Annotated in this window: 60 protein-coding genes and 2 pseudogenes (1 of these 62 running past the window's edge); 34 read left to right on the top strand and 28 right to left on the bottom strand. The window is 70.1% G+C overall.

Annotated elements, in window-relative coordinates; all coding sequences use genetic code 11:
* Both ACFP3H_RS24415 and ACFP3H_RS24420 read left to right on the top strand, forming a co-directional pair.
* Nucleotides 1–440, top strand: partial view of a M23 family metallopeptidase gene (locus ACFP3H_RS24415; RefSeq protein ID WP_378609446.1) — the end only. 568 nt of this gene lie to the left of the window's left edge; the window shows 440 of its 1,008 coding nt (coding positions 569–1,008); its start codon lies off the left edge, out of view; its stop codon occupies nt 438–440.
* Nucleotides 441–501: 61 nt separating this feature from the next.
* Complete coding sequence (locus ACFP3H_RS24420; RefSeq protein ID WP_378609448.1) at nt 502–1,881, top strand: DUF1731 domain-containing protein; 1,380 nt, start codon at nt 502–504, stop codon at nt 1,879–1,881.
* Nucleotides 1,882–1,890: 9 nt separating this feature from the next.
* Here the strand turns inward: ACFP3H_RS24420 and ACFP3H_RS24425 are convergent, their stop codons facing one another.
* Nucleotides 1,891–4,470 carry a UvrD-helicase domain-containing protein gene (locus tag ACFP3H_RS24425; protein ID WP_378609449.1) on the bottom strand — a complete coding sequence of 860 codons (2,580 nt, stop codon included), beginning with the start codon at nt 4,468–4,470 and terminating at the stop codon, nt 1,891–1,893.
* Nucleotides 4,471–4,850: 380 nt separating this feature from the next.
* Between ACFP3H_RS24425 and ACFP3H_RS24430 the strand changes: the two genes are divergently transcribed.
* On the top strand, nt 4,851–5,144 hold the full coding sequence (locus ACFP3H_RS24430) for a chorismate mutase (RefSeq protein ID WP_056816138.1): 294 nt from the start codon (nt 4,851–4,853) through the stop codon (nt 5,142–5,144).
* 103 nt (nt 5,145–5,247) lie between these two features.
* On the opposite strand, the gene ACFP3H_RS24435 is transcribed toward ACFP3H_RS24430, so the two are convergent.
* Nucleotides 5,248–6,705: an NAD-dependent succinate-semialdehyde dehydrogenase gene (locus ACFP3H_RS24435; protein ID WP_378609450.1), complete on the bottom strand. Its 1,458-nt coding sequence runs from the start codon at nt 6,703–6,705 to the stop codon at nt 5,248–5,250.
* 520 nt (nt 6,706–7,225) lie between these two features.
* On the opposite strand from ACFP3H_RS24435, the gene pgi reads away from it, so the two are divergent.
* On the top strand, nt 7,226–8,866 hold the full coding sequence (gene pgi, locus ACFP3H_RS24440; RefSeq protein WP_378609451.1) for a glucose-6-phosphate isomerase: 1,641 nt from the start codon (nt 7,226–7,228) through the stop codon (nt 8,864–8,866).
* On the opposite strand, the gene ACFP3H_RS24445 is transcribed toward pgi, so the two are convergent.
* The 4 genes from ACFP3H_RS24445 to ACFP3H_RS24460 all read right to left on the bottom strand — a co-directional run bounded on the left by ACFP3H_RS24445 (nt 8,835) and on the right by ACFP3H_RS24460 (nt 12,991).
* Nucleotides 8,835–9,401: a potassium channel family protein gene (locus ACFP3H_RS24445; protein WP_378609452.1), complete on the bottom strand. Its 567-nt coding sequence runs from the start codon at nt 9,399–9,401 to the stop codon at nt 8,835–8,837. The genes pgi and ACFP3H_RS24445 overlap by 32 nt on opposite strands.
* Nucleotides 9,402–9,646: 245 nt before the next feature.
* A complete protein-coding gene (locus tag ACFP3H_RS24450; protein ID WP_378609453.1) occupies nt 9,647–10,303 on the bottom strand; it encodes a nucleoside/nucleotide kinase family protein in 657 nt (218 codons plus the stop codon).
* Between the two features lie 436 nt (nt 10,304–10,739).
* A complete protein-coding gene (locus ACFP3H_RS24455; RefSeq protein ID WP_378609454.1) occupies nt 10,740–12,368 on the bottom strand; it encodes an acyl-CoA dehydrogenase family protein in 1,629 nt (542 codons plus the stop codon).
* Between the two features lie 17 nt (nt 12,369–12,385).
* Nucleotides 12,386–12,991 (bottom strand): TetR/AcrR family transcriptional regulator, encoded by a 606-nt coding sequence (locus ACFP3H_RS24460; protein ID WP_378609455.1) that lies wholly within the window; start codon nt 12,989–12,991, stop codon nt 12,386–12,388.
* Between the two features lie 44 nt (nt 12,992–13,035).
* On the opposite strand from ACFP3H_RS24460, the gene ACFP3H_RS24465 reads away from it, so the two are divergent.
* Nucleotides 13,036–14,355, top strand: a complete 1,320-nt coding sequence (locus ACFP3H_RS24465; protein WP_378609456.1) for a hypothetical protein — start codon at nt 13,036–13,038, stop codon at nt 14,353–14,355.
* Between the two features lie 7 nt (nt 14,356–14,362).
* On the opposite strand, the gene ACFP3H_RS24470 is transcribed toward ACFP3H_RS24465, so the two are convergent.
* Nucleotides 14,363–15,046, bottom strand: a complete 684-nt coding sequence (locus tag ACFP3H_RS24470) for a TetR/AcrR family transcriptional regulator (RefSeq protein WP_378609457.1) — start codon at nt 15,044–15,046, stop codon at nt 14,363–14,365.
* A gap of 54 nt (nt 15,047–15,100) precedes the next feature.
* Complete coding sequence (locus tag ACFP3H_RS24475; RefSeq protein ID WP_378609458.1) at nt 15,101–16,399, bottom strand: alpha/beta hydrolase; 1,299 nt, start codon at nt 16,397–16,399, stop codon at nt 15,101–15,103.
* Between the two features lie 133 nt (nt 16,400–16,532).
* Between ACFP3H_RS24475 and ACFP3H_RS24480 the strand changes: the two genes are divergently transcribed.
* The gene (locus ACFP3H_RS24480) at nt 16,533–18,635 is read left to right on the top strand and encodes a bifunctional lysylphosphatidylglycerol flippase/synthetase MprF (RefSeq protein WP_378609459.1); all 2,103 of its coding nucleotides are present in this window, start codon (nt 16,533–16,535) and stop codon (nt 18,633–18,635) included.
* Between the two features lie 108 nt (nt 18,636–18,743).
* On the opposite strand, the gene ACFP3H_RS24485 is transcribed toward ACFP3H_RS24480, so the two are convergent.
* A complete protein-coding gene (locus ACFP3H_RS24485; protein ID WP_378609460.1) occupies nt 18,744–19,436 on the bottom strand; it encodes a pyridoxamine 5'-phosphate oxidase family protein in 693 nt (230 codons plus the stop codon).
* 80 nt (nt 19,437–19,516) lie between these two features.
* Between ACFP3H_RS24485 and ACFP3H_RS24490 the strand changes: the two are divergent.
* The 4 genes and pseudogenes from ACFP3H_RS24490 to ACFP3H_RS24505 all read left to right on the top strand — a co-directional run.
* Nucleotides 19,517–19,693, top strand: a pseudogene (locus tag ACFP3H_RS24490) (GntR family transcriptional regulator); the annotation flags it as partial.
* Between the two features lie 263 nt (nt 19,694–19,956).
* Nucleotides 19,957–20,880, top strand: coding sequence for an aminotransferase-like domain-containing protein (locus tag ACFP3H_RS24495; protein ID WP_378609592.1), 924 nt, complete (start codon nt 19,957–19,959; stop codon nt 20,878–20,880).
* Between the two features lie 124 nt (nt 20,881–21,004).
* A complete protein-coding gene (locus ACFP3H_RS24500) occupies nt 21,005–21,250 on the top strand; it encodes a DUF2630 family protein (RefSeq protein ID WP_378609461.1) in 246 nt (81 codons plus the stop codon).
* Nucleotides 21,247–22,692, top strand: coding sequence for a dihydrolipoyl dehydrogenase family protein (locus tag ACFP3H_RS24505; RefSeq protein ID WP_378609462.1), 1,446 nt, complete (start codon nt 21,247–21,249; stop codon nt 22,690–22,692). Before ACFP3H_RS24500 ends, ACFP3H_RS24505 begins: the two co-directional genes overlap by 4 nt.
* Here the strand turns inward: ACFP3H_RS24505 and ACFP3H_RS24510 are convergent.
* Together ACFP3H_RS24510 and cobF are read right to left on the bottom strand one after the other, a co-directional pair.
* Complete coding sequence (locus ACFP3H_RS24510; RefSeq protein WP_378609463.1) at nt 22,685–23,554, bottom strand: Fpg/Nei family DNA glycosylase; 870 nt, start codon at nt 23,552–23,554, stop codon at nt 22,685–22,687. The two genes, ACFP3H_RS24505 and ACFP3H_RS24510, sit on opposite strands and share 8 nt — an antisense overlap.
* Nucleotides 23,555–23,572: 18 nt before the next feature.
* On the bottom strand, nt 23,573–24,307 hold the full coding sequence (cobF, locus tag ACFP3H_RS24515) for a precorrin-6A synthase (deacetylating) (RefSeq protein ID WP_378609464.1): 735 nt from the start codon (nt 24,305–24,307) through the stop codon (nt 23,573–23,575).
* A gap of 58 nt (nt 24,308–24,365) precedes the next feature.
* Between cobF and ACFP3H_RS24520 the strand changes: the two genes are divergently transcribed.
* From ACFP3H_RS24520 to ACFP3H_RS24545, 6 genes are all read left to right on the top strand, one after another.
* The gene (locus ACFP3H_RS24520; RefSeq protein ID WP_378609465.1) at nt 24,366–25,169 is read left to right on the top strand and encodes a thymidylate synthase; all 804 of its coding nucleotides are present in this window, start codon (nt 24,366–24,368) and stop codon (nt 25,167–25,169) included.
* 5 nt (nt 25,170–25,174) lie between these two features.
* Nucleotides 25,175–25,669 carry a dihydrofolate reductase gene (locus ACFP3H_RS24525; RefSeq protein WP_378609593.1) on the top strand — a complete coding sequence of 165 codons (495 nt, stop codon included), beginning with the start codon at nt 25,175–25,177 and terminating at the stop codon, nt 25,667–25,669.
* 91 nt (nt 25,670–25,760) lie between these two features.
* Nucleotides 25,761–26,087 carry a cupin domain-containing protein gene (locus tag ACFP3H_RS24530; RefSeq protein ID WP_378609466.1) on the top strand — a complete coding sequence of 109 codons (327 nt, stop codon included), beginning with the start codon at nt 25,761–25,763 and terminating at the stop codon, nt 26,085–26,087.
* Nucleotides 26,088–26,172: 85 nt separating this feature from the next.
* Nucleotides 26,173–27,231, top strand: a complete 1,059-nt coding sequence (locus tag ACFP3H_RS24535) for a Dyp-type peroxidase (RefSeq protein WP_378609467.1) — start codon at nt 26,173–26,175, stop codon at nt 27,229–27,231.
* Nucleotides 27,228–28,025, top strand: a complete 798-nt coding sequence (locus tag ACFP3H_RS24540) for a family 1 encapsulin nanocompartment shell protein (protein ID WP_378609468.1) — start codon at nt 27,228–27,230, stop codon at nt 28,023–28,025. The genes ACFP3H_RS24535 and ACFP3H_RS24540 overlap by 4 nt, the downstream gene beginning before the upstream one ends.
* Before the next feature lie 47 nt (nt 28,026–28,072).
* Nucleotides 28,073–28,597, top strand: coding sequence for a hypothetical protein (locus tag ACFP3H_RS24545; RefSeq protein WP_378609469.1), 525 nt, complete (start codon nt 28,073–28,075; stop codon nt 28,595–28,597).
* Between the two features lie 91 nt (nt 28,598–28,688).
* Here the strand turns inward: ACFP3H_RS24545 and ACFP3H_RS24550 are convergent, their stop codons facing one another.
* Nucleotides 28,689–29,369, bottom strand: a complete 681-nt coding sequence (locus ACFP3H_RS24550) for a TetR/AcrR family transcriptional regulator (RefSeq protein WP_378609470.1) — start codon at nt 29,367–29,369, stop codon at nt 28,689–28,691.
* Between the two features lie 217 nt (nt 29,370–29,586).
* Here ACFP3H_RS24550 and ACFP3H_RS24555 point away from each other — a divergent pair, with 217 nt between their 5' ends.
* From ACFP3H_RS24555 to ACFP3H_RS24570, 4 genes are all read left to right on the top strand, one after another.
* The gene (locus ACFP3H_RS24555) at nt 29,587–31,098 is read left to right on the top strand and encodes an amino acid permease (protein ID WP_378609471.1); all 1,512 of its coding nucleotides are present in this window, start codon (nt 29,587–29,589) and stop codon (nt 31,096–31,098) included.
* Between the two features lie 168 nt (nt 31,099–31,266).
* Nucleotides 31,267–32,013, top strand: a complete 747-nt coding sequence (locus ACFP3H_RS24560) for a DUF1989 domain-containing protein (RefSeq protein WP_378609472.1) — start codon at nt 31,267–31,269, stop codon at nt 32,011–32,013.
* Entirely contained in the window at nt 32,010–32,624 is a 615-nt protein-coding gene (locus ACFP3H_RS24565) for an urea amidolyase associated protein UAAP2 (RefSeq protein WP_378609473.1), read from the top strand. Before ACFP3H_RS24560 ends, ACFP3H_RS24565 begins: the two co-directional genes overlap by 4 nt.
* A gap of 245 nt (nt 32,625–32,869) precedes the next feature.
* Nucleotides 32,870–34,843: a 5-oxoprolinase/urea amidolyase family protein gene (locus ACFP3H_RS24570; RefSeq protein ID WP_378609595.1), complete on the top strand. Its 1,974-nt coding sequence runs from the start codon at nt 32,870–32,872 to the stop codon at nt 34,841–34,843.
* Here ACFP3H_RS24570 and ACFP3H_RS24575 read toward each other — a convergent pair.
* Nucleotides 34,833–35,234, bottom strand: coding sequence for a RidA family protein (locus ACFP3H_RS24575; protein ID WP_378609475.1), 402 nt, complete (start codon nt 35,232–35,234; stop codon nt 34,833–34,835). The genes ACFP3H_RS24570 and ACFP3H_RS24575 overlap by 11 nt on opposite strands.
* A gap of 30 nt (nt 35,235–35,264) precedes the next feature.
* On the opposite strand from ACFP3H_RS24575, the gene ACFP3H_RS24580 reads away from it, so the two are divergent.
* Entirely contained in the window at nt 35,265–35,834 is a 570-nt protein-coding gene (locus ACFP3H_RS24580) for a CGNR zinc finger domain-containing protein (protein WP_378609476.1), read from the top strand.
* On the opposite strand, the gene ACFP3H_RS24585 is transcribed toward ACFP3H_RS24580, so the two are convergent.
* The gene (locus tag ACFP3H_RS24585) at nt 35,819–36,820 is read right to left on the bottom strand and encodes an NAD(P)-dependent alcohol dehydrogenase (RefSeq protein WP_378609477.1); all 1,002 of its coding nucleotides are present in this window, start codon (nt 36,818–36,820) and stop codon (nt 35,819–35,821) included. The genes ACFP3H_RS24580 and ACFP3H_RS24585 overlap by 16 nt on opposite strands.
* An 86-nt stretch (nt 36,821–36,906) precedes the next feature.
* Between ACFP3H_RS24585 and ACFP3H_RS24590 the strand changes: the two genes are divergently transcribed.
* A complete protein-coding gene (locus tag ACFP3H_RS24590; RefSeq protein ID WP_378609479.1) occupies nt 36,907–37,542 on the top strand; it encodes a TetR/AcrR family transcriptional regulator C-terminal domain-containing protein in 636 nt (211 codons plus the stop codon).
* A gap of 218 nt (nt 37,543–37,760) precedes the next feature.
* Entirely contained in the window at nt 37,761–38,213 is a 453-nt protein-coding gene (locus ACFP3H_RS24595) for an SRPBCC family protein (protein WP_378609480.1), read from the top strand.
* Here the strand turns inward: ACFP3H_RS24595 and ACFP3H_RS24600 are convergent, their stop codons facing one another.
* The 5 genes from ACFP3H_RS24600 to cobM form a co-directional block, all read right to left on the bottom strand.
* Nucleotides 38,214–39,248, bottom strand: a complete 1,035-nt coding sequence (locus tag ACFP3H_RS24600; RefSeq protein ID WP_378609482.1) for an ATP-grasp domain-containing protein — start codon at nt 39,246–39,248, stop codon at nt 38,214–38,216. It lies immediately after the preceding gene.
* Between the two features lie 154 nt (nt 39,249–39,402).
* On the bottom strand, nt 39,403–39,801 hold the full coding sequence (locus ACFP3H_RS24605) for a hypothetical protein (RefSeq protein ID WP_378609483.1): 399 nt from the start codon (nt 39,799–39,801) through the stop codon (nt 39,403–39,405).
* A 305-nt stretch (nt 39,802–40,106) separates the two neighbouring features.
* A complete protein-coding gene (locus tag ACFP3H_RS24610; protein WP_378609485.1) occupies nt 40,107–40,274 on the bottom strand; it encodes a hypothetical protein in 168 nt (55 codons plus the stop codon).
* Nucleotides 40,275–40,373: 99 nt separating this feature from the next.
* A complete protein-coding gene (locus ACFP3H_RS24615; protein WP_378609486.1) occupies nt 40,374–85,025 on the bottom strand; it encodes a non-ribosomal peptide synthase/polyketide synthase in 44,652 nt (14,883 codons plus the stop codon).
* A 419-nt stretch (nt 85,026–85,444) separates the two neighbouring features.
* Nucleotides 85,445–86,188, bottom strand: coding sequence for a precorrin-4 C(11)-methyltransferase (gene cobM / locus ACFP3H_RS24620; RefSeq protein ID WP_378609488.1), 744 nt, complete (start codon nt 86,186–86,188; stop codon nt 85,445–85,447).
* Between the two features lie 160 nt (nt 86,189–86,348).
* Here cobM and ACFP3H_RS24625 point away from each other — a divergent pair, with 160 nt between their 5' ends.
* Together ACFP3H_RS24625 and ACFP3H_RS24630 are read left to right on the top strand one after the other, a co-directional pair.
* Nucleotides 86,349–87,026 carry a DUF3105 domain-containing protein gene (locus ACFP3H_RS24625; protein WP_378609489.1) on the top strand — a complete coding sequence of 226 codons (678 nt, stop codon included), beginning with the start codon at nt 86,349–86,351 and terminating at the stop codon, nt 87,024–87,026.
* On the top strand, nt 87,026–88,222 hold the full coding sequence (locus ACFP3H_RS24630; RefSeq protein WP_378609490.1) for a TerD family protein: 1,197 nt from the start codon (nt 87,026–87,028) through the stop codon (nt 88,220–88,222). The genes ACFP3H_RS24625 and ACFP3H_RS24630 overlap by 1 nt, the downstream gene beginning before the upstream one ends.
* A gap of 4 nt (nt 88,223–88,226) precedes the next feature.
* Here ACFP3H_RS24630 and ACFP3H_RS24635 read toward each other — a convergent pair whose 3' ends face one another.
* Both ACFP3H_RS24635 and ACFP3H_RS24640 read right to left on the bottom strand, forming a co-directional pair.
* On the bottom strand, nt 88,227–88,652 hold the full coding sequence (locus ACFP3H_RS24635) for a PPOX class F420-dependent oxidoreductase (protein WP_378609491.1): 426 nt from the start codon (nt 88,650–88,652) through the stop codon (nt 88,227–88,229).
* A 320-nt stretch (nt 88,653–88,972) separates the two neighbouring features.
* Nucleotides 88,973–89,242 carry a PIN domain-containing protein gene (locus ACFP3H_RS24640; RefSeq protein WP_378609492.1) on the bottom strand — a complete coding sequence of 90 codons (270 nt, stop codon included), beginning with the start codon at nt 89,240–89,242 and terminating at the stop codon, nt 88,973–88,975.
* 106 nt (nt 89,243–89,348) lie between these two features.
* Here ACFP3H_RS24640 and ACFP3H_RS24645 point away from each other — a divergent pair, with 106 nt between their 5' ends.
* Complete coding sequence (locus ACFP3H_RS24645) at nt 89,349–91,247, top strand: serine/threonine-protein kinase (protein ID WP_378609493.1); 1,899 nt, start codon at nt 89,349–89,351, stop codon at nt 91,245–91,247.
* 61 nt (nt 91,248–91,308) lie between these two features.
* Nucleotides 91,309–91,701, top strand: a complete 393-nt coding sequence (locus ACFP3H_RS24650) for an NYN domain-containing protein (protein ID WP_378609495.1) — start codon at nt 91,309–91,311, stop codon at nt 91,699–91,701.
* 153 nt (nt 91,702–91,854) lie between these two features.
* On the opposite strand, the gene ACFP3H_RS24655 is transcribed toward ACFP3H_RS24650, so the two are convergent.
* From ACFP3H_RS24655 to ACFP3H_RS24665, 3 genes are read right to left on the bottom strand one after another with little or no spacing between them, the layout of a single operon-like run.
* Nucleotides 91,855–92,133: a helix-turn-helix domain-containing protein gene (locus ACFP3H_RS24655; protein ID WP_378609497.1), complete on the bottom strand. Its 279-nt coding sequence runs from the start codon at nt 92,131–92,133 to the stop codon at nt 91,855–91,857.
* Nucleotides 92,133–92,261, bottom strand: coding sequence for a type II toxin-antitoxin system RelE/ParE family toxin (locus ACFP3H_RS24660; protein WP_378609498.1), 129 nt, complete (start codon nt 92,259–92,261; stop codon nt 92,133–92,135). The genes ACFP3H_RS24655 and ACFP3H_RS24660 overlap by 1 nt, the downstream gene beginning before the upstream one ends.
* Nucleotides 92,258–92,869, bottom strand: coding sequence for an SACE_7040 family transcriptional regulator (locus ACFP3H_RS24665; protein ID WP_378609500.1), 612 nt, complete (start codon nt 92,867–92,869; stop codon nt 92,258–92,260). Before ACFP3H_RS24665 ends, ACFP3H_RS24660 begins: the two co-directional genes overlap by 4 nt.
* Nucleotides 92,870–92,954: 85 nt before the next feature.
* On the opposite strand from ACFP3H_RS24665, the gene ACFP3H_RS24670 reads away from it, so the two are divergent.
* From ACFP3H_RS24670 to ACFP3H_RS24700, 7 genes are all read left to right on the top strand, one after another.
* Nucleotides 92,955–94,547: a carboxyl transferase domain-containing protein gene (locus ACFP3H_RS24670; protein WP_378609501.1), complete on the top strand. Its 1,593-nt coding sequence runs from the start codon at nt 92,955–92,957 to the stop codon at nt 94,545–94,547.
* A 5-nt stretch (nt 94,548–94,552) separates the two neighbouring features.
* On the top strand, nt 94,553–96,580 hold the full coding sequence (locus tag ACFP3H_RS24675) for an ATP-binding protein (RefSeq protein WP_378609503.1): 2,028 nt from the start codon (nt 94,553–94,555) through the stop codon (nt 96,578–96,580).
* A complete protein-coding gene (locus ACFP3H_RS24680; protein ID WP_378609504.1) occupies nt 96,577–97,074 on the top strand; it encodes a MaoC family dehydratase in 498 nt (165 codons plus the stop codon). The genes ACFP3H_RS24675 and ACFP3H_RS24680 overlap by 4 nt, the downstream gene beginning before the upstream one ends.
* Entirely contained in the window at nt 97,071–97,886 is an 816-nt protein-coding gene (locus ACFP3H_RS24685) for an HpcH/HpaI aldolase/citrate lyase family protein (RefSeq protein WP_378609506.1), read from the top strand. Before ACFP3H_RS24680 ends, ACFP3H_RS24685 begins: the two co-directional genes overlap by 4 nt.
* A 51-nt stretch (nt 97,887–97,937) precedes the next feature.
* Nucleotides 97,938–99,878 (top strand): acetoacetate--CoA ligase, encoded by a 1,941-nt coding sequence (locus ACFP3H_RS24690; RefSeq protein WP_378609507.1) that lies wholly within the window; start codon nt 97,938–97,940, stop codon nt 99,876–99,878.
* A 12-nt stretch (nt 99,879–99,890) separates the two neighbouring features.
* Complete coding sequence (locus tag ACFP3H_RS24695) at nt 99,891–101,114, top strand: TetR/AcrR family transcriptional regulator (RefSeq protein WP_378609509.1); 1,224 nt, start codon at nt 99,891–99,893, stop codon at nt 101,112–101,114.
* A 78-nt stretch (nt 101,115–101,192) separates the two neighbouring features.
* Nucleotides 101,193–102,602, top strand: coding sequence for a DUF1254 domain-containing protein (locus tag ACFP3H_RS24700; protein WP_378609510.1), 1,410 nt, complete (start codon nt 101,193–101,195; stop codon nt 102,600–102,602).
* A 93-nt stretch (nt 102,603–102,695) separates the two neighbouring features.
* Here the strand turns inward: ACFP3H_RS24700 and ACFP3H_RS24705 are convergent, their stop codons facing one another.
* From ACFP3H_RS24705 to ACFP3H_RS24720, 4 genes and pseudogenes are all read right to left on the bottom strand, one after another.
* Complete coding sequence (locus ACFP3H_RS24705; RefSeq protein WP_378609512.1) at nt 102,696–102,911, bottom strand: MbtH family protein; 216 nt, start codon at nt 102,909–102,911, stop codon at nt 102,696–102,698.
* Nucleotides 102,908–105,025, bottom strand: a complete 2,118-nt coding sequence (locus ACFP3H_RS24710) for an AMP-binding protein (RefSeq protein ID WP_378609513.1) — start codon at nt 105,023–105,025, stop codon at nt 102,908–102,910. The genes ACFP3H_RS24705 and ACFP3H_RS24710 overlap by 4 nt, the downstream gene beginning before the upstream one ends.
* Nucleotides 105,025–110,049: an amino acid adenylation domain-containing protein gene (locus ACFP3H_RS24715; RefSeq protein ID WP_378609515.1), complete on the bottom strand. Its 5,025-nt coding sequence runs from the start codon at nt 110,047–110,049 to the stop codon at nt 105,025–105,027. Before ACFP3H_RS24715 ends, ACFP3H_RS24710 begins: the two co-directional genes overlap by 1 nt.
* Before the next feature lie 9 nt (nt 110,050–110,058).
* Nucleotides 110,059–110,106, bottom strand: a pseudogene (locus ACFP3H_RS24720) (hypothetical protein); the annotation flags it as partial.
* Nucleotides 110,107–110,141: the final 35 nt, after the last annotated feature.

Genomic DNA, 110,141 nt, shown 5'->3' on the forward strand with positions numbered 1-110,141 from the left:
CCGAGGACCTCGCCGCCCAGGAATCCGCCAAGCTGCGGCCCCTGTTCGCCAAGTTCGCCGCGGGCAACTACACCTCCGGCTTCGGCGCCCGCTGGGGCGTGCAGCACCTCGGCATCGATGTCGCGGGCCCGATCGGCACCCCGATCTACGCGGTCGCCGACGGCACCGTCATCGAGGCGGGTCCCGCCTCCGGTTTCGGCATGTGGGTCCGCATCCTCCACGACGACGGCACCGTCACCATCTACGGCCACATCGACACCGCCACCGTCGGCCAGGGCGAGCGCGTGCTCGCCGGCGACCAGATCGCCACCATGGGCAACCGCGGCTTCTCCACCGGCCCGCACGTCCACTTCGAGGTCTGGCTCAACGGCACCGACAAGATCGACCCGGTCCCGTGGCTCGCCACCCGCGGCATCAGCCTGGGCTCCCAACGGGATTGATGCTCGTCGCGTGACCAGCGGCACGCTTCCGCTCCCTCCGGTACGGGGTTAGCGTGGCGGGATGGCTGGTACGACGAAGTACACGCAATTTATCGGGCTCGCACCGGAATCGGTGTGGGGGGTGCTCGGAGATCTCGAGCGGTGGCCGCAGTGGAATCCCCTGGTCGAGTCGGTGCGGATGCACTCGGCGACCGCTGTGGGTGCCACGGGGGAATACCTGCCCAACGGGAAGGTCTCGGCGCTGCTGCACGGGCGGTTCGGAAAGCCGTTCACCGTCACCACTTTCGAGCCGAATCGCGAGCTCGCCATCGAACAGCCCGAACCCGCGGGCACCATGCACCTGCGCTGGCGGCTGACGCCCCGCGACGGTGGCACCGAGATCACCCAGGAGCTGCGGTTCACCGGCCCCTCCGCCGCCGCGTCGCGCGCGGCCGTTCGTCCCTTCATCGAAACCGATGCGCGCGTGAACTTCTCGCGCCTGGCCCGGCTGGCGGGGATCGCCCCCGCCGATGACGCGCTGAATGTCGTCATCGCGGGCGGCTCCGGCGCCCTCGGCCTGCAGATCGCCGCCGACCTCACCTGCCGAGGCCGGCGCGTTACCCTGCTCACGCGCCGCCGGAACCCGAATCTGCCCTTCCGCCAGACCGAATGGGACGGCCGCTCGGTCGGGGCGTGGTCGGCCGAACTGCGCGAACCCGGCCGCATCGCGGTCGTCAATCTCGCGGGCAAGCTGGTCGACTGTCGACCGACCGAACGCAATATCGCCGAATTGCGCAGCAGCCGAGTCGATTCCACCACCGCCCTGGTCGCCGCCGCCCGGCTGCGCGACACCCCGGTCGACTACTGGGTCCAGGCAAGCACCACCGCCATCTGGTCCGACGCGGGCGAAACCCGCTGCACCGAAACAACTCCCCTGCCCGAGGGTCTGCCCCAGATGACCGGCGTCGCCAAGCCGTGGGAGGAAGCCTTCGACCCCGCCGTCGCCGCGCACTGGACCGTCCTGCGCACCTCCATCGTCCTCGACCCCGACGCCCCCGCCCTCAAACGCCTCGCCCAGCTCACCAAGGCGGGCCTCGGTGGCCGCGTCTGCCCCGGCGATCAGTGGTTCAGTTGGATCCACATCGAGGACTGGCTGGCCATCGTCCGCGCCACCCTCGGCCTCGACCCCACCGTCACCCTCCCCGACGGCATCCTCGTGGCCGCCACCGAATTCCCGGTCCGCAATACCGAACTCATGTCCACCCTCCGCCGCACCCTGCACCGGCCTCCGGCCCCGCCCACCCCGAAGGCCGTCCTCGCCGTCGGCGCCGTGGTCCTGCGCACCGACCCCGCCCTCGGCCTCACCGGCCGCCACGCCACCTCCGAAGTCCTCCACACAGCAGGCTTCCCCTTCCGCTACCCCACCCTCGACGAAGCCCTCACCGACCTACTACCCGGCTGAGCAGCCCCCTCACAACTTCACGATGGTCCGGCTGAACTGTGGGATCAGCCGGATCTTCCCCGCTGACCCGAAGTCGATGGTCACCGTGGCCAACGGTCCGACCCCATCAGCGGCGACGACGCGCCCCAAGCCGTACTTGTCGTCGGTGACCCGATCCCCCACCGCCAGAACGAGTTCGGTGTTGTTGCGCTTGACCGGTCCACCCGGCGCGGGCCGACGCTCACCGGAGCCCCCGCGTACCCCGGGGCGCTGATCCCAGCCGCTCCCGCTGGTCCAGTCCCGCTCGAAGCCGCTGTCCTCGCGTCGACGCCCCCGCTGTACCGGCGACACGACCGGCTCCAACCGACGCCAGTCGAGCAGGTGCTGCGGAATCTCCTGGAGGAAGCGCGATTCCGGGTTCGACACCGGCTGTCCCCACCCGGACCGCACCACCGCGCGCGAGAGGTAGAGCCGCTGACGGGCGCGCGTGATGCCCACGTAGGCCAGGCGGCGTTCCTCGGCCAGTTCGTTCGGGTCGCCCAGCGCCCGCATGTGCGGGAACTGTCCGTCCTCCCAGCCGGTCACGAACACCACCGGGAACTCGAGCCCCTTGGCGGTGTGCAGGGTCATCATGGTGACCACGCCCGTGCCCTCGTCGGGGATCTGGTCGGTGTCGGCGACCAGCGACACCCGCTCGAGGAACGCGGCCAACGAGCCCGGTTCCGGTTCTCCGTCGCTCGCCTCGGGCACCAGGCCCTCCTCGCGGGCGGCCTCGGCGTTGTTGTACGCCTCGGAACTGAATTCGCGCGCCACGCTGACCAGTTCGTTGAGGTTGTCGAGCCGGGCGCCGTCCTGGGGGTCGTCGGAGGCTTCCAGGTCGGCGCGGTAGCCGGTGCGGTCGAGCACCGCCTCGACCACGGTGCCCACATCGGGGTAGTCGCTGTCGGGGCGCTGTCCGGCGGCCCGGATCTCGTCGAGCAGCTCGAGGAATCCAGCGATGGCGCGTTGGGCGCGCGTGTTCAGCAGCGCGACCTTGCCGTCGGCGGCGTCGCGCAGGGCCGCGGCGAACCCGATGCCGCGCTGCTCGGCGTGCACCGCCACGCACGCCTCGGCCCGGTCGCCGATGCCGCGCCGGGGCGTATTGAGAATGCGACGCACACTCACCGCGTCCTCGGGATTCTCGAGCACCCGCAGATACGCCACCACGTCGCGCACTTCCTTGCGCTCGTAGAACCGCACCCCGCCGACGACCTTGTACGGCAGGCCCATCCTGATGAAGATCTCTTCGAGCGCGCGCGAATTGTTGTTGGTGCGGTAGAACACCGCCACGTCGCCGTAGTTGGCCTCGCCCGCGTCGACGAGTCGGTCGATTTCCTTGGCGACGAAGGACGCCTCGTCGTGTTCGTTGTCGGCCACATAGCCGGTGATCAGTTCGCCCTCGCCGGAATCGGTCCACAGCTTCTTCTCGCGCCTGCCCTCGTTGCGCGCGATCACCGCGTTCGCGGCCGACAGAATGTGCTGGGTGGAGCGGTAGTTCTGTTCCAGCAGAATGGTTTCCGCGTCGGGGAAGTCGCGTTCGAATTCCTCGATATTGCGAATGGTGGCGCCACGGAACGCGTAGATCGACTGGTCGGCGTCGCCCACCACGCACAGCTCGCTCGGCTCGACCGTGTGCTCGTCGCCCTCGCTGTGATGCCCGACCAGTTCGCGGACCAGCACGTACTGGGCGTGGTTGGTGTCCTGGTACTCGTCGACGAGCACGTGCCGGAACCGGCGCCGGTAGTACTCGGCCACCTGCGGATGGTTCTGTAGCAGCGCGACCGTCTCGCCGATCAGATCGTCGAAGTCCATCGCGTTGGCCGAACGCAACCGCCGCTGATATTCGGCGTAGACCCGGGCCACCAGGGTGGGCAGTTCGGTGTCGTCGGCTTCGGCGTCGGCCGCGGCTTTTTCCGGCGAGATCAGTTCGTTCTTCAAATTGGAAATGGCGGTCGCGAGCAGCCGCGCGGTGTATTTCTTCGTGTCGATCTCGAAATCGCGGCTGATCATCGTGAGCAGTCGGCGCGAATCGTCGGCGTCGTAGATGGAGAAATTGGAATTCAGGCCGGGCAGCAGCGAGGCCTGCATCCGCAGAATGCGCACACAGCTGGAATGGAACGTGGAGACCCACATGCTGGCCGCGCGCGGGCCGACCAGCCCGGCAACGCGCTCACGCATCTCGGCGGCGGCCTTGTTGGTGAAGGTGATGGCCAAGATCTCACCGGTGCGCACGCCGCGCGCCGCCAGCAGGTAGGCGATGCGGCGGGTGAGCACGGCGGTCTTGCCCGAACCGGCGCCCGCCACGATCAGCAGCGGCGCGCCCGCGTGCATCACCGCGGCGCGCTGCTGCGGGTTGAGGCCGTCGAGTAGTCGTTCGATCTCCTCGGCGCGCTCGTGCTCGCGTTCCTGGCGCCGCTGTGCCTGGTCGGCACTGTTGCGCGCGGCCGCGGCGGCCAGGGCGGACACGCCGGATCCACCACCGTCCCGTGGCGGTTGCGCGGCGCCGGTGGGCGCGGGCGCGGAGTCGCTGGGATCGGAGGCGCGGGCTTGGGGAGCGACCGTGATATCCATCGTCTGTCCACGCTACCGGCGGCCACCGACAAGCTCCCAACGACCGCCGCCACGGTGACCGGCCGTCGACGCGCGGGCGAACCCCCGGTGAACAGCCCCAGCTCGCCTCGGCGCCCGCCTGGTGAACGTTCTCAGCGAATTCATAAACAGAACTGTTTTGCCTAACTACGGGCCCGTGGCAGACTGGGCGAGGTGGTGAGCACTTCTCCGCTTGCTCGGATCGGCCGCCGATCCGTTATCGTGGCGGAGCGCGCGACCATTGTGCGTACTCCCGGGGGGATCCAGTACCGCCCATCGGGAAAGTTTCAGGGTGACGGAACAGATCGGGTAACAGGCCGTTCGGTCCGACCGATCCAAGTTCTGACACGAGGAGATGAATGATGAGCACCCCAGCTACGACCACCGGGTCCGATTCGGCGCTGCCGCAATCCGAGGCCGAGATCGACAAGCTCCGCCTCGAGATCGATCAGCTCGATGCCACGATCCTCGCCGCGATCAAACGCCGCAGCGAGATCTCCCGGATCATCGGCCGCACCCGGATGGCCTCCGGTGGTACGCGCCTGGTCCACAGCCGGGAGATGAAGGTGCTCGAGCGTTTCAGTGAGCTCGGCCAGGAGGGTCACACCCTCGCCATGCTCCTGCTCCGGCTCGGCCGCGGCCGCCTCGGCCGCTGAGAACTTCCCCCACACCACGCGGCGGACCAGCCAGTTCGCCGCCTCCATAAAGCCGCCCCGGGTGCTACACCATCCCCGGGGCGGTTATTTTTTTTCCTCCGACTCAGGTCAGTGCGATGTATTTGGTGTTGAGGTATTCCTCGATGCCCTCGGTACCGCCCTCGCGCCCGAAGCCCGATTCCTTGACTCCGCCGAAGGGCGCGGCCGGGTCGGAGATGACGCCCCGATTCACCCCGACCATCCCGGTCTCCATCGCCTCACTGACGCGAAGGGCCCGATCGAGATCGCGGGTGAACACGTAGCTGACCAGCCCGTATTCGGTGTCGTTGGCCGCCATGACGCCTTCTTCCTCGGTGTCGAAGGCGACGATCGGCGCCACCGGCCCGAACACCTCCTCGTGCAGGATGCGGGCCTTGGGCGGCACGTCGGCCAGGATCGTGGCCGGGTAGAACCAGCCGGGCCCGTCGGGCACCTCGCCGCCGATGAGCACGCGCGCCCCGGCCGCGACCGCGTCGTCGACCAGATCGCGCACGATATCGCGCTGATCCTCGCTGACCAGTGGTCCGAGGGTGGTGGAGGGTTCGGTGCCGGGTCCGAGCACGACCGTGTCGGCCACGGCCGCGCGGAACTTCTCGGTGAACTCGGCGAGCACGCCGCGCTGGACGTAGAACCGGTTGGCCGCCGTGCACGCCTCGCCGCCGTTGCGCAGTTTGGCCTGCATCGCCCCGGTTACCGCGGCGTCGATGTCGGCGTCGTCGAACACCACGAACGGCGCGTTGCCGCCCAGTTCCATCGAGGTGCGCAGCAGCCGATTCGCCGACGCGGCGACGAGCTTCTTACCCACTTCGGTCGATCCGGTGAAGGTGAGCTTGCGCAGGCGCGGATCGTCGAGCAGCGGGCCCGTGACGGCCCCGGAACGTGCCGTGGTGACCACCGACAGCACCCCGTCGGGCAGTCCGGCCTCGCTGCACAGTTTCGCCAACGCCAGCATGGTCAGCGGGGTGGCCGAGGCCGGCTTGACGATCATCGTGCAGCCCGCCGCCAGCGCGGGCCCGATCTTGCGGGTGCCCATGGCGAGGGGGAAGTTCCACGGCGTGATCGCCAGACACGGCCCCACCGGCTGCTTGGCGACCATGATCCGCCCGGTCCCCGACGGCGCGTTCAGGTACCGCCCGTGCACCCGCACCGCTTCTTCACTGTTCCACCGGAAGAATTCGGCGCCGTAGCGCACCTCGTTGCGGCTCTCCGAGAGCGCCTTGCCCATCTCCAGGGTCATCAGCAGCGCGAATTCCTCCGCCCGCGCGGTCAACGCCTCGAACACCGCCCGCAGGATCTCGCCGCGCTCCCGCGCCGGCGTCGCCGCCCACTGCGCCCCCGCCGCCACCGCCGCGTCCAACGCCAGCATCGCGTCCTCGGGCGTAGCGTCGGCGACCTCGGCGAGCACGGATCCGTCCGCCGGATTCCGCACCGCGAAAGTCCCCCCTCCCGACGCCGCGATGGGCCCGGGACCGATCCACAATCCCTTGGGTACGAACTCGATTACCTCGCGCTGAGACACCATCCCGCCACCCTACGACCGCCACCCCCACCACACCCCGAATCCACCACCGAAGCCGACGTTTCGCGCCCACCCCACCACCACAATTGCCATATTCGTGCAACCGACCACCCAAAACCCCAAAAACCGGCCATATCAGCACGTCTCTGCACGTTTATGCCACCCCAGAAGCCCCGCCACACCCACACCTCCCAACCTCTACGCACACCCCCAACCCACGACAGCACCACCCAGCCCCACACCTCCCAACCACTACGCACACCCCCAACCCACCACGACAGCACCACCCAGCCCCGCACATCCCAACCACTACGCGCACCCCCAACCCACCACGACAACACCACCCACCCCCGCACATCCCGACCTCGAGGAGGGATCGCCGCGAAGCGGCGTAGCGGCCCGGCCGCGAGTTAGCGCCCGTTGCGTCCGCGGCGCAGCCGCCAGCAACGGGTGCTAACTCGCGGCCCCTGGGGGGCCGCGCTCGAGCGCGCCAGCGCTCCAAAAGCACAGTAGACTCCGGAGCGTGAGCAGCGACATCACCGCGTCGGCGGCCTGGCAGGCACTGCACAACAATCACCGCACCGTTGCGCCGCTACATCTGCGGCAGCTGTTCGCCGATGACCCCGCGCGCGGTCGCGAGTTGACGCTGCAGGTGGCCGATCTGCACATCGACTACAGCAAGCACCGCGTGACCCGCGAAACCTTGCGCCTGCTCATCGATCTCGCGCGCACGGCGGGTGTGCCGCAGCGTCGCGACGAGATGTACTCGGGTCAGCACATCAATACTTCCGAGGACCGCGCGGTCGGGCATATCGCCCTGCGCCTGCCGGTCGGCGATCAGCTCTGTATCGACGGCACCGACGCCGACGCCGAGGTCCACGATGTCCTGCGCCGGATGGGCGAGTTCGCCGATTCCGTGCGCTCGGGGCAGTGGCGCGGCGCGACCGGCGAACGTATCCGGACGATCGTCAATATCGGTATCGGTGGCTCGGATCTGGGCCCGGACATGGTGTATCGCGCACTGCGCCACTATGTCGACGCCGGTATCGAGGCCCGGTTCGTGTCGAATGTGGACCCGGCTGATCTGGTCGCCAAGCTCACCGGCCTCGACCCCGCGACCACCCTGTTCGTCGTCGCCTCCAAGACCTTCTCCACGCTGGAAACCCTCACCAACGCCACGGCCGCGCGCCGCTGGCTGGTGGCGGCGCTGGGCGAGGACGCCGTCGCCAAGCATTTCGTCGCGGTGTCCACCAACGCGGAACGGGTGGCGGCCTTCGGGATCGACACCGCGAACATGTTCGGTTTCTGGGATTGGGTGGGCGGCCGCTACTCGGTGGATTCGGCGATCGGCCTGTCGGTGATGATCACCATCGGCAAGGAGAAGTTCGCCCAGTTCCTCAGCGGAATGCACGCCATAGACCAGCATTTCGCCGAGGCTCCGCTCGAGCAGAACGCGCCGGTGCTGTTGGCGATGCTCGGGATCTGGTACTCGAATTTCTTCGGCGCGGAATCGCGTGCGGTGCTGCCGTATTCGAACGATATGGCCCGATTCCCCGCCTATCTGCAGCAATTGACGATGGAGTCCAACGGCAAGTCGGTGCGCGCCGACGGCACCCCGGTCACCTCCTCGACCGGTGAGATCTTCTGGGGCGAGCCGGGCACCAACGGCCAGCACGCCTTCTACCAACTCCTGCACCAGGGCACCCGGCTGATCCCGGCCGATTTCCTCGGGTTCGCCCGGTCCACCGACGATCTGCCGACCCGTGACGGCACCGGCAGCATGCAGGACATCCTGATGAGCAACCTGTTCGCGCAGTCGAAGGTGCTCGCGTTCGGCAAGAACGCCGAGGAGATCCGCGCCGAGGGCACCGACCCGGAGTTGGTGCCGCACAAGGTGATGCCGGGCAACCGGCCGAGCACCACGATCCTGGCCGCAGAGCTCACGCCCTCGTCGCTGGGTCAGCTGATCGCGCTCTACGAGCACCAGGTGTTCGTGGAGGGCGTCATCTGGGGCGTCGACAGTTTCGACCAGTGGGGTGTGGAGCTGGGCAAGCAGCAGGCGCTGGCGCTGATGCCGTTGCTCAGCGGACCGGACAAGCCTGTCTCGGTGGGTGATTCGTCGACCGACGAGCTCATCGAGTGGTATCGGGCCCACCGTCACTGAGCTCGTTCATCGCCCGGGTGGCGGCCTGGATGCGGCCGGTCACGCTGCTGGTGATGATGGCGAGCAGGGTGCCGAGCACGACGAGGTCGAACACGATCTGCACCATGGTCGCGATGCGCGCGCCCTGCCCGATCGCGTGGATGTCGCCGTAGCCGATGGTGGCGAGGGTGACCAGCGTGTAATACAGTGCGTCGGTGCGGGTTTCGAGGCCGGTGAACTGATTCGGGTGCAGTTGCTGCATGCGGTAGTAGACGAGCGCGAAGACCACGCACACGACGCACAGCACGAGCAGCACGCCGTCGATCCGCTCCCCCATCGCCGTCGGTGACCGCAGGAAGTGCTCGACCGAGACCCACACCAGCCAGGCGAGCCCCGCGACGCTGACGAAGAACCCGACGATCCCCACGACCTGCCCCGGCCACGTGTCGAGGTCGAACACCCACCCCACCGGCACGGTGTAGTAGAACAGCAGCGCGCACAGCGCCACCGCACCGTTGCGCATCGCATGCGCCGGGATTCGCCGACCTCGCGTCATCACTCCATGATTGCCCGACCGCCCCCCATTGCCCATCGCACGCGCCGAGGCGTTCCCCTTCGCCGTGGAACAAGGGGCTATCCGAACCGCGATGACGCGGCCGGGGTGCCGGGTCAGCGTTGGGCGGACCCGGTACCCGGGTGATGACGCGGGCCGGACTGGCGCCGTTGAGCGGACCCGTGCCCGGGTGACGACGCGGGCCAGGCTGTTACCAGGCTGCGGCCGTAATGCCGGGCTCGGGCTGTTCAGCGGACCCGGTACCCGCTGCCGTCCGCGCTCAGGATGTGGTCGGCGCGGTGTCTGCTGGTGGCGATGAGGTCGGCGTTGCGCAGGTCGCTGTCGGTCACCTTGAGGTGGGCCTCGTCCGGTGTGCGGCCGCCCGCGGTGTGGCGGTCGAGCAGGCGTTCGGTGAGGACCGGGCGGGGTGCGTCGAGGTACCAGCACTCGTCGAGCAGACCACGAACCGGCGCCCACCCGGGGGCTTCGGCGTCGGTGAGGAGCAGATAGTTGCCCTCCACGAGGACCACGCGCTCATCCCGGATGATCGTCCCCGCCGGGGTGGGTTCGTCGATCGCCCGATCGAACAGCGGCCACGGCACCGGAACCCCGAGGGGGGTGTCGCGCAGCAGCCGCAGGTCCGCCACGAAGCCCGCCGCGTCGAAGGTATCGGGTTCGCCCTTGCGCGCCACCGCGCCGCGAGCCCGCAACACCTCGTTGCGCAGGTGGTAGCCGTCCATCGGCGCGACGACGGCGACCACCCCGAGTTCGTCGCGAAGCCGCTGCGCCAGTGTCGATTTCCCGGCCCCGGGCGGCCCCGCGATGCCGAGCAGGAACCGCTCGCGCCCCACCGGAATCCGCCGGGCGAGTTCGCCCACCGACAGCACCCCACTCGCCGAAGTCACCGCCCCCACCCTAGCCGCCGCCCCCGGATCTCCCTATCGATCCGACGCTGCCACCCGCGCAGACAGTCGCTGAACGCGCGCACTCACCCCTCGGCCGATCGCCGGATGCGGCCCGACTACGCCCCGGCGTCGGTCGAGGACGCCCCGGCGTCGGTCGAGGACAGCAGCCCCCTCGCGAACAGCAGCCCCCTCGCGAACAGCAGCCCCCTCGCGAACAGCAGCCCCCTCGCGAACAGCCGCCCTCCTCGCGAACAGCAGCCCCCTCGCGAACAGCCGCCCTCCTCGCGAACAGCAGCCCTCCTCGCGAACAGCAGCCCCCTCGCGAACAGCCGCCCTCCTCGCGAACAGCAGCCCTCCTCGCGAACAGCAGCCCTCCTCGCGAACAGCGGCCCCCTAGCGAACGGCAGCCCCCTCGCCCGCCGCGCGACGAGGTTCCTCAGCGAACGTCGACGTATCCCCGCTCGATGATCGCCCCGGTGTCGACCCCGACGGGCAGGGTGCCGAAGGCGATTCCCCAGTCCCCGCCGAGCCGGGTCGCGCAGAACGCGTCCGCGACGGCGGAGTGACCGTGGCGCACCAACTGCGCGCCCTGCAACACCAGCGCCATCAGTTCGACCACCCGGCGGGCCCGGTATTCGATATCGGACAGGTCGGTGAGTTCCTTGCCGACCCGGTCGATCGCGTCGTCGAGGCGCGAGTCCGCCCCGCGTGCGAGCCCGACCTCGGCGAAGTACGCCTCCACCGTCTCCGGCTGACGCCCCATCGCCCGCAACGCGTCCAGCGCGGCCACGTTCCCCGACCCCTCCCAGATCGACATCAGCGGGGCCTCCCGATAGAGCCGAGGCATCCCCGACTCCTCCGCATACCCGTTGCCGCCCAAGGATTCCAACGCCTCGGCGGCGTGCGTGGGTGCGCGCTTGCACACCCAGTACTTGGTGATGGCGAGCGCGATCCGACGCAGCGCGGCCTCGGCGGGATCGCTACCCGCGCGATCGGTGGCACCGGCCAGCCGCATCATCACCGTGGTCGCCGCGTCCGATTCGACGACGAGGTCGGCGAGCACATTGCGCATGGCCGGCTGGTCGATCAGCTTGGCGCCGAACGCTTCTCGATGCCGCGCGTGGTGAATGGCGGTGACGGCGCCCAGCCGCATCCCGGTGGCCGAGCCGATCACGCAGTCGAGGCGGGTCATATTGACCATCTCGATGATCGTCTTCACCCCGGCTCCCTCGGCGCCGACGAGCCAGCCGGTGGCGTTCTCGTATTCGATCTCCGAGGACGCGTTGGACTTGTTGCCCAGCTTGTCCTTCAAGCGCTGGATGCGAATCGGGTTGCGGGTGCCGTCGGGCAGCACGCGCGGCAGCAGCAAGCACGACAGGCCGCCGGGGGCCTGGGCGAGGGTGAGGAACATGTCCGACATGGGCGCCGAGGTGAACCACTTGTGCCCGACGACGCGGTACGAGCCGTCGGGTTGCGGGGTGGCGGTGGTGGTGTTGGCGCGCACGTCGGAGCCGCCCTGCTTCTCCGTCATCGACATACCCGCGATGAGACCGGCTTTGCTCGACGGTTCGCGCAGGCCGAAATCGTAAGTGCGCGAACCCAACAGCGGTTCGTAGCGGGCGGCCAGTTCGGGGTTGTGGCGCAGGGCGGGCACCACCGCGTAGGTCATCGAGATCGGACACATGTGCCCGGCGTCGGCGGCGCCCCAGGTGAAGAACTTGGCGGCGCGGGCGGTGTGCGCGCCGGGCCGGTCATCAAGCCAAGGCGAACCGTGCAGGCCGTGTGCCACCGCGACATTCATGAGGTCGTGCCAGTGCGGATGGAATTCCACCTCGTCGACGCGATGGCCCCACCGGTCGTGGGTGTGCAGCACCGGCGGGTACTCGTTGGCGAGCCTGCCCCACTCCTGCGCCTCGAAACCGCCTGCCAGTACACCGAGTTCACGCACTTCGGCTTCGGCCCAGCCCGCGCCTTCCCGGTGCAGGCCCTCGAGCAGCGCGGGGTTGCGCGCGGCGTCGAAGGGGATCAGCGGGGGCGCCTGGTTGAACACTTCGTGGGTCGGCATGGCCGGAACTCCTTCGACTACAACGTTTTCGGGTGCGCGCCCAGTGCGCGCACGGCGAAAGCAACCAATTCGGGGATGACGGTCTCGGCGTGCGGCGCGGCGACCAGCGGCCCGACCAGGACCTCACCGATCGCGCCGACGAGGGCGGCGGCGGTGAGACTCGAATCCTGCGCGGGCAGTTGCCCTTCGGCGACGCCGTGCGCGACGGCGGTCTCGAACGAGGCCGCGAACGCGCGCCGGAACTCCAACCGTTGCGCGTCGACGGCGGCGTCCACGGGCTCGGCCAGCAGCACACAGGCCAGTTTCGGGTTCTTCATGGCACGCCCCGCGAAGGTCTCCACCGCCGCGGTGACGCGCGCGACCACGTCACCCTGGGCCACCGCCGCGCGCACCGCGTCGACCTCGCGCGCGACCACCGTCTCGAACACCGCCGCCACCAACTCGGCCTTGTTCTCGAACTGCTTGTAGACCGTTCCGGTGGCGATTCCCGCCTCCGCGGCCACCGCCGCCATCGACAGCCCCGCGAACCCGGACCGCGAGAGCACGCCGGTGGCACCCTGCACGATCCGCGCCCGTTGCGCGTCGAGCCGGGCCTGCACGGCCGGGGTCCTGCGGTACACCATGCCAAGAAGTGAACCACCGATTCACCTCTTCACACAAGGGCCCGATGGCCGTAGGGTCGAGAAATGGATCCCGTCGCCCCCGCCCGCCGCTGATGGAGCACCTCACCGTCGTCGACGAGATCTTCCTGCGCACCCACCGCGGCATGGGCACCCCCATCGCCCTCCAGGGCCTGTGGCGCACCACCGACGCGATGTCGCCCGCCCTGCTCCGCGGGATTCACGACCGTCTGCGCCACGGCCGACTCGGCCGCCGCGTGGTCGACCCCCGAGTCCCCGGCGCCCGCCGATCCTGGCACCCCAATACCCGCGCCCACCCCCTCGACCTGCTCCCGAGCACCACACCAGCATTCGAGTCCGCTCGATCCGACCGGCCGACCGCGTCCGCGAGCCAGGGGCCCCTCACCGAGGGCGAGATCCTGCCATGGGCCGACACTCTCGGCACCGACCTCGACCCAGCGCACGGCCCCGGCTGGCGCCTGTCCGCGGCACCCCTGCACGACGGCGGAACCGTTGTCGCCGTGACCTGTTCGCACGCACTGGCCGACGCCCGCGGCCTGATCCACGCCATCACCACCGCCCTCGCCCCGACACCCACCCCCGAGACCAGTTCGCGCACAGCGTCTTCGGAGTGGTCCGACGCCCGCTCCCAATGGGCCACCATCCTCACCGGCACCACCCGGGCCCTGCGCCGAGGCATCCCCCGCCCACCCGAAACCGCGACGCCGGACACCACCCCCGGCCGCACGGTCACCAGCACCCTGCTCACCTTCGACGCCGGCCACTGGGACACCACCGCCGCGGCCCACAACGGCACCCCGAACAGCCTGTTCATCCACCTGGTCGCGAACATCCTGTGGCAGAACGGTTTCGAGCACCCCACCATCACCGCGAGTCTGCCGGTCGACACCCGCGACGAGCCGCGCGTCGACAACGACCTCGCGATGACCGAGATCGACATCGTGCGCACCGACACCCCCGCGACCATCCGCGACAAGGCCAGAGCCGCCTACCAGCGCCGCATGTCGAGCCCGGCCGGCCTCCCCGAGGAAATCCTGCAGGTCCTGCCCGATCGCGCGGCGTACGCCTTGAGCAAGGGCGCGGGCGAACGCGACATCCTCTGCTCCAATATCGGCCCCCTGCCCGCCGCCGTGCGCACCGTCGGCCCTCACGACTGCACCCGGGTCGCCGCGCGCGCCATCCACCCCGACCTCACCACGTTCCCCCGCACCCGCCTCGAGGGCTACCTCTCCCAGCTCGACAACACCTACACCCTCGCGCTGGTCAGCCTGGACACCACCGAAACCCTCACCGTCGCGATCGAGAAAGCCTGCGCGGCACTCGGTTTGAACCTCCAACCCTGGTAGCAGCGGCTCAGGTCGCGGTCATCCCGATGAGCAACACCCGCAGCCCCCACACGTACTGATCCACCGACGTCCACGCCGCGATCTCGTCCAGGTGCGCGGCGGTGCGCGGCCACTGCGTGGGATCCAGTTCGTCGAGCGCCGCGCGACGGGCCTTGACCCGATCGGACTCCAGCGGCAGCGGCGGCCTGCCGTCGGTTTCGGCGATGTCGAGGGCGATCGACCCGAGCACGTACACGAACACCGCGTACACCCCGTGCGCGCGCACCTGCGTCGGCAGCCCGCCCCGGGACAGGCAGACGAACAGCGACTCGGTCATGTCCCGCGCCACCGGCCCGTCGCCGGAGGGACTGTCCATCGGCCCCGACATGATCAGCTCCGTCACGGCGGGATGTTCGAACAGCCGCCCCCGCATATTGAGCGCGAACTGGATCACCGCCGCGGTCCATTCGACGCCCTCGTCGTTGAGCGGCCCGAGCGTGACCGCCGAGAGCACGCGTTCGATCACCGCCCGCTCGAGGTCTTCGAGCCCGCCCACGGTGGCCGAGATCGCGTCCGCGCCGACCCCGAGCCGTTTGGCGACCGCGTCGATCGTCAGCGCTCGCTTCCCGCTGGTGTCGAGGATGGCCAGGGCCGCGTCGACCACTTGTTTGCGGGTGAGACCGCTCGTAGCTGGGGTTTTCGCCTCAGACATGCGAGGAACTGTACTCCGCGAACCCGGTTGCGAGCCCGCACCGCACCCGGGCGATCACGGTGTCAGTCCGAGTCGGGTGGCCAGCCACGGCAGCTGATCGCGCAGCCCCGCCGCCCACAGCGCGAAATTGTGACCGCCGGGCAGAATCTGCAATCGCACATCCATTCCGGCGTCCTCGGCGGCCTGGTACATGCGCTCGACCTGCGGCCGGTACAGCTGATCCTCGGCCCCGACCACGAACGCCCCGGCCGAATCGGGGTAGGTCCGCGCGCGCAGCAGGTCGAGGGGGTTGACCCGGATCAGCGCGGCGGTGTCCCCGTCGAACGCGGCGTCGACGGTGCGCTCGCGGTCGCCCAGGGTGGGCTCGTCCTGCCCCGAGATATCGAGGAAGCTCGGGTAGACCTCGGGGTAGTTGGTGGCCAGTTGCAGGGCGCAGGTGCCGCCGTAGGACAGTCCGCCGACCGCCCACGAGCGCGGGTCCGGGTCGATCTGCAAGGTCGCGCGCGTCCAGGCGGGCACGTCGACGGCGAGGTAGGTGGCGGCGTTGCCCAGCCGCGAATCCAGACACAGCGGATTGGCCAGTTGCGAGCCGGTCCCGTCGGCGACCACGACCACCGGCGCCAGTCCGCCGTGGGCCTGCGCGAAGTCGTCCATGGTCTCGGCCAACTGCCCGCCGACGAACCAGTCCTGCGGCGCGCCCGGCTCGCCCGCGAGCAACACCAGCACCGGCAGCAGCGGGCGCGGGTCGGCGAAATAGGCGGGCGGCAAATAGATCTGGGCCGGGCGGGCGGTGAAACCGGAGGCCGTCGGCGGCACCGTGGCGGTCAGCATCCGCCCGTGTTCGGGCAGGTCGGCGGGCGCCTGCCAGGCCGGTTCGAGCGGTCGCGCGCGCACCACCCGCTCGTGTCGGGACAGTTCGTCGACCTGGATCCGGTCGATCGGCTCCTCCCCGAACGCCGCGCCCACCGTCGGGAACTCCGCGTACACCAGGTTGACCCGTACCCCCACCGCGACCAGCACCACCGCGGCCGCCAGCACCGTCACCGCCGCGCTCAGCAGCCGCCGCCGCACCAGGATCCGCGGAATCACCAGCAGCACCGCCGCCACCCCGATCCCGATCAGCAGGTACACCGAGACCGCGATCGGATCGGGAAACGGCCGCCACAGCTCCTCGACGAACAGGTACAGCGCCACCGTGAGCACCGCCGCCGACAGCACCACGACCGGCATGATCGCGGTGACATACCGGCGCACCGGAGCCACCAGCAACCACACCGCACCCACCGCGCCGAGCACCGTCAGTGTCACCGGGAGCCACCCGGTGAGTAACGACAGATCACTGAATCGCACCACCGCTGACCTCCACAGATGCCATCTCGACCGCCCAGCGCGTCCGCACAGCCTCGGCGACCCGGCCGTCATGGCATACGGTACACAGACGACCTCACCGCGCCCGTGCGGCGCACTCGCGGCAAAGGGTGGTTCTATGGACGACAACGCCGACGCGCTCGACCCGACCCCCACACGCGGTGCCACCCGCACCAGGACCGCGCTGCGGCGGGTGCCGTTCACGCTCGGATTCCTCGCCGTGGTCTTTCTCCTCGGCCTGTTCACCGGCGGCCTGTGGAGTCGCCTCGACCGACGATCCTGGTATCCCGAGATCGCCTACGGGTGGCCGCCGCTGACCGAGGGCAAGTTCTGGACGCCGGTCACGGGATGGGTCTTCGGCCTCACCCCCGGTCAATATCTCTGCATGGCAATCCTTTTCGGCGCGTCGGTGGCCTGGGCGGAATGGCGGCTCGGGACCGCGCGCACTGTGCTGGTGTGCGCGTCCGGGCAGCTCGCGGGCATCCTGGTCGCCTCGGTGACGGTCGGGCTGCTCGCGCACACCCACCTGGCCTGGGCCGATCGACTCGCCGAGGTCCGTGACGTCGGCTTCACCACCGCCGCGATCTCCGCGCTGGCGGCGGTCTCGGCGACATTGCGCTCGCCGTGGCGGTTGCGGGTGCGGGCCGCGCTGATGGCGTACGTGGCGATCACCTTCCTGTTCGAATCGACCTTCGCCGACCTCATGCACCTGATCGCCCTCGCCGTGTGGCTGCCGCTGGGCGAGAAACTGTTCAGCCGCACCGAACACGGCTTCTGGCCGCGCACCCGCCGCGAGGTCCGCATGCTCGCCTTCACCGGCCTGCTGGTGATCGCGGCGGCGTCGGTGGCGGTGTACTTCTTCCCCGGCAACAGCCTGCTCGGACCGACCGGCGACGAACGCGGGTCGTTCTGGAGCACGCTGCTCACCGTGCTGGTGATCGCGGTGGTCGCCGATCAGTTGCGCAAGGGCAAGCGCTGGGCGTGGTGGGCCACCATCGCCTACGGCGTGCTGCACGTGACCCTCACGCTGATCCTGCTCGGCGTGGCCATCGGCACCGACTACGCCACCACCGGCGCGGTGACCGTCGGCACCGGGCTGCTGTGGGCCGGCGAGGTGGCCCTGCTCTACGGCGGACGCGGGGCGTTCCGAGTTCCGTTGCGCCGCAAGATCACCGAGGGCGCGCTCACCGGCACCGAACCCGGCGTGGCCGTGCGCGAGCTGCTGGCCCGCTACGGCGGCTCCACCATGTCGTGGATGACCACCTGGCCGGAGAACAAGTACTGGTTCCCCGCCGACGGCGAACGCTACGTCGCCTACCAGCGCCACGCCGGCACCGTCATCGCCCTGACCGACCCCGTCGGACCGCCCGACCTGCTGCCCGACACCATCGCCGCCTTCACCGATCGCTGCGAGGCCGACGGCCTGGTCCCGTGCCTGTTCTCGACCACCGCGGCGGTCGCCGACATCGCAGGCGAGTTGGGGTGGCGCAGTGCGCAGATCGCCGAGGACACCATCGTGGATCTGCCCGCGCTCGAGTTCAAAGGCAAAGCGTGGCAGGACATCCGGTCGGCGATCAACAAGGCGACCAAGGAGGGGATCGAGTTCCGGCTCGTCGAACTGGCCGACGAACCCTTCGCGGTGATCGCCCAGGTACGGGCCATCTCCGAGGAGTGGGTGGGCGAAAAGGGGCTGCCCGAAATGGGATTCACGCTCGGCGGGGTGGAGGAGGCCCTCGATCCGGCGGTGCGTGTGGGCCTGGCGATCGACACCAAGGGCATCGTGCACGGCGTCACCTCGTGGCTGCCGGTCTACGGCCCCGGCGACGAGATCCGCGGCTGGACCCTCGACGTGATGCGCCGCCGCCCCGACGGCTTCCGCCCCGTCATCGAATTCCTCATCGCCTCGTCGTGCCAGGCGTTCAAAGAGGAAGGCGCCGAGATCGTTTCGCTCTCGGGCGCCCCGCTGGCCCGCAGCACCGACACCGCCGACACCGAGCCGATCGACCGCCTGCTCGAAGGGCTCGGCGCCGCGATGGAACCGTATTACGGCTTCCGCTCCCTGCACGCGTTCAAGGCCAAGTTCCAGCCCCGCCACGAACCGGTCTTCCTGTGCTACCGCGACGAGGCCGACCTGCCCCGCATCGGCATCGCCCTGACCAAGGCGTACCTGCCGGAGGTCTCGGCCAAGGACCTGATCGCGCTGGGAGCCACCGGCCACTGACCCCGCGAGCGACTTCGGATGATCGGCACAGCGGTGACAGACCCAGCACTCCCGCGTCCCGACAACCGGGCAGCACGCACCGACCCCCGAACCCGCGTCCCGGGTTCGTCAGCTCACCGGCACCGCAGTCGGCGTCACCCTCGCCACCACATCGTCGGGCACCTCGATTCCCGCCTCCAGATCCGCCGACGGAATCGGCTCACCCCACACCTGGCGCAGCGGCAACACCCCCGCCCACACCCCACCGTTGTCGATGTCGCCACTGTCATCACGCGGCCCACCCGCGCGCACCTTCACCGACGCCTCGGTGAGGTCGACCGCGAGCACCATCGTGGCCGCCATCTCCTTGCGATCCGGCGGTCGCACGCGATCCCACGCACCCGGCGCCGAATGCTCCACGATCACCCGCAGCGCCTCGTCCCGCTCGGCCGCGTCGGTCACCAGGACCGCCCGCCCCCGGATCACCGCCGAGCGGTAGTTCATCGAGAAGTGCATCGCCGCTCGCGCGTACACCAGCCCGTCCACGTGGGTCACCGCGATCGAGATCTCGTGGTCGATCGCGGCCCGCATATTGCCGGCCCCGGTGGATCCGTGCAGGTAGAGGGTGTCGCCGACGCGCCCGTAGATGGTCGGCAGCACCACCGGCGACCCGCCGAGCAGGAGCCCGAGGTGACAGAGCAGGCCCGCGTCGAGCACCTCGTCCAGTGCCGCGCGATCGGTGGCGCCGCGTTCCTTCGACCGGGTCAGGGTGGTGCGCGGTGTCGGCGAGAGGGGGTGGCGAGTGGTGTCGTGCGTGCTCATAGGATGAGTCTCGCCGCCGAAGTGGCCTCGCGACAGGTCCACTTCACCCGAAGATCACCAGGCCAATTTCGAGGTGGACGATGCTCGACGACCTTCCGATCCCCCTCGACCGCGCCGCGCCCGAACCCCTCTCGGTCCAGGTGGCCGATGCCCTGCGCACCGCCGCGACCGACCGCGTCGTGCGAATCGGCGATCGACTCCCGTCCTCGCGCGCCCTGGCGCACCGCCTCGGCGTCAGCCGCACCGTGATCGCGACCGCCTACGACCAGCTCCACGCCGAAGGCTGGCTCACCGGCCGCCACGGCTCGGGCACCTACCTGAGCACCGCCCCCGCCACCGCGCCACCGACCGCCGCCCCCGATCCGCCCTGCTCGACCTGTGCCCCGGCGCGCCCTGTGCCGAGGCGATCGACCGGGCCGCCTGGCGCCGAGCCTGGCGCGCGGCGGGCGACCGGCCACCGGAGGTCCGCAAGAACCGCGCGGGCGAACCCGACTACCGCACCGCCGTCGCCGACCACCTGCTGCGCCACCGCGGCCTGGCCGCCGGACCCGGCTCGGTCGTGCTCGCCACCTCGGGCACCAGCTCGGCGGTGGGCGAACTGGCCACCGCGCTACTGCGTCCCGGCGACACCGTCGCGATCGAGGACCCCGGCTATCTGCGGGCCGTCGGTGCGCTCCGCGCGGCGGGCATGAACGTCGTCGGCGTCCCGGTCGACGCGGGCGGCCTGCGCGTCGACCGGATCCCACCGCACGTACGCGCGGTGTATTGCACTCCGGCACACCAGTTCCCGCTCGGCGCTCGAATGCCCGCGTCCCGCCGCGTCGACCTCATCGAATTCGCCCGCAAGAACGGCATTTTCATCATCGAGGACGACTACGACGGCGAATTGCGTTACGACACAGCACCACTGCCCCTCCTGATCTCGATGGCGCCCGATGTGGTCGTACACCTGGGCACCACCAGCAAGATCCTGGCCACCGATCTCGGCGTCGGCTGGCTCGTCGCCCGGCCCGAGATCACCGAGGCCGTGCTGGCCCACCGCGTCGACATCGGCAGCTCCCCGAGCCCGGCCGGCCAGCACGTGGTCAGCGAGTTCGCCCGCCACGGCGACCTCGCGCGCCACCTGCGCCGCCTGCGCCGGGTGGTCCCCCCGCGCCGCGCCCTGCTCGTCGACGAACTCACCCGCCGCGGCCTGCCCGTGACCGGCGACGACGCGGGCTCGCACGTCGTCGTCGAACTCCCCGACGCGGCCGCCGAACGCCACGCCGTCGACACCGCCCGCGCTCGCGGCGTCCACCTCGACGGCCTGGCCCGCCACCACCTGTCCACCCCCCACCGCTTCGGCGTCGCCCTCGGCTACACCGCCCTGCCCGACCCCGACCTCGCCCGCGCCGTCCCCGTCGCCGCCGATTGCCTCACCGAAGCCTTCTTCGACCCCCACTGACCAGCACCTTCCGCCGTTTCACGACGCGGCGCGCACCCGCAGACCCTGCCCCAGCGAGGCCGCACGGTCGTAGCATGGACCCCGGACCCAGCGTTACCCCTGCGACTATCGAAGTGGTGAGCACATGACCGATCAGGACATTCTGGCGCGGATCTCGCAGCTGGTCGACGACGAGCACGCCCTGCGGGCCAAGGCCACCGCGGGTGAGATCGACCCGGTCACCGAACGCAAACAGCTGGCCGAACTCGAGGTGATGCTCGATCAGGCCTGGGATCTGTTGCGCCAGCGCCGCGCTCGCCAGGGCTCCGGTGAGTCCCCCGAGGAAACCGAACTGCGCTCTCCCCGCGAGGTCGAGGGTTATCTGCAGTGACCGACGCCGAGTACGACGTCATCGTCATCGGCGCGGGCCCCGCGGGTGAGAACGCCGCCGCCTACGCCATCGCGGGCAGCGATCGCACCGTCGCCCTGGTCGAACGGGAACTGTTCGGTGGCGAGTGCAGCTACTGGGCGTGCACGCCCAGTAAGGCCCTGCTGCGCCCCGGCGCCGTGCTCGACCTCGGCGAGTCCATGTCCGGGGTGACCGCGAGCGGCCTGCGGGTCGACGATGTGCTGGCCCGCCGCGACGCCTTCGTGCACCACCGCGACGACAGTTCCCAGGTCGAGTGGGCGAAATCGGAGAACATCGTGCCCATCCGGGGCGCGGGTCGACTGATCGGCGAGCGCCTGGTCGAGGTCGTGACCGATGCGGGCACCGAGGTGCTGCGCGCCCGGCACGCCGTGGTCCTGGCCACCGGCACCACCGCCGCCGTCCCCGGCATTCCGGGCGTGCGCGAGGCCCTGCCGTGGACCTCCCGTGACGCCACCAGTCTCACCGTCGTCCCGCGCCGGGTGGCCATCATCGGCGGCGGGGTGGTGGCCTGCGAGGCGGCCACCTGGCTGGCCGAACTCGGCGCCGAGGAGGTCACCCTGCTGGTGCGCGGGGACCGGCTGCTGCCGCGCTCGGAGCGGTTCGCCTCGGACCTGGTCCTGGCGGGCCTGCGGGACAAGGGCAACGTGACGGTGCGGTTCGGAGTCGAACCGAAACGGGTCACCCGCCGCGATCCGCGCGACACCGGCTACGGCAATATCCACGGCGGCCCGGTCACCATCGAACTCGACGACGGCGCTCTCGAGGTCGACGAACTCCTCGTCGCCACCGGCCGCGCCCCCGCCACCGCCGACCTCGGCCTCGACGCCGTCGGCCTGCCCGCGGGCTACGTCGAGGTCGACGACCAACTCACCGCGCGCGGCGTGGACGGCGACTGGCTCTACGCCGTCGGCGACGTGAATCACCGTGTGGCACTGACCCATATGGGCAAGTACCAGGCCCGGGTCTGTGGCGATGTGATCGCCGCCCGCGCCGAGGGCAAGCCCCTCGACGGCACGCGCTACACCGCGAGCGCCGACCACCAGCAGATCCCGCAGGTGGTTTACACCGCGCCCGAACTCGCCTCGGTCGGCCTCACCGAGGACGAGGCCCGCGCCGCCGGACACGCGGTCGACACCGTCGAACTCGACATCTCCGTCGCCGGGTCGGCCCTCTCGCGCGACGATTTCCACGGCCACGCCAAACTCGTCGTCGACACCGCCGCCGACCGCCTGCTCGGCGCCACCTTCGTCGGCCCCGACATGGGCGAACAGCTGCACGCGGCCACCATCGCCGTGGTCGGTCGGGTGCCCCTCGACACCCTGTGGAACGCGGTGCCCGCCTATCCGACGGTCAGCGAGTTCTGGTTGCGCCTGCTGGAGGCCTGGCGGGGGAAATCTATTTGAGCAGCCGCGACATCCGCCGATCGGCGAGCGCCTTGCCGCCGGTCTGGCAGGTGGCGCAGTACTGGAACGACCGCTCCGCGTAGGAGACCTCGCGCACGGTGTCCCCACATACCGGACACGCCTGCCCGGTGCGGGCGTGTACCCGCATGCCCGACCGCTTCTCGCCCTTCAGCCGGGCCGCGTCCTGGCCCACCGACCGCTCGACCGCGTCCGAGAGCACCGTGCGCATCGCGTCGTAGAGCCGCGACACCTTCTCCCCCGCCATGGTTTTGGTGTTGGCGAACGGGGAGATCCGCGCGGTGTGCAGGATCTCGTCGGAGTAGGCGTTGCCGATCCCGGCGAGCAGGGTCTGATCCACCAGCGCCGTCTTGATCCGCTGCGAGGTGCCACGCAGCAGCGCGGTGAACTCGTCCTCACTCACCGCCAACGCGTCCGGACCCAACCGCGCGATCCCCGGCACCGTCATCGGGTCCTCGACCACGTACACCGCGAGTCGCTTCTTGGTCCCCGCCTCGGTCAGGTCGATCGCGGGCGTGGCCCCCTCGGGGGTGAAGAAATGCACCCGCAGCGCCAGCGGACTATTCCCACCGGGCTTGGGCGGCAACGGATTCGGCTCGTCCACCCACCGCAACCAGCCACCGCGCGACAGGTGGGTGATCAACCACAACCCACCGCAGTCCATCCCGAGGAACTTCCCCCACCGCCCCGCCCCGGTGACATCGCGCCCCGACAGCGCCGTGACCGGCGGATCGAAGGTCTTCACCGCGCTCAACGCCCCCACGTCCACGCGGCCCACCACGGCGCCGACCGCATGATCCCGCAGGAACTGCGCCAACGCCTCTATCTCCGGCAGCTCGGGCACGCCTGCCAGTCTATCCAGCTAGCGCAGCAAATAGACGTCCATGATCCAGCCCTTTTCGGCCCGCAACGACGCCCGACGAGCCACGATCCGCGCCTCGACCTCGCGCAGCCTGCCCGCGATCAGGGTCTCGTCGGGCATTCCGAGATAGGCGCCCCACCAGATGTGGAGGTCATCGCCGGGCACCTGCGTGAACGAGCACTCGCCGTCGAGCATCACCACCGTCGACCCGTCGCGCAGGCCCTCCTCGCGCAGCTTGCGCCCGGTCGTGACGTGGACGGGCTCGCCGATCCGGTGCAGCACCTGACGATGCCGGGCGGCCAGCGCGGCGATGCTGGTGACGCCAGGAATCACCTCGTAGTCGAAACTCGTCCGCCCCCGCGCCAGCACGTTCTCGACCATCCGCAGGGTGCTGTCGTAGAGCGCCGGATCGCCCCACACCAGGATCGCGCCGACCCCGTCGACCTGGTCGAACGCGGCCTCTAACAGCTCCGAGCGCCGCTCGTGCCAGTCCACGACCACCCCGGTGTAGTCGGCGGGCGTGCGCTCGCGCGGCGGATCGGCGATCTCGATGATCCGGTGCGGGGTGTCGACGTACTCGGCCAGGATCGTCGTGCGCACCTGCACCAGTTCGCGCTTCTCGTCCCCCTTGCCGATCAGGAAGAAAGCCTCGGCCTGTCGCATGGCCTTGACGGCCTGCATCGTCACCTGGTCGGGGTCGCCGGCACCGATGCCGATCACGAAGAGCTTGCGCATACGCGAAGAGCTTGCCAGGTGCCCGCGCGCCCGAGCGACCCCCGTAGAATCGCCAGACGTGGCCACCCCTGATACGCAGTACGAGGATCTACTCCGGCTCGTTCTGGAGCAAGGCACGCCCAAGACCGATCGCACCGGCACCGGGACCCGCAGCATCTTCGGGCATCAGCTGCGGTTCGACCTGGCCGAATCGTTCCCGCTGATCACCACCAAGCGGGTCCACATGAAATCCATCGCCTACGAACTGCTGTGGTTCCTGCGCGGCGACTCCAATGTCTCCTGGCTGCGCGAACACGGCGTGACCATCTGGGACGAATGGGCCGACGCCAAGGGCGAACTCGGCCCGGTCTACGGGGTGCAGTGGCGCTCGTGGCCCACCCCCGACGGCACCCACATCGACCAGATCGCCCAGGTCCTGCACACCCTGCGCACCGAACCGGACTCGCGCCGGATGATCGTGTCGGCCTGGAACGTGGCCGACCTGGACAAGATGGCGCTGGCCCCGTGCCACGCGTTCTTCCAGTTCTACGTCGCCGACGGCAAACTGTCGTGCCAGCTGTACCAGCGCAGCGCCGACCTGTTCCTCGGCGTGCCGTTCAACATCGCCAGCTACGCCCTGCTCACCCTGATGGTCGCCCAGCAGACCGAGCTCGAGCCCGGCGAGTTCATCTGGACCGGCGGTGACGTGCACATCTACGACAACCACGTCGACCAGGCCCGCCAGCAGCTCGGCCGCGAGCCCTTCCCGTTCCCGACGCTGCGCCTGCGCCCGGCCACCAGCCTGTTCGACTACACCTACGACGACATCGAGCTGTCGGACTACGAACACCATCCCGGGATCAAGGCACCGGTGGCGGTGTGAGTTCGGTGCTCGGCCTGATCTGGGCGCAGGCCGCCAACGGTGTGATCGGCGTCGACAACACGATCCCGTGGCGCCTGCCCGAGGACATGGCCAATTTCCGCGAGACCACCATGGGTCACCCGGTGATCATGGGCCGCAAGACCTGGGATTCGCTGCCGCCGAACTTCCGGCCGCTGTCGGGTCGGCGCAATATCGTGGTCACCCGGCAGGCCGACTGGTCCGCCGAGGGCGCCGAGCGCGCGGGCTCGGTGCCCGAGGCACTCGCCCTCGTCGGCCCGCACGACGCCTGGGTCGCCGGCGGCGGCGAGATCTACCGCGCCGCCCTGCCGCTGGCCGACGCCCTGCTGGTCACCGAGATCGACACCACCGTGGCAGGCGATGCCTTCGCCCCGACCATCGGACCCGAGTGGGCAGCCGCCGACACCCCGTGGCTGACCTCGAAAACCGGTCTGCGCTACCGCATCCGCCGCTACACCCGCACCGCGACGACACCCGGCTGACCGTCAGCGCAAAACGCCCGAACGCGTGGGCGCGGTCGGGCATACTCCTTCGCAAGACCAGCCCGCTGCAAGCCCGCGAAAGGCGCGATCCATGGACAAGAAATCGCTGACCGCGGTGGCCCGCCAACAGTTGAAGCTGGCGGCCACCTCGACGAGCGGCCGAAGTTCGCAAACCCTGATCGGCGGCCACACCCACGTGCTGCGCCAGACCGTCGTCGCGCTCGCCGCGGGCCAGAGCCTGGCCGAACACGACAATGCCGGTGACGCCACCATCCAGGTCCTCACGGGCACGCTGGTGCTGATCGCGGGCACCGACGAGTGGAAGGGCTCGGCCGGGGATCTGCTCGTCGTCCCGCGCGCTCGCCACAGCGTCAAGGCCGTCGACGACGTCACCTTCCTGCTCACCGTCGCGAAGTGAATTCCCCAGGTCGTTCGCCCGAAATGCGCTGACACACCAGCACGCTGATTCGAACCTGTCGGTATGGGGCCGTACTGTGGTCGGCATGGGTGAGCCACAGTCGGTCCTCGTTCCACTCACGCCTGCCGCCGTCTTTCTCGTCGCGACCGTCGACGAAGGTGGCGAGGCAGCCGTTCGCACGCTGTTGGGCGAGGTCAACGATCTACGCAAGGCCGTCGGATTCCGCACGCCCGGTCAGGGCCTGAGCTGCGTCACCTCGATCGGTTCCGCGGTCTGGGGGCGCCTGTTCACCGGCGCCAAACCCGCTGAGCTGCACGAGTTTCCGGGCTACTCCGGCCCCAAGCACTCCTGCCCCGCCACCCCGGGCGATCTGCTCTTCCACATCCGCGCCGAGAACACCGGCACCTGCTACGAGCTCGCGATGGCCATCGCCACCCGCCTGCGCGGTGCCGCCACCGTGGTCGACGAGACCTCCGGTTTCCGCTACTTCGAACAGCGCGACCTGCTCGGTTTCGTCGACGGCACCGCCAACCCGGAGGGCGCCGCGGCCGAGGCCAGCGTGTTCGTCGGCGACGAGGATCCCGACTTCGCCCTCGGTAGCTACGTGATCGTGCAGAAGTACATCCACCCCCTCGACAAGTGGAACGCGCTGCCCGTCGAGGAGCAGGAGCGTGTCATCGGCCGCACCAAGCTCAGCGACTACGAGCTGCCCGACGACGTCAAGCCCGCCAGCTCGCACATCAAGATGAACACCATCGTCGACGCCGAGGGCGTCGAGCACGACATCATCCGCGCCAACATGCCCTTCGGCACCATCGGCGACGGCCAGCTGGGCACCTACTACATCGCCTACTCCGCCACCCCGTCCGTGCCGGAGAAGATGCTCGAACGCATGTTCCTCGGCACCGACGAGGCCGCCTACGACCGCATCCTCGACTTCTCGACCGCCCTCACCGGCACCCTGTTCTTCACCCCCTCGGCCGACTTCTTCGACAACCTGCCCGATGCACCGGCCGCTATCGCCAACGAGGACGCGGACGTCCCCGTCCCCGACTTCGAACCCGTCATCGAAGCCAACGCGGCGGCGGCATCGGGTTCCGACGGTTCCCTGTCAATCGGCACGCTGAAAAGGAGCGCTCCATGAACAACCTGCATCGCGAACTCGCGCCGATCACCGACGAGGCCTGGGCACAGATCGAGGAGGAAGCCAAGCGCACCTTCAAGCGCAATATCGCCGGTCGGCGCGTCATCGATGTCTCGGGTCCGCACGGTGTGACCTACTCGGCGCTCACTCGCGGCAGGCTCACCACCATCGACTCGCCCAGCAAGGGCGTGCAGGCCCGCAAGCGCATCGTCTTGCCGCTGATCGAGCTGCGCGTGCCGTTCACCCTCAAACGCGAGGAGCTCGACGATATCGAGCGCGGCGCCGAGGACGCCGACTTCGACAATCTCAAGGCCGCCGCCCAGCAGATCGCCTTCGCCGAGGACCGCGCGATCTTCGAGAGCTACCCGGCCGCGGGCATCGTCGGCATCCGCGAGGCCGCGTCCAACGCGCCGGTCGCGATCCCGAGCAATGTCGTCGACATCCCCGACGCCATCTCGCACGCGCTCACCGAGCTGCGCCTGGCCGGTGTGCAGGGCCCGTACTCGGTGGTGCTCAGCGCCGACCTCTACACCCAGGTCAGCGAGACCTCCGATCACGGCTACCCGATCCGCACCCACATCGAGCGGCTGATCGAGGGCGAGATCATCTGGGCGCCCGCCATCAGCGGCGGTTTCGCGCTCACCACCCGCGGCGGCGACTTCGAGCTGGCACTGGGCCAGGACCTGTCGATCGGCTACCTCGATCACGACGCCGAGACCGTGCAGCTGTACTTCCAGGAGAGCTTCACCTTCCTGGTCGAGACCACCGAAGCGATCGTCTCGCTGGGCTCCTGAGCCGCCCGCGACTAGGGTTGGCTTCGATTCGGGAGAGGGAGGGTCGCATGACGGTCGTGCGCGCCGGTGTCGTACCCACTGGTCGGAGCCTGTTCTACTGCGTGATCGGAGCGCTGGTCACCACGGGCATCGTCGGGTTGTTCCTGGCGATGTTCGGGGTGAACCGGGTGATCACCGGGTTGGCGGTCGGGCTCGTCGCCGGGGTGGCGGTGGGCACGGTCCTGTTCCTGCGCGATGTGGTCGAACTGCACGAGCACGCGATCTTCGCGCGCACCCCGTTCCGCTCCGCGACCGTGCCGTGGGACCAGGTGGTCGCGGGCCGGTTCACCCTCGACGAGCACGCCCGCTGGGCCCTCGCGCTGGACCTCAGCGGCGAAACCGACGAGCTGGTCCTGCTGTCGATCCCGCCGGTGGTGCAGCCCGTCGCCGGGGCCTACGACATGCGTAAACGCGAACAGGTGAACGAGATCCGGGAACTGTTGCGCGCCAAGCGAGTTCCGATCACGGTGCTGCCGGAGATCGCCGACGCGCTGAGTCGGCACTGGAAGATCGCCCCGCCGACCGCCCGCTGATCTCTTTCCGACCACCGTGACGCGGTCGTCGCCGTACCTACCGGAGTGCTCGAAAACCGTACGCCACGCTCCAATCAGCGGGTGCGACGGATCAGCCGACGGGCGCAGTACCGATATCGCCGAGCCGGGCCAAGAGAGCGTCCGCCGCGGCCCGCACCGCACCGACATCGCCGCGATACCCGACGATCCGCATGATCCCGTCCGGGATGACGCGTTCGGTATCGTCCCCGGCCGCCCCCTCGTCGTACCTGATCGCGATCACCGTCTCGACCAGCCGGAACGGCAGGATCCGCGCGTCCTCGGATTGCCCTGCGGCCGAAGCCGATTCGGCGGCCAGCCGTTCGTAGTGCTCGCGCAACTCGTCGCGCCGACGCCGGAACGCCACGAAACGCTCGGTGCGCAGCTCGGGCAGCAGGTACAGCGCGCCCAGATTCCAGCGCGCCGTGCGCAATTGGCGCACGTCGAACAGGGCCAGCGCGTAGAGCTGGGTGAGCGCGTCTTCCGGCTCGCCGACCATCCGCAACGCCAATTCGACCGGCCCCGCGACGGTTTCGGCCAGCAGCGCGTCGAGGATGTCGTCCTTGGCCGCGAAGTGGTGATACAGCGAGGCCTGTCGGATGCCGACCGCGTCGGCCACCGCCCGCGTGGAGGTGTTGGCGTAGCCCTTGGTCGTGAACAATTCCGCCGCCGCGTCGAGGATCTCCGCGCGCGGCGTCGTTCCCTGCCTGCGCCGCTGTTCCAGCCGGGGTCGCCCGGGACCGAGATTCGCCACGCTCACGATTCTGTCACCGGTGTGTCGACCGCCCGGAAGCGCCCCGCTCACCAGGCACGATGCCGGACGGTCTAATTTCTGTCATCTGACAGAAACTCAGGCAACGCAGAAGTTACCGCCGTACCCGTACTCGATACACGCACGACACCGTTCGAGCGATCGCGCGCGCAAAACTATCGACTGATAGATATTGGCCGCACCGCTGAAGGACACCGACATGGCCACGACCCTCGCTTCTCCCGCCGCCCCGCCCGAACTCGCCCGCGACAGCGCCGATCTAAAGGCGTTCGGATATCAGCCGGTCCTGCACCGCAAACTGGGGCGTTACGCGTCCTTCGCGGCAGGCTTCTCGTTCGTCTCCATCCTCACCACGATCTTCCAGTTCTTCGGCTTCGGCTACTCGTTCGGCGGCGCCGCGTTCTTCTGGACCTGGCCGCTCGTGTTCGCGGGCCAGTTCCTGGTGGCGCTGAACTTCGCCGAACTCGCCGCCCGCTACCCGATCTCCGGGTGTATCTACCAGTGGTCGCGCCGCCTGGCCGGCGGGCTGGTGGGCTGGTTCGCCGGCTGGATGATGGTGCTGGCCCAGGTGGTCACCGCCGCCGCGGCCGCCATCGCGTTGCAGGTGGTGCTGCCCTCGATCTGGAGCGGCTTCCAGGTCATCGGCACCGACACCGCGCTCACCTCCAGCGACGGCGCGATGAACGCCGTGCTGCTGGGCAGCGTGCTGCTGGTCGTCACCACCACCATCAATGTGATCGGCATCGACCTGATGTCGAAGATCAACTCCATCGGCGTCACCGTCGAGATCATCGGTGTGCTGGCGATCATCGCGCTGTTCTTCGTCAACACCGAGCGTGGCCCCGATGTGGTGTTCCAGACCGACCAGGCCATCGAGGGCCCGTACTGGGCGGCGTTCCTGGTCTCGGGTCTGATGGCCGCGTACGTGATGGTCGGCTTCGATTCCGCCGGTGAGCTGTCCGAGGAGACCAAGAATCCCCGCAAGGTCGCCCCGCGCACCATCCTGATGGCGCTGTCGGTGTCGGCACTGGGCGGCGGCCTGATGCTGCTCGGCGCCCTGATGGCCGCGCCGAGCCTGTCCGACGGCGAATTGTCCACCGGTGGACTGGCTTACGTGATCACCGCCAAGCTCAACAGCCCCGCCGGAACCGTGCTGCTGGGTTGTGTGGCCGTGGCCGTGATCGTGTGCACCCTGGCGATCCAGACCGCCGGTTCGCGCCTGATGTTCTCGATGGCCCGCGACGGCAAGCTGCCCTTCGCCAAGGCACTGGCCACCGTGCATCCCCGCTTCGGCACCCCCGTGTGGCCCGCCGTCGTCATCGGCGCGCTCGGCATCGGTCTGCTGGTTCTCAACCTCGGCAACCCCGCCATCTTCGCCACCCTGGCCAGCGTCTGCATCGTGAGCCTCTACCTGGCCTACCTGCTGGTCACCGTGCCCCTGCTGGTCCAGCGCGTCAAGGGCCTGCCCGCCCCCGAGGACAAGTCCCTGTTCCACCTCGGCCGCTGGGGCATCCCGATCAACGCGCTGGCCGTGCTCTGGGGCATCGCCATGGTCGTCAACCTGGCCTGGCCCCGCCCCGAGGTCTACACCCCGGCAGGCGGCAGCTGGTGGCAGCTGTGGGCGGGTCCGCTGTCGGTGGCCGTGATCCTCACCGCGGGCGCCATCGTCTACCGCCTGGTCGTGGCGGGCAAGGAAACCACCCCCGCCTGACCGCCCCACCGAGGTGGCATTTTCGTGCGGCCGTACTCCGCAACCCGCGAAAACCAGCCACATCAGCGAATCGCCGCACGTTTATGCCACCTCGACCCAGCTCCACACCCCCCTGTCCGCACGCAACCCGTGAACTCCAGCGCCGCCCACCATCACAGGAGGTCAACGATGACGAACACCCACTCCACCGAGGGTGCCCGCGCCCACGCGCGCGCCCAGGCCGCAGCGGCCACGATGGCGCGCCCCGAGACGCCGGCCGGGGTCGACCCCGCTGATCTCGTTGTCGCCCAACGCATCCCTGCGGGCGGCTACGCGAACATGGTGATCGGCCGGGGCACCCGCATCCGACTCAGCGACCCGTCCGGCACCACCTGCGCGCACCTGTTCCTCCTGCGCGCCGAAGCACCGTGGGAGCGGCTGAATGTCGCCGACACGGTGAAGGTCCCGTGGCAGGCGTACCTCGGCCCCGGCCACCCGCTGCTCTCCGATCAGGGCCGTGTCCTCGCCACGATCCTCGCCGACTCGCACGGCCACCACGACACCCTGTGCGGGCCCACCACCGAGGGCCGCCACCAACTGCACCTGGCCGGGGCCAAGCAGGGCCTCGAACCCCGCGACATCGGCCCGTCGCTGGCCCTGTTCCGTGGCGCGCGCGTCGGCGCGGACGGCACGATCGAGTCGACCGGCAACGGCCCCTCGGGCGCCACCCTCGACCTGATCGTGCACCTCCCGCTGACCCTGCTGATCGCCAACGCGCCCCACCCCCTCGACGACCGCCCCACCGGCGATCTCGACCTGCTCGCCTGGCCTTCCCCCACCGAACTCGCCCCCAACACCGACCCGGAATACCAACGGGCCGTGGACAACACCGAAGCCGCGTGGGCGGCCGCACTGAACTCGGAGGTTTCGGCATGACCGCCACCCGCACCGTCGTCCTCGACGAGACCGTTCCCGCGTGCGCGCCCTGGTCGGCGATCGTGCGGGCCGGCGACCACCTCGACATCATCGACCTGCACGGCAACCAGGCCGTGGACTGCCTGCTCTACTCCGCCGCCGACCGCACCGACCGCTACAGCGCCCAGGCCACCATCGCCGCGCAGCGCAATATCTTCCTGACCACCGGCAGCGTCCTGCGCACCGAGGGCGGCACCCCGCTGATGACCGTGGTCGCCGACGAGGTGGGCAACCACGACACCATCGCCGGCGCCTGCTCCCAGGAGTCCAACACCCTGCGCTACGGCCACCACAACCGCCACCAGCACGCCTGCGTCGAGAACTTCCTCACCGCCGCGCTCCAGTGGGGCCTGGGCAAACGCGACCTGGTCTCCAATATCAACTGGTTCATGAACGTGCCCGTCGAATCCGACGGCACCCTCGGCATCGTCGACGGCCTGTCGGCCCCCGGCAAGAAACTCACCCTGCGCGCTGAGATCGACACCCTGGTCCTGGTCTCCAACTGCCCCCAGATCAACAACCCCTGCAACGGTTTCGACCCCACGCCCGTCCGCATGGTGGTGACCCGATGACCCCCCTGCGGACCACCGCGCCACCCCGGCCCACCTCGGCGGCCGGCGCCCCCTCCGGTACGTCGGCCCCACAGTCGGTGATCACGACCGACAGCGTGATGGTGGGTGGCAGGGCCGAGCCACGCTCGGCCGGACCCGCGCAGTCCCCACCGCCGATCGCACCCACCGACACAGCGGACAACACCGGCGCGGAAAGCTCGACCGCCACTGCGACCGAACGCCGTGTCGAGGTCGTGCGCCCCGGGATGCAGACCACCGTGCAGGACTGGCCGGGCCGAATCGGCTACTGGCACATCGGTGTTCCCCCGTCCGGCCCCATGGACGACCTGTCCTTCCGCCTCGGTAACCGCGTACTCGGCAACCCCGAGGGCGCGGCCGGTCTCGAGTGCACCCTGGGCGGCCCGGCCCTGCGTTTCTCGACCCCGACCTGGGTCTGCGTGACCGGCGCGGTCGCCGATGTGCGCGTGGACGGTGCCCCGATCGAGCAGTGGCGCACCGTGGAGGTCCCCGCCGGTGGAGTGCTCGAGGTGGGCGCGATCCGCGGTCCCGGCATGCGCACCTACATCCTGATCTCCGGCGGCATCGACGTCGACGAATTCCTCGGCAGCGCAGCCACTTTCACCCTCGGCAAGTTCGGCGGCGGCACCGGCTCGGCCCTGCGCGCCGACGAGTCGCTCACCCTCGGCGCACCGTCGACCCGGCTCGCCCCCGCCGTCCCGATGGCCGACCAGCCCGCGTTCGCGCACCGCTGGGAACTGGCCGTCACCGAGGGCCCGCACGGTGCCCCGGAGTTCTTCACCCGCAACGACTTCGACACTATCGTCGGCACCGACTACGAGGTCCACTTCAACTCCGACCGCACCGGCGTCCGTCTCATCGGCCCGAAGCCGGAGTGGGCCCGCACCGACGGCGGCGAGGCGGGCCTGCACCCGTCCAACATCCACGACAACGCCTACTCCATCGGCGCCCTGGATTTCACCGGCGACACCCCCATCCTGCTCGGCCCAGACGGCCCGAGCCTCGGCGGTTTCGTCTGCCCGATCACGGTCGTGGCCGCCGACCGCTGGAAGCTGGGCCAGCTCACCCCCGGCGACAAGGTCCGCTTCGTCCCCATCCGCTCCGAACACGCCGCGCCCGCCGCCGAACTCGGCCACCGCCGCCGCGCGTCCTTCGGCACCGTCCTGTCGGCGGGCAGTGACGGCGACGACGGCATCCTGCGCCGCACCGAGGTCGACGACGAGACCGGCGTGACCTACCGCCGCCAGGGCGACGACGGGGTCCTGGTCGAATACGGCACCCTCACCCTGGATCTGGGCCTGCGCGCCCGCGTGCACGCCCTGCACCAGCACCTCCTCGCGATCGGCCCGCGCGGCGTCATCGAACTCACCCCCGGCATCCGCTCGCTGCAAATCCGCGTCGACCCGGCGGTCCTGCCGATCCCCCAGCTGCTCGATCTGCTGGCCGAAGCCGAAGCGCAACTGCCGAATTCGCACCAGCTGGTCGTCCCGAGCCGCACCGTGCACCTGCCGCTGTCGTGGGACGACCCGTCCACCCGCGAGGCCATCACCCGGTACATGCACGGTGTGCGCGCCGACGCCCCCTGGTGCCCGTGGAACATCGAATTCATCCGCCGCATGAACGGCCTGCCGTCGGTGGACGACGTCTACAACACCGTCTTCGACGCCGAATACCTGGTCCTTGGCCTCGGCGATGTGTACCTGGGCGCCCCCGTGGCCACCCCCACCGACCCCCGCCACCGACTCGTCACCACCAAGTACAACCCGGCCCGCACCTGGACCCCCGAGAACGCCGTCGGCATCGGCGGCGCCTACCTGTGCATCTACGGCATGGAAGGCCCCGGCGGCTACCAGTTCGTCGGCCGCACCACCCAGGTCTGGAACCACCGCGCCCGCCCGGCGGGAACCGCCGGACCCGGCGTCGACCGGTTCCCCGACGCGGCCGAAACACCCTGGCTGCTGCGCTATTTCGACCGCATCCGCTGGCACCCGGTCGAGCCCGACGAACTGCTCGACCTGCGCGCCGACTTCGCCGCGGGCAAGGTCGACATCACCGCCGAGGACGGTGAGTTCCGCCTCGCCGACTACCGACAGTTCCTCGCCGACAACGACGATTCGATCGAGCGGTTCCGCACGATCCAGGCCGAGGCGTTCGCCGAGGAACGCCAATCCTGGCGCACGGCAGGCGAACTCACGGACTGACGGCCGCCACGGCCTCGATCTCGATGAGCGCGCCCTCGACCGCGAGCCCGGACACGAACGCGAAGGTGATGGCGGGCGGATGCGGTGTCCGCTCCCACGCCGCGCCGAAGGCCGCGAAGCCCTCCTGCAAGCTCTCGCCCTCCTTGATGAGCAGGTTCCACTTGACCACATCGGCGGGCTCCGCACCGGCCGCGGTGAGGCAGGCCCGCAGGTTGGCCAGGGTCTGGCGCACCTGCGAAGCGAGATCGGGCCCGACGATCTGCCCGGTGGCGTCGACCCCGTTCTGGCCGCCGATGTAGATGAGATCAGCACCCGCGGGCACCCGCACGACCTGCGAGAACGCCGGGTTGCTGTGCAGAGATTCCGGATTGATGTACGTCGCGATTGTCATGCCACCACCGTAACCAGTTAAACTGGTGTCATGCAAGACCGAAAATCCCTACCGCCCGCGGTGCGCCGCCGCTTCCGCGCGGGTCGCCCCTGCCTCGACAGCGTCCACACCGGCGGTGAGGGCGAGCTGGCGGTCTGGGAGATCGTGCACACCACCGAGGACCTCGCCCACTGGCTCGGCGTCATCCTCGACCTGCCCGAGCTCACCGCCACCCCCGCCGACCTGCCCGCCTTCCGCACCCTGCGCGCCGCCCTCTCCCGCGCGGCGTTCGGCAGCGCCAACGGAATCCCGCTGTCCCCCAGCGACATCGACACGATCAACACCGCCGCCGCCGCACCACCCCTGACCCCCCACCTCGAACCCGACGGCACCATGACCTACCCGAACCCCACCGCAGGCGCGGCCCTGTCCACCCTCGCCCGCGACGCCATCGACCTGTTCTCCGGCCCCCTGGCCGACCGCATCCGTATCTGCGCGAGCGACAACTGCGGACTCCTCTTCGTCGACGCTTCCCGCCCCGGCCGCCGCCGCTGGTGCTCGATGGACCGCTGCGGCAACCTCACCAAGGTCAAGAAGTACCGCGATCAGTCCGCCACGTAGAGCACGGTCTTGCCCGAGGCGTGACCCTCGGCGAAGGTGGTGACCGCTTCCGGGACCTGGCTCAGCGGGAAGCGGCGCTGGATCACCGGCCGCAGCGAACCCTCGGTGGCCAGCCCCGCCAGGTGGTCCAGGTCGGCAGCCGAAGGCCGCATCAGCAAGGCTTTCAACGTCTGGCGGGTGAAGAGGTTGGTGAGCGCGACCGCCGCCAACCAGCGAACCGGGCCCAGCCAGTTGTCGTGCGGCGCGGCGGCGGAGGAGATGAACACACCCTCCGGGGTGAGCACGCGCCGGAATTCGCGCAACGAGCGATTGCCCGCGAGATCGAAGATCGCGTCATACCTAACCGGTGAATCAGCGAAATCCGCAGTGGTGTAGTCGATCACGACATCGGCGCCGATCCCCCGCACCATCTCGACATGCCGCGTGCTGCACACCGCCGTCACGTGGGCGCCGAGCCCCTTCGCGATCTGCACCGCGAAACTGCCCACGCCACCGGACGCGCCGTTGATCAACACCCGCTGCCCCGGCCCGACCCGACCGATATCGCGCAACCCTTGCAGCGCCGTCATCCCCGAATCCGGTATCGCCGCAGCGTCTTCCAGCCCCATCGACGCGGGCACGCGCGCGAAAGCCCCGGCCTCGGCGCGGACGTACTCGGCGAACGCCCCGCTGGGCACCTCACCGAAAACCCGGTCCCCCACGCCGAATTCGGTCACCAGATCGCCGACCGCGACCACCTCGCCCGCCAGGTTCTGCCCGATCATCCGGTGCTTGGGCTTGCGCACCCCGAACCCGAGCCGCAGCAGGTAGGGCGTCCCGGTGAGCAGATGCAGGTCCCCGCTGCACAGCGACGCCGCGCGCACCCGGACCACCACGTCCCGCTCCCCCGGCGTCGGCCGCGGCACGACCTCCGCGCACAACACCTCGCCCCCGCCGTAGCGAGGCGCGACCCAGGCGGTCATCGAAGCCGTATCCACATCGGTCATGAGGTCCCTCGTTTCGCACTTACAGCGTAAGTCTCTTGGCGGGAAGAGTACGCTTACGCCGTAAGTAGGTCAAGGAAGGATGTCGCATGCCGCGTACCCCACTCACCAGGGACCGGGTCCTGCGCGCGGCCATCGACCTCGCCGACCAGCAGGGACTCGAGGCCCTGTCGATGCGCAATCTGGCCAAGGCGGTCGGGGTGGAGGCGATGTCGCTCTACAACCACGTCGCCAACAAGGACGACCTGCTCGACGGCATCATCGACCTGGTCGTCGCCGAGCTCTACGTCCCCGCGATCAGCGGCGACTGGCGGGCCGAACTCCGCCGCCGCGCCCTGTCGGCCCACGAGGTCCTGCTCACGCACCGCTGGGCCACCGGCCTGCTCGGCTCCCGCGTGAAGGTCGGCCCCGCCATGCTGCGCTACGTCGACGCCACCCTCGGCTGCCTCATCGCCGCGGGCTTCACCTACGAACAGGCCGACCGCGCCTGGAACGCCCTCGACAGCCACATCTACGGCTTCACCCTCCAGGCCATCAACTTCCCCCTCGACCCCGACGAATACGCCTCGGCCGCCGAGCAATTCCTGCCCATGATCCCGCCCGAGACGCACCCCCACATGCACGCCATGGCTGCCCTGGTGATCGACGGAACCCATTCCGGCATCGCCGATTTCACCTTCGGGCTCGATCTGATCCTCGACGGGCTGGAAGCCCTCCTGCACTGAACCCGTTACGACGCAGGGACTTCGGGGCCCACCAGGTCCCGCTGCACAGGTCCCACCTGGACCCGCCACAGCGTCAGCTTCAGCACCTGCGGTCACGGATCGCTCGGCGAGCACACCGACGCCGTACCCGGCACCCCGCGGACCGACCTTCCGATCACCGCGTCGACCCGGACCGCGATCGTGTCCATGACGCCCGCCCGCTGACTATCGTTGCGTCGATGAACTCCTTTACCGCGCAGCGCGAGATCGAGGCTCCCGTCGAGCACGTCTGGGATGTCCTGACGGATCTGGACGGTGCCGTCGAGATTCTGTCAGGTGTGACGCGGATCGAGCGACTCGACGGCGCGGGCTACGCGGTCGGCACCCGCTGGCGCGAGACCAGGAAGATCATGGGCAAGGAGGCCACCGAGGAGATGGTGGTGACCGAGGTCGAGCCCCGGCGTCGCACGGTGATCGCCGCCGAAGCGGGCGACATCTCCTATCGCACCGAGTTCACGGTGGCCCCGACCGCCACCGGAACGCTGCTCACCATGACCTTCGCCGGCACCTCGAACGCGACCGGTGTGCGGGCGCTCCTCGAGAAGCTGATGGCCCCGCTGGGAACGGCGGTCACCCGCAAGATGATGACCGCCGATCTCGCCGATATCGCCCGCGCGGCGCAGGCGCGCTGATCACCCCGCGACCAGGTCGGCGCTCCTGCGGACGGCTTCGGGCAGCTGACCGTCGTGTCGCGGTGAGACTTCCATGACCGCTTCGGCCACCGCGAGGCAGGCGCCGAGCCGCGGTGGTTCGCGCAGGCCCGAATCTCCTTGCCACAGCAGGCGAACCGCGGCCCACGGCAGATTCACGCCGGCGAATTCGGTGTGGAACAGTCCGGCCGAGGGGCGCGGATTCGCTTCGAGCAGCACGGGTTCGCCTGCGCGATAACGCAATTGGACATTGGTCAGGTACGCCAATTCGAAATGGCCGACCAATTGTCGGGCGATATCGACCACGGCGGGATCGTCGACCAGCATTCTGAAGCGACCCTGTTTGGCACGCGGGATGCCGACGAGCAGTTCCCCGCCGGGCGCCGACAGGCAGTCGATACTGATCTCGGGCGCTTCGAGGAACGGCATGACCAGCAGCGGCAGCGGTGCTTCGCCCTCCTCTGCCGCGCGGCGCATCGCCGAGGCGACCGCCTCGACCGAGGCCACCGGGCGCGGGGCGACGCGCAGCGCGCCCATGGTCAGCGGGCGGTCGTCGAGGATGCGGAACCCGAACGCCGAGTACTCGCCGCTGGGTTTGATGCACAGGGTCTCCCCGGTCAGCGACAGCTCCTCGACGGCCGCGCGGAACTGCTCGGCATCGGTGACCTCGCGCCACGGCGGCACGGGAATGCCTGCCCCACCGGCGATCTCGTAGGTGCGGACCTTGTCGGTGAGCGCCTTCACCGACGACAGCGGCGAACACATCACCCTGGTGCCGATCGCCGCGAAATCGGCGATCCGGCCCGCCAGCGCGTCGAGCCGACGCGGCGGGATGAGCACATCGATGCGATGTGTCCGACAGAAATCGAGCGCGAACTGCGCGTAATCCTCGTTGCCGACATGGCGGGGCTCGACCGCCGCCACATCACACACCGAGAGGGCGACCGCGCCCGGATCAACATTGCTGGCGTAAATACTGACTTCGACCCCGTCGGGATTGTCCCGTAGCAACCGCATGACCTGAACGGACGCCGCACCCGCACTGCTCAGCCAAATCCGAAGCGTAATACCAACCGCTCCCTTCCTGTTCTCGAAGAGAACCGGACTTTATCCCGGTTCTGCTTCGAGCACATTTCGGGAGGAAAGACCCCAAGTCACATCCCGACGCCCACTACTTCGCGAGCTGCCCGATTCGTTGACGCGCGACGTTGAGCAGTGTCGCGACATCGACGTCGGGGACTTCTTCGCGGCGCAGTTCCCGAACGAGTGACCGCTGCTCCTCGTTCAGCTCATCAGTGAGTCGTTCGATCTCCGAACGAAGGTCCGAGATGTGTTGAACTCGGCCACTGACGTCACGCGCATCGCCGAAATCGTCCACGATCAGCCTTGTCTCGACATGCGACAACGGCACATCCAACTTGGCCGCGATGATAGTGCGGGCCTCATAGCCCACATCCGTGAGATGCCTGGCCTGACCACACGGATCGGTGCCATAGACGTCAGGAACGGTGATCTCCCACCACCGGCCGACACGGTTCGCATGCACGTCGTAGGTGATTGCTGTGCTCATGATTCGTCCTCCTTCGGGCAGTCACACGCCGCAACGGCCTTGTTGATGGTGCGAACCACCCCTGGCGAGACAGTTCGATGTCCATCGGGAACGCTCACGTCGTGCTTGCCTGTGCGGCAGCCGTATATCGAGTGACTGCCCGCTCCATCGCGAAGTTTCGACCAGCCCTCCTTCTTCAGGGCTTGCAGGACCTTCCTGGTCGGTTGCTCCGCGATCACCAAGTAACGCTACCAAGCTAGCAGTCATGAACGCAAGCTTGGTAGCGTAAACTTCTGCTAGTCGTCTAGCCGAATTGGGTTCCTGAGTCACAGACCGTATTTGCGGATGAACTCTTCGGTGAGGTCGAGGGCGGGGAGGCCGTGGTCGGTGGCTCGGGTGTCGGTGGCGGTCTCCTCGACCCACACCGCGGGCGCCGGCGGGAGTTGGCGCCACTGGGCGCGTGGATCGGTGCGGTCGTCGTGCTGGTCGGTCATGCCGTCCCCCTTCGTTCACCTCCCAGAATAGGGCGGGGACGGGGATTTCCGCAGAAACTGCTCGCCTACCGGGTGCGACCGGTAGGCGAGCAGTGGCGGTTATTCGGCGATGATCACGGTGATCTCGGCGTCGGCCGCGTCCGTGGGCTCGCCCGCGACCACGAACCAGTGCGTCACCTCGCCGTCGGCCAGGTCGTCGGCGACCGGCCCGACGGGCAGCACCGACAGCGCGCCCGCGGTGGCCGAGACCAGGAATTCCTGGACGGCGGCGGGGCCGGAGGCGTGGGTGGTGTAGGTGGTGCACTCGTAGTCGATGCCGTGCTGGTCGCGCAGGCGTTCGGCCAGTGCCACCGCGGCGCTCTGGGTGAGCGTCGAGGTGGTGTCGCCGGTGACCAGCACGAAGGCGGGATCGGTGTCCGACAGCGGTCGGACCCGGTCCGCGTAGGACACGGGATGGGCCGGGGCCGAAGCGATCTCGGCTTCCAGATCCGCCAGGATCAACCACTGTCCCGCCACGCCGGCGACCGGTTCGGCACTGATCCCGAATGTGGCTCCGGCGGCGGCGATGTCGACCCCGGAGAGCTCACCGGCGAACAGCACCGCGGCACCGGCCTTCTGCACCGCCCAGGCGGCCAGCACCGAATCCACGCTGCGCGCCAACGAGATCGCGACCACGTCGCCCGGTCCGGCACCGCGCGCGATGAGCACCCGGGCCAGCTGCGAGGACTTGCGATCCAGTGCGCTGTAGGCGATTTCGCTGTCCCCACGCAGCAGCGCGGGCGCCTGCGGATCGGCCTCGACGACCTCGGCGAGCACCTTGGCCACCGTCTGCGCACCCACACCGGAGACGGCCGGGGCCGAAACCGCCGCCGTCACACCGGATTCGGCGAGCAGCTGAGCCCGCTCGCTCGCGTCGAGGATGTCGATGTCGCCGACCAGCCCGGTCGGGTTGTCGAGCAGCTCGTCGAGCACGCGCAGCAGGCGCGCCGACAGGGTGCGGACCTCGTCGGCGGTGTAGGTGCTGGTCAGGTACTTCATGGTGATCTCGATGGTCGACTCGGCCATCACCACCAGCGTGAGCGGGTAGTGGGTGGCGTCGTCGAGGCCGACACCGGTGACCTGCATGCCGTCGATCGAGCTCGCCGCGGTGACCGCGTCCTTGTCCATCGGGTAGGACTCGAACACCAGCAGCGTGTCGAACTGTGAGCCCATGCCGGCCACCCGCTGGATGTCGGACAGGCCGACGAAGTGGTGGCTGAGCAGTTCGGCCTGCTCGGACTGCACCCGCTGGGTCAGCTGTTCCGCGCTCAACCGATCGTCGATCTTGATCCGCACGGGCAGGGTGTTGATGAACAGACCCACCATCGACTCCACGCCGGGCAGTTCGGCCGGACGACCGGACACGGTCGCGCCGAACACCACGTCGTCGCGGCCGGTGAGGCGCCCGACGACGATGCCCCACGCGGTCTGCAGCAGCGTGTTCACGGTGACGCCGAGTTCACCGGCGAACTTGCCGAGCGCCCTGGTGCGGTCGTTGTCGATCTCGACGACGATCTTGTCGAGTTCGTAGCGCTCCTCGGTGCGCGGCGCGGGCGCGAGCTGGGTGGGGCCCTCGACCCCGGCCAGCGCGTCGGACCACACCCGCAGCGACACTTCCCGATCCCAGCCCGAGAGCCAGGACAGGAAGTTGCGGTAGGAGGCCACCCGCGGCAGCGCGGTGAGGTCACCGCGCACCGCGTAGAGGACCAGCAGGTCGCGCATGAGCAGCGGCATGGACCAGCCGTCGACCAGGATGTGGTGGACGGTGATCGCCAGGTGCGCCGTGCCCTCGCCGGTCGTGTAGAGACCGAAGCGGATCAGCGGCGCGGTCGCCATGTCGAACTGGTCGGCCCGGTCGGCGAGCAGCAGCTGCTGCATGCGCGGCATCCGCTCGGCCTCGGGCAGGTCGGTGAGGTCGACCTCGCGCCACGGCACGTCGAGCTCGGACAGCACCACCTGGACCGGCTGACCGGCTGAGTCGGTGACGAACGCGGTCCGCAGGTTCGGGTACCGGTCCAGCACGGCCTGGGCCGCGCCGCGCAGCCGGTCGACGTCGAGGGTGCCGGTCAGGTCGAGCACGGCCTGCACGGTGTAGACGTCGACGGTCGCCGAGCTGAGCATGGCGTGGAACATCAGGCCCGCCTGGAGCGGCGAGAGCGGCCAGACCTCGGCCATGGCCGGGTAGTCGCGTTCCCACAGTTCGATATCGGCCTGTTCGACCCGCACGAGCGGCATGTCCGACGGGGTGAAACCGCCCGCGTCGGCCCGCTGCGCGTGGGTGGCCAGCGCGGTGAGCGCGGCCACGAACAGGTCGGCGAACTCCTGGGCCTGTGCGCCAGTGAGCAGCCCGGTCGGGAACGCGATGCTCGCGCCCAACTGCGGGCCCTGCTCGCCGTCGTTGACAATGGCGTTGATGTCCAGCGTCGCGTTGGCGGGCATGTCCAGGTCCATCTCGGCGTCGAGCTGTCCCAGATCGGCCACCGGCACCCAGCCGAGTTCGGCGAGTTCGGCGGGGATCTCGCCCGCGGTGGCCCGGCCGAGGTAGTTGAAGCTGATCTGGCCGACGCCCGGCAGCTCCGCGCCCTCCTCGGTCAGATACTTGAGCATGCCGTAACCGATGCCCTTGTCGGGCACCGCGAGCATCTGCTCCTTGACCGACTTGATGACCTCGGCGAGCACGGCGCCACCGGCGAAGGCGTCGTCGAGATCGGCCCCGGCCAGATCCAGGCGGACCGGGAAGGCGGTGGTGAACCAGCCGACCGTGCGCGACAGATCCGCACCGGCGACGATCTCTTCCTGACGACCGTGGCCTTCCAGCTTGATCAACGCCGCCGTGCCGGATTCGTCTCCGCGCCACCGGGATACGGCCAGCGCGAGAGCGGTGAGCAGGCCGTCGTTGACCCCGCCGTGGTAGAGGCCGGGGATCGCGGTGAGGACCGCGTCGGTGACCTCGGGCGACAGCGTGACCTGCACGCGGTCGACGGTGGCGAAGGTGTCGACCGCCGGGTCGAACGCCCGCGACCCCAGTTGCGGATCGGCGGTGCCCGAGACCTCGCGCCAGAACGGCAGTTCCGTGCGGCGGTCCTGCGCCTGCTCCACCAGGCTGTGCGCCCAGCGCCGCATGGAGGTGCCGTTGGCGGGCAGCGCGACCTGTTGACCGGCCGCGATCTGGCCCCAGGCCATGCCGAGGTCCGGGATCAGGATGCGCCAGGAGACGCCGTCGATCACGAAGTGGTGGCCGACGATGAGCAGCGCGTCGCGACGGCGCGGGCCCTGCGCGGGCTCGCCGAAGGAGAACCGCACGAACTGCACCATGGCGGCGTTCGCCGGATCGAGGCGACCCATGGCCTCGTCGTATTCGACGCTGGCCAGCTTGGACAGCTGGTCGTCGGCGATGTCGCCGGGGACCTCGACGCGACGCACGAGCGCGGCCACATCGACCTCGCCGGGCGCCAATGCCTCGAAGACCCAACCGCTTTCGGTACGGGCCACCCGCGAGCGCAGTACGTCGTGGTGGTCGAAGACCGCGCCGATGGTGGCGGTGAGCACCTCGTCGGTGAGGTTCTCGGGCAGGCGCAGCACCATCGACTGGGAGAACCGGTCGTAGGTGGATCCGCTCGCCAGGATCTGGCGCATGATCGGCAGCATCGGGATGTCGCCGACCCCGCCGCCCGGCAGTTCCTCGAGCACGATCTGGTCGGCGTCGCCCGCGAGCACGGCGATCTCGGCCAGTCCGGCCACACTGCGCTTCTCGAACACGTCGCGCGGCTTGAACAGCACGCCGCGATCCTTGGCCCGCGAGACGAGCTGGATGGACAGGATCGAGTCACCGCCGAGAGCGAAGAACGAATCGTCCAAGCCGACCGCGTCGACGCCGAGCACCTCGGCGAAGACGGTGGCGATGATCGCCTCGACTTCGCTTGTCGGGGTGCGGAACTCGCGCGGGGCCAGGACCGGTTCGGGCAGGGCGCGACGGTCCAGCTTGCCCGCGGGGGTCAGCGGGATCTCGTCGAGCACGACCACGGCGGCCGGGACCATGTGGCCGGGCAGGTGCCCGGCGGCGAACTCGACCAGCGCGGCCGGGTCCACGGCCCGCCGGGTGGCCGAACCCGCCGCCACGGTGGCGCGGACGTAGGAGACCAGGATGGTCGCGCCCGCCTCGGTGGTGCGACCGATGGTGGCCGCGAACTCCACGTCCTCGTGCGCGGTGAGCACCGCGTCGATCTCGCCCAGTTCGATGCGGAAACCACGCACCTTGACCTGGAAGTCGTTGCGGCCCACGTACTCCACGACCGGCTTGCCGTTGACCGTGCGCCAGGCGACGACGTCGCCGGTGCGGTACAGGCGGTCGCCGGGCTCGCCGTACGGGTTGGCCACGAAGCGCTCGGCGGTGAGGCCGTGCCGCTCGTGGTAGCCACGCGCCAGCGGCACGCCGCCGACGTAGAGCTCACCGGCCACGCCCTCGGGCACCGGACGCAGGCGGTTGTCGAGCACGAACGCGCTCGCGCCCGCGATGGGTCCACCGATGTTCATGGTGTCGCCCGGCAGCAGCGGATCGGACAGGTTCGTCGCGATGGTCGCCTCGGTCGGACCGTAGGCGTTGTAGAACCGGTGGTTCGCCGGGTCGGTGCCCGCACTGTGCCAGTTCGCGACCAGGTCGACGGGGGCCTTGTCGCCACCGACGATCAGCGCTTCCAGGCCGGCCAGTGCCGCGGGTTCCATCGACGCCGCGACGAGCGGGGTGAGGAACACGTGGGTCAGGCGCTGACCCTGCACGATCTCGGCCAGTTCCTCGCCACCGACCACGCCGACGGGCGTGATGACCAGGGTGCCCGCCGAGCCGACGGCCAGCAGGAACTCGAGGATCGAGGCGTCGAACGACGGCGAGGCGAAGGCCAGGGTCCGCGCGTTCTTGTCGAGGCCGAACAGCGCCACCTGGGCGGCGGCGAAGTTGGGCACACCGGCGTGGGTGACGACGACGCCCTTGGGCAGGCCCGTCGAGCCGGAGGTGTAGATCATGTACGCGGTGTTGCCGGGGCGGACAGCGCCACGACGGTCCGCGTCGGTGATCGGTGCGTCCGACTGGGCGACGATCTCGGCCCGAGTGGGCTCGTCGTCGAGCACCAGCCAGTCACCCAGCGCGGGCGCGGGCAGGTGGTCGACCTCGGCCGAGACCGTGATGCCCAGTGCCGCACCGGAATCCGACATCATGTGCGCGATGCGCTCGGCCGGGTACTTCGGATCGACCGGCAGGAACGCGGCACCGGACTTGATCACAGCCCAGATGGCGAGGGTGGTGTCGAGCGAACGCTGCATGGCGATGGCGACGACCGTTTCCGGTGCCGCGCCACGCTCGATCAGGACCCGCGCCAGACGCGAGGATGCGGCGTCGAGTTCGGCGTAGGTGAGTGCCGAGACACCCGAGAGCGCCGCCCCAACGAGAGCCGAGTCGGCCCCGATCTCTCCGCGAGCCACCGAGGCGACCGAATCCGTGGTGGCGGAACCCGTTTCGCCGGTACTCCCGGACGACAGCGCGGCCAAGACGCGAGCGAGGCTGGATTGCGCCGACTCGTCCGGCGCGACGAGGGCCTCGCCGGTCGGGTTGGTCGCCACGGCCTGCGCCAGCAGTTCGGGCAGCGTGCTCGTGGCGGCGGCAGGACCGCCGGTGCGCGTGAGCAATTCGGCGCGCTCGGCACCGTCGAGCAGTTCGAGGTCACCGACCGGGGTGGTGGTGTCGGTGACGACCTCGGCGAGCAGTCGCTGGAAGCGCTGCGCGAAGGTCTGCACCGTGGACTGATCGAACAGCGCACTGGCGTAGGAGAACTCGGCGTAGGCGCCCGCCTCGTCGCCCGGTGCGGCTTCGCGCACGGTGAGCAGCAGGTCGAACTTGGCGGTGTCGACGTCGAAGTCGACGGCCGAGACCGACAGGCCGGGCAGTTCGAAGCTGGCGTCGGGCAGGTTCTCGAACGACAGCGCCACCTGGAACAGCGGGTGGCGCGCGGTGGAGCGCTCGGGGTTGAGCAGTTCCACCAGGCGTTCGAACGGGATGTCGGCGTGGGCGAAGGCGGCCAGGTCGGCTTCCTTGGCCTGGGTCAGCAGCTCACCGAAGGTGAGGTCGCCGCCGACCTGCGTGCGCAGGGCCAGGGTGTTGACGAACATGCCGATCACGTCGTCGAGTTCGGCCTCGCCACGACCCGCGATCGGGGTACCGATGACGATGTCCTCGGTACCCGACATGCGCGCCAGGAACACGGCCAGCGCGGTGTGCACGACCATGAACAGGGTGGCGTTGCGCTCGCGGGCGATGGCCGAGAGTCCGGCGTAGATGTCACCGTCGATCGGGAACAGCACCCGGCCACCGGCGAAGGACTGCGTGCTCGGACGCGGCCGGTCCAGCGGCAGGTTCAGCTCGTCGGGCACACCCGCGAGGGCGCGCTTCCAGTAGTCGGCCTGCTGGGCGACCAGGCTGGTCTCGTCGGTCTCGGACCCGAGCACCTCGCGCTGCCAGATGCTGAAGTCGGCGTACTGCACCGGCATCGGCGCCCAACCCGGCGCCTCACCCGCCGCGCGGGCAGCGTAGGCGATCATCACGTCGCGGGTCAGCGGCCCCATGGACCAACCGTCGGCGCTGATGTGGTGGGCGACGAACACGAGCACGTACTCGTCACTCGCGACCGGGTCACGGTCGGTTCGCGTCGCCACCACATCGGCAGACGTGGCGACGCGCTCAGCAGCACCGGCGACCTCGGCATCCACCACCGCGGCCGACTCGGCCCCGGCGACGACGCGAAGCAGCTTGGCGCGCAACGGAACTTCGTCGAGCACGTCGAAGCCGGTGGTGATCAGTTCGGCGATCTTGTCGCGAACCTGTTCGGGTGCGACATCTTCCGGCGTCAGATCCGGCACATTGCCCTCGACCGGCAGGATCACCTGGTGCGGCGTGCCGTTGGTCGACGGGTACACCGTGCGCAGGGTCTCGTGACGGGCAAGCACATCGGCGACCGCCAGTTGCAGCGCGTCGACATCCAGCGCGCCCGACAGGCGGACCGCGACGGGGATGTTGTTCACCGAGGACGTGGTGTCGAACTGGTTCAGGAACCACATGCGCTGCTGCGCGAGCGAGAGCGGCACCTGCGTCGGACGCGGTCCGGCGACCAGCGCGCGCCGCCCACCGGCGCCGGCGCCCTGTTCCACCTTCACCGCGAGCCCGGCCACCGTCGACGCCTCGAACAGCAGGCGCACGGGCACCCGACTGTCCAGGGCCGCGCCGAGGCGGGCCGCGACCTGGGTGGCCAGCAGCGAGTTGCCGCCGAGGGCGAAGAAGTCGTCGTCGGCACCGACCCGCTCGACCCCGAGCACGTCGGCGAAGACCCCGGCCACGATCTCCTCGATCGGGGTCGAGGGCGCGCGGAAGACCTGCGCCTCGAACTCCGGCTCGGGCAGCGCCTTGCGGTCGAGCTTGCCGTTCACGTTCAGCGGCAGCGCGTCGAGCACCACGAACGCGGCGGGGACCATGTACGACGGCAGTCCGGCGGACAGCGTCGACTTCACCTGTGCGACATCGGCATCCACGCCGACCAGGTAGGCGACCAGGCGGTCACCGGTGCGTGGGTCGGACTTGGCGACCACGGCGGCCTGGGTGATCTCGGGCAGCGCGAGCAGCGCGGCCTCGATCTCGCCGAGTTCGATGCGGAAGCCACGGATCTTGACCTGGAAGTCGGTGCGGCCACGGTAGTCGAGTTCGCCGTTATGCCAGGCCACCAGGTCGCCGGTGCGGTACATGCGCTCGCCGGTGGTCGAGTACGGGTTGGCGACGAAGCGGTCGGCGGTCAGGTCGGGGCGGGCGAAGTAGCCGCGCGCCAACTGCGCACCGGCCAGGTACAGCTCGCCCGACACCCCGTCGGGGACCGGCCGCAGCCGCTCGTCGAGCACGTAGACCTGGCTGTTCCATTCGGGCGAACCGATGGAGACCGAGCCCTGGTCGGCGGCGGTGACGCGGTGCGAGGTGATCGAGACCGCGGCCTCGGTCGGCCCGTACAGGTTGAACAGTTCGGTGCGCTGGAACTCCGCGCGGAACCGCTGGGCCAGCGAGCCCGGCAGCGCCTCACCGATGGCGAGGACCCGCCACAGCGAATCCGGCATGCCGGCGGCCAGCAGCGCGTCGAGCATCGACGGCACCACGTGCAGGGTGGTCACCCATTCGCGCGCCATCAGGTCGTTGAGGTAGGCCGGGTCGCGATGGCCGTCGGCCGAGGCGAGCACCAGGCGACCACCGCACACCGCCGCGGACCAGAACTCCCAGACCGAGAGGTCGAAGGTGGCGGCGGTCTTGAGCAGCACCGCGTCGGCGGCGTCCATGCCGAACTCGATGAGCTTCCACTGCAACTGGTTGGCGATGGCGCCGTGCGGGACGGCGACACCCTTGGGCCGACCGGTCGAGCCGGACGTGAAGATCACGTACGCGGTGTTCGACGGACGCAGCGGTGCCACCCGTTCCGCGTCGGAAATCGGTGCGGCACTGAGGGCTTCGAGGTCGAGTTCGTCGACACGCACAACCGGGGCCGCGTCGGTGGCGAACTCGGCGTTGGTCAGCACGCAGACCGGTGCCGCCGTGGCGAGGATGTAGTCGGTGCGCTCGGCCGCCTGATCGGGGTCGACCGGCACGTACGCGCCGCCGGACTTGGCCACCGCGTACATGGCGACGACCAGGTCCACCGAGCGGCGCATGGCCAGCGCCACCCGCGACTCCGGGCCCACACCCAGCGAGATCAGGTGGCGGGCAAGGCGATTGACCTTCGCGTCGAGTTCGGCGTAGGTCAGCTGGGCGCCGTCGTCGGTGACCAGCGCGGTCGCCTTCGGGTCGGCGGCCACCGACGCGTCGAGCAGCGAGACCAGGGTGGCCTCGGTGTCGACCGGGTAGCCGGTGGCGTTGCGGGTCTCGAGCACGCGGGTGCGTTCGGCCGGGGCGAGCAGTTCGATATCGCCGACGGCGGTGCGCGGGGTCGCGACGATGGCGTCGAGCAGGCGCACGAAACGTCGCACGAACCCTTCGACCGTGGCGTGGTCGAACAGGTCGGTGGCGTAGGTGAACAGGCCCGAGATGCCTTCGGGCGCACCGGTGTCGTCGTAGCGGTCGGTGGCGATCAGGTGCAGGTCGAACTGCGACAGCTCGGTCGCGATGTCGAGGCCCGACACCGTCAGGCCCGGCAGTTCCAGGGTGGCGCGGCTGAGGTTCTGGAACGACAGACCGACCTGGAACAGCGGGTGGCGCGCGGTGGAGCGGACCGGGTTGAGCACCTCGACCAGGCGCTCGAACGGCACGTCGGCGTTGGCGAACGCCGCGATGTCGTCCTCGCGCTGGCGGGCCAGCAGTTCGGTGAAGGCTTCGCCGCCGTCGACCTTGGTGCGGAACACCAGGGTGTTGACGAACATGCCGATCATGTCGTCGAGGACCGCTTCACCGCGTCCGGCCATGGGGGTGCCGATGGCGATGTCGTCGGTGCCCGACAGGCGCGCGAGCAGCACGGCCAGTGCGGTGTGCACGACCATGAACAGCGTGGCGCCCTCGGCGCGGGCCAGTTCGACCAGCGCGCGGTGGGTGGCGGCGTCGATCTGGAGGTCGACCTTGCTGCCCGCGAAGCTCTGTGTCGCGGGGCGCGGCCGGTCGGCGGGCAGGTCGAGCTGATCGGGCAGGTCCGCGAGGGCCTGCTTCCAGTGGGCGACCTGCTTGGACGCCATGGAGTCGGCGTCGTCCTCGCTGCCGAGGAGGTCGCGCTGCCAGATGCTGTAGTCGGCGTACTGCACGGCCAGCGGCGCCCAGCCGGGCTCGGAGCCCATCGAGCGGGCCGCGTAGGCGGTCATCAGGTCGCGGGTCAGCGGGGCGACCGACGAACCGTCACCGGAGATGTGGTGCACGACCAGGGCGAGGACGAAGTCCTGGGTGTCTTCCACCCGGAACAGAGCCACGCGCAGCGGCACTTCGGTGGTGACGTCGAAGATGGTCGACATCAGTTCCGCCACCGCCGATTCCACCTGGTCGGCGGGAACGGTGCGCTCGATGAGTTCCGGCGCGGCCTGCGCGGGCGACAGGATCACCTGTGCCGCACCGGCTTCGGTCTGCGGGTAGATCGTGCGCAGGATCTCGTGGCGGGTCACCAGGTCGGTGACCGCCGCGCGCAGCGCCGCCACGTCGAGATCGCCGCTCAGGCGCACCGCGACCGGCACGTTGTAGGCGGCCGACTGGGTGTCGAAGCGGTTGAGGAACCACATCCGCTGCTGCGCGAGCGAGAGCGGGATGTGCTCCGGGCGCGGACCGGCGGTGAGCGCCTTGCGGTCCCCGGTTTCGGCGTGCTGCTCGACCCGCTGGGCCAGCGCCGCGACCGTGGACGCCTCGAACAGCAGGCGCACGGGGATGCGGGTGTCCAGGGCCGCGCCGAGGCGGGCGGCGACCTGCGTGGCCAGCAGCGAGTTGCCGCCCCACGCGAAGAAGTCGTCGTCCAGACCGAACCGCTTGTCTGTGCCGGATTCGGCCGCTCCCGAGGGCCCTGCGTGGTCACGCTGCGCTACCGCCTCCGGGCCCGCCGGTCGCGGCCGGAGGTCCAGCCGGAGGACCTCGGCGAAGGTGGCGGCCACGAGCTGTTCGCTCGGGCTCACCGGTGCGCGGAACACGGCCTTCTCGACCTCGGGCTCGGGCAGGGCCTTGCGGTCGAGCTTGCCGTTGGCGTTCAGCGGCAGCGCGTCGAGCTGGAGGAACACGGTCGGCACCATGTACGAGGGCAGCTCGGCGGACAGCGCGGCACGCAGGGCCAACTTGTCGACCGTGTCCTCGGCCACGACGTAGGCGACCAGGCGATCACCGACGACGGGGTCGACATGGGCGAGAACTGCGGCGGAGGTGATGCCCGCCTGCCGCAGCAGCGCGGCCTCGATCTCGCCGAGCTCGATGCGGAAGCCGCGAATCTTCACCTGGAAGTCGGTGCGGCCCCGGTAGTCGAGTTCGCCCTCGGCGTTCCAGGCGACGAGGTCACCGGTGCGGTACATGCGCTCGCCGGTGGCCGAGAACGGATCGGCGACGAACCGGTCGGCGGTGAGGTCGGCGCGACCGTAGTAGCCGCGCGCCAGCTGGGCGCCGGCCAGGTACAGCTCGCCCGAGACCCCGACCGGAACCGGCCGCAGCCGCGAATCCAGCACGTAGACACGGCTGTTCCACTCCGGCGAACCGATCGACACCGACACCTGATCGGCGTCGGTCACCGCGTGGCTGGTGATCGAGACCGCGGCCTCGGTCGGGCCGTAGAGGTTGAACAGCGCGGCGATATTGGCCGAGCGGAAACGCTGGGCCGTCGCGGCGGGCAGCGCCTCACCGATGGCGAGCACGCGACGCAACCGGCGCGGCAGGGCCCCACCGGATTCGGTGAGCAGCGCGTCGAGCATCGACGGCACCACGTGCAGGGTGGTGACGCCGGTGGAGCGCATCAGGTCGTTGAGGTAGGCGGGGTCGCGGTGACCGTCGGCGGTGGCGACCACCAGGCGGGCACCGGCGACGGCCGCGGTCCAGAACTCCCAGACCGAGAGGTCGAAGGTGGCGGCGGTCTTGAGCAGCACCGCGTCATCGGCGGCCAGACCGAATTCGGCGGTCTCCCACAGCAACTGGTTCACGATCGCGCCGTGCGGGACCGCGACGCCCTTGGGCTTGCCGGTCGAACCGGACGTGAAGATCACGTACGCGGTGTTCGCGGGGACCAGGGTGCCGCGACGCTCGTCGGCGGTGATCGCGGTGTCGGCGACCGAACTCAGGTCGAGCTCGTCGAGCAGCACCACTTCCGCTGCCGCCGTGCTGAATTCGGCGTTCACCGTGGTCAGCACCACTGCGGGCGCGGCGGTTTCGAGGATGTAGTCGGTGCGCTCGGCGGGCTGATCGGGGTCGATCGGCACGTACGCCGCACCCGTACGTGCCACCGCGTACATCGCGATGATGAGCTCGGCGGAGCGACGGATGGCCAGCGCCACCCGGTCCTCGGTGCCGATCCCCCGCGAGATCAGGTGGCGGGCAAGGCGATTGACCTCGGCGTCGAGTTCGGCGTAGGTGAACTCACGACGGCTGTCCTGGCCGGGCTCGTCCACGACCAGCGCGATCGCGTCGGGGGTGGCCGCCACGGTCGCGTCGAGCAGCGAGACCAGCGTGGCCTCGGTGTCGACGGCGTGCGTGGTGTCGTTCCAGGCGGTGACGATCCGCGCGGACTCCGGCGCGGTGAGCAGGTCGATATCGCCGACCGCGATGCTCGCGTCGGCGGTGACCGCGTCGAGCAGCAGCAGGAAGCGATCGGCGAAGCCCTGGACCGTCGACTCGTCGAACAGGTCGATGGCGTAACCGAATTCGGTGACCAGCTGGGCCGGGGCGCCCTCGTCGGTGTAGCGGTCGTAGAGGGTGACGTGCAGGTCGGTCTTGGCCAGCTGCGAGTCGTAGTCCACGGCGCTGACGGTCAGGCCGGGCAGTTCGAAGGTGGCGTCGGCCATGTTCTGGAACGACAGGCCCACCTGGAACAGCGGGTTGCGCGCGGTGGAGCGGACCGGGTTGAGCACCTCGACCAGGCGCTCGAACGGCACGTCGGCGTTGGCGAAGGCTTCCAGGTCGCGGTTGCGCACGTCGGCGAGCAGGTCGGCGAAGGAGACGCCGGGGTCGACGGCGGTGCGGAACACCAGGGTGTTGACGAACATGCCGATCAGGTCGTCGAGTTCGCGTTCACCACGGCCCGCGATGGGGGTGCCGACGGCGATGTCGTCGGTGCCCGACAGGCGCGCGAGCAGCACCGCCAGCGCGGCGTGCACGACCATGAACAGCGAGGCGTTGTTGGCCCGCGCCAGTTCGTGCAGGGCCGCGTGCCGGGCCGGGTCGATCTCGAAGCGGATGGCCTGGCCCTGGAACGACTGCGCGGGCGGGCGCGGCCGGTCGGCGGGCAGTTCGAGCTGGTCGGGCAGTCCGGCCAGGGCCTCGGTCCAGTAGGCGACCTGCTTGGCGGCCAGCGATTCGGGATCGGACTCGTCGCCGAGGACCTCGCGCTGCCACAGCGCGTAGTCGGCGTACTGCACCGGCAGCGGCGCCCACTGCGGGGCCTCGCCCTGCGAGCGGGCCACGTAGGCGGCCATGATGTCGCGCGCCAGCGGGCCCATCGAGGAGCCGTCGGCGGAGACGTGGTGCACGGTGAAGGCGAGCACGTGGTCGGTGGCGCTGAGTTCGAACAGCGCCACGGCCAGCGGCACCTCGCGGGTCACGTCGAAGGTGGTCATCGCGAATTCGATGACCGCGCCGAGCAATTCGGACTCGTCGACGTCGATGTGGTGCACCTGCGCGCTGACCTGCGAGTTGGGCAGGATCACCTGGCGCGGGCCGTCGGCCGAGGCCGGGTAGGTGGTGCGCAGCATCTCGTGGCGGGCGAACACGTCGCCGATGGCCTGCTCGAGCGCGGTGACGTCGAGGTCGCCGGTGAGGCGGACCGCGAGGGGGATGTTGTCCACCGCGGAGGTGGTGGTGTCGAACTGGTTGAGGAACCAGTAGCGCTGCTGGGCCGGCGAGAGCGGGATAACGGCGGGCCGCTCCCCCGCGGTCAGGCGCGGGCGTGCCCGACCCGAACCGGCGTTGTGCTCGGCGCGGGCGGCCAGGGCCGAGACCGTCGAGGCCTCGAACAGGTCGCGCACCGAGAGCTGGGTGTCCAGGGCCGCGCCGATGCGGGCGGTGACCTGGGTGGCCAGCAGCGAGTTGCCGCCGAGTTCGAAGAAGTCGTCGTCGGCGCCGACCCGGGTGACCCCGAGGACATCGCCGAAGGTGCCCGCCACGATCTCCTCGATCGGGGTGGACGCGGCCCGGAACACCTTGGCCTCGAACACCGGCGCGGGCAGCGCCTTGCGGTCGAGCTTGCCGGAGGCGTTGAGCGGGAAGGCGTCCAGGATCACGAACGCGGTGGGCACCATGTAGGTCGGCAGCGCGCCGCCGAGTTCGGCGCGCACGGCGTCGAGGTCGATGCTCGCGCCGGCCGCCGGGATGAGGTAGCCGACCAGCTGGTCGCCGAGGCGTTCGTCGGAGCGGACCACGACAACTGACTGCGCGATCGACGGCAGCGCGGTGAGCGCGGACTCGATCTCGCCGAGTTCGATGCGCAGACCACGCAGCTTGACCTGGAAGTCGGTGCGGCCCAGGTATTCCAGCTCGCCATCGGCGGTCCAGGCGACGAGGTCGCCGGTGCGGTACATGCGCTCGCCGCCGGCGGGCCCGGAGGCGGTAGCGGAGCGTGACCCCGCCGGGCCCTCGGCTGCTCCGCCATCGGATACAGCCGCGAACGGGTCGGCGACGAAACGGTCGGCGGTGAGGTCGGCACGGTTGACGTAGCCGCGCGCCAGCTGGACACCGGCCAGGTACAGCTCGCCGGGCACGCCGACGGGGACCGGGTGCAGGCGCGAATCCAGCACGTAGACAGCGGTATTGAAGACCGGGGCACCGATCGGCACCGACGTGATGTCGGCATCGACGACCTCGTGGAAGGTCACGTCGACGGCGGCCTCGGTGGGGCCGTACAGGTTATGCAGGGCCGCGCCGGTCAGGGCGCGCATGCGCTGGGCGGTCGGCGCGGGCAGTGCCTCACCGGAGGCGAACACCAGACGCAAGGTCGACGCGGTCGCGGTGTTCGACGCGCCTGCCGCCGTCGCTCCAGCGGCCACGGTATCGGCAACCGTGCCGTCGGCGGCTGCGGTCGCGGTGTCGACCGGAGCGACAGCGACCCGTTCGGCGAGTTCGGCGACGAACACCGACATCATCGACGGCACGAAGTGCGCGGTGGTGACGGCTTCGGTGTCGATGATCTGGGCGAGGTAGGCCGGATCGCGGTGACCATCCGGCTTGGCAACGACCAGGCGAGCGCCGATCTGCAAGGGCCAGAAGAACTCCCACACCGACACGTCGAACGTGGCCGGGGTCTTCTGGAGCACGACGTCGGTCTCGGTGAGGCCGTAGGCGTCCTGCATCCAGACCAGACGGTTGACGATCGCCCCGTGGCTGACCGCCACACCCTTCGGACGACCCGTCGAACCCGACGTGAAGATCACGTACGCCGTGTTCTCCGGCCGCAGCGGGGCGAGCCGCTCGGCATCGGTGACCGGCGCGTCCGAGTACTCGGACAGATCCAGGCTCTCGATGTTCAGCGCGGTGGTCGAACCCGCGTCGAATTCGTCACCGGCGGTAGTCAACACGCACACCGGTGCCGCGGTCTCGAGCACGTAGTGGGTGCGCTCGGCCGGATGATCCGGGTCCAGCGGCACGTACGCGCCACCGGCCACGCTCACCGCGTACATGCCGATCACCAGGTCGAGCGAGCGGCGCATGCCGAGCGCGACCATGGTGTCGGGGCCGACGCCCTGGGCGATGAGGTGGCGAGCCAGGCGGTTGACCCGCTGGTCGAACTCGCCGTAGGACAGACTCGTCCCCTCGAAAGTCAGCGCGGTCGCGTTCGGGCTGGTCGCGGCCTGTGTCCGGTACATCGACACCAGCGTCGCGGCCGGATCGACGGGATGCGCGGTGGCGTTCCAGGCGGTGATCACGCGGCGGTACTCGGCCGGGGCCAGCAGGTCGATCTCGCCGATCGCGCGGGTCGGTTCGGCGACCACGGCGGTCAGCATCCGCACCAGGCGCTGCGCGAGGGCGGCGACGGTGTCGGCGTCGAACATGTCTGTCGCGTAGGCGAATTCGGCGGTCATGCCATCGGCGGAACCGTCGGCGCGGTGGCGATCGGCCAGGTTCAGGTGCAGGTCGAACTTGGCGGTGACGACGTCCAGGGGCACGCCCGCGACCTCGAGGCCGGGCAGTTCGAAGGACGCCTCACCGGTGTTCTGGAACGACAGCATCACCTGGAACAGCGGGTGGCGGGCCTGCGAACGGGCCGGGTTGAGGATCTCGACGAGCCGCTCGAACGGCAGGTCGGCGTGGCCGAAGGCGGCGAGGTCGTTCTCCCTGGTCCGGTCGAGCAGTTCGGTGAACGGCTGGGCCGGGTCGACCGCGCTGCGCAGCACCAGGGTGTTGACGAACATGCCGATGGCGTCGTCGAGCACCGCTTCACCACGACCCGCCACGGCGGTGCCGATGGCGATGTCCTCGCCGCCGGACAGGCGGGCCAGCAGGGCGGCGAACGCGGCGTGCACGACCATGAACAGGCTGGCGCCGTGTTCGCGGGCGAGCGCGTTCAGGCTCGCCGACAGGGCCGGATCGATCGAGAACTCGTGCACGCCACCGCGATTGGAGGCCACGGCGGGGCGCGGGCGGTCGGCGGGCAGGTCGAGCTGATCGGGCAGCCCGGCCAGGTTCTGCGACCAGTAGGCGACCTGCTGGGCGATCATCGACGCCGAATCCGTTTCGGAGCCGAGGGTTTCGCGCTGCCAGAGCGCGAAGTCGGCGTACTGCACGGGCAGCGGCGTCCAGCCCGGCGCCTCGCCGCGCGAGCGGGCGGCGTAGGCGATCATCACGTCGCGGGCCAGCGGGCGCACCGACCAGCCGTCGCCGGAGATGTGGTGCACCACGAAGACCAGCACGTGGGTGTCGGGGCGCGAGCCGTCCATGGAACCGGCGATGCGCAGCAGTTCGGCACGCACCGGAACCTCGGCGGTCACGTCGAAACCGGCCAGCACGAGTTCGCTGATGCGGTCGCGGATCTCGTCCTCGGCGAGGGTGACCGGGTTCAGCGCGATCGGCACCTGCGCCGTGGGCAGTACGACCTGCACGCCGTGGCCGTCGGCGGTCTCCGGGTAGACGGTGCGCAGCACCTCGTGCCGGTCGACCACGTCGGCGACGGCCTGGCGCAGGGCGGCGATGTCGAGGTCGCCGGTGAGGCGGACCGCGAGGGGGATGTTGTTGACGCCGGTCGCGCTGTCGAAGCGGTTGAGGAACCACATGCGCTGCTGGGCGAGCGAGAGCGGGATCTGCTCCGGTCGCGGCCCGGCCACGAGCTCGCGACGGCTGCCGCTGCCCGCGTGCACCTCGACCTTGGCGGCCAGCGCGGCCACCGACGGCGCCTCGAACAGCACGCGCACGGGGACGCGGGTATCGAGCGCGGCACCGAGGCGGGCGACCACCTGGGTGGCGATGAGCGAGTTGCCGCCGAGGTCGAAGAAGTCGTCGTCGAGACCGACCGCCCGGTCCCCGGACAGGCCGAGCACCTCGGCGAAGGTAGCGGCGACGATCTCCTCGATCGGCGTACTCGGCGCCCGGAACTCCCGCGCCTCGAACACCGGCTCGGGCAGCGCCCGACGATCGAGCTTGCCATTGGCGCTCAGCGGCATCTCGTCGATGACGACGAACGCGGCCGGAACCATGTAGCTCGGCAGCTGCGCGGCCAGATGCGCACGCAACACCTCGGTATCGGCGTCGGCCAAGGCGGGCACCACGTACCCGACGAGCTGATCACCGGTGCGCGCGTCCGAGCGCACGACCACCACGGCCTGCGCGACGGACTCGTGCCCGGTCAGCGCGGCCTCGATCTCCCCGAGCTCGATGCGCAGACCGCGCAGCTTGACCTGGAAGTCGGTGCGGCCGAGGTAGGTGATGACACCGTTCTCGTCGCGGCGCACGAGGTCGCCGGTGCGGTACATGCGCTCGCCATCGGTGCCGAACGGGTCGGCGACGAAGCGATCCGACGTGAGATCGGGGCGGCCGAAGTAGCCGCGCGCCAGCTGGGCACCGGCCAGGTACAGCTCACCGGCGACACCGGCGGCGACCGGGTGCAGGCGCGAATCCAGCACGTACGCCTGCGAGTTCCAGACCGGCGAGCCGATCGGGACCGCGCCGTCGACCTGGTCGGCGACCGGGCCGTGCGTCGCGTGGACGGTGAACTCGGTGGGGCCGTACAGGTTGAACAGGTCCGCGTCGCTCACCTTGCGCAGCGCCACCACCGCGTCGGCGGTGAACGCCTCACCGGCGATCAGCAGAGCTCGCAGCGAGGACAGAGCTCCGCCCTCGATGGCTGCCTCGTCGATGCTGCCGGCGAAAACGGTGAGCATCGACGGCACGAACGAGGTCATCGTGACCCGTTGCGCGGCAATGACATCCGCGAGGTACTGCGGATCGCGGTGACCGTCCGGGCTCGCCACGACGATCCGGCCGCCGGTGCTCAGCGGGCCGAACAGCTCCCACACCGACACGTCGAAGGTGGCGGGGGTCTTGAACAGCACCACGTCGTCGGCGCCGATGCCGTATTCGCCGGTGATCCAGCGGATCTGGTTGACCACGGCCGAGTGCGGCACGGCCACACCCTTGGGGCGACCGGTCGAGCCGGAGGTGAAGATGACGTAGGCCGGGTGCTGCGGGCGCAGCGGGGCGATCCGGTCAGCGTCGGTGACCGGGGTCGCCGGGTAGTCGGTGAGGTCGAGCGCGTCGATCACCAGTGTCGTTGCGGCACTCGCGATATCGCCGGTGGAGGAGGCGCTGTCCGCAGTCGCGGCGCCGTCGGTTCCAGCGAGCGCGTGCGCGGACGAACCGGACTCGATCCCGAAACCGTCGCGGGTGGTGGTGAGCACGACCACCGGATCGGCCGTTTCCAGCACGTAGGCGATGCGGTCGGCGGGCTGGTCCAGGTCCAGCGGCACATAGCCACCGCCCGCTTCCTGCACCGCGTAGGCCGCGACGACCAGGTCGATGCTGCGGCGCAGGCCGAGCGCGACGAGGGCTTCCGGGCCGACGCCGGCTTCGATCAGGCGGTGCGCCAAACGGTGCACGCGCGTGGCGAATTCGGCGTAGGTGAGGGTTTCGCCGGTAGCCGGGTCGACCATGGCGACCGCGTCCGGGGTGGCGGCGGCCTGGCGGGCGAACTCGTCCACCAGCGTGCCCGCGCCGGGCAGCTCGCGGGCGGTGTCGTTCCACCCGCGCACCGCCAGGGCGGTTTCGGCGGAGTCGAGCAGCGTGATGTCGCCGACGGCGCGGTTGGGCGCCGCCGCGATCTCGGCGAGCAGGCGGGCGAACCGGGCGCCGAAGCGGTCCATGGTGTCGGCGTCGAAAAGGTCTGTCGCGTAGATCAATTCGGCGACCATGCCGGACGCGTCGCCCGGCTTCTCGGTGAGCACGACCTGGAGGTCGAACTTGGCCACGTCGATCGCCAGGTCCACGCCGCTCACGGTCAGGCCGGGCAGTTCCAGGCTGGTCTGGGCGGTGTTCTGGAAGGCCAGCATGACCTGGAACAGCGGGTGGCGGGCCTGCGAGCGGGCGGGGTTGATGATCTCGACCAGGCGCTCGAAGGGCAGGTCGGCGTGGCCGAAGGCGGCGATGTCGCCGGCGCGGACCTCGCCGAGCAGGTCGGTGAAGCTCGCGTCGCCGTCGACCTCGGTGCGCAGGACGAGGGTGTTGACGAACATGCCGATCAGGTCGTCGAGGGCGCGTTCGCCACGGCCCGCGATGGGGGTGCCGATGGCGATGTCGCGTTCGCCGGACAGGCGCGAGAGCAGCAGGGCCAGGGCCGCGTGGGCGACCATGAACAGGGTGGCGCCGCGGGTGCGGGCCAGTTCGGTCAGGGCCGCGTGGGTGGCGGTGTCGATCTCGAAGGTGTGGGTGGCGCCGCGGCCGCTGGCGACCGCGGGGCGCGGCCGGTCGGCGGGCAGGTCGAGCTGCTCGGGCAGGCCGCGCAGGGTGGTGTCCCAGTATGCGATCTGCTGGGCGATCACCGAGGTGGTGTCGTCCTCGTCGCCGAGGACCGCGCGCTGCCACAGGGCGAAGTCGGCGTACTGGACCTCGAGCGGACGCCAGGCCGGTTCGGCGCCTTCCACGCGGGCGCTGTAGGCGGTCATCACGTCGCGGGTCAGCGGGCCCATGGAGAAGCCGTCGGCCGAGATGTGGTGCACGACCAGGGCGAGCACGTGTTCGGTGGGGCTGATCTCGAACAGCGCGGCCCGGAACGGCACCTCGGTGGTGACGTCGAACGCGGTGCGGACCAGCTCCGAAAGGCGTTGCGGCAGTTCGGCGGCGGTGGTCTCGATCGGCGCGAGGTCGGGGATGACCTTGCCGGTCGGGACGATCACCTGGTATCCGGCGCCGTTGAACACCGCGCTGTGGCCCTGGGTCTCGGCGTCGCCGGTGTAGACCGGGTAGTAGCTGCGCAGCGATTCGTGGCGGGCGAGCACGTCGGCCACGGCCACCTGGAGCGCCTGCCGGTCGAGCAGGCCCGAGAGGCGGACGGCGGCGGGGATGTTGTCCACCGCGGACTCGGGGTCGAAGCGGTTGAGGAACCACATGCGCTGCTGGGCCAGCGACAGCGGCACCCGCTCGGGGCGCTGCTGGGGCACCAGCGGCGCGCGGCGATCGGCACCGGAGTGCGTCTCGGCGCGGGCGGCCAGCGCGGCGACGGTGGAGGCTTCGAACAGTTCGCGCACACCGATATCGGTGTCGAGGGCGGCCGAGAGGCGGGCCGCGACCTGGGTGGCGGTGAGCGAGTTGCCGCCGAGGGCGAAGAAGTCGTCGTCGAGGCCGACCCGGTCCAGGCCGAGCACGCCCGCGAAGGTGGCGGCGACGATCTCCTCGACCGGGGTGGTCGGGGCGCGGAACACCGCGGCCTCGAACACCGGCGCGGGCAGCGCCTTGCGGTCGAGCTTGCCGGAGGCGTTGAGCGGGAACTCGTCCAGGACGATGATCACCGCGGGCACCATGTAGGCGGGCAGGTTGTTGCCCAGTTCCTCGCGGGCGTCCTCGATGTCGACGGTGCGCCCGGTCGCCGGGATCACGTAGGCCACCAGCTGGTCGCCGGTGTGCTGGTCGCCGCGCACGACGACCACCGACTGGGCGACCTCGTCGAGGCCGGTCAGCGCGGACTCGATCTCGCCGAGTTCGATGCGCAAACCACGCAGCTTGACCTGGAAGTCGGTGCGGCCCAGGTATTCCAGCTCGCCGGACTCGGTCCAGGCGACGAGGTCACCGGTGCGGTACATGCGTTCGCCGTCGGTCCCGAACGGGTCGGCTACAAAGCGGTCGGATGTGAGGTCGGGGCGGGCGACGTAGCCGCGCGCGAGCTGGGTGCCCGCGAGGTAGAGCTCACCCGCGACACCCACCGGGACGGGGCGCAGACGCGAATCCAGCACGTAGACAGCGGTGTTGAACACCGGCGCGCCGATCGGCACGGTGTCGGTGTCGGCGTCGGTGACCTCGTGGAAGGTCACGTCGACCGCGGCTTCGGTGGGGCCGTAGAGGTTGTGCAGCGCGGCGCCGGTGAGCTCGCGCAGGCGGTGCGCGGGCTTGGGCGGCAGGGCCTCACCGGAGGCGAAGACCATCCGCAGCGACTCGCAGCGCGCGGCCGCCGCGTCGGCGACGAACACCGCGAGCATGGACGGCACGAAGTGGGTGACGGTGACGCCCTCGGCGCGAATGATCTCGGCCAGGTAGGCGGGATCGCGGTGCCCGTCGGGCTTGGCGACGACCAGGCGAGCGCCGATCTGCAAGGGCCAGAAGAACTCCCACACCGACACGTCGAACGTGGCGGGCGTCTTCTGCAACACCACATCGGCGTCGGTGAGGCCGTAGGCCTCCTGCATCCAGACCAGACGGTTGACGATCGCCCCGTGGCTGACCGCCACACCCTTCGGACGACCCGTCGAACCCGACGTGAAGATCACATACGCGGTGTTCTCCGGCCGCAGCGGCATGGTGCGCTCGGCGTCGGTGACGCGGGTGTCGGTGTAGCCGTCCAGGTCGAGCAGGTCGATGCGGACCTGGGCGGTGTCGATCTCGAGATCGGTGCCCGAGGTGAGCACGCACACCGGATCCGCCGTCGCCAGAATGTATTCCGTGCGCTCGGCCGGGTGATCCGGGTCGAGCGGCACGTACGCGCCACCGGCCACGCTCACCGCGTACATGCCGACCACCAGGTCGATCGAGCGGCGAATGCCCAGGGCCACATAGGTTTCCGGGCCGACACCGCGGTCGATCAGCCAGCGCGACAGGCGGTAGACCCGGCGGGCGAACTCGGCGTAGGTGAGGCTCTCGCCCTCGAAGGACAGGGCGATCGCCTGCGGGGTGCGCGCGACCTGTGCCTCGAACAGCGAGACGAGGGTGGCCCGCTGGTCGAGTTCATGTGCGGTCGAGTTCCACTCGCGCACAACCAGTTCACGTTCGGCGGCGTCGAGCAGTTCGATATCGCCCACGGCGACCGTCGGTTCCGCAGTGATGGCGGTGAGTACCCGGATGAGGCGTTCGGCGATGCGGCGCACGGTGGCCGCGTCGAACAGGTCGCTGAGGTATCCGGCGCGGATGCGCAGCTGGGTGTCGAGCTGGGCGATCAGCGACAGCGGGTAGTGGGTGGCGTCGGCGGCTTCCAGCCCGGTGACGGCCATGCCGTCGATGTCGGCGGCCTGGGCCTTGATGCCCTCGGCGTCGACCGGGTAGGACTCGAAGACGACCAGCGAGTCGAACAGGCCGCCGATGCCCGCCGCGGACTGGATCTCGGCGAGGCCGATGTAGTGGTGGTCGAGCAGGTCGGCCTGCTCGCCCTGGGTGCGGGTGAGGACCTCGCGCACCGATTCGGCGGCGTCGAAACGCACACGGACCGGGACGGTGTTGATGAACAGACCGACCATGGATTCCACGCCCGAAAGCTGCGCGGGACGACCGGAGACGGTGGTGCCGAAGAGCACGTCGTCGCGGCCGGTCATCCGGCCGAGCACGATCGACCAGGCCACCTGGAGCACGGTGTTCGGGGTGACGCCGAGGTCGGCGGCCAGCGCGACCAGGCGCGCGGTGGTCGGCTCGTCGAGTTCGAAGAGGTATTCGTCGGACAGGGCGGCGATCTCGCGGCTCGCGTCGGGGCGGGCCAGCAGGGTCGGTTCGGTGACGCCGCGCAGGGCGTCGGACCAGGCCGCGACCGACACCGAGTGATCCTGGCGGGCAACCCAATCCAGGAAGTGGCGGTAGGAGCGGACGGCGGGCAGCGCGCTGGCGTCGCCGTGCAGGGCGTAGAGGGCGAGCAGGTCGCGCATGACCAGCGGCGTCGACCAGCCATCGAGCAGGATGTGGTGGTTGGACACCGCGAAGCGCCACTCGTGCTCGGCGACCTGGATCAGCGTGAAGCGGATCAGCGGCGGGTCGGCCAGGTCGAAGCGGGCGGTGCGGTCGGCCTCGACGAGGTCGGCGTACGCGCCCGTTTCGGTGCGGTCGTGTTCGGCCCAGGCCACGCGGGTGGTGTCGAGGACGACCTGCACGGCATTGCCGTCGTGGTCGGTGACGAACGCGGTGCGCAGGGTTTCGTGGCGGTCGAGCAGGGCCTGGGCGGCGGCGCGCAGACGGGTGGCGTCGACGCGACCGGTGAGGGTGAGGACGGCCTGGGCGGTGTAGACGTCGACCGAGGTGGCGGCCAGGCGGGCGTGGAAGAACAGACCGGCTTGCAGCGCGGCCAGCGGCCACACCTGGGTCAGCGCCGGGTAGCGCTTCTCCCAGAGGTCGATATCGGTCTGGGTGGAGCGCACGAGGGCGAAGTCGGACGGGGTGTGCCCGCCCGCGTCGGCCGAGTTGGCGTGCCGGGCAACGGCTTCCAGCGCGGTGATCCACAGGTCGGCGAATTCGCGGACCTCGGCTGCGGCGAGCAGGGTGCTCGGGTAGCCGATATTGGCGCTGAGCTTGTCGCCGACGACGATCGCGTTGACATCGAGGGGCGCCATAGCGGGCATGTCGGTGTCGTAGGCGCCGCCGAGCGCGGCCAGCTCGGGTGCGGGGATCCAGCCGAAGCCGCGCAGGGCATCGGGCACATCGCTGTCGGCGACCCGACCGAGGTAGTTGAAGCTGATCTGGCCGGGCAGCTGCGTGGGCAGTTCGGCGGCGGTCTCGGCGTTCATGTACCGCAGCAGGCCGTAGCCGATGCCCTTGTCGGGCACGGACAGCAGCTGTTCCTTGACCGCCTTGACGGCCTGACCCAGTGCGGGACCACCGGCGAGGGCGGCGTCGAGGTCGATCCCGGCCAGGTCCAGGCGCACCGGGAAGATCGCGGTGAACCAGCCGACGGTGCGGGACAGATCGGCGCCGGGCGCGACCTCTTCCTCACGGCCGTGGCCTTCCAGGCGCACGAGCAGGGCGTCGTTGTCCGCGCCCGTGCCGGTGCGGGTCGAACGCCACTTGGCGGCGGCCAGCGCGAGCGCGGTGAGCAGGCCGTCGTTCACGCCGCCGTGGAACAGGGCGGGAACGGTGGTGAGCAGGGCCTTGGTGACCTCGGCGGACACCTCGACCGACAGCTTCTCGACCACACCGGAGACGTCGACGGCCGGGTCCATGGGCCGCTCGGTGAGCAGCGGATCCGGGGTCGCGACAACCTCACGCCAGAAGTCGAGTTCGGCGGCGCGCTCGGGGCTCTTGGCCTCATCGGCCAGTGCGTGCGCCCACGCCCGCATGGAGGTCGCGGGGGCCACGAGTTCGGGCTGCTGACCTGCGGAGAGCTGACCCCAGGCGGCGACGAAGTCGGGCACCAGGATGCGCCAGGAAACGCCGTCGACCACGAGGTGGTGAGCGACCACGATCAGCCTGCCCGCGCGCGGGGCGCTGGACACGACGGTGACAGAACCCTCTCGGCCACCGGCCGCGGTCTCGCTGGAATCGGTGCCAACGCCAACCTGCGCGGCGCCCACTTCAGCGGCACCCGCCTGCGCGGCGTCCGCAGCAGCACCCGAGCGCGCGGCTCTGTCGGCGGCGTTCGTATCCGGCTCGAGCCAGACGAAGCGCACGACCACACCGTTGGCGGGGTCGAGGCGGTTCAGGCTCGCATCCAGTGCGGCGGAGGCGATGTCGACCAGTTCGGCTTCGGTGGAGTTCGGGTCGAAGCTGGTGTGGTCGATCAGTTCGGTGGCGTCGATCGTGCCGGTGGGGGCGGTGGTGACGACCCAGCGGCCGTCGACCTGATGCAGGCGCGAGCGCAGCATGTCGTGGCGGTCGATGACCGCGCCGACGGTGGCGGCGATGCCGGCGCGGTCGATGCCGACCGGGAGTTCCAGCGCCATGGTCTGGTTGAACCGGCTGTAGGAGCCGGGACGCTCGGCCATGAAGCGCACGACGGGGGTCAGCGGCATGTCGCCGACGCCGCCACCGGGCAGCTCGGCCAGGGTGATCGCGGAAGCCGCTGCGACGTCGGCGGTTTCGGCGACCGAGGCCAGACCGGCGACGGTGCGCTGTTCGAAGACGTTGCGCGGGGAGAACAGCACGCCGCGCGCCTTGGCGCGGGAGACGAGCTGGATGGAGACGATCGAGTCGCCGCCGAGGGCGAAGAACGAATCGTCCACACCGACGCGCTCCACGCCGAGGACCTCGGCGAAGACCTCGGCGATGGTCTGCTCGATCGGGTTGCGCGCGGCCCGGAAGGTGACCTCGGTGGCGAACACCGGTTCGGGCAGGGCCTTGCGGTCGAGCTTGCCGACGGGGGTCAGCGGCACCCGGTCGATCACCATGATCGACGAGGGCACCATGTACGCGGGCAGGCGATCTTCGACGTGCGCGGTCAGCGCGGCGATGTCGATCGAATGACCCGGCGCGGCAACCACATACGCGACCAGCGAGACCGCGCCCGCGGTGCTCTTGTGGCCGAGGGTGGTGGCGAAGTCGACGGTCTCGTGCGAGGCCAGGGCGGAGTCGATCTCGCCCAGTTCGATACGGAAGCCGCGGATCTTGACCTGGAAGTCGGAGCGGCCGACGTACTCGACGGTGCGCTCGGCGGTCCACCGGACCACGTCACCGGTGCGGTACATGCGCTCGCCCGGCACGAACGGGTCGGCGACGAAGCGGTCGGCGGTGAGTCCGGCGCGGGCGTGGTAGCCACGGGCCAGCTGGATGCCCGACAGGTAGAGCTCACCCGCGACACCCACCGGAACGGGCTGGAGCTGGGCGTCGAGGATCAGCGACCGCATGCCACGGGTGGGGCCACCGATGGTGACCAGCTCGCCCGGCACCAGCGGCGCGCTGATGTTGGTCATGATCGTGGTCTCGGTGGGGCCGTAACCGTTGTGGAAGGCGCGAGTTGTGCCGTCCGCCAACGGAACCGCCCACTTGCTCACCAGATCGGCGGGCACCGCCTCACCACCGGCGACGAGCACGCGCAGCGAGTCGAGCCCGCTGGGGTCGAAGGTGGCCAGGGCGGCCGGGGTGATGAAGGCGTGGGTGACCCGCTCGGTGCGGATCAGCTCGGACAGCTCCTCGCCGCCGTACACACCCGGCGGGACCACGACCAGCGCGCCGCCACGGGCCAGCGCCAGCAGCAGTTCGAGGATCGAGGCGTCGAACGAGGGCGAGGCGAAATGCAGTGCGCGCGTGTCGGAGTCGAGCCCGTAGCGCTGCGCCTGCTCCTCGCCGAAGTTGGCGAGACCGGCGTGGGTGACGACGACGCCCTTGGGGACGCCGGTCGAGCCGGAGGTGTAGATGACGTAGGCGGGCTGCTCGGGGGTGGTCGCGCGGACGAGCTCGTCGTCGGCGATCGGGCCACCGTCGAAGCCGGTCAGGTCCAGCTCGTCGAGCACGAGCCAACCGGTTGCCGAGGCATCGGCGGTCGCACTGCTACGAGGAACGTCGGATTTCTGTTCCCCGACAGCAGTTTCGATCGAGGCGTCACCCGCAGTACGCGGCGCGATGTCGGGCAGGCCGTCCAGCACCGAGGAGACCGTGAGGCCCAGTGGCGAGCCGGAGTCGGTGACCATGTGGGCGATGCGGTCGGCGGGGTAGGTCGGGTCGACCGGGACGAAGGCGGCGCCGGTCTTGGCGACGGCCCACGCGGCGAGCACCGAGTCGGCCGAGCGCGGAACGCCGATCGCGACGAGGTCCTCGGCACCGATGCCACGCTCGATCAGCAAGCGCGCCAAGCGGTTCGAGCGCTCATCCAGCTCGGCGTAGGACAGAGCTGTCCCCTGGAACACGACGGCGGGACCGTTCGGGTTCTGGGCGACGGCCTCGGTGAGCAGGTGGCGCAGGGTGCGCGCGGGCACCGGCGGTTCGCCGACCCGGAAGACCAGATCGGTGCGCTCGGCGGCGTCGAGCACGTCGATGGCGCCGATCGTGATGGCCCCGTCGGCGGCGATCGCCTCGAGCACGCGCTGCCAGCGGGTGGCGATGGCGGCGACGGTGTCCTCGTCGAACAGTTCGGTGGCGTAGTTCAGGGCCAGCGCCATCCCGCCGTGGCCGGGTTCGCCCAGCTCGGAGAGGGTGAACTGCAGGTCGAAGCGGGCGATGCTCTCGTCGAGGTCGAGCGCGGAGACGGCGAGGCCGGGCAGTTCGAGGGTGGTGCGGTCGAGGTTCTGGAAGGCCAGCATCACCTGGAACAGCGGGTTGCGCGACTGCGAACGCTCGGGCGCCAGCAGTTCGACCAGGCGCTCGAAGGGCACGTCGGCGTTGCCATAGGCGTCGAGGTCGGCCTTGCGGGCCTGCTCGAGCAGGTCGGTGAACGACTCGGCCGGGCGTACACCGGTGCGCAGGACCAGGGTGTTGACGAACATGCCGACCAGGTCGTCGAGCGCCTGCTCACCACGGCCCGCGATGGGGGTGCCGATGGCGATGTCGTCGGAGCCCGACAGGCGGGCCAGCAGGACCGCCAGCGCGGTGTGCATGACCATGAACAGCGACGCGCCCTGGCGGCGGGCGAGTTCGTCGAGTGTGCCGATGAGCTCGGGCGAGAGCTCGCGGTGCACGGTGGCGCCGTGGTGCGAGGCGATGGCCGGGCGGGGGCGGTCGAAGGGCAGGGTGAGCTCGTCGGGGATGCCGGCGAGCTGGGTCTGCCAGTAGCCGACCTGGCGCGCCATCAGCGAGTCGGTGTCGTCCTCGGTGCCGAGGACGGCGCGCTGCCAGATGGCGAAATCGGCGTACTGCACCGGCAGCGGCGCCCAGTTGGGGGCGCTGCCCTGGGCGCGGGTGGTGTAGGCGCGCATCACGTCGCGGGTCAGCGGCGCGATGGAGAAACCGTCCGCGGCGATGTGGTGGACCACGACCACGAGCACGTGCTCGGCGGCTGCGGCGCGACCGGTCGGCCCGGACTCGTTCGCCGGACCGCTGTCGGGCTGAGCCACCCGGAACAGTCGGGCGCGCAGCGGAACCTGTTCGGCCACATCGAATCCAGTGGACACGAACTCGGTGACGGTCGCGAACAGCTCGTCTCGCGACACGGTGACCGGGCGCAGATCCAGCGAGATGTGCTCGGCCGCAACCACTTGCTGCACGGGCGTGCCGCCGTGCTCGGGGTAGCGGGTGCGCAGCGACTCGTGCCTGCGGACCAGGTCGGCCAGCGCCAAAGCCAGTGCCTCGGTGTCGAGTTCGCCGGTGAGGCGGATCGCGACGGGCAGGTTGTAGGCGGCGGAGGTGGTGTCGTACTTGTTGAGGAACCACATGCGCTGCTGCGCGAACGACAGCGGAACCAGTTCGCCCTCGACCCGCTCGCGGGCCACCAGGGCCGCGCGGGCGATGCCGCCGGTGTGCGATTCCACCCGGGCCGCGAGGGCTTCCACGGTGGACGCCTCGAACAGCGCGCGCACCGGCACCGTGGCGCCGAGCGCCGCGCCGATCCGGGCGACCACGCGGGTGGCGATGAGCGAGTTGCCGCCGAGGTCGAAGAAGTCGTCGTCGACGCCGACCCGGTCCAGGCCGAGCACATCGGCGAAGACCGCGGCCACGGCCTCCTGCACGGGCGTGACCGGGGCACGGAAGGCCCGCGCCTGCACGGCGGGGGCGGGCAGCGCGCGACGGTCCAGCTTGCCGTTGACCGTGAGCGGGATCCACTCGAGGCGCACGAGCGCGGCGGGCACCATGTAGGCGGGCAGCTGTTCGGCCGCACCGCTGCGCACTACATCGAGATTCGGTTCGACCTCGCCGTCGGCGACCACGTAGGCGACGATCCGCTGGTCACCCGGCTGATCCTCGCGCACGATGACCGCGGCCTGGGCGATGCCCGGCTGGGCCAGCACGGCCGCTTCGATCTCTCCGAGTTCGATGCGGAAACCGCGCACCTTCACCTGGTCGTCGGCGCGCCCGAGGTATTCGAGCTCGCCGAAGCGGTTCCAGCGCGCGAGGTCGCCGGAGCGGTACAGCCGCGAACCGCCCTGGCTCGGGCCCGCGAGGGGGTTGGCGACGAAGCGGGTGGCGGTCAGGTCGGGGCGACCGAGGTAGCCGCGCGCCAATTGCGGTCCGGCGACATACATTTCGCCCGCGACACCCACCGGCACCGGCCGCAGCCGGTTGTCCAGCACGTACACGCTCAGACCCGCGATGGCCCGGCCCACGACCGAACCGGCTGCGGCGGCAATGGTTTTCGCGTCCAGCGCGCGGAACGACACGTGCACCGTGGTCTCGGTGATGCCGTACATGTTGACCAGCGTCGGCGAGCTGTCGCCGTGCCGGGCGACCCAGTCCGAGAGGCGGCGCAGTTCCAGCGCCTCGCCGCCGAACACCACGTAGCGCAGCGCGAGCGGTTCGAGGTCGGGTCCGGCGTTGCGGTCGGCCTCGGCCAGCTGGTAGAACGCCGACGGCGTCTGGTTGAGCACCGTGACCTGCTCGACCCGCAGCAGTTCCAGGAACTGTTCGGGCGAGCGCGAGGTGTAGTAGTCGACGACGATCAGCGACCCGCCGAACAGCAGCGGACCCCACAGCTCCCACACCGAGAAGTCGAACGCGTAGGAGTGGAACAGCGTCCACACGTCGCGCGGACCGAAACCGAAGTCGCGATCGGTATTGGCGAAGAGGCGCACCACATTTCGGTGCGCGACCGCGACACCCTTGGGGCGGCCGGTCGAGCCGGAGGTGTAGATGACGTAGGCGACATTGTCCGGCGAGAGCGGGGCCAGCCGGTCGGCGTCGGTGATCGGGGCGTCGTCGGCGTCCTCGATATTGCCGGTCTCCACGGCGAACCCGTCGAGCACCACCGAGGGCAGGTGCGACGGAACCCTCACCTGCACCGTCGAATCCAGCACCACGCTGGTCGGGCGCGAGTCCTCGAGCACGTAGGCGATGCGCTCGGCCGGGTAGGTCGGATCGACGGGCACGTAACCCGCGCCGGTCTTGACCACCGCGAGCAGCGCGACCACCAGGTCGAGCGAGCGCGGCAGGATCACCGCGACCAGCGACTCGGGGCCAGCGCCATCGTCGATCAGCCTGCGCGCCAACACATTCGCGCGCCGGTCGAGTTCGGCGTAGGTCAGCGACTCGACCCCGAACTTGGCGGCGATGCGGTCGGGGTAGGCGGCGGCCGCGGCGTCGAACAGGTCGACCAGGGTCGTGTGCTTGTTGCCGAACAGGCCGCGCCGGTAGCCGGCGGGGGTGCTGGCGTCGTGGATCACGGGCAGACCGATGGCGTCGGTGCCCGAGGACACCCAGCGCTGGGCCACATCGCGCTGTTCGGCCTCGCCGAGCAGGTCGATGTCGCCGACGATCACGTCCGGGTTCTCCGCGACGGTGCGCAGGATGCGGACCAGACGCTCACCGAAGGCGGTGACGGTCTCGGCGTCGAACAGATCGGTGGCGTAGTTCCACGACAGGGCCAGCGAACCGTCGGCGGCCTCGCCCACGGTGAGCTGCACGTCGAACTTCGCGGTGCCGGGGTCGAAGTCGACCACGTCGAGGTCGAGGCCGGGCAGCGCGATGGTGCCGGTGTCGGCGGCGGTGGCCGCCTCGAAGGTCAGCGCCACCTGGAACAGCGGGTGGTGCGCCTGCGACCGGGTGGGGCTGAGCACGTCGACCAGGCGCTCGAAGGGCACGTCGGCGTTGGCGAAGGCCGACAGGTCGACCTTGCGGATCTGGTCGAGCAGCTCGCCGAAGCTCGCGCTCGAGTCGACCTCGCTGCGCAGCACCAGGGTGTTGACGAACATGCCGACCAGGTCGTCGAGCGAACGCTCACCACGGCCCGCGATGGGGGTGCCGATGGCGATGTCGGTGCTGTTGGACAGGCGCGCGGCCCAGGTGGCCAGGGCCGCGTGCATCACCATGAACAGGGTGACCCCGCGCGCGCGGGCGATCTCGGTGAGCGCGTGGTGCAGCTGCGCGTCGACCGAGAAGCGGTGCAGGTCACCGGCATTGGTGGCGATCTCGGGGCGCGGGCGGTCCGCGGGCAGTTCGAGCTGGTCGGGCAGATCGCGCAACTGCTCGGTCCAGTAGGCGAGCTGGTTGGCGGCCACGGAGTCGGGGTCGGACTCCGCGCCGAGGACCTCGCGCTGCCACAGGGTGTAGTCGGCGTACTGGACCTCGAGCGGGGCCCAGGCGGGGATCTCGCCGCGGGTGCGCTCGGTGTAGGCGATCACGACATCGCGCAGCAGCGGACGCAGCGAGAAGCCGTCGCCGCTGATGTGGTGCAGGACGAGCACGGCCACGTGGGTCCGCTCGTCCACGCGCAGCAGGCTCGCGCGGAACGGGACCTCGCGGGTCACGTCGAAGTGCACGCTCGCCAGTTCCACGACCCGCGCGACCACGTCGGCGGCGGCCACGGGCTGCGCGGGCAGCGCGAACCGGACCTCGTCGGCGGGCAGGACCTGCTGGTAGCCGGCGCCTTCCTCGACGGCGCCGGAGGTGACATCGGCGGCCGGGTAGTAGGTGCGCAGCGACTCGTGGCGGGCCACCACATCGGCGATGGCCGCTTCCAGCGCGGCGACGTCGAGGTCACCGGTGAGGCGGATCGCGACGGGGATGTTGTTGACCGAGGTGCGGTTGTCGAAGCGGTTGAGGAACCACATCCGCTGCTGGGCCTGCGACAGCGGCACCAGCTCGGGACGCGGGCGCGGGGCGAGCGGAACGCGGCCGCCGCGACCGGTGTGGGTCTCCACGCGGGCCGCCAGCGCGGCCACCGTGGACGCCTCGAACAGCGCGCGCAACGGCACCTGGGTGTCGAGGGCCTCCGACAGGCGCGCCGCGACGCGGGTGGCGACGAGCGAGTTGCCGCCGAGGGCGAAGAAGTCGTCGTCGAGACCGACCTGGCCGACGCCGAGGACCTCGGCGAAGGTGGCGGCCACGATCTGCTGCACCGGGGTGACCGGCGCCTGGAAGGTGCGCGCGGCGAACACCGGCGAGGGCAGCGCCTTGCGGTCGAGCTTGCCGGAGGCGTTGAGCGGGAACGCGTTGAGCACCACGTACGCGGCGGGCACCATGTAGGCGGGCAGCTCGGCGCCGAGCGCGTCCTTGACCGCGTCGGTGTCGACGGTGGCACCGGTCTGCGCGATGACGTAGGCGACCAGCTGATCGCCGGTGTGCTCGTCGGCGCGGACCACGACCACCGACTGGGCGATCGCGGGCAGCGCGGTGAGCGCGGACTCGATCTCACCGAGTTCGATGCGCAGACCGCGCAGCTTGACCTGGAAGTCGGTGCGGCCCAGGTATTCCAGCTCGCCGTGCTCGGTCCAGGTGACGAGGTCGCCGGTGCGGTACATGCGCTCACCCGGGGTGAACGGGTCGGCGACGAAGCGATCCATCGTCAGGTCGGGGCGACCCACGTACCCGTGGGCCAGCTGCACGCCCGCGAGATAGAGCTCACCCGCGACACCCACCGGAACGGGCCGCAGCCGCGAATCCAGCACGTACAGGCGGGTATTGAACACCGGCGCGCCGATCGGCACCGTCTCGGTGTCGGCGTCGGTGACCTCGTGATAGGTCACGTCGACGGCGGCTTCGGTGGGGCCGTAGAGGTTGTGCAGTGCGGCGCCGGTCAATTCGCGCAGGCGCTGCGCGGTCGGTGCGGGCAGACCCTCACCGGAGGCGAACACATTGCGCAGCGAAACGCACTCGGCGGCCAGCGGTTCGGTGACGAACACGGCCATCATCGACGGCACGAAGTGCACCGTGGTGACCTGCTCGGCGGCGATCAGGCGGGCCAGGTAGGCCGGGTCGCGATGACCGTCCGGCTTGGCCACGACCAGGCGCGCGCCAACCTGCAAGGGCCAGAAGAACTCCCACACCGACACGTCGAAGGTGGCGGGGGTCTTCTGCAGCACCACGTCGTCGGCGGCCAGCCCGTAGGCGGCGTGCATCCACACCAGGCGGTTGACGATCGCGGCGTGGCTGACCGCGACGCCCTTGGGGCGACCGGTCGAGCCGGAGGTGAAGATGACGTAGGCGGTGTTGTCCGAGCGCAGCGGCCGGTGCCGGTCGGCGTCGGTGAGCGGTTCGGCGGACTGGCCCGACAGGTCGAGCTCGTCGATGCGCACCTCGGACCCGCCCGCACCGGGCAGGCTCTCCCCGGAGGTGAGCACGCACACCGGCAGCGCGGTCTGCAGGATGTGCTCGATGCGCTCGGTCGGGTGATCGGGGTCGAGCGGCACGTAGGCGCCACCGGCGGCGGACACGGCGTACATGCCGACCAGCAGGTCGATGGAGCGCCGCATACCAAGGGCCACATACGATTCCGGGCCCACACCGGCGTCCTTGAGCCAGCGCGCCAACTGACGCACCCGGCCCGCGAACTCGGCGTAGGACAGACTCGTCCCCTCGAACGTGAGCGCGATCGCGTCGGGAGTCCGCGCGACCTGGGCCTCGAACAGGGCGTAGAGGGTGGCCGGATCGTCGTCGCTGGGGGTGCTGAGCGCGGCGTCGACGGCGAATTCGGTGTCGTTCCAGCGGTCGAGGACCAGCGAGCGTTCGGCGGAGTCGAGCAGTTCGATGTCACCGACGGCGATCGACGGGTCGACCACGACCGCGGTGAGCACGCGCAGCAGCCGCGCGCCGAACATCGCGGCGTAGTCGGCGTCGAAAAGGTCTGTCGCGTAGACGAGTTCGGCGTCCATGCGGTTGTCGTCGTCGGCCGGGACCTCGCTGAGCGCGAGCTGCAGGTCGAACTTGGCGACGTGCTGGTCGATGCCGAGTTCCGACACGGTCAGGCCGGGCAGTTCCAGGGTGGTGCGGCCCAGGTTCTGGAACGAGAGCATCACCTGGAACAGCGGGTGGCGCGACTGCGAGCGGGCCGGGTTGAGCACCTCGACCAGGCGCTCGAACGGCACGTCGGCGTGCGCGAAGGCGGCCAGGTCGTCCTCGCGGACCTGCGCGAGCAGGTCGGTGAAGCTGGTCGCGGGGTCCACCGCGGCGCGCAGCACCAGGGTGTTGACGAACATGCCGACCAGGTCGTCGAGGGCCTGCTGACCGCGACCGGCGACCGGGGTGCCGATGGCGATGTCATCGGTGCCCGACAGGCGCGCGAGCAGCACGGCGAACGCGCTGTGCACCACCATGAACAGGGTGGTGCTGTGCTCGTGGGCCACCTGGTTCAGGGCCGCGACCAGCTCGCCCGGCACCTCGAAGCGGTGCGTACCGGCCTGGTAGCTGGCCTGCGCGGGCCGCGACTTGGCGCCAAGACGCAGCTCGTCCGGCAGGTCGGCCAGCGCGCCGCGCCAGTGGTCGAGCTGCTCGGAGATCAGCGAGGTGGGGTCGGTCTCGTCGCCGAGGATCTCGCGCTGCCACAGCGCGTAGTCGACGTACTGCACCGCCAGCGGCGGCCAGCCCGGCTCGGCCCCGGCGGTGCGGGCCACGTAGGCGGTCATCAGGTCGCGCACCAGCGGGCGCAGCGAGAATCCGTCGGAGGCGATGTGGTGGACCACCATCACCAGCACGTGCTCGCGCTCGCCCAACTCGTAGACCCGAAGGCGCACAGGGGAATTGGCGGTGACGTCGAAACCGCGGCTGGCGAACTCGTAGAGCGAGCTGGCCATATCGGTCTCGTCGGCCTCGATCAGCTCTACCTCGGGCATCGAGCCCGCGGCCGAGAGGACCTTCTGGTAGGCCGTGCCGTCCTGCGCGGTGCCGCGCGTGGACTCGGGCGCGACGAACACGGGGTAGATCGTGCGCAGGGTCTCGTGCCGCGCGATGACATCGGCGACCGCGCCGCGCAGGGCGGGCAGGTCGAGCAGGCCCTGCAGGCGGACCGCGACCGGGATGTTGTAGGTGCCGGTGTCGGTGACGTCGAAGCGGTTGAGGAACCACATGCGCTGCTGCGCGAGCGACAGCGGCGGGAACTCCGGGCGCGGACGGGCCGTGAGTTCGGCGCGCTGACCGGTGCCGGCGTGCGATTCCACGCGCGCGGCCAGCGCACCGACGGTCGGCGCCTCGAACAGGGTGCGCACGCCGACCTCGGCGTCGAGCGCCGCGCTCAGCCGGGCCGCGACCTGGGTGGCGACCAGCGAGTTGCCGCCGAGGGCGAAGAAGTCGTCGTCCACGCCGACGCGTTCGGCGCCGAGCAGATCGGCGAAGATCTCGGCCACGATCTCTTCGATCGGGGTCGAGGGCGCCCGGAACACCTTGGCCTCGAACACCGGCGCGGGCAGCGCCTTACGGTCGAGCTTGCCGGAGGCGTTGAGCGGGAAGGCATCCAGGACCACCAGGGCCGAGGGCACCATGTAGGCGGGCAGCTCGGCGGTGATGCCCGCCTTCACCGCCGCCACGTCGACGGTCGAATCCGCTTCGGGCACAAGGTAACCGACGAGCTGGTCACCGGAGTGCGCGTCGGAGCGCACCACCACGACCGACTGCGCCACACCCGGCTGGGCCAGCAGCGTCGCCTCGATCTCGCCGAGTTCGATGCGCAGACCGCGCAACTTCACCTGGAAGTCGGTGCGGCCCAGGTAGTTCAGTTCGCCGTAGGAGGTGCGGCCGGTCGAGGCGTCACACGGGACCGAGGTCCAGGTGACGAGGTCGCCGGTGCGGTACATGCGCGAACCGGCCGCGCCGTACGGGTTGGCGACGAAGCGGTCGGCGGTGAGATCGGCCCGGTTGAGGTAGCCCACCGCGAGCTGATCGCCCGCGAGATAGAGCTCTCCCGCGACACCGGGGGCCACCGGATGCAGGCGCGAATCCAGCACGAACACCTTGGTGTTCCACACCGGACGGCCGATCGGCACCGACTCGGTGTCGGTGTCGACGACCTCGTGATAGGTCACGTCGACCGCGGCCTCGGTGGGGCCGTACAGGTTGTGCAGGCGCGCGCCGGTCAGCTCGCGCAGGCGCTGCGCGGTCGGGGCGGGCAGCGCCTCACCGGAGGCGAACACCTGCCGCAGGCGCACCGCGCCACCGTTGCCGTTGCTGCCCAGCGTCGAGACGAACACCGACAGCATCGACGGCACGAAGTGCGCGGTCGTGATGGCCTGCTCGGCGATGATCTGGGCCAGGTACATCGGGTCGCGGTGGCCGTCGGGCTTGGCCACGACCAGGCGGGCGCCGGTCTGCAAGGGCCAGAAGAACTCCCACACCGACACGTCGAAGGTGGCCGGGGTCTTCTGCAGCACGGCGTCGGCGGCGTCGATCGGGTACTCGTGCTGCATCCACAGCAGCCGGTTCACGATCGCCGCGTGATCGACCGCGACACCCTTGGGGCGACCGGTCGAGCCGGAGGTGAAGATCACGTAGGCGGTATTGGTGGCGCGCAGCGGACGCACACGTTCGGCGTCGGTGATCGGCGCGCCACTGAAATCGGCAGGCGAGAACAGGCTTTCGACCGTGGCCACGGTGACGCCCTCGGCCTCGAACGCGTCGCGACGGCTGGTGAGCACCAGGCGCGGCTGGGCGGTGTCGAGGATGTGGCCGATGCGGTCGGCGGGCTGGTCCGGGTCCAGCGGCACGTAGGCCGCACCGGCCTGGAGCACCGCGTACATGGCCACGACCAGCTCGGTCGAACGGCGAATAGCCAGTGCCACATGCGAACCGGGGCCCACACCGTCGGCGATCAGGCGGCGCGCGATGCGGTTGGCCCGCTCCTGCAGCTCGCGGTAGGACAGTTCCTCGTTCTCGAAGACCAATGCGACCGCGTCCGGGGTCGCCTCGACCTGCGCGTCGAACAGCGACACCAGGGTGGCGTGCGGGACGGCGGTGGCGGTGTCGTTCCAGTCGACGAGGACCTGCGCGTGCTCCTCGGGCGCGAGCAGATCGATATCGCCGACCATCACCTCGGGATCGGCGACGATCGCGGCGAAGATGTTGTCGAGCCTGCGCGCGAACGCGGCGACGGTCGACTCGTCGAAAAGGTCCAGCGCGTAGGAGAACTCGGCGGACATGCCGCCGGCTTCCCCGTCGGTGTCCTGCACCTCGGTGAGCGTGAGCTGCAGGTCGAACTTGGCCAGCTGGGCGTCGTAGTCGATGCCGCTGACCGACAGGCCGGGCAGTTGCAGCGAGGCCTGCTTGGTGTTCTGGAACGACAGCATCACCTGGAACAGCGGGTGCCGCGCCTGCGAACGGGCCGGGTTGAGCACCTCCACGAGGCGTTCGAAGGGCACGTCGGCGTGGGCGAAGGCCTGCAGGTCGGTCTCGCGGGCCTGGTCGAGCAGGGTCGCGAACGGGGTGGCGCCCTCGACCTGCGAGCGCAGCACCAGGGTGTTGACGAACATGCCGACCAGGTCGTCGAGGGCCTGGTCGCCACGGCCGGCCACCGGGGTGCCGATCGCGATGTCGGTGGTGCCGGATAGGCGGGCCAGCAGCACGGCCAGCGCGCTGTGCATGACCATGAACAGCGAGGCGTTGTAGCGGCGGCCCAATTCGACCAGGGCGCGCTGGGTCTCGCCCGCGATCACGAAGCTGTAGGTGCCGCCGCGGTAGGAGGCGGCGGGCGGGCGCGGGTGATCGGCCGGGAGCACCAGCTCGTCGGGCAGATCCGCGAGTTCCTTGGCCCAGTAGTCGATCTCGGAGGAGATCAGCGACTGCGGGTCGTCCTCGGAGCCGAGGACCTCGCGCTGCCAGAGCGCGTAATCGGCGTACTGGACCGGCAATTCGGCCCAGGTCGGCGCCTCCCACGAGGTGCGCGCGGCATACGCCATGATCACATCGCGCGACAGCGGCGCCATCGACCAGCCGTCGGCGGAGATGTGGTGCACCACCATGCCGAGCACGTACTCCGACTCGGAGACCTCGAAAAGCCGCGCGTGCAGCGGCACTTCGCTGGTCACGTCGAAGGCCATCGACGCCAGGTCGATCAGGTGATCGATGAGGTTTTCCTCGGTGACCCGGTACGGGGTGAGGTCGGGCACGATCTGCGCGGCATCGAGCACCACCTGCACGGGGCCGCTGCCGGAATCGGGGAACACGGTGCGCAGCGACTCGTGGCGATCGATCACGTCGATCACCGCGACCTGCAGCGCGGCCACGTCGAGATCGCCGGACAGGCGGATCGCGACGGGGATGTTGTTGACCGCCGAGGCGGTGTCGAAGCGGTTGAGGAACCACATGCGCTGCTGCGCCAGCGACAGCGGCACCCGATCGGGCCGTTCGCGCGCGACCAGCGCCTTGTGGGCGCCGTCGCCCGCCTGCGACTCCACCCGCGCGGCCAGCGCCGCGACCGTGGACGCCTCGAACAGCATCCTGATCGGCACCCGGGTGTCCAGGGCGATACCGACGCGCGAGACCACCTGGGTCGCGATGAGCGAGTTGCCGCCCAGTTCGAAGAAGTCGTCGTCGACGCCGATGCGCGGCAGGCCGAGCACGTCGGCGAAGATCTGCGCGACGATCTGCTCGATCGGCGTTGTCGGAGCACGGAATTCGCGCACCTCGAACACCGGCGCGGGCAGCGCGCGACGGTCCAGCTTGCCGTTGACGGTCAGCGGGATGGCGTCGAGCTGCACGAACGCCGAGGGCACCATGTAGGCCGGGAGCTGGTCACCGGCGAGGCGGCGGACCTCGTCGAGGTCGAGCGCGCCCTGTTCGGCGACGACGTAGGCGACGATGCGCTGGCCGCCGGGCTGGTCCTCGCGCACGATGACCGCGGCCTGGGCGATGCCGGGTACCGCGAGCACGGCGGCTTCGATCTCGCCGAGTTCGATGCGGAAACCACGCACCTTGACCTGGTCGTCGGCGCGGCCGAGGTATTCGAGTTCGCCGAAGCGGTTCCAGCGCGCGAGGTCACCGGAACGGTACAGGCGGGCACCGTCGCCGACCGGGCTCGCGACGAAGCGGGTGGCGGTCAGGTCGGGGCGGCCGAGGTAGCCGCGCGCGAGCTGCGGGCCCGCCACGTACATCTCACCGGCCACGCCGATCGGGACCGGCCGCAGTCGCGCGTCGAGCACGTACACGCTCAAACCGGCGATGGCGCGACCGACGATCGAACCCGAGGCCGCCGCAATGGTTTTCGCGTCCAGCGCGCGGTAGGACACGTGCACGGTGGTCTCGGTGATGCCGTACATGTTGACCAGCATCGGACCGGTGGCGTCGGGTCCGTGGCCGTCGCCGTGGCGCTCGACCCAGTCGTTGAGGCGGCGCAGCTCGAGCGCCTCGCCACCGAACACGACGTAGCGCAGGGCCAGCGGCTCGACCATCGGTCCGGCGTTGCGGTCGGCCTCGGCGAGCTGGTAGAACGCCGACGGCGTCTGGTTGAGCACGGTGACGCGCTCGGTGCGCAGCAGGTCGAGGAACTGTTCGGGCGAGCGCGAGGTGAAGTAGTCGACCACCACGACGGTGCCGCCGAACAGCAGCGGACCCCACAGCTCCCACACCGAGAAGTCGAAGGCGTAGGAGTGGAACAGGGTCCACACGTCGTCGGGTCCGAAGCCGAAATCGCGATCGGTATTCGCGAAGAGGCGCACCACGTTTCGGTGCGCGACGGCCACGCCCTTGGGCCGACCGGTGGAGCCGGAGGTGTAGATGACGTAGGCGACATTGTCCGGTGAGAGCGGAGCCAGCCGGTCGGCGTCGGTGATCGGGGCGGCGTCGACCTCGTCGAGCTCGCCGAGCACCAGCACGGGCAGACCCTCGGCCAGTTCGACCTCGGTGTCGGCGTCGATCACGACACTGGTGGGCCGGGAGTCCTCGAGCACGTAGGCGATACGCTCGGCCGGGTAGGTCGGATCCACGGGCACATAGCCCGCACCGGTCTTGACCACCGCGAGCAGCGCGATGACCAGGTCCAGCGAGCGCGGCAGGATCACCGCGACCAGCGACTCCGGGCCGGCGCCGTCGGCGATGAGCTTGCGCGCCAAGGCATTCGCGCGCTGGTCCAGCTCGGCGTAGGTGAGCGACTCGGTGCCGTAGCGGGCGGCGATATTGTGCGGGTGCGCCGCCACCGCCGACTCGAACAGGTCGACCAGGGTGACCTCGCGGTCGGCGAAGCGCCCGGTGCCGCCGTCGGGCGCCGAGCTCACCCACCGCTGCTCCACGTCGAGGCGCTCGCCCTCTTCCAGCAGGTCGATATCACCCACGGGCAGCGACGGGTCGCCGGTGATGGCGCGCAGGATCGAGACGAGCCGGTCGGCGAAGGACTGGACCGTCTCGGCGTCGAACAGGTCGGTCGCGAACTGGGCGACCACGGCCAGGCCCTGCGGCACACCGGTGCCGCTGTGCTGTTCGGTGATGGTCCACTGCAGGTCGAACTTGGCGATGTCGACCGCGAGTTCGTCGGCGCTGACCGTGAGGCCGGGCAGCTCCAGCTCACCGTGCGACATCTCCTGGAACGACAGCATCACCTGGAACAGCGGATGCCGCGCCTGCGAGCGCGTCGGGTTGAGCACGTCGACGAGCCGCTCGAAGGGCACATCGGCATTGGCGAACGAGGCCAGGTCGGTCTCGCGGGTGCGGGCCAGGAACTCGGCGAACGACAGGCCGGGGTCGACATCCGAGCGCAGGACCAGGGTGTTGACGAACATGCCGATCACGTCGTCGAGGGCCTGCTCACCACGGCCCGCGATCGGGGTGCCGACCGCGATGTCGCGGGTGTTCGACAGTCGCGACAGCAGCACCGCCAGCGCGGCGTGCAGCACCATGAACAGCGTGACGCCCTCGGCGCGGGCCAGGGCGTTGAGCTGCGCGTGCAGCTCGGGTTCGATACCGAAACCGAGCTGGGCGCCACGGAAACTCTGCTGCTGCGGGCGAATTCGATCCGCGGGCAGGTCGAGCTGATCGGGCAGGCCGTCCAGCGCGTGGCGCCAGTGGGTGATCTGGCGGGCGGCGATCGACTCAGGATCGGCTTCGGAGCCGAGCAGTTCGTGCTGCCACAGGGTGTAGTCGCGGTACTGGATCGGCAGCGGCTGCCACGCCGGCAGCTCCCCCGCCGCGCGCGCCAGGTAGGCCGAGGCGACATCGCGGGCCAGCGGACCGAAGGAGAAACCGTCGGCCGCGATGTGGTGCACGACGAAGGCGACGGCGTATTCCGGTGTGCCGGCGCCGTGACCGGCGGGCTCGGAGGCGGTAGCGGAGCGTGACCACGCAGAGCCCTCGGGAGCGGCGCCGTTGGACTCAGCGGTTCCGCCGGTGACCTGGAAGATCCGCACGCGGATCGGCAGTTCGAGGGTGACGTCGAACCCGGTGGAGGCGAAGGCGACCAGCTCGTCTTGGAGCAGCGACGCGTCGATCGGGGTGACCGTGATGCCCAGATCGAACTCGTCGGGGCCCAGCACCTGCTGGTAGCCGCCGTCGGCGTCGGGGAAGATCGTGCGCAGCGATTCCTGGCGCGCCACCACATCGTCGAGCGCGGTGATCAGGGCGTCGACATCGACGCTGCCCTTCATCTTCACCACGAACGGCAGGTTGTAGGTGGGCGCGGCGGGGTCGAACTGATTGATGAACCACATGCGCTGCTGCGCGAGCGAGAGCGGCACCTGATCGGTGTGCGGCAGCGCGACCAGTGGCGGACGCGCGGCGGAAACATCGGCGGGCGTGGCGGATTCGGCCCGCGCGGCCAGTCCGGCCACGGTCGGGGTCTCGAACAGCGCGCGCACGCCGAGCTGGATGCCGAAGGCGGCGCCGATGCGGGCCACCACCTGGGTGGCGACCAGCGAGTTGCCGCCCAGTTCGAAGAAGTTGTCGTCGGCGCCGACCCGGTCCTGGCTGAGCACGTCGGCGAAGATGCCCGCCACGATCTGCTCGGCCGGGGTGCGCGGGGCACGGAAATCGCCTGCGGCGGCCGTGAAGACGGGCTCGGGCAGGGCCTTGCGGTCGAGCTTGCCGGAGGTGTTGAGCGGGAACGCCTCGAGCACCATGATCGAAGCGGGCACCATGTAGGCGGGCAGCTTCTCGGACACGAAACGGGTCAGCGTCACCGGGTCGGCGGACTGGCCCGGCGCGGGCACGATGTAGGCGACGAGCTGCTGGCCGGTCGCGGTATCGACCACCAGCACCGCGGCCTGGCTCACGCTCGGGTGCGCGAGCAGGTCGGTCTCGATCTCGCCGAGCTCGATGCGCTGGCCACGGAACTTCACCTGGAAGTCGGTGCGGCCGATGTACTCCAGCACGCCGTCGGCGTTCCAGCGCACCAGGTCGCCGGTGCGGTACATGCGTTCGCCGGGGGCCCCGACGGGGTTGGCGACGAAGCGATCCGAGGTCAGGTCGGGGCGGCCGCGGTAGCAGCGCGCCAGCTGACGGCCCGCCAGATACAGCTCACCCGGGGCGCCGATCGCGGCCGGACGCAGGCGCGAATCCAGTACGTAGACTTCGACATTCCACTCGGGGATACCGATCGGCACCTGGGTGGTGTCGGCCTCGGTGGCCTCCCAGTAGGTGACCGACACGGCGGCCTCGGTGGGGCCGTAGAGGTTGTGCAGACCGGCGTCGGAGATCGCGCGCAGACCCGCGGCGGTCTCGGGCGGCAGCGCTTCGCCGATGACGAAAACCGCACGCAGCGTGGCACATTGGGCCCGCGTGGCGTGGGAGACGAACACGGTGAGCATCGACGGCACGAAGTCGGTGACCGTGACGCCGTGGCGTTCGATCATGTCCGCCACGTACAGCGGGTCGCGGTGCCCGTCCGGGCTGGCGATGACGAGCTTGGCACCGACCATCAGCGGCAGGAAGTAACCCCACAGCGACACGTCGAAGGTGGTGGCGGTCTTCTGCAGGTAGACGTCATCGGCGGTCAACCGGTACTCGTCGAGCATCCACAGCTCTTGGTTGACGATCGCGTGATGGGTGACCGCCACGCCCTTGGGTCGACCGGTCGAGCCGGAGGTGTAGATGACGTAGGCGGTGTTGTCCGGGCGCAGCGGGGCCAGCCGATCGGCATCGGACAGAGCTGTGGCGTCGAAACCACTCGTGTCGAGTCGATCCAGCTCCACGCGCGCGACCGAATCGGGCAGATCGAGATCGTCGGCGGTGGTGGTCAGCACGCAGACCGGTGCCGCGGACTCGAGGATGTAGGCGGTGCGATCGGCCGGGTGATCCGGGTCGATCGGCACGTACGCGCCACCGGCCCGCAGCACGGCGTGCATGCCGATGACGAGGTCGAGCGAGCGGCGCATGCCCAGCGCCACCAGGGACTCGGGACCGACACCGTCGGCGACCAGGTACCGGGCCAGGCGATTCACCTTCGCGCCGAACTCGGCGTAGGTGAGGGTCTCGCCCTCGAAGTCGAGCGCGATGCTGTCGGGGGTCAGCGGGATCTGGGCGTCGAGCAGCGCGGGCAGGGTGGTCGCGGGGACCTCGTGCGCGGCGTCGTTCCACTCGGTCAGCGAGCGTTCCAGCTCGGCCGTGCCGGTGACGGGCAGCTGCCACACCGGCAGCTCGGCCTCGGCGGCCAGGAACCGTTCGAAGAACTCGAGGAAGCGCCCGTGGTGGGTTCGCGCCTCGTTCTTCGAGTACAGGTTGGGGTTGGTCTCGAAGTCGATGTGAGACCGGGTGCCGCCCAGGGACTGGTAGAAGTTGACGCCCAGATCCTCGATGCTGCCGGTGGACAGCACGTTGAGCGTGCCCTCCATGTCACCGAAGCGCAGGTGGTTGTCGAACAGCATGATGTTGACCCACGGGCCGAAGAACTCCGTGGAGACCATGCCGTCGCCCGCCGAGTCACGGCGGATGTCCTCGTGGCGGTAGCGCTGGTGGCGCAGGGCGCCGGAGACCTCGGTGGTCACCGCGCGCAGCAGCTGCGCGACGGTCGTGTCGTGGCCGACCTGTAGTCGCAGCGGCACGATATTGGAGGTCGCGCCGCCCGAGCGACGCATCGCCGCGGTGGTGCGGGCGGTGACCGGCAGGCTGAGGATGACGTCTTCAGTGCCGGTGATCTGGGCCAGATACGCGGCGAAACCGGCGATCAGCAGCGGCGCGGCGGTGCTGTCGTGGCGGGCGATCGCGGCGGTGAGCAGCGCGTCCTGATCCGAACTCAGGGCCGCGCTGGTGACGTCGTTGACCGGCGAGGGCGGGGCCGAGCGGCCGGTGAGGCTGCTGCCCTCCTCCAGCCCGGCGACGCGCTGGGCCCAGTGCTCCCGGTCCGACTGGAACCGGGTGCTGTCGCGGTAGGCCATTTCCGAGTCGTAGAGGGCCCGCAGGTCGGTGGCCTTGTTCGGCGAGACCTCGGTGCCGGTGACCGCGGCGGTGTAGTACTCGGCAGTGCGGTTGACGAAGTTGTTGGCGCCGAAACCGTCGAGGACGATGTGGTGGACGCGGGCGTACCAGTACCAGCGGTCCTCGGCGAGTTGCAGCGCGGCGGCCTGGACGAGTCGATCGGCGACGATGTCGAGCGGGCGGCTGTACTCCGCGCGCATCCACGCCTCGGCGGCGGCCTCGGGATCGGCCTCGCCGCGCAGGTCGACATAGATCAGGGTGTCGTCGAGGGTCGGGTCGACGGTCTGCCTCGGCTCACCGTCGATCTCGACGATGCGCAACCAGCCCGACTCGAGGTCGGTGGCCGCGTCGGCGCTCGCGCGCTCGAGCACGGCGACATCGAGGCGTCCACGCAGGTCGACGTACTGGGCGATATTGATCGGCACCTGTGGGTCGACGTGCTGCGCGTACCAGATACCCAGCTGTGCGGGCGAGAGCGGGAAGAACTCCGCAGAGCCTCCACGTCCGTCACCAGTTTCGCCGTTTCCGCCGAAATCCAGCCGGTCCAACCCAAACCTCGCTTCCGGAACACCCGGTAGGCGCTCCCCGACGACACCGGAACGCGGGCGCCAACCTATTTGCAGCGTGGCGCCCGCGTCTCGGGTTCAGTACTCGAATCAATCAGGCAAAATGTCCATTGGCACTATCTGTCGGCCGGGTCGCCCTCGTTACACAGTCGAGACCATGCGCCGCGGGTGTCCGACCGCCAGGGCCGGTCTACTCGTCGTAAACCATCGCACCAATCTACCGGTGCGCCCACCCGGCAACCAACCACGTCCATAGCTGCCGAACATAGTCCCTGGTAACCCTTCCGCGGCCGGTTTGCTGACACTTCTCCACACCCGCCACATCGTTGCCCGCCGGTACACATACCGCAGCGAGTGAGGGATGGATCACACCGAGCGGTCTGGTCTCGGTTCGGTGGTGATCACCGGTGGCGCGCGGGGTCGTACAGGTGCGATTGCGCGCAGTCGAGGGATACCGCCAGCGCCCGACCGACCAGGATGACCGCCGCCTGCCGCAGCGCGGCCGCCTCGACCTGGTCGGCGATATCGGTCAGGGTGCCGCGCAGGACGAGCTGTTCGGGCTGACTGGCGCGGTAGACGACCGCGACCGGGCAGTCCGGGCCGTATTCGGCGACCAGTTCCTCGGCCAGCGCCCTGATCCGGGTGATCGCGAGGTGCAGGACCAGGGTCGCGCCGGTGGCGGCGAAGTTCGCCAGCGCCTCGGTCGGCGGCATCGCGGTGGAGCGGGCCCGCGTTCGGGTGAGCACGACCGACTGGACGACCTCGGGGACGGTCAGTTCGGTGCCGAGGGCGGCCGCGGCGGCCGCGTAGGCCGGGACGCCGGGGGTGATGTCCCACGGCACGTGCGCGGCGTCGAGCCTGCGGGTCTGCTCGGTGAGGGCCGAGTAGATCGAGGGGTCGCCCGAGCACAGTCGGGCGACGCTGTGCCCGGCTTCGTGCGCGCGCACGAGGTGATCGATGATCTGGTCGAGGTTCAGGTGCTGGGTGTCGATCAGTTCGGTGCCGGGGGCGCAGTGCACGAGGACCTCCGGGTCCAGGTAGGTGCCCGCGTAGAGGCAGACCTGGCTCTCGCGCAGCAGGGTGACCGCGCGCACGGTCAGCAGGTCGGCCGCGCCGGGGCCCGCGCCGATGAAGTGCACTGTCATGGGGGGAAGTCTAGGGATCGGCGCGGCGGGGGTTTCGCGGCGCCGATGGTTGTTCCGACCGTCGCGCGCGGAGGGGGAATCTGATTCGTCGGAGTGTGGTCGTGGCAGTAGGTTCGGTGTCGGACGGCAGGCGCCGGCGACAGAGGAACGGGGGTCCGCGATGCGGGTTTCGGGTAGCAGTGGGACGCGGGGCGCGGTCGTGTTCGCGGCGGCGGTGTTGGTGGCGGGATGCTCGGCGGGCGAGATCGTCGTGGGTCATCCGCAGGCGTCGCTGGACAGTTTCGCGCCGACCGAGCGCGACAACGACCCCTCGACGCGGATCCGTGGCGTGGTGATCACCGAGATCGCGTCGGGACAGCAGCATGTCACCGCCACCCAGCGCGTCGCCTACCCCTCGATCCCGCCGGTCGGCGGACCGCACGATTCGCGGTGGGCCGATTGCACGGGCGTCGTCTATCCCCAGGCGTTGCGCACCGAGAACGCCGTGCATTCCCTGGAACACGGTGCGGTGTGGATCGCCTACGACCCCGCGCGGGTGAGTGACGCGGATCAGGAGACGTTGAGCGCCAAGGTGACCGGCCGTCAATACACGCTGATGTCGCCCATTCCCGATATGGCGCAGCCGATCTCGCTGCAATCGTGGGGGCATCAACTCACCCTCGACTCCGCCGACGACGAGCGCATCGACCAGTTCCTCGTCGCCCTGCGCGAAAACCCCTACACCACACCCGAAGTCGGCGCGACCTGCTCGTCACCGCTGTTCGACCGCGACAACCCGCCGCCCTACGACCCCACCCCGCCCGGTGCGGACGCGGTGCCGATGTCGGGCGTGCGGTAATGGAACTGACCAAGGGCGCGAACACGGCGGTCCCCGCCCCCGCCGTGCAGATCGCCGTAGCCAGCGCGACCGCGGTGGACATCGCCGCGCTGCTGCTCACCGCCGCCGGAAAAGTGCGCTCCGACAGCGATTTCGTCTTCTACAACCAGCCGATCGCACCCGGCGTGGAAGTGGTCTCGCCCGAGGCCATTCGCGTCACCTTCGCGGCGGTGCCCGGCGAGATCGACAAGATCGTCCTCACCGCCAGTCTCGACGGCTCCGGTCCCGCCGATTGGGGTCGGGCCGGGCCGCCGCGCATCACGGTGACCGACGCGGCGACCGGCGGGGTGCTGGCCACCTTCACGCCGAGCGGCCTCGGACCGGAGACCGCGCTGATCGCGTGCGAGCTGTATCGACGCGACGGTGCCTGGAAGGTTCGCGCGGTCGGACAGGGGTACGCGCAGGGGTTGGCCGGGATCGCCACCGATTTCGGGATCACCGTCGACGACGAGCCGGAACCTGTTGCCGCGCCGTCTTATTCGGCGCCACCGGCACCGATTTCACCCGCGCCCCCGACGCGGTCAGCGGTGCCCGCAGCCGCTCCCGCCGAGCCGCCGCCGTTCGGTCGACCCACCATCGACCTGTCCAAAGGCCACGTCTCCCTGCGCAAGAACGAAACCGTCTCCCTCACCAAGCAGGGCGCGCCGCCGCTGACCAAGGTGCGCATGGGCCTGGGCTGGGACCCGGCCACCCACGGCGCCCAGGTCGACCTCGACGCCTCGGTCATCGCCTACGACCACCACGCCAAGAAACTCACCAACGTGTGGTTCCTGCGCCGCGAGGCCTTCGACGGCGCCATCTCCCACTCCGGCGACAACCTCACCGGCCACGGCGAGGGCGACGACGAGGTGATCACCGTCGACCTGCCCGCCCTGCCCCCGGAGGTTCACGCCCTGGTCTTCACCGTGAACTCCTTCGCGGGCCACAAGTTCGACCAGGTCGGCCGCGCGCACTGCCGCCTGCTCGACGACCACACCGGCGCCGAACTGGTCCGCTTCGAACTGTCCAAGGGCGAACCGACCACCGGGGTCTTCCTGGCCATGCTCACCCGCGGCCCCCACGGCTGGAACATGACCGCCCTCGGCGAGTACTCCAAGGGCGCGACCGTGCGCAAAATGGTCGACCCCGGCAAACAGTTCGTGCTCTCGACCCGCTGAGGCCCTACCCGGTCATATCGAAATGCGCGATGACCTTGGTCGGGCGAACCCGCACCACCATCTCCCCCGGCACCCCGTTGCGCTTCCCGAACTCCTCCGCCTTGTCCCTGCCCATATACCGCGCCGCGATCACCGTCGCGGTCCGCACCAACTCGTCGAGATCCTCGGACAACGTCACCGTCCCCTGCACCTGCACCAACCCGTACGGCGGCTCCTCGAGATCCACACACATCGCCACCCGAGGATCGCGCGCGAACGCCCGCCCCTTCGCCGTGTCCTTGCCCGTATTGAAAACCACCTCGTCCCCCTCCAACACGAACCACACCGGCGTCACCAACGCCCGCCCGTCCCCCGCCACGAACGCCACCTTCCCCGTCCGCGTGCCATGGGAGAGAAACTCACGAACTCTGGGATCAGTGAGGGATGCCATGGGATTCAGGGTAGGTCAGCACGAGGCCGGGGGCGGGGAGCGACAGTCCACTGGTCGAACTAGTTCGCCCGAACTCGCTGTGCCAGGATCACAGACATGGGAGGGGATGAGCGTCAGATCGACCCGCAGGTCCGCGCGTTGCCACCGGAGCAAGTCGGTGCCGACATCCGCGCACAGTTCTGCCGACCGGAGGTCAGGTCCGAGACGATCCGCGAGCAACTCGACAGCCCTCGACGTGTCGTCGGCGAGTTGTGATGCTCAGCGTCCACTGATGGAGTCCGTGCTGGCCCGTGTTGATCGACCCTGATCGTTGGCGGTGGTCAGCTGATTGTTCCCGGCGGGGCGATCCACTGGGTCGGCTGGCCGGTTACCTCCGCGAGCGTCTCGAAGTCGCGGTCGTAGTGCAGTACCGTGACGCGACTCGCCTCCGCGGTGGCGGCGATCAGCAGATCCGCGGCACCGGCGCTGCGATGTTTTCCCTGCTCGGTGAGAAGTTGCTGAACTTCGGGCGTTCGCGTCCACACCCGCTCTGGTATGGGAGCCCAACCGAACAGCTCGCCGAGCAGGCGCTTCTTGCGCAGTTTGGTCACGAGTGTCGCGCGGTAGAAGTCCAGCCACGCTTGGCTGGCGAGCCGGTCGGAGCGTAGGTCTGGGCATGGGACGCAGTAGAGGGCGGCGGGACCATAGACTCAGCCGGTGAGTTCGGATCGGGTAGTGATCGACCGGCGTTTCGAGTTGATCGAGCCGTTGGGTAAAGGCGGGATGGGCACCGTGTGGCGGGCCTATGACGTCGCGTTGCATCGGGAAGTGGCGCTCAAGGAAGTGCGCAATCTCGACGAGTCGGCGACCGATCCGGGGATCCATCGCGAGCGGGTGCTGCGGGAGGCGCGGGCGCTGGCGCGGATCGGGCATCCGAATGTGGTCGCGGTGCACCATATCGTCGATTCCGAGGAGTACGACCATCCGTGGATCGTGATGGAGCTGGTGCGCGGGCGGGCGCTGTCGGAGGTGTTGGCGGGTGGTTCGCTGCCGCCTCGGCAGGTCGCTGAGCTGGGGCGCGGGTTGCTGGGGGCGTTGCGGGCCGCGCATTCGGTGGGGGTGCTGCATCGGGATGTGAAGCCGGCGAATGTGATCGTGCGCGAGGACGGTTCGCCGGTGCTCACCGATTTCGGGATCGCGGCTATCAACGGGATGACCGCGCTGACTTCGACCGGCAGTGTGGTCGGGTCGCTGGATTACGTCGCGCCGGAACGGTTGCAGGGGATCGAAGGGGATCCGCGGTCGGATCTGTGGTCGCTCGGGCTGGTGCTGTACTACGCGGTCGAGGGGCATCAGCCGATGCGGCGCGATTCCGCGGTCGCGACCTTGGCTGCGGTGATCAGCGGGCAGGTGCCGACTCCGCATCGGGCCGGGCCGCTGTCGGGGGTGTTGAACGCGGTGCTCGTCGCGGATCCCGCCCAGCGGCCCGACCCGGCCCGGCTCGATGCCATGCTGGCCGAGGCCGCCGGCTGGGGGGCTGGTCCCGGCACGGGCGGACAGTACTTCGCGACGCCACCCGCCACCTCCGGACAACACGCCATCGTGCCGCCTGCCCACTCCGGGCAGCATCCCGAAGCACCGGCCGCCTACTACGGACAGAACCCAATCGGGCCGACCGCCAACTCCGGGCAGCATCCCGACGCGCCAGCCGCCTACTACGGACAGAATCCGGTCGGGCCGACCGCTCATTCCGGGCAGCATCCCGTCGCACCGAGCGCCCCGTACGGGCAGAACCCAACCGGGCAGCACCCGATCGCCCAGTCGGGGCAAACTCACACGCCCCCAACACCATTCGCTACGGCGTGGCCCGGATCGAGCAACCAGCAGCTGCCTTCCGCATGGCCGGACGGTGTTCAGCAGTCGGGAACGGGCTGGGCTCGATCCGCACCTCCCCGGTCGGCTCCGAACTCCCGACGCTGGGGCCTGCTCGCCGCAGCGGGTGGCATCGCCGCGATCCTCGCCCTGACCGCGGCACTGGTCCTGCGCCCGGACAGCACGGTCTCGGCCACCGACAACCCGTCGACCGAGATCCCCGTCCCCACCGCCGCGTTCCCGATCACCACCACCCCGCGCGCGGGAACCACGACCCCGGGCGGCGCAACCACGGCGGGCCCGACCGCGAACCTGCACGATCCCACGAACCTGCGCGCCGCCCTGGCCGCCCTCGAATCCGCCACCGGCGGAACCGAATTCACCAGAACCACCGTCTACCCCACCTTCATCAACACCGGCGCCCCGGTCCCCAGCCGCCCGAGCGTGTACGACGAGTTCTCCTACCGCGACGGCCGCGCCACCCGCACCGGCCCCGGCGGCGACCTGTCCGAACCCACCGTCTCGCTCAGCATCTTCAACTGGGACGCCGTCCCCGAACTCCTGCGCGTCGCCGAACGCGACCTCGGCGTCCCCGAACCCACCGCCCGCTACCTGATCATCGACCCCGCCTGGACCTTCAACGACGGCCGCCCCACCATGCTGGTCTACGTCAGCGACGACTACGGCGGCGGCTACCTCGCCGCCGACACCACAGGCACCGTCATCGACAAGATCCCGCGCTGATCAGCACCGAGAGCAGGCGTGTCCCGTCGATCCGAGCACGACGCCGGGCACACTGGACGGCATGACCGATGCCAGGCATCTCATCGTGGTGGACGCGGCCAATGTGATCGGCTCGCGAGCCAACGGTTGGTGGAAGGACCGGGCCGGGGCCGCACGCCGCTTGCTCGACGACGTGGCGGGCCTGACCACTCAGCTCCCCGAAACCACCGAGGTCACCGTCGTCCTCGAAGGCGCCGCCAAAGCCGCCGCCGACGGGGCGCAACCCTCCGCCCCGCGAATGACCGTAGTCCTCGCACCACGCTCGGGCGACGACAAGATCGTCGACGTGGTCGCCGAAGCGAACTCCCACGAACAGATCACCGTCGTCACCGCCGACCGCGAACTCCGCACCCGAGTAGAAGCCCACGGTGCCGACACAGTCGGCCCCGGCTGGCTCTGGAAGCAGCTCGACTGACCACTAACGCCGTTGGTCGTCCAACAGATCGGTGACCGTCCCGCTGACTCGAATCGGATCAGGCGCCGGCCCCTTCAGCTCGCGCGCAGTCGAATACGACCTTCCATGCTCAATCGCGTCAACGCGGACGACCGCTCGGCGGGGACGCGCGGTTCATGCCGCACGGACACTCATCTCGACGTGCATACCCGCTGCGACAACCATGTTGACCAGTGCGTCCAAGCTGAACAGGCCGATTTTGCCGCGCATCAGGTCCGACACGCGAGGCTGTGTCACGCCGAGCCGTTCGGCAGCTGCCACCTGGGTCCACTCGGAACGCTCGATGTGCTCTGTCAGCGCGATCATCAACCTCGACCGCAGCCGCATGTTCTCCGCTTCCGGTGGGGTGTCCTCGATCGCATCCCACACGCTGTCGAACGTCTCGTCCGCCATCAGCGTTCTCCTTTCCCGCTTGCAACACCGGCCCTGGCATATCGCTTCGCCGCCAGTGCCAGATCAGAATCCAGTGTCTTCTGAGTCTTCTTCTGAAAGCAGTGCAGTACAAGGATCGGTCGACTCACGCGGAGGGTGTCTGCGCGCCCAGTGCGGCCAGGGCCATGTGGCGTAGTACCGGGCGGGCGCGGGAGGCGCTGGCGGCGGAGGCGCTGTGGGGGGTGGAGTTGATGAGGCCGAAGGCGGCGTGGGCTTGGATGCGGGCGGTTTCCTCGGGAAGGGCGGGGGTGAGGTCGCGCAGGATGCCTACCCAGATCTCTACGTAGTGGCGTTGGGTGCGGCGCAGGGTGCGGCGGTCGGGGGTGGGGACGTTGTCGAGGTCGCGGTCCTGGATGCGGATGAGTTCGGGGTTGCCGAAGGCGAAGTCGAGGTGGAAGTCGACCAGGGCGGGCAGGGCCGCGGTGGGGGTGGGTGCGGCGGCGACCACGGCGCGGCCGCCCGCGAGCAGGCGTTCGCTGCAGCCGACGAGGAGTTCGACGAGCAGGGCCTCTTTGTTCGCGAAGTGGCGGTAGACGGCGGGGCCGCTGATGCCGACGGCGGCGCCGAGGTCGTCGAGGCGGACGCCGAGGAAGCCGCGGTCGGCGATCAGGCGCGCGCCCGCGGCGAGCAACTGTTCGCGGCGCTGGGCTTTGAGCAGCTCGCGGCGGGTCGCCTGGACCGGCTCGGTGGTCGACATCGGACACCCCCTCTGGACATCTTGGTTAACCAAGATTAACCTGAATTTCAGTTATTGGCGATTAACCGGATGAGAGAATGGCGTGATGACGGTTACCGACGATCGCACCCGGACGAGTAATCGGGACGCGCACGCCGCCCTGGTCACCGACCTGCGGCAGCGACTGGCCACGGCCGCGCTCGGCGGTCCGCAGAAGTCGCGGGAGCGGCATGTGGCCAGGGGCAAGCTACTCCCCCGCGAGCGCGTCGACCAGCTGCTCGACCCGGGCAGCCCGTTCCTCGAGCTGGCCCCGCTGGCGGGCAACGGCATGTACGACGACGAGTGCCCCGGCGCGGGCATGATCGCGGGCATCGGCCGGATCTCGGGGCGCGAGTGCCTGATCCTGGCCAACGATCCCACGGTCAAGGGCGGCACCTACTACCCCATCTCGGTGAAGAAGCACCTGCGCGCGCAGGAGGTGGCCGCGCAGAACAACCTCCCGTGCGTGTACCTGGTGGAGTCCGGCGGCGGGTTCCTGCCGCGCCAGGACGAGGTGTTCCCCGACCGCGAGCACTTCGGGCGGATCTTCTTCAACCAGGCGAACATGAGCGCCAGGGGCATCGCGCAGATCGCGGCGGTCATGGGTTCGTGCACCGCCGGTGGCGCGTATGTGCCCGCGATGGCCGACGAGGCGGTGATCGTGCGCGATCAGGGCACCATCTTCCTTGGCGGTCCGCCGCTGGTGAAGGCGGCGACCGGCGAGATCGTCACCGCCGAGGATCTCGGTGGCGGCCTGCTGCATTCGCGCACCTCCGGTGTCACCGACCATCTGGCCGAGGACGACCGCGACGCGCTGCGGATCGTGCGCGATATCGTCTCCACCCTCGGCCCCCGGCCCGAGGCCCCGTGGGAGGTGCTGCCGAGCACCCCGCCCGCCAAGCCAGAGGACGAGCTCTACGACGTGGTCCCGGTCGACCCGCGCACGCCCTATGACGTGCACGAGGTGATCGATCGAATCATCGACGGCGAGAGCGGTTTCCAGGAGTTCAAGGCCGAATACGGCAAGAGCCTGGTCACCGGTTTCGCGCGGATCCACGGCCACCCGGTCGGCATCGTGGCCAACAACGGCGTGCTGTTCAGCGAATCCGCCATGAAGGGCGCGCATTTCATCGAACTGTGCGACAAGCGCAAGATCCCGCTGCTGTTCCTGCAGAACATCAGCGGCTTCATGGTCGGTCGCGATTACGAGGCGGGCGGTATCGCCAAGCACGGCGCGAAGATGGTGACCGCCGTGGCGTGCGCGCGGGTGCCGAAGCTGACCGTGGTGATCGGCGGCTCCTACGGCGCGGGCAACTACTCCATGTGCGGGCGCGCGTATTCGCCGCGCTTCCTGTGGATGTGGCCGAACGCGCGCATCTCGGTGATGGGTGGCGAGCAGGCGGCCTCGGTGCTGGCGACGGTGCGCGGCGATCAGCTCGACAGCGCGGGCAAGCCGTGGTCGGCCGAGGATCAGGAGGCGTTCAAGGCCCCGATCCGCGAGCAGTACGAGACCCAGGGCAACCCCTACTACGCCACCGCGCGCATCTGGGACGACGGCGTGATCGCGCCCACCGACACCAGAACTGTGCTCGGACTTGCCCTTTCGGTGTGCGCGCAGGCGCCGCTCGAACCCGTTTCCTACGGCGTCTTCCGGATGTGAGCGACATGCTGAACAAGAACCACCCCGTCGACTTCGACACCGTGCTGGTCGCCAATCGTGGCGAGATCGCGGTGCGGGTCATCAAGACGTTGCGCGCCATGGGGATTCGCTCGGTCGCGGTGTACAGCGACGCCGATGCCGGTGCTCGCCATGTGCGCGAGGCCGATGTCGCTGTCCGCCTCGGGCCCGCGCCCGCTCGCGAGAGCTACCTGTCGATCGAGAAGGTCGTCGACGCGGCGGTGCGCTCCGGCGCGCAGGCCGTGCACCCGGGTTATGGCTTCCTGTCGGAGAATTCGGATTTCGCGGCGGCGCTGGCCGACGCGGGGATCGTGTTCCTCGGACCGCCCGCGAAGGCCATCGAGGTGATGGGCGACAAGATCACCGCGAAGAAGACGGTGACCGCGTTCGGGGTGCCCGTGGTGCCCGGCATCGCCGAGCCCGGCCTGACCGATGATCAATTGATCGCCGCCGCGGTGGAAATCGGCTATCCGGTGCTGGTGAAGCCGTCCGCCGGTGGTGGCGGCAAGGGTATGCGTCGGGTCGAGCGGCCCGAGGATCTGCCCGCCGCGCTGGTCAGCGCGCGACGCGAGGCCGGCGCGGCCTTCGGCGACGACACGCTGTTCCTCGAGCGGTTCGTGAACCGGCCGCGCCACATCGAAGTGCAGGTCCTGGCCGACAAGTTCGGCAATGTGGTGCATCTCGGTGAGCGCGAGTGCAGCTTGCAGCGCAGGCATCAGAAGGTGATCGAAGAGGCACCCTCGCCCCTGCTCGACCCCGCGACCCGGGCCCGGATCGGCACCGCCGCGTGCAATACGGCGCGCAGTGTGGACTATGTGGGCGCGGGCACGGTGGAGTTCATCGTCTCGGCCGATCAGCCCGATGAGTTCTTCTTCATGGAGATGAATACCCGCCTGCAGGTGGAACATCCGGTGACGGAGATGGTCACCGGGGTGGACCTGGTGGAATGCCAGGTGCGGGTGGCCGCCGGGCAGAAGTTGGCGCGCACCCAGGACGAGATCCACCTGGTCGGGCACGCCATCGAGGCGCGGGTGTACGCGGAGGATCCGGGTCGCGGGTTCCTGCCCACCGGCGGTCCGGTGCTGGCGCTCGTGGAGCCGGAAGGCCCCGGGGTGCGGGTGGATTCGGGGATCTCGGTCGGCACCGCGGTCGGCAGCGACTACGACCCGATGCTGTCGAAGGTGATCGCGCGCGGCAACACCCGGGCCGAGGCGCTCGCCGCGCTCGACCGCGCCCTGGAACACACTGTGCTGCTGGGGGTTACGAGCAATATCGAGTTCCTGCGGTTCCTGCTCGCCGACGACGACGTGCAGGCGGGTCTGCTCGACACCGCGCTGCTGGATCGTCGCGTCGCCGATTTCCATCCGGCCACCGTCACCGACGACGAATTCATCGCCGCCGCGGCCTATCACTGGCTGCGGCGCTGGCCGAGCACCGGCGGGGACCTCTGGTCGACGCCGTCCGGCTGGCGGCTGGGCGAGCCCGCGCCGACCTCGATCCGGCTCGCCGCGGGTGATCAGGTCGCGCACGTCTTCATCACGGGCACCCCGGCTTCGGCGACTGTGCGCGTCGAAGACGGTGCGGTGCAGCAGCTCTCGGCCGACGGAACCGCGCAGGACATCGCGGTCACCCTCGACGGCCTGCGCCGGGTGTATCGCGTCGGCGAGGACGACGGGCAACTGTGGCTGAGCCACGACGGCAAGGTCGCGGCCCTGCGCGAGGTCGACGAGGCGAGTGTCCGAGGCGACGCCGCCCACGTCGGTGACGCCGAAATCCGCAGCCCCATGCCGGGTTCGGTGATCGCCGCACCGGTCGAGAACGGCGCGAGCGTCGCCGTGGGCGATCCGGTCATCGTCATCGAGGCCATGAAGATGGAACACGCCCTCACCGCGCCGGTGGCGGGCACGGTGGAGGTGCTCGTCGCACCGGGCACCCAGGTGAAGCTGGACCAGGTGCTGGTCCGCGTCATCGCCCACCCGGCCGAGACCACCGAAGCGGAAGGCAGCAAGGCATGACCGGAGACACTGTGAGCGACCACCGACGCGTCGTCCAACGCGGGCTGTGGTTCGAGGAGTTCGAGATCGGCACGGTCTACGAGCACCGGCCCGGCCGCACCATCACCGAGGCCGACAACGTCCTGTTCACCACCCTGACCATGAACACCCAGGCCCTGCACCTGGACGCGGCCTTCGCCGACGCGCTGCCGCCGTTCAACCAGCGCCTGGTGAACTCGATGTTCACCCTGTCCACCCTCGTCGGGCTCTCGGTCGCCCAGCTCACCCAGGGCACGCTGGTCGCCAACCTCGGCTTCTCGGAGATGACGGTGCCCGCGCCGCTGTTCCACGGCGACACGATGTACGCCGAAACGCTGGTCACCGACAAGCGCGAGTCCAAGAGCCGACCGGGTGAGGGCATCGTGAGCCTCGCCCACACCGCCCGCAACCAGCACGGCGTGGTGGTCGCGACGGCCGTGCGGCAGACGCTGGTGCGCAAGGCCCCCGTCGCATGAGCGGGTGGCAGCCCAGTGGGCCCGCGTGGCTGTTCTGCCCGGCGGATCGCCCCGAGCGGTTCGCCAAGGCCGCCGCGGTCGCCGATGTGGTGATCCTCGACCTCGAGGACGGAGTCGCCGCCGGGGACAAGGCGGCGGCCAGGCAGGCGCTCATCGACACCCCGCTCGACCCGCGGCACACGGTGATCCGGGTGAACGCGGCCGACACCGCCGACTACGCCGCCGACCTCGCCGCACTGGCGCGGACGCCGTATCGGCGGGTCATGTTGCCCAAATGTGAGTCGGCAGAACAGGTTCGCAACCTGGGCGACTACGAGGTGATCGTGCTCGTGGAGTCGCCGCTCGGCGCGGTGCGGGTGGCCGAGACCGTCGCGGTGGACAACGCGATCGGCGTGATGTGGGGTGCCGAGGATCTGGTCGCCGGCCTCGGCGGCAATTCGAGTCGCCACGCCGACGGCAGCTACCGCGACGTGGCCCGGCACGTGCGCTCCACCAGCCTGATCGCGGCGAAGGCGTTCGGGCGGTTCGCGATGGATTCGGTGTATCTGAACATCAAGGATCTCGACGGGCTCGCCGCGGAGACGCTCGACGCGGTCGCGGTCGGCTTCGACGCCAAGGTCGCGATCCACCCGAGCCAGGTCGCGGTCATCCGCGACGGCTACGCGCCCGACCCCGACGAACTCGACTGGGCCCGCCGGGTGCTGGCCGAGGTGCCGAACCATCGCGGGGTGTTCGCGTTCGAGGGCCGGATGGTCGACGCGCCCGTGCTGCGGCATGCCGAGCGGATCGTGCGCCGGGGCGAGGATAGGTAGCGCGTCATCCGGGTATGCCGGGAGTTACCCAGTTCAGAGGAGGACAGCGGAGTGCAACCACAGTGGGTGCCGAGCGCATCCGACATCGCGTCGGCTCGGATCACCGATTTCGCTCGCTTCGTCACCGCGCGCACCGGCGACGAATACCCCGACTACCAGGCCCTGTGGCAGTGGTCGGTCGACGATGTCGCGGGTTTTTGGCAGGCGGTGTGGGACTACTTCGAACTCGGGGAGACCGCGGGCGAGGTTCTCGCCGCGCGCGAGATGCCGGGGGCGCGGTGGTTCCCCGGCACGCGGTTGAACTATGTCGATCAGATCGTGCGGATGGCGCAGTTCGGTCGTCCGGCGATCCTCGCGCTGCACGAGGACGCCGAGCCGAGGGAGGTGTCCTGGGCCGAATTGATCGACCAGGTCACGGTGTTCGCGCGGACTCTGCGCGAACAGGGAGTCGAGGCCGGTGACCGGGTGGTCGGGTACCTGCCCAATATCCCGGAGGCCGTCGTCGCCTTCCTCGCCACCGCCAGTATCGGCGCCGTGTGGAGCGCGTGCGGGCAGGACTACTCCGCCAAGGCGGCGCTGGATCGGCTCGGTCAGTTGGATCCGAAGGTGCTGGTCACCGCCGACGGTTACCGGTTCGGCGGCAAGGCGCACGACAAGCGCGACGAGATCGCGGCCATGCGTGACGGGCTGAAACTGGCTGCGACCGTGGTGGTTTCGCAGCTCGGGCTCGAGGTGCCCGACGCGATCTCGTGGTCGGACGCGGTGGCCGACGCGGGGCTCGGCGTTATCGAGACCACGCCGGTCGATTTCGATCATCCGCTGTGGGTGGTGTTCTCCTCCGGGACCACCGGGCTGCCGAAGGGGATCGTGCACGGGCACGGCGGGGTACTGCTCGAGCATCTCAAAGCCGTGGCGCTGCAATCGAATATCGGCGCCGAGGACACGTTCTTCTGGTACACCAGCCCGAGTTGGATGATGTGGAACTTCCAGGTGGCGGGGCTGCTGGCCGGGGCCACCATCGTCACCTACGACGGGAGTCCGACCGCCGGTGGGCCGGATGCGCTGTGGCGCTTGGCCGCTCAGGTCGGCGCCACCGTGTTCGGGACCAGCCCCGGCTATGTGCTGGGCTGCATCAAGGCCGGGTGTGTGCCGCGGGACGAGCACGATCTGTCGGCCCTGCGGTCGGTGGGGATCACGGGATCCTCGCTGCCGGTGTCGAGTGCGCTGTGGTTGAACGACCATGTGGGCGAACATGTTCAGGTCAATTCGATCAGCGGCGGCACCGACGTGGTGTCGGCGTTCGTGGGCGGCGCGCCCACCGTGCCGGTGTGGCCGGGTGAGCTGTCCGCGCCCTACCTCGGTGTGGCGCTCGACGCCTTCGACGAGCAGGGCGCACCCGTGCGCGGGGAGGTCGGCGAACTCGTCGTCACCGCGCCCATGCCGTCGATGCCGGTCAGCTTCTGGCGTGACGAGGACGGAAAGCGCTACCGCGCCGCCTATTTCGACACCTATCCCGGCGTGTGGCGCCACGGCGACTGGATCACCCTGACCGAACACGGCAGCATCGTCGTGCACGGCCGCTCCGACTCCACCCTCAACCGCCACGGCGTGCGGATGGGCAGCGCCGACATCTACCAGGTCGTCGAACAGTTCCCCGAGATCGCCGAAGCCCTCGTGATCGGCGCCGAACAACCCGACGGCGGCTACTGGATGCCCCTGTTCGTCGTCCTCGCCCCCGGCGCCGAACTCACCGACGACCTGAAAACCCGCCTCGCGTCGGCGATCCGCACCGAGGTCTCCCCCCGCCACGTCCCCGACGAGATCCGCGAGGCCCCCGGCATCCCCCACACCCGCACCGGCAAGAAGCTCGAGGTTCCCATCAAGAAGCTCTTCCAGGGCGCCGACCCCGCCCGCGTCGTCGAGCGCAGCGCCGTCGACGACCCGGCCCTGCTCGACTGGTACGCCCGAATCACCCCGCCCGACAGGCCCTAATACACTTCTCGTATGAATGTCGGCGAGTCTCGTGGGGCGCGTGGGTCTGGTGGGGTTACCGGGGAGGTCGTGCGACGGCGGCCCAAGAATCGGCGGGCGCAGATCGCGGCGTCGTCGGCGGTGGCGTTCGGGGCGGCCGGGTATCACGGCGTGAGCATGGAGGACATCGCGTCCGGGCTCGGGATCAGTTCGGCGGCGCTGTATCGGCACTATCCGAGCAAGTACGCGCTGTTCCGCGACGAGCTGCTGCGGGTCGGGCAGGCGTTCACGGCCTCGATCGCGGCCTCGGCGCAGGGGCATCTGCCCGCGTCAGAACGGTTGCGGCACATGCTGACCGGGCTGATCGGCGCGACGGTGGAGAATCGGGCGACGGTGCGGTTGGTGCGCTGGGAGGGCCGCTACCTCGAGCCGACCGATCGGGTCGTGCTCGACGAACAGCAGGGTGCGGTGCTGGTCGCCCTCGACGAGCAGCTCGCGGTACTGCGGCCGGAATTGACCTCGGCCGAACTGCGCATGGTGTCCACGGCGATGCTCGGGGTGATCACCAGCATCGCCGACCACCACGCGGCGCTGCCCATCCGCACCATGAACGCACTGCTCGGTTCGGCGTGCGCGGCCTTGACCAGTAGTGAATTGCCGCCCGCCGCAACCGTTTCGGAGCTGGGCGCGCGTGCGGAGATCCCGGACTCGTTCAAACACGAACTGCTGCTGCGCAAAGCGGTGGACCTGTTCCACAAGCGCGGGTACCCGAACGTGAGCGTCGAGGACATCGCCTCGGCGGCGGGGTTGTCGGCGGCCTCGGCGGTGTACCGGTTCTATCGCGGCAAGAGCGACATCCTCGCGGCCGCCTTCCGCCGAGCCGCGGATCGGGTGTCGGCGGCGATCGGACCCGCCGTCGCGAGCACCCCCGACAGCGGCGCCGCGCTGGGCATGCTGGTCGACCAGTTCGTCGCCGACACCTTCGACGAGCGGGCGCTGGCGGTGGTCTACTACGCCGAATTCGGGCACGTGCCCGCCGAGGAACGGGCGGTGCTGCGCAATATCCAACGGTTGAGCGTGCAGGAATGGGCGCGGCTGGTGCGCGAGGTGCGCCCGGAACTGTCGGTGGCCGAGGCGCGGTTCCTGGTGCACGCGGCGTTCGCGATGGTCATCGACCTCGGACAGCGGTTCGGTGACGACCCGATCGCGGGCCGGGAACGGGTCGGATTCCTCATGCGGCGGGTGCTGTTCGGCTGAGCGGTTCACCCGTTGCGTATGAGGCGGCGGGTGCGCGCCCCGGATTAGGCTCGGCGATCACCGTCGAACGGAGCGTGCATGGATCCCCGCGCAGGTGCGCTGAGCAGGCGATCATTGCTCGGGCTCGGTGCTGCGGTGGCGGTGGCCGCGGTGGTGCCCGGCTGCGGGGACGACGCGGTCCCCGCGCCGGCGCCGACCAGCGGGCCCGTCGACGTGCTCGGCCTGGCGATCGACGCCTACATCTTCGGCTATCCGATGATCATGCTCGACCTCATGCGCGCGGCCAGCGGGCCGACCAACACCTTCGACCACGCCGTGCTGCCCGATCCGCACGATCGCGGGGTGGCCCGGCTCAGCCACGACATGGTGTATTCGCAGGCGTGGCTGAACCTGCGCGACGAGCCGCTGGTGTTGCAGATTCCGGGGATGGAACCCGACCGGTACTGGCTGTTCCAGGTGATCGACGGGTGGGGCAACACGGTGCACGATCTGACGAGCAAGACCCCGCGCACCGGCTCCGACGATCCGCCCTACACCTATGCGATCACGGGGCCGAGCTGGGAGGGCGAGTTGCCCGCGGGGATGACGCGGCTGTCGAGTCCGTCGATGCTGTGCACGCTGGTGGGTCGGATCCAGATCAACGGGAGCGCGGACTCACCGAAGGTCGATCAGTGGCAGCAGAAGATCAAGTTGATCCCGTTGAGCGCGTGGAAGCGCGGTGAGCTCGACCGGACGGTGAGTCGGGTACACCCGATCGACCGGGGGCCCGAACCGCCGGTGAAGCGCATCGCGGCGATGGACGGGCGCACCTACCTCGATCGGTTGTGCCGGGTGATGCTGACCGATCCGCCCTCGGCCGCGGACCAACCGTTGATGGACCGGATCGCCGCGATCGGGGTGCTGCCCGGCGGGACCGTCGACGCCCAGCCCGCCGATGTGCTCGACGAGGCGGTGCGCCAGGCCAAGCGTCGCATTGTCGAGTGGTCCGATCCGACCGCGCGCCGGGTGAACGGGTGGGAGATCCCGATCGATCTGGCCAGCTTCGGCACCGACTACCTGCGTCGCGCGGCCAACACCATGTACTCCCCCGGTTTGGCGCCGCTGCGCGACATCCTCTACGCCAACCAGCAGGTCCCCACCACCGACGACCAGGGCCGCCCCCTGCGCTACCGGATCCGTTTCGCCCCCGGCCAGTGGCCGCCGGTCAACGCCTTCACCTCCATCACCGCCTACGACACCCAGGGTTTCCTCGTCCCCAACCCCGCCCACATCTACTCGGTAGCCCACTTCCCCCGCCCCGTCGCGGCCCCCGACGGTTCAGTGGAATTCGCTGTCCAACAACAAGACCCGAGCCCCGACATCCCCACCAGCAACTGGCTCCCCATTCCCCCCACCGGCGACGTCATCCTCACCCTTCGCCTCTACGCCCCCCGAGAAGAAGCCCTCGACGGCACCTGGCAACCCCCACCCCTCACCCGCCTCGACTGAGTTGTCGCAGCCGGGCGGTCACGGTCAGCCGGATCGTCGCTGCCGCGGCACCCGGGAAGGTCGGACACAGGGCGAGCGCGTCGCGGCAGCGGGTCAGGGTTTGTTGGACATGGCGGCGATGAGGGAGTTGGGGCGCATGTCGAGCCAGTGGGATTCTACGTAGTTGAGGCAGGTGGTTCGGGGGGCGGCGCCGAAGGCTACGGTCCAGCCGCCGGGGACGGCGGCGAAGGTGGGCCAGAGGGAGTGTTCGCCTTCGGAATTGACCAGGACGTAGAACTGGGCGTTGTCGTCGTCGAACGGGTTGGTCATCGGGGGGCCTTTCCGGTCAGGGTGGCGAGGTGCGCCAGGGTGGTGGGGGTGCCTTCGACGCGGGTGTGGGCGAGGGCGGCGGTGCGGTGGAGGCGGTCGCCGGCGGGGAGGTCGTGGTAGGGGGTGAAGTCGGTGGTGGTGATGGCGTGGGCGGCGAGCAGGTCGGCTAATCGGGTGGGGTCCGGCGGGTCGGACAGGACCACGGTGGCGCCGACGCGCAGGGGCAGCAGGTAGCCGTGCCAGGTGCCGGGTTCGCCGGTGTGGGACTGGTGCAGGTGCACGTCGCGGGCGGTGAGGTGGTGGCGCGACTGCATGGCGGTGAGGCGGTGCACGGCGGCGGCGTGGCTGATGGTGAGGCTGTGGGTGGCGCCGGGCGGGAACAACACGAAGGCGGGGTGCCGTGGCAGCACGGGCGCGCGGTGCTCGTCGCGGGTGAGGGGGTCGGTGGCGTAGGTCGACAGCGGGATCCGGTCGATGGTGACCGACGGCACGTCGTAGGTGGCCGGGCGGCCCGAGGTCGTCAGGGCCAGCGCGGGCTCGGCCATCGGCGGGAGCAGCGGGTTGGCGGTGTCGATCGGCACCACCGCGCCACCGGCTTTGAGCACCGCGTAGGCGGCGACCAGGAACTCGATCGAGCGTGGAACATCCACGAGCACTGTCGATTCCGGGCCGATGCCAAGGGCGATCAGGTATCTGGCGAGTTGGTTGGTGCGCCGGTCGAGGTCACCGTAGGTGATGATCGAGGTCGGGCCGTCGGTCGGCGCATGGACGACGGCCGGGTCGAAAGGGGTCGCGGCGGCCTGGGCTTCGAACTCGTCGAGGAGCAGCTCGCCCGGCAGCGCGCCGACGCGGGGCTCGGCGAAGGGGCCGTCGTCCACGCGGCCGACGAACTCGATCTCGGGGGTCCAGGCGTCGCCGGGCGGCCTGCGCCGGACCAGGTCGCCGGTGGCGAACATGCGATCGTCGACGGGGCCGATGGGGTTGGCGAGGAAGGTGGCGGCGGTGGCCTGCCTGCCGAGGTAGCCGCGCGCCAATTGCACACCGCTGACATAGAGTTCGCCGATCTCGCCGTCGGCCACGGGGCGCAGGTGTTCGTCGAGGATGAGCAGTTCGACGTCGTCGGCGGCGGAGCCGAACGGGACCATGTCCAGGTCGGCGCCGGTCACCTCGTGGGCGACGCACTCACCGGCGGTCTCGGGGCGGCCGTAGACGTGCCACAGGGTCGCGCCGCTCACCGAGCGTAGGGCGGCGGCGGTGTGCGCGAGCTGGGGACCACCGGAGCCCAGGACGATGCGCAGGGAGTCCAGGCGCTCCTCGGCATCGGGCAGGGCGGCCAGTTCGGCGAGCTGACGGTGGTCGAAACAGGCTGCGGTGACGTGGGTTTCGGCGATGGCATCGGCGAGCGAGGGCTTCGGCGAGACCACCAGGGTGGCACCGGTTTGCAGGGCCAGCAGCATCTCCCCCACCGCGGCCTGGTCGGTCAGCGGCGCGTGCCAGAGCACGGAGTCACCGCCGCCGATCCCGCACAGGCGCTGGCGCCAGGACGAATTCGCCTGGGCCGCACGGTGTCCGACGACGACGGCGGCCGCGGCGTGCACGTCGACGACCAGGTAGGCCGGGTTGTCGGCGCCGGGCCCCGGTAGTTCGTCGGGGGTGAAATCGGCGGTGGCGTCGGTGTAGAGGACGGGAATGCCGTCGGGGTGGGCGATGCCGTAGCTGGTGAGGATCAGCGTGGGCGCGGCGAGGGCGACGGTGCGGTGCTGCACCTCGTCGGCGGTGTCGGGGTCGAGCAGGACGAACGCCCCGCCCGCGGCGATCACCGCGTGCACGGCGATGACGAGTTCCGCCGAGCGCGGCAGCGCGACCGCGACGGTGGTCTCGGGGCCGATGTTGTGGGCGACGAGGGCGGCGGCCAATTCGTCGACGCGCCGGGCCACTTCGCCGTAGGTGAGCCAGATCTCGCCGTCGCGCACGGCGAGGGCGTCGGGTTCGTCGGCGGCGAGGGCGTCGAAGGCGGCGAACAGGGTCGCCGGGTCACGTGGTCGATCACCTGCCAGGTCACGCAGGAGCGCGGCGAGGGTGGCGGCGGTCGGGACCGAATCCGTGTGCGACATCAGAGTTTTCCTTCCGAGTCGTCAGCCGACCCTGTCCCGGCGATCACCGCGACAGCATCGGTCACCAGTGTGTGGAGAGTGGAGGTGAGCCCGGCGGCACCCAGCGCGCCGAGCACGCCGGGGACCAGCCCGGCCAGCGCGACGTTGACCAGCGCTTCGGGTTTCATCTTCGCGCCCATCGCCTTGCTCACGGCGGTGAGTTTGGCGTCGAGTGCTCCGTAGGAGATGGCGTGCTCGCCGTGGGCGAAGGCCACGGTCGCCGGCGCGAGCCGAGCCGCCGAGCCGACGAGGCTCGGGAGGTCGGCGAGGGTGTAGGTGGGGGTCGGGGTCTTCTCGGCGTCGGTGCGCAGGTCGATGGCGCGCACCACCACCGTGGGGTCCTCGGCGACGGCGGCGAGGACGAGGCGGAATCGTTCGGACAGGGTGCGGATGGTCGATTCGTCGAAAAGGTCGGTGGCGTAGCCGAAGTGGACGTCGAGGCCGTCGATCGTGCCGTCCTCGGCGTAGCGCTGCAGGGCGGTGAGGTGCAGGTCGAACTTGGCTTCGGTGAGGCCGGGGTCGAGGGTGGTGACGCGCAGGCCGGGCAGGTCGATGCCGCCGGGGGGCATGTTCTGGAAGGTGAGCATCACCTGGAACAGCGGGGTGTGGGCGCCGGTGCGCACGCGGCCCATGGCGTCGACGACCTGTTCGAAGGGGACGTCGGCGTGCGAGAGGGCGGCGAGGTCGCGGCGTTTGGCCTGGGCGAGCAGGTCGGTGAAGGGGGCGCGGGAGTCGACCTCGGTGCGCAGGGCGACGGTGTTGACGAACATGCCGACGAGGTCGTCGAGTTCGCGGGCGCCGCGACCGGCCACCGGGGCGCCGATGGTGATGTCCGTGGTGCCGGACTGCTTGGCCAGCAGGACCGCAAGCGCGCTGTGGACGACGGTGAACAGGGTGGTGCCGTTGGTGCGGGCCACCTCGTCCAGGGCTCGGGTCAGCGTCGAGTCGATGTCGAATTCGACGGTCGCGCCGCGCATTTCGCGTCGGGTAGCGCGGGGACGATCCGTCGGGAGGGCGAGGACTTCGGGGGCGCCGGCGAGTTCGCGGGTCCAGTAACTGAGCTGCTCGGTGAGCACGCTGTCGGGGTCGGATTCGGCGCCGAGCAGCTCGCGCTGCCAGGTGCTGAAGTCGCCGTACTGGATATCCAGTGGGGCCCAACCGGGTTCGCGGCCCTGGCTGCGATCGACGTAGGCGCGCACCAGGTCTCGGGTGAGCGGTTCGATCGAGTAGCCGTCGGCGCTGATGTGGTGGACCACGACGACGAGGACGTGGTCGTCGGCGCCGAGGGTGTAGAGGGCGATGCGGACCGGCGGGGCGGCGGTGATGTCGAAAGGCTGGGCGACGAGGGCGGTGATGCGGGCCTCGACCGCGTCGGGCGCGACCGGGATCGGGGTGAGATCCACCGCGCCCGCCCAGGCGGGCATCACCTGCTGGACCGGGCCCGCGGCGGTGTCGGGGTAGCGGGTGCGCAGGGTGTCGTGGCGGGCGAGCAGGTCCGCGATCGCCGCCCGCAGGGCGGGCAGGTCGAGATCGCCGGTGAGGCGGATCGCGGCCGGGATGTGGTACGCGGCGGACTGGGGGGCGAGCTGGTGCAGGACCCACATGCGCTGCTGGGCGGGCGAGAGGACGGCGGGGCCCTCGGTGGTGCGCTTGACCAGCGGCGGGCGGGCCGAGGTGGGGTCGAGGTCGGCGAGGTGGGCGGCCAGGGCGGCGACGGTGGGGGCGTCGAAGACCGCGGCGACCGGGACCTGCGCGCCGAGGGCGGCGCCGAGGCGGGCGGCCAGGCGGGTCGCCATCAGCGAGTTGCCGCCGAGGGCGAAGAAGTCGTCGTCCAGGCCGGCGCCACGGCTGCCGATGACCTCGGTGAAGGTGTCGGCGACGAGCTGTTCGAGCGGGGTGGCCGGGGCGCGGAAGGTGGCCTCGGCGAACTCCGGTTCGGGCAGGGCGGCGCGGTCGACCTTGCCGTTGGCGTTGAGCGGCAGGGCGTCCAGCACCACCAGGGCGGCGGGGACCATGTAGGCGGGCAGCTCGGCGGCGAGTTCGGTACGCAGTCGGGTGGCGACGACGTGTTCCGCGCCCGGGGTGAAATCAGCTGCGGCGTAGGCGATCAGGCGGGTGCCCGCGCGCTCGTCGCGCTTGGCCACGGCGACGGCGGCGCGCACGTCGGCGCAGCGCAGCAGGGCCGTTTCGACCTCGCCGAGTTCGATGCGGAAGCCACCGATCTTGACCTGGAAGTCGGCGCGCTCGAGGTATTCGAGGGTGCCGTCGGCCCGCCAGCGGACGACGTCGCCGGTGCGGTACATCCGCGCCTCGGGGGCGAAGGGGCTGGCGACGAAGCGGTCGGCGGTGAGGGCGGGGCGGCCGTGGTAGCCGCGGGCGAGCTGGTCGCCCGCGAGGTAGAGCTCGCCTGCCACGCCGATCGGGACCGGGTGCAGTCGGGCGTCGAGGACGTAGAGGGCACTGTTCCAGGCGGGAGTGCCGATCGGGACCACGTGCGTCGGGTCCTGTGCCACTTCGTATTCGGTGATCGAGACGGCGGCCTCGGTGGGGCCGTACAGGTTGTGCAGGGTGGCGGTGGTGGCGGCGCGGAACTGGGTGGCGGTGGCCGCCGGGAGCGCCTCGCCGATCGCGAGGACCGCGCGCAGCGAGGACGGCAGGGCGGTCTCGGACGCGAGCAGCATGCCGATCAGGGACGGGACCGCGTGCAGGACGGTGACGCCGTGGTCGGACATGGTGGCGCGCAGGCGATCCGGGTCGCGTTCGTCGCCGGGGCGGGTGACGACCAGGGCACCGCCGCTGGTCAGCGGGGACCAGAATTCCCAGACCGAGAGGTCGAAGGTGGCGGGGGTCTTCAGCAGGACGCGGTCGGTGGTGGTCATGGCGAAGCGGTCGTGCAGCCAGGCGAGCTGGTTGACCACGGCGGCGTGCGGGACGGTGACGCCCTTGGGCAGGCCGGTGGAGCCGGAGGTGAAGATGACGTAGGCGGGGTGCTCGGGGCGCAGCGGGGCGATGCGGTCGGCATCGGTGATCGGTGCGGTCGAGACCTCGTGCAGGGCAGTGTGATCCAGTTCGAAGACCGGCGCGTCCACGGCGATCGGGAGGCCGTCGGCGGCGGTGGTGAGCACGCACAGCGGGGCCGCGGTGTCGAGGATGTAGGCGATGCGGTCGGCCGGGTGATCGGGGTCGATCGGGACGTAGGCGCCGCCCGCGCGCACGACGGCGTGCATGGCGATGACGAGGTCGAGGCTGCGGCGCATGGCCAGGGCGACGGTGCGTTCCGGGCCGACGCCTTCGGCGATCAGCAGGTGGGCGACATGGTTGACGCGGGCGTCGAAGGTCGCGTAGTCGAGTTCGATCGCACCATCGGTCAGCGCGAGGGCTTCGGGGGTGCTGTTCGCCTGTCGCACAACCAGTTCGGCGAGGGTGGTGGCTTCGACGGGGTGGGTGGTGTCGTTCCAGGTGTCGAGCAGGACGGTGCGGTCGGTGGCGAGTAGGTCGAGGTCACCGACGGCGGTTTCCGGTGCGGCCGTGACGGATTCGAGGACGCGGCGGAACGCGGCGGCGAAGCGCGCGGCGGTCTCGGGGGCGAACAGGTCGGTGGCGTAGCCGAGGGCCATGTCGATGCCGGCGGGGGTGCCGTCGGCGGTGTAGTTGTCCATGGCGAACAGGTGCAGGTCGAACTGGGCTACGCCGGAATCGAATTCGATGTTCGAGACCGTGAGGCCGGGCAGTTCCAGCAGGCCGCGGTCGTGGTTCTGGAAGGAGTAGCCGACCTGGAACAGGGGGTGGCGTGCGGTGGAGCGGGCCGGGTTGAGGACCTCGACCAGGCGCTCGAAGGGGACATCGGCGTGGGAGAAGGCGGCGATGTCGGTGCTGCGGGCGGTGGTGAGCAGGTCGGTGAAGGGGCGCTCGGCGGCGACGGGGGTGCGCAGGACGAGGGTGTTGACGAACATGCCGATCACCTCGTCGAGCTCGGCTTCGCCGCGACCGGCGTTGGGGGTGCCGACGGCGATGTCGGCGCTGCCGGACAGGCGCGCGAGCAGGGCGGCGAAGGCCGCGTGGACCACCATGAACAGGGTGGCGCCGTGGGTGCGGCCCAGGGCGGTCAGGGCGGTGTGCAGGTCGGCGTCGAGGGTGAAGGTGACCTTGTCACCGCGCAGGGACTGGCGGGCCGGGCGCGGGTGGTCGGTAGGCAGGGCCAGCTGGTCGGGCAGGCCGGCGAGCTGGGACTGCCAGTAGGTGACCTGCTGGGCGGCCACCGAATTCGGGTCGGCCTCGTCGCCGAGGAGTTCGCGCTGCCACAGGGCGTAGTCGGCGAACTGGACGGCGGGCGGGGCCCAACCGGGGGCGGTGTCGGCCAGGCGGGCGGTGTAGGCGCGCATGAGGTCGGCGACGAAGGGGGCGATGGAGGAGCCGTCGGCGGCGATGTGGTGCAGGACCGCCGCCAGGACGAATTCGGTCTCGGTGACCTTGAACAGGCGCATGCGCACCGGGATCTCGGTGGTGACGTCGAAGGTGGTCTCGGCGAGGGCGCGGATCGCGGCGGGCAGGTCGTCAGCCGAGGTCGGGACGGGGGTGAGGAGCGACGCGGCGGCGATGGTGGTGTCGGTCGGGTTCGACGCGGCGCCGGCTGCCCTGGCTAGCTCTGCCAGGGCCTCGGTGGCGGTGACGATCGACTGCACCGGGGTGCCGTCGAGTTCGGGGTAGACGGTGCGCAGGGATTCGTGGCGGGTGATCACGTCGGCCATCGCCGCCTGGAGGGCGGTCAGGTCGAGGGCGCCGGTGAGGCGCAGGGCGAAGGGGATGTTGTAGGCGACCGAGGCGCGGTCGAAGCGGTTGAGGAACCACATGCGCTGCTGGGCCGGGGACAGCGGCAGCAGGTCGGGGCGGGCGCGGCCGACCAGGGCGGGGCGGTCGATCTTGGTCTCGGCGTCGATGGCGGCGGCGAGGTCGGTGACGCGGGGGGCCTCGAACAGGGTGCGCACGCCGACGCGGCGGTCGAGGGTGGCGCCGATGCGGGCGACGGCCTTGGCGGCGAGCAGGGAGCTGCCGCCGAGGGTGAAGAAGTCGTCGTCGG

Origin of the sequence: Nocardia lasii, assembly GCF_042658545.1 — a bacterium.
Lineage (GTDB): Bacteria > Actinomycetota > Actinomycetes > Mycobacteriales > Mycobacteriaceae > Nocardia > Nocardia lasii.

Excerpts from the sequence above, each read along its gene's own strand:
- ACFP3H_RS24560 (WP_378609472.1), top strand. The coding sequence starts at position 31,267 with ATGACGAACACCCACTCCACCGAGGGTGCCCGCGCCCACGCGCGCGCC.
- ACFP3H_RS24580 (WP_378609476.1), top strand. The coding sequence starts at position 35,265 with ATGCAAGACCGAAAATCCCTACCGCCCGCGGTGCGCCGCCGCTTCCGC.
- ACFP3H_RS24420 (WP_378609448.1), top strand. The coding sequence starts at position 502 with ATGGCTGGTACGACGAAGTACACGCAATTTATCGGGCTCGCACCGGAA.
- ACFP3H_RS24675 (WP_378609503.1), top strand. The coding sequence starts at position 94,553 with ATGCTGAACAAGAACCACCCCGTCGACTTCGACACCGTGCTGGTCGCC.
- ACFP3H_RS24555 (WP_378609471.1), top strand. The coding sequence starts at position 29,587 with ATGGCCACGACCCTCGCTTCTCCCGCCGCCCCGCCCGAACTCGCCCGC.
- ACFP3H_RS24570 (WP_378609595.1), top strand. The coding sequence starts at position 32,870 with ATGCAGACCACCGTGCAGGACTGGCCGGGCCGAATCGGCTACTGGCAC.
- ACFP3H_RS24535 (WP_378609467.1), top strand. The coding sequence starts at position 26,173 with ATGGGTGAGCCACAGTCGGTCCTCGTTCCACTCACGCCTGCCGCCGTC.
- ACFP3H_RS24435 (WP_378609450.1), bottom strand. The coding sequence starts at position 6,705 with ATGGTGTCTCAGCGCGAGGTAATCGAGTTCGTACCCAAGGGATTGTGG.
- ACFP3H_RS24545 (WP_378609469.1), top strand. The coding sequence starts at position 28,073 with ATGACGGTCGTGCGCGCCGGTGTCGTACCCACTGGTCGGAGCCTGTTC.
- ACFP3H_RS24600 (WP_378609482.1), bottom strand. The coding sequence starts at position 39,248 with ATGCGGTTGCTACGGGACAATCCCGACGGGGTCGAAGTCAGTATTTAC.
- ACFP3H_RS24465 (WP_378609456.1), top strand. The coding sequence starts at position 13,036 with ATGGCCGTAGGGTCGAGAAATGGATCCCGTCGCCCCCGCCCGCCGCTG.
- ACFP3H_RS24595 (WP_378609480.1), top strand. The coding sequence starts at position 37,761 with ATGAACTCCTTTACCGCGCAGCGCGAGATCGAGGCTCCCGTCGAGCAC.
- ACFP3H_RS24685 (WP_378609506.1), top strand. The coding sequence starts at position 97,071 with ATGAGCGGGTGGCAGCCCAGTGGGCCCGCGTGGCTGTTCTGCCCGGCG.
- ACFP3H_RS24625 (WP_378609489.1), top strand. The coding sequence starts at position 86,349 with ATGCGGGTTTCGGGTAGCAGTGGGACGCGGGGCGCGGTCGTGTTCGCG.
- ACFP3H_RS24610 (WP_378609485.1), bottom strand. The coding sequence starts at position 40,274 with ATGACCGACCAGCACGACGACCGCACCGATCCACGCGCCCAGTGGCGC.
- ACFP3H_RS24650 (WP_378609495.1), top strand. The coding sequence starts at position 91,309 with ATGACCGATGCCAGGCATCTCATCGTGGTGGACGCGGCCAATGTGATC.
- ACFP3H_RS24655 (WP_378609497.1), bottom strand. The coding sequence starts at position 92,133 with ATGGCGGACGAGACGTTCGACAGCGTGTGGGATGCGATCGAGGACACC.
- ACFP3H_RS24680 (WP_378609504.1), top strand. The coding sequence starts at position 96,577 with ATGACCGGAGACACTGTGAGCGACCACCGACGCGTCGTCCAACGCGGG.
- ACFP3H_RS24530 (WP_378609466.1), top strand. The coding sequence starts at position 25,761 with ATGGACAAGAAATCGCTGACCGCGGTGGCCCGCCAACAGTTGAAGCTG.
- ACFP3H_RS24455 (WP_378609454.1), bottom strand. The coding sequence starts at position 12,368 with ATGCCGACCCACGAAGTGTTCAACCAGGCGCCCCCGCTGATCCCCTTC.
- ACFP3H_RS24470 (WP_378609457.1), bottom strand. The coding sequence starts at position 15,046 with ATGTCTGAGGCGAAAACCCCAGCTACGAGCGGTCTCACCCGCAAACAA.
- cobF (WP_378609464.1), bottom strand. The coding sequence starts at position 24,307 with ATGCGCAAGCTCTTCGTGATCGGCATCGGTGCCGGCGACCCCGACCAG.
- ACFP3H_RS24430 (WP_056816138.1), top strand. The coding sequence starts at position 4,851 with ATGAGCACCCCAGCTACGACCACCGGGTCCGATTCGGCGCTGCCGCAA.
- ACFP3H_RS24605 (WP_378609483.1), bottom strand. The coding sequence starts at position 39,801 with ATGAGCACAGCAATCACCTACGACGTGCATGCGAACCGTGTCGGCCGG.
- ACFP3H_RS24575 (WP_378609475.1), bottom strand. The coding sequence starts at position 35,234 with ATGACAATCGCGACGTACATCAATCCGGAATCTCTGCACAGCAACCCG.
- ACFP3H_RS24585 (WP_378609477.1), bottom strand. The coding sequence starts at position 36,820 with ATGACCGATGTGGATACGGCTTCGATGACCGCCTGGGTCGCGCCTCGC.
- ACFP3H_RS24460 (WP_378609455.1), bottom strand. The coding sequence starts at position 12,991 with ATGGTGTACCGCAGGACCCCGGCCGTGCAGGCCCGGCTCGACGCGCAA.
- ACFP3H_RS24565 (WP_378609473.1), top strand. The coding sequence starts at position 32,010 with ATGACCGCCACCCGCACCGTCGTCCTCGACGAGACCGTTCCCGCGTGC.
- ACFP3H_RS24670 (WP_378609501.1), top strand. The coding sequence starts at position 92,955 with ATGACGGTTACCGACGATCGCACCCGGACGAGTAATCGGGACGCGCAC.
- ACFP3H_RS24485 (WP_378609460.1), bottom strand. The coding sequence starts at position 19,436 with ATGAGCACGCACGACACCACTCGCCACCCCCTCTCGCCGACACCGCGC.
- ACFP3H_RS24480 (WP_378609459.1), top strand. The coding sequence starts at position 16,533 with ATGGACGACAACGCCGACGCGCTCGACCCGACCCCCACACGCGGTGCC.
- ACFP3H_RS24695 (WP_378609509.1), top strand. The coding sequence starts at position 99,891 with ATGAATGTCGGCGAGTCTCGTGGGGCGCGTGGGTCTGGTGGGGTTACC.
- ACFP3H_RS24710 (WP_378609513.1), bottom strand. The coding sequence starts at position 105,025 with ATGTCGCACACGGATTCGGTCCCGACCGCCGCCACCCTCGCCGCGCTC.
- ACFP3H_RS24590 (WP_378609479.1), top strand. The coding sequence starts at position 36,907 with ATGCCGCGTACCCCACTCACCAGGGACCGGGTCCTGCGCGCGGCCATC.
- ACFP3H_RS24540 (WP_378609468.1), top strand. The coding sequence starts at position 27,228 with ATGAACAACCTGCATCGCGAACTCGCGCCGATCACCGACGAGGCCTGG.
- ACFP3H_RS24635 (WP_378609491.1), bottom strand. The coding sequence starts at position 88,652 with ATGGCATCCCTCACTGATCCCAGAGTTCGTGAGTTTCTCTCCCATGGC.
- ACFP3H_RS24630 (WP_378609490.1), top strand. The coding sequence starts at position 87,026 with ATGGAACTGACCAAGGGCGCGAACACGGCGGTCCCCGCCCCCGCCGTG.
- cobM (WP_378609488.1), bottom strand. The coding sequence starts at position 86,188 with ATGACAGTGCACTTCATCGGCGCGGGCCCCGGCGCGGCCGACCTGCTG.
- ACFP3H_RS24700 (WP_378609510.1), top strand. The coding sequence starts at position 101,193 with ATGGATCCCCGCGCAGGTGCGCTGAGCAGGCGATCATTGCTCGGGCTC.
- ACFP3H_RS24705 (WP_378609512.1), bottom strand. The coding sequence starts at position 102,911 with ATGACCAACCCGTTCGACGACGACAACGCCCAGTTCTACGTCCTGGTC.
- ACFP3H_RS24425 (WP_378609449.1), bottom strand. The coding sequence starts at position 4,470 with ATGGATATCACGGTCGCTCCCCAAGCCCGCGCCTCCGATCCCAGCGAC.
- ACFP3H_RS24500 (WP_378609461.1), top strand. The coding sequence starts at position 21,005 with ATGACCGATCAGGACATTCTGGCGCGGATCTCGCAGCTGGTCGACGAC.
- ACFP3H_RS24665 (WP_378609500.1), bottom strand. The coding sequence starts at position 92,869 with ATGTCGACCACCGAGCCGGTCCAGGCGACCCGCCGCGAGCTGCTCAAA.
- ACFP3H_RS24445 (WP_378609452.1), bottom strand. The coding sequence starts at position 9,401 with ATGACGCGAGGTCGGCGAATCCCGGCGCATGCGATGCGCAACGGTGCG.